The following is a 114,398-nucleotide window of genomic DNA, read 5'->3' as shown; positions in this document are numbered from 1 at the left end:
GGCAGCGGGCCCGGTGCTCGACGCCCACCTGATCGTGCACCGCGGCACGTTCCGGCTCGACCTGCCGCTGACCGTCGACGCCGGTGAGGTCGTCGCGCTTCTCGGCCCCAACGGGGCGGGCAAGACCACCGCGCTGCGTGCCCTCGCCGGCCTGCTGCCGCTCTCCGGGGGACACCTCACCGTGGCCGGCCGGGTTCTCGACCGCCCGGACCGGCGGATCTGGACGCCTACCGAACGGCGTCCGATCGGCGTGGTCTTCCAGGACTACCTCCTCTTCCCGCATCTGACCGCCCTGGACAACATCGCGTTCGGGCCCCGCCGGCACGGCCTGCCCCGGCAGCAGGCGCGGCAGCGCGGCGCCGAATGGCTGGCGCGGATGGGGCTGGCCGAACACGCCCGGAGCAAGCCCCGACAGCTCTCCGGCGGGCAGGCCCAACGGGTCGCCCTGGCCCGCGCCCTCGCCGTCGACCCGGCGCTGCTGCTCCTCGACGAACCCCTCGCCGCGCTCGACGCCCGCACCCGGCTCGACACCCGCGCCCAGCTCCAGCGACACCTCGCCGCGCACACCGGAGCGACCCTGCTGGTCACCCACGACCCGCTCGACGCCCTCGTCCTCGCCGACCGGCTCGTCATCGTCGAACACGGCGAGGTGGTGCAGGAGGGGGACGCCGCCACCATCACCGCCCAGCCCCGCACCGACTACGTCGCCCGGCTCGTCGGGCTCAACCTCTACCGGGGCCACGCCGACGGGCACAGCATCGTCGTCGGTGCCGGGTTCACCCTCACCACCGGCGAACGCGGCGACGGTGACGTCTTCGTCGCCTTCCCACCGTCGGCCGTCGCCCTGCACTCGAACCGCCCGGACGGCAGCCCACGCAACACCTGGCAGGCCACCGTCACCGGCGTCGAACGGCACGGCGACAACCTGCGGGTACAGCTCGGCGGAGCGATCGGGGTGGCCGCCGACATCACCCCGCTGGCCGCCGCCCAACTGCGCCTCGCACCCGGCCAACCGGTCTGGGTCGCCGTCAAGGCCACCGAGACCCGCGTCTACCCCGCCGCGACCAACCGACGCCCCGGAACCGGGCACGCCGACGACGAGCCGTAGCCGCGGACAGTTCTGTACCGAGAAGTACGCTGACTGTATGGGTGAGTTCCGCAGGGCCGCCGTCGGCCGCCCCGGGGGTTCGACATCGACGAGGCGCTGGAGCGCGCCATGCAGGTGTTCTGGGCGCGCGGCTACGAAGGCGCGAGCCTCACCGACCTGACCGGTGCGATGGGAATCACCAAGACGAGCATGTACGCGGCCTTCGGCAACAAGGAACAGCTCTTCCGCAAGGCCCTCCATCGGTACGGCCAGGGACCGGCCTCCTACGCGACGTACGCCCTGACGGAACCGACCGCGCGAGCGGTGGCCGAGGCGCTCCTCCGTGGCGCGGTGCAGACCACGACCCGTCCCGACGCACCCTCCGGATGCCTGACCGTCCAGGGTGCGCTGGCGTCCGGCGACGACGGTCGACCCGCCCGCCAGGTGCTCGTCGAGTGGCGCAACGACGCCGGCGTACGTCTCGAGGAGCGCTTCCGGCGCGCCCTCGACGAGGGTGACCTCCCGCCCGACGCCGATCCGGCGCGACTCGCCCGGTACGTCATGACGGTGGGCTTCGGCATCGCCGTCCAGGCCGCCGGTGGCCTCGGCCCCGACGAACTCCAGGAGATCGCCGACACGGCCATGCTCGGCTGGCCACGGTAGCGGCGCTCGCGGACCCTGTTCCGCACCGGGTTTGATGGAGACATCGAAACCTGGGAGGAACACCAGCGATGCCCGCACCGAAGAAGTACAACGATGAGCTGCGTGAGCGTGCGACCCGGTTGGCGGTCGAGGCCCGCCGGGACCCGGCTTCCGCGACCGGGGCGATCCGTCGGATCGCCGGTCAGCTCGGGGTTCATCCTGAGGCGTTGCGTACGTGGGTGAAGAAGGCCGAGACCGACGCCGGAGACCGGCCGGGCACCACCAGCAGCGATGCCGAACGCCTCGCCGCGTTGGAACGGGAGAATCGTGAGCTGCGGCGGGCGAACCAGATCCTGAAGTCCGCGGCGTCTTTCTTCGCGGCGGAGTTGGACCGTCCGTCGCGATGAAGGTCGAGTTCGTCGACTCCCAGCGGGTCGAACACGGTGTCCAGCCGGTCCTGCGGGCGCTCGAAGACACGCCGGCACAGATCGCACCGTCGACCTACTACGCCGCCAAGACCCGTCCCGCCAGCGCCCGCTGTCGGCGCGATGAGGAACTGACCGCGATGATCGAGCAGATCCACGCCGAGAACTACGGTGTCTACGGGGCCCGCAAGATCTGGCATGAGCTGCACCGCCAAGGGGTGCGGGTGGCCCGGTGCACGGTCGAACGGCTGATGCGCGAGTCCGGGCTACGCGGGCTGCTGCGCGACAGGTCGCCGCGCACGACCCGGCCCGCAGCCGAGACGGGACGCCCCGGTGACCTGATCAAACGTGACTTCACCGCGGAGCATCCGAACCAGCTGTGGGTCGCTGACCTCACCTACGTGCGCACCGCCGTGGGCTGGGTGTACGCCGCGTTCGTCCTCGACGTGCACTCCCGCATGATCGTCGGCTGGCAGGTGTCCACGTCGCTCTACACCGATCTGGCCCTCGACGCGCTGAAGATGGCGATCTGGCGCCGCGAAAATCAAGGCGCTGACCTGGGCGGATTGATCCATCACTCGGACCGGGGAGTCCAATATCGAGCGATCCGCTACAGCCAGCGGCTCGCCGAGGCCGGTGCCGTCGCCTCGGTCGGCTCCAAGGGTGACTCGTACGACAACGCGATGGCCGAGGCGTTCAACTCCCTGTACAAGGCCGAACTCGTCCGCAACAAGGGCCCGTGGCGTGGGCTCGACGACCTGGAGATAGCCACCGTCGAATACATCGACTGGTACAACAACCGGCGCCTGCACGGCGAGCTCGGCCACGTCCCACCCGCCGAACACGAGGCACTACACGTGATGACCCACCCCGTCACCGCACCCCTGAAAACCAGCTAACCAACTCTCCATCAAACCCGGGGCTTGACAGGGCCGAGGCGACCTTAAGCCAGGATTCGGCGGATGGTGCCGAGGCCGACACGGTGGCCGAGCCCGAGCAGTGTTCGCCTTGGATTCTCTTGTGGCCCCAGCGGGGGTTGTCTCGGGCCATCCGGCGGATGAGCTCGCGGATCTCGTCGCTGACGGGTGGTCGGCCGCCACGGTGGGGGTAGGTCCAGTGGCATTGGACCAGCCGGCGGTGCCAGGCCAGCAAGGTCGCCGGGGTCACGATCCGGTGGGCGCGGACCGCGCGGGGCAGCCGCCGGGCCAGCGCGGACAGGAACGCCCGATCCGGCCAGGACAGGCGTGGTCGGCCGTGGACCTGACGGCGCAGCACCGCGACCTCGTGGCGCAGGGCCAGCAGTTCCGCGAGCACCGCGCGGTCGCTGCGAGCGGCGAGGAGCAGAGCGTCGAACACGCGGATCGCGACCAGATAGATCAATCGGAACACCATGACCACGAAGGTGCCCCAACCTCACGAAGTCCCAGCTCACAGCAGGTGCGACAGGTATTGGCACCGTACAGGTTGACGCCCTGCTCGTCGTGGTGCTGGGACCGGGACAGCTACACAAGCGTGTGGCCGAGGACGGTTCCGCTGGCCGCGTTTCGAAAGGTTCAGCGCCACTTCATTCGGGCCTCGAGCCGCGTGTGCTCCCTTTCGAACGTCGTCAGATCGACGCGGGGCAGCGCAGCGAGCGTGGCCCACGCGACCGCGTGCCATGCACCGGGACGCATGGCGACCAGTTGCTCGCGGACCGGATCGTAATATGAGAGTGTCGGCTGGGACTCGAGGCCGAGCACCTCAGGCTGAACATGGGTGACCTCGCGCGATCCCGGCCACCATAGCTTGAACGCGTCGGCCTCGGGGTTATCGCCCTCCATGATCACCAGCACGTCCCCAGGACCGTTCCCAACGGCCATGACGTTGGTGAGCGGCAGCACCGTGGAACGCCGGCCCTCGCGATCGATCCGCAGGAGCTTGCGACCGAACCCTCCGACGATCGAGCCGTCGGGAAGCGTGACCGTCGCGAGAAGGTCGTCGGGGACGCCGAACTCCTCATCGCCGAGCGGCACCAGCGCACGACCGCCGTCCCAGCGGTACGGCCGACAGTCCCAAATCACCAGCAGCGAGCCGTCCCCGAACGGTGCGGCGCCGCACTCGAGGTCACCAGGCTTACAGGTCGGAGCGGGCGCCTCGACGCGTTCCACGAGGCCTCCGACGCGCAGCACGTGGGGCCCTTGCGTCGTGACGTTGCCGTAGCGCTCAGGCAGGAGCAGGACACCTCCCGCCGTGCCGTACGCCTCGCCGATCTCGAACGGCACGTCGAGCTCGAGCGGCGCAGCCAGGCGCCCCGTCACCGCTGCGGCCTGTAATTCCAGCCCCGCCTGTGCGGGGTCGACAGGTAGTTCCGCGTATGAGAATCGGTAGGGGCGTTGATTGGGATCGGTCGCGATCCGGACCAGTAGCGTGTTCCACGGCGTGAACGCCGCGAGCACGACTTGAATGGCATCGTGGGTGGTCACCCTCGGGGGAAACGTCGCGACGTCGACCTCGTGCAGCTTCCAATCATCATGCAGGAGCCAGGTCGTGTGGCGGATCGCGATTGGTCGCACGAGGATGCCCTCGACGGGATTCGGCTCGACGCGCACCCCCTCCGTCGCGTTGCTCGCCAGCCAGTCCTCGTTCGCCTGCGATACTGGGATGTCGGTGCCCTCCCAGTACGCGTGTCCCCGGGCGGCCGCGACGCGCAGCACCTTGAGCAGCGGCAGGTACGGCCCGCGCTCGCCGGGCACCATCGCCTCGATGACGCGCTCGACGTGGGTGAGCAGCGGCGGCACGTTACGCGCGGCCACGAACGGACCGATGCAGTAGTTGCCGTCGAACATCCACGGGACGCGGCCCGCGATCGCGGGGTATTCGCGTACGACATCCGGGATCGCACTCTCGACGCTGTCGAGCAGCCCGGTCGGCAGCGGCGCGCCCGTGACCTCGTCATTCCACAGCGACAGCGCGAAGCCTCGGCTGTACACGTGCGGAGTCTCGGTAGACACGTACATCAGCGCGAGCTCGCCAACCGCACGCGCGCCACGCGTTGCGTCCTCGGCGATCAGGCTTACGGTCTTATCGACCAGCAGAGATGCGTCCAGCCTTGCGCCGAACGCACCATCCACGTGTCCTCCACACAGGAACCAAGCTGAGAACCGCGCTAGCGACGTCTCATCGACGACGTGCAGCGTGCAGTCAAAACCCACGGCGGAAATCTACACGACGGCACACTGGCCGCACCGCGACCGCATCCGCCCCGGGCTGCTACCGAAAGGCCGCGCTGACCTTCACCCTGGCCCACGGACGCACGGTAACCCTGCTCCTGACCGCTGAGCAGTCGGTCGACCTTGAGCGAACGCATCTCCCGGCTCGAGGCGCACGTCTGGTCGGAACAGCGCGACGACGAGGAAGACGCTTCGAATTCGACGACGACGAGGCCCCGGTCGTCGAGGACGAGGTGCCGAACGTCGGCGAGGTCCGTTTCGGGCCGGACACCGGGCACGACGTCGTCACGGTTCTCGACGAACAGTTCGGGGTGATCGAGGACAACCTTCTGTCGCACGTCGACTGGTCCGCGCTCATCGTGGTGGGTGAACCCACGGTGAGTTCACTCATCGAACGGGGTGGCGAGCTGATCGCTGCGGTGGCGCCACGCTGGTGCTCGGTCGTCGCGGACCGGCCTGGCGAGCGATGGGTCGTCCTGCGCCGTACCGGCCTGCGCTACCACGGGCAATGAAGCCGGGCGGCAGGTCTCCCTGCCGCCCGGCTCGTCGGATGATCAGGCTGCTCGCGGCAACGGGGCGGGCCGGTACCGCGCGAAGGCGGGTGCGGTGCTGCCCTGCTCGTTGTGCAGCCAGTCGTAAATGCCGTGGAATTCCGGCCCGATCCGGTTTGCCTCGGCGTTCAGGACCTCCGGCGACGTCGACGACCACCGGCCGGTTTCGACGCGGTCCCGCAGCACGCGCAACGCCGTCAGTTCCTCGGCCGCGGTGTGCTGGCAGTGCCCGCCGCGGTTCACGAAGAGTTGGCGGATCCGGGAGGAGTCGACGCGGTCGCCGTAGACCCGTTCGTGTCCGGGGGCGACGCCGTCACCGATCGGGTGCACCGTGACGACCGGTAGATGGCCGTGTCCAGTCGGTGTGCCGTACCGGGTCAGCTGCCGGGCAGCGGAGTCGTCCGGCGCAATACGGGGCGCGGAACCCAGCTTGGCCAGATCGGCGTTCAGGTTCAGCCGGGGCTTACCCCCGGATCTTGGACACGGGGATCATGCGGCTTCCGCCAGCGTAGTTGATGTTTCTGTGGTGCGCTCGTAGGTGATCGGTGACCTGTTGCCGAGGCGGGAGTGGCGGCGGGTGGTGTTGTAGCGGTGCAGCCATCGGAAGGTGGTCAGCCGGGCGTCGCGTTCGTCGGTGAACGCGCGGCGGCCTTGCAGGGTCTCGCGCTTGAGGGTGGCGTTGAACGACTCGGCCGCGGCGTTGTCGGCCGAACTGCCCACCGCGCTCATCGACTGGCGTACCCCGCCCGCCGCGCAGGCGGCAGCGAAGCTCTTCGACGTGTACTGCCCGCCGTGGTCGGAGTGGAAGACCGCGCCGTCCAGGCTGCCCCTGGTTCGCCGCGCGGCGGTCAGGGCGTCGACGACGAGGTCGGCGCGCATGTGGTCGGCGATGGCGTACCCGACCAGCCGCCTCGAGTGCAGGTCCAGCACGGTCGCGAGGTAGAGGAACCCGCGCTCACCCACGGGCAGGTAGGTGATGTCGCCGACGTAGCGCTGGTTCGGGGCCCCGGCGGTGAAGTCCCGGCCGATGAGGTCCGGGGCCTTGGCCGCGGCCGGGTCCGGGATCGTGGTGCGGTGTCGGCGACGCAGCCGCAGCCCTTGCAGGCCGATACGGCGCATGACCCGGGCGGTGCGCTTGTGGTTGACCGCCTCGCCCTGCTCGCGTAGCTCGGCGGTGATCCGAGGAACGCCATAGGTGCCGTCGTGGGCGGCGTGTACGGCCCGGATCCGGTCGGCCAACTCGGCGTCGGCCCGCTCCCGGACGGCCCGCGCGCCCGCGCTGGCCTTCCAGTAGTAGAAGCTGGACCGGGCCACGCCCACGATCCGGCACAACCGCTTCACGCCGTAGCGCGTCTGGTGGTCATCGACGAACTGGAAGCGGTTCACCAGCGCGTCTCCCCGGCGAAATACCGGGCCGCCTTACGCAGGATGTCACGTTCCTCCTCCAGCTCCCGCACCCGCCGGCGCAACACGGCGTTCTCCGCCTCCACCGACCCGGCGTCAGACGACGCCGCCGCGCCCACACGTACCATCGGACTCGCTCCGCGCTGCTGATCGTCGATACGGATCCAGCTACGCAGCGTCTCCCGGTTGATCCCTAGATCGGCAGCGACCTGCGCGATCGTCGCCTCCGGCCGCGACCGATACAACGCCACCGCGTCGGCCTTGAACTGCTGCGGGTAGTGCTTCATCACCATCAGTACCAGGACTCCTGTCCACCCGGACCATCAAGATCCGAGTCTCAGGTGTCCAAGATCAGGGGGCAAGGCCCCCATACCCGGTCACGACCACTTTGGACACCAAGCCACCAGCACGTTCGCTTCAACGTCGGCGTCCGTGCCGTGCCTGGTGGGCCGCCTCTAGGTCCGGCAGGGTCGCTGGACGTCCGACCTGAAAGCACCTAGTCTTCCCGCCACGATTAGAGATCTCCGTGGCCATCAACCAGCGTCCGTCGGACGACCAGTCGACGGCCACCGGGCCCCAGCCGAAGCGCAGCCGCATGAGCGTCTCGCCGTCCGCCAGTCGGAGCAGGGTCAGCCAATTCGAGTCGCACGCCGCGAGGTAACTGCCGGATCGGTCAACGGCGATGGAGCGAAGCCGCCGATACCCCGCGTACACGGCCTCGGCGATGGTGCAAGTCGAGGGATCCACCGTCAGGACGGTGTCGTCTGTCGCGACGTACACCCGGGATCCATCCAATGTGAACGTCGCCGCGGCGACGCGGTCCACGGCCAACGGCCGTTGCACGCCATCGCCGTCACGTATCGCAAACCGTCCGTCCGCCATGGTGATCAACCGGTACCGGCCGTCGGCCGAACGGGCCAGCCACCTGTCCGCGTCCGCCGCCACCACCGCACGAGCCTCGACGTCGTACGCCCATGACGGGGCACCCGGACCCGACGACTGGAGTACGACAACTGGGCGGTCGGGCAGCCAGTCGACCGACGGCGCCCGGACGCCGGAGTGCTGGCGAAGCCGCTCGACCCATTTCCTCCCTGGAACCTCATACACCACCAGCTCGCCCGCACCACTGGCAACGGCCAGCCACCGGCCGTCGGGCGACATGGCCAAACCACTCGCGGTTCGGGTCTCATCGCTGTCCCCGCCGTCGTAGTCCACCGCGAACACCGTGAACTCGGCGGCCGGTGGGCGCGGGTCCGGCAGGTACGGCGCGTCCACTGCACGCAGTCGATCCGCCTCGGTCGGGTACGCCGTCGTCGTCCATCGCTGGCCGGGACTCAGGTGTGCCAACCAGCGCGGATCGGTGACCCACACATCGTAGTCGGTCGAGACCAGCCGTTCCTCGTCGGTGAACCAGTCTCCGTCCGTGGAGTATATGGTCGGCAGATTGGTCCTGTCCTCCTTGGTGAACGGCACGTTCCTAGACGCCAACGCCTCGTATCGCTCGATGAACAGCCAGGTGTTGCTGTCGACCCAGTCCTCGTCGCAGATCTTGCGGGCACTGACGACTTCGCCGAGCGGCCCACCGCCCCCAAAGCCGGTGTCGGCTTGGTCCCACAGCACACGCAGGAAGAAGCTCGGGTCGTCGCCCTCCAGCAGCGCGTCGTTGTAGTCCTCGTTGTCGTAGTAGGTCACGATGACGCGCAGCCGTACCCGCCGCTGGTCGGGCGCCAACTCGATGACCCGAATCCCGTAAAGGTCCGTCGACACCGTCCGTCCCTCCACACGTGCTCGTAGATCCTCGTATGGGAACGGCACCCTAGCACTCGGGCTTCGCCTACGTTCGTCACGGCTCAGCCCGATCACGTCCGGGCAGTTCCTCCGGTACGTTGGCTGACCTGTTCTTGCTGCCAGCGGCGCAGCAGGGAGGGAATCTCCCTGAGCATGAATTCGTGGAAGTCGCGCATCTGGATGAGTCGCTGGTGGGCGGGGTCGTCCGAGGCGGTGGCCCGTATCCCGGCCTCTGCGGCTCGCAGCATGGTCAGTGTGACGGTGTTCTGGGTCGAGAAGAGTGTGCTCCAGGCGTCGTCCCGCAGCCGGTAGTGTTCGCGGCGGCTGCCGGGAGCGGGTAGGCGTTGGATCAGGCCGACGGACAGCAGCGCCTTCACCGCACCGGAGACGGAGCCGGGACTGACGCCGAGTTGGTCGGCGATATCACCCATCGTGACTGTTTCCTGGTCGGTGAACAGGAACATCGCCAGTGTTCGTGCGGACATGCGTTGCAAGCCGCCGTCGGTGAGCGCCAGGGCTAGCTGTTCGGCAGCCTGCCACTGCTCTCGTCTGTTGTTCACCCGCCACCTCCGCGTGTCACACGATAGCCTACGATGCTAGTCTTCAGAAATTTCCGAACACTCGGTATATTGTTTGGAAGTCGGCCTTCCTTGGTGGGAGGAGCCGTCGGTGTGCCGGGAAGCCTGGTCGGCGAGTGGGATCCACACGTACACGACGAGGAGGGCATATCGATGCCGCATATTCCCGGAGCAGGGCCTTGCCCGGCACCGCATCCACCGGCTGGAAACTCACACCGCGCATCCCTGGCCGGCCGTCTCGCGGATCTTGCGCCGGCTCGGCACAGCCAGCCCACGGACGAGCCCATGGCCCGCCGCCGCCCGTTTGAACGTTGACAGTTGTACCTGGAGAATCATGAAGTTGCTTGTACTCGGCGGTACCCATCATGTTGGCCGTGCCGTCGTGGAGACCGCACTCGCCGCGGGCGACGACGTGACCACCCTCAACCGCGGCCTCAGCCGCCCCCCAGAACCGGGCACTCGAGCGCTGATCGCCGACCGTACCGACACGCGAGCCGTCCGCACCGCGCTGGGAAGTGAGGGGTGGGACGCTGTCATCGACACGTGGGCTTGGGCGCCGCGCGTGGTCAGAGACAGCGCACAACTTCTGGCCGACCGTGTCACCCACTACGGTTACGTCTCCAGCCGCGGTGTGCACCGCTGGCCGTGGCCGCCCAGCGCGGACGAACAAGCCCCGCTCGTCGATGGTGACCCCGCCAGCGACGACAGCCTCGACTACGCCGCCGCGAAGCGGGGCGGGGAACTTGCCGTCATCGACGCATTCGCCGAACGCGCCCTGCTCGCCAGAGCCGGAATGATCCTCGGCCCGTACGAGGACGTCGGCCGCATCCCGTGGTGGCTACGCCGGCTACAGAAAGGCGGAAAGGTACTCGCCCCCGGCCCGACCGACACACCGTTGCAGTACATCGACGCCCGGGACATGGCCGCCTGGATGCTGACCGCGGCCAACCGGCGCATCGGTGGCGCCTTCACCGTGACCGGCCGCCCCGGCGCGGTCACGATCGGGGAGTTGCTGGAGACGATCCTGCGGGTGACCGGGTTCGACGCCGAGCTGGTGTGGGCGCCCCCCGAACTACTGCTGGAAGAGGGTCTGCCGTTGGGTATGGAGTTCGGTATCCGGTTCCCGCACGACCCCAACCCGATCGGCATGAACGACGCTGACGTCACCGCGGCATTCGAGGCCGGACTGACGTGCCGCCCCCTGCGGGACACGATCAGCGACACCTGGGCCTGGCTGCAAGCCGAAGGCGATCCCACTCCGCGGCCCGACGCGCCCTCGCCGGACACCTGGCTTGACCCCGCCGCCGAGCAACGCATCCTCGCCCGGCTCTGACCACCGGCATCCCGCACCGAGACTGAACACAGGAGAACATCATGCGAGCCATCATCGTCGGCGCCGGTATCGCCGGGCAGGCGGCAGCCCTGCGCCTGCGGCAAGCCGGCTGGGAAACCCTCATCGTCGAACGCGCACCCGGACGCCGTGGCGGTGGGTACGGCGTCACGTTCGGCGGGATCGGCTACGACGCCGCCGAACGCATGGGAATCCTGCCCGCCCTGAAGGACAGGGCCTTCATCACCAACGAACTCGTCTACCACAAACCTGACGGCAGACGCCGCTTCTCCCTGACCCGCGAAACCATCGCCGCCACCATCGGCAACCGCTCCATCAGCATCCTCCGCGGCGACATCGAGACCGTCCTGTACGAGGCGATCCACGACACGACCGAAATTCGGTTCGCCACCACCATCAAAGCCGTCGACCAGGACGAACACGCCGTCCACGTCACCCTCAGCGACAACACCACCGAACACGCGGACCTGCTCATCGGCGCCGACGGCCTACACTCGACCACCCGCGCACTCGTCTTCGGCCCCGAAGAAAAGTACCGCCTCGATCTCGATCACATGGTCGCCGTCTACATGCTCGCCAGGAAGCCCTCGGGTATCGCGGAGGGAACCACCGGCACCCTCTCCCAAGGCGGGCGGACCGTCGCAGTCATCAACGTCGGCGACGGCCGCAACGTCGCCTTCTTCGGCTTCCGCAGCAACCACACCGCCGGACATCCGACGGACAACCCGCACACCATACTGCCCCAGGTCTACGGCGACATGAACTGGATAGTCCCCGAAGTCCTTCAAGGACTGGAATCCGCCGGCTCCATCTACTTCGACACCATCAGCCAAATCGTGGCCGACAGGTGGAGCCACGGCCGCGTCGTTCTCCTCGGCGACGCCGCCTGGTGCGTCACCCTGTTCGCCGGCTACGGCTCCGCCCTCGCCATCGGCGGCGCCGGCCTACTCGGCACCGCCCTCGAAACCAACCCCGGCAACATCCACACCGCACTCACAAACTGGGAAACCCAACTACGCCCCGAGGTAGCCAAAAAACAGAAGCTCGCCCGGCGAGTCAAAGGAGTCTACGCACCAGCCAACCCCCTCGCACTCTGGCTGACCCAGCTACCCCTACGCCTCGCATCCCTCAGCCCCGTCCGCAGCTACATGACACGACGCTACATAAAAGGCTAATCGGCGCCGCGTACCGCGCCTATCGCGCAGGTGAACAAGACCTGACGTTGCGTGTCAGCTCGACAGCGGCAGCGATCCACACGTGGAGACGCTCGGCTTCGCTACCATCAGCGACACGACGGCCCAGGGGGCCGAGCACCGCGTCATGGCGACAGTTCGAGGAGGTCAGTATTCGATGCAGGGTCAGGGTACGCCGGCGCAGGGGCAGCTGGTCGTCCACGCCTCGTACAGCGGATTCGCCCGGGTGATGGCTGGTCCGCACGCGGTCGGTCCGATCATCCTCGTGAACGGGCAGCCTACCCGGGGACGGTGGGGAGCCAACGTTTTCATGCTGCCGCCGGGCCACCACCGGATCGGTGCCAAACTGCGCCAGACCGCGATGGGGCGGGCCGAGGTTGTCGTGTCCGTCGCACCCGGCACCTGTACACACCTGTACTACCGCGCGCCGATGACTGCGTTCGGTAATGGCGATCTCGGGTCTGTCGTTAGGTGACTGATCAGGTGCTCGTCGGCGGGTTGGCTTGACCTGGGCTGGTCTGGGTGGATCATGGTCGGGTGTCCGGAACGCCGTCCATCGTGGAGCTGCTTGAGCGGCTTGCCCGGCTGGAGGCCCGGGTTCTTGAGCTTGAGCGGGACAACGCCGGGTTGCGGCGGGAGAACGCGGTGTTGCGGGCCGAGAACGCGGATCTGCGGGCCCGGCTTGGGCAGGACTCGTCGAACTCGTCGCGGCCGCCGTCGTCAGACGGGTTGGCCAAGCCGGCGCCGAAGTCGTTGCGAACCCGGTCGGGTCGGCGTGCCGGCGGTCAGCCGGGCCATCAGGGGCGCACGTTGCGGCAGGTGGATGACCCACACGAGTGGGTGGAGCACGAACCTGCTGGCTGTGGCGAATGTGGTGGGGATCTGACTGGTGCCAGGGTTGCCGGGGTCGTCGCGCGGCAGGTGTTCGACCTGCCGGAGGTTGGTGTGCGGGTGACCGAGCATCGGATCGTGTCCCGCCGGTGCGGGTGCGGGCACGTCACCGCCGGCCGGTCTCCGGACGGGGTGGACGCCCCGGTTCAGTACGGGCCGAGGGCTCAGGCCGCGGCGGTGTATCTGCAGCAGGCGTTGTTCGGGGCGCAGGCACGGACGGCGCAGGCCATGAGTGATTTGTTCGGCGTGCCGATGTCGGCGGGCGCGGTCGCCGCCGCTCACGCCCGCGCCGGGGATGCTCTGACCGATTCGGAGTTCGTGGATCAGGTCCGTGACGCGCTGGCCAGCGCGGGCGTGGTGCACGTCGACGAGTCCGGGCTGCGGGTCGCCGGCAAGCTGCACGGGCTTGTAGAGAGATCTGTGTAACGGATTGAGGGGAATATCCGTTATGGCCGGTAGGAGCCGGTCGGCCTGTACCACAACCCGCCGGAGCGGGCGGTGGTGCTGTGCGTGGACGAGAAGTCCCAGATCCAGGCGTTGGACCGGTCCCAGCCGATACTGCCGATGATGCCGGGCATGCCCGAACGGCGCACGCACGACTACCACCGGCACGGCATCACCAGCCTGTTCGCCGCGTTCAACATCGCCGACGGCACCGTCATCAGTGAACTGCACCGGCAGCACCGTGCCACCGAGTTCCGCACGTTCCTGACCACGATCGACAAGACCGTGCCCGCCGACCTCGACATCCACCTGATCTGCGACAACTACGGCACCCACAAGACCCCGGCCGTCCGGGCCTGGCTGGCCCGCCATCCCCGCTTCCACATGCACTTCACCCCGACCGGCTCGTCCTGGATCAACCAGGTCGAACGCTGGTTCGGCTACCTCACCGAGCAGAAGATCCGCCGCGGCGCCCACAAGAGCGTCCGGTCCCTCGAGGCCGATATCCGGGCGTGGATCGCCGCCTGGAACAGCAACCCACGCCCGTTCATCTGGACCAAGACCGCCGAGGAAATCCTCGAATCACTCGCCCGATTTTGTAGGCGAATTTCCGGCGCAGCACACTAGCCACCCATCCCCCAAGACACCCGGACAGGCTAGACAGCAGGCAGACGATGATCATCAACCGATGGGGTCGTCAGCGCACACGAACAGGGCGGATTCGCATCCTCCGTCCGCGAATCCGCTGCGCATCAACCCCGAGAGCCCAGGCCAACACGACCCCACCAGGTCCGGCATGTGGGTCACAGACGTGACCCACATGCGACCCACACCGACCCGAAGGTCAGCGGCGATCATGAATATTGCCTGGTATAGCTTGCGCGCCCGAAGGGATTCGAACCCCTAACCTTCTGATCCGTAGGAATCGACAAGTTGTACAGCCCAGTCCAACCGCGTCCCACCCAGTCCGACCGGGTCCCCGCAGGTACGGGATTCAAGCGACACTTACCGATGTCATGAATGGCGTCTAAATCCATACCAGTTCCAATGAATCCGTGCCAGTACCCCGACGTCCGAGCACCCACCGAGCACCCACGGGCCCTCACAACCTCCGCCGGACCACATCGCCCGATGGTCTTGCCTCGATGTGGTGGTGTATTGCGGCGAGCCGCGGCAGACGGGAAGGCCATGATCGATCTCCGCCCGAGGTAGCGCTTCGGCGCCGATGGGCACGCTGCGACCGCGAACTCCGAGGAGCGCCGGCAAGATCGAGTGGGAAGTCGATAGCCACACGGGGTGTCTCACGCGATCTTGACCGTGAGGCGAATAGCCTGAGTCATCGATGCCGCACGGAAGGCCGCTGGCGTGACAGAACGGGCGTTGATTACCAAGGCCGCATTGCGCAAGTTACCGGCCAAGGCAGACGACGGAACTCCGTACTGCATGGATTGCCGCAGGTTCGGTGAGCTCCATCGGATGGTCGCCAGCGGCGTCACGAAGCATCTCCAGTGCGAAGCGTGGTCCGTGCCGACATATACGGAGTCGGACCGGCTGACTCACGAAGACATGATGGCCGGCGAACCGTGTCCCGGTTGCGGCGAGGTAACTAATCAGGTCGGTCGGTTCGGGCCGGTTTGATCTTGGCGGGGTTGTTGGGCAGGATGTCCGGGTGCCGGAGATGCCGTCCATCGTGGAGTTGCTGGAGCGGCTCGTCGCGTTGGAGAAGGCCGTCGCGGAGCGGGATGCCCGGATCGCGGTCCTGGAAGCGGAGAATGCCGAGTTGCGGCGTCGTCTGGGTCAGTCTCCGCGGAACTCGAACATGCCGCCCTCGGCGCAGGGGTTGGACAAGCCCGCGCCGAAGTCGTTGCGGGGCCGGTCCGGGCGCCGCTCGGGTGGCCAGGACGGCCATCCGGGTCGTACGTTGCGGCAGGTCGAGAGCCCGGACGAGACCGTTGTTCATGAGCCGGTCGCGTGTGGCGGGTGCGGCGGCGGGCTGGCCGGCGCGCCGCTGGCCGCGGTGACCCGCCGTCAGGTGTTCGAGATTCCCTCGGTCGTAGCCCGGGTCACCGAGCACCGGCTGAACATTCGCCGGTGCGGGTGTGGTGCGGTGACCTGCGCGGACGGCCCGGCCGGGGTGGACGCGCCGGTGCAGTACGGGCCGAGGCTGGCCGCGATCGTGGTGTATCTGCTGGTCGCGCAGTTCGGGGCGCAGAAACGCGTCGCCCAGGCCGTCGGGGATCTGTTCGGGGTGCCGATCTCGCAGGGCAGCGTCGCGGCGTTGACCGCCCGCGCCGCCCGCCGGCTCGAGGGTGACTTTCTGGCCGCGATCCGCACCGCGCTGACGGCGGCACCGCTGGTGCATTTCGACGAGACCGGGTTCCGGGTCGCAGGCAAACTGCACTGGGTTCACTCCGCATCGACAGGTAAGTACAGCCTGCTCTACGTGCACCCGAAACGCGGCCGGGACGCCATCGACGCCGGCGGGGTCCTGCCCGCTTTCACCGGGATCGCCGTGCACGACGCCTGGGCACCTTATGACTGCTACCCACAGGCCACCCACGCCCTGTGCTGCGCCCATCTGCTGCGGGAACTGGTAGCCGCCGCCGAGCTCGACCCGTCGGCAACCTGGGCCGCGCAAGGCATCGACGCCCTGCTGGCCCTCAAGAAGGCCACGGACGATGCTGTGGCAGCCGGCCACGATCGCATCGATCCCGAGATTCTGGCCGCGGGGGTCGCCTCGTTCCGCCACGCCGCTCTGGTCGGGGTCAAGGACCACACCGGCCAAACCACAGCGATCGGCAAGAAACTGGCCGCGCTGGCCCGCCGGATGACCGAACGCATCGACGACTACCTCCGATTCGCGCACCAGCCAGGACACTGCCCGTTCGACAACAACGCCGCCGAACGGGAAGTCCGCATGGTCAAAATCCGGCAGAAAATCTCCGGCGCGATGCGCACCCTGACCGGCGCGGAGCAGTTCTGCCACCTGCGCTCATATCTCGCCACCGCCGCCAAACACGGCATCAATCTCTACGACGCCCTCGTCCAGCTAACATCGGGCCGACCCTGGATCCCCGCAATCAACTGATGACCTGAGTAGTCACGCGGCGAGGAACTCATCTCGCTCGGTGAGTCGCCCTCGTGGACCGGCAAGGGCACGATGTATCTGAGCGTCGAGGAGCAGGCCGCCCGTACGGCTGCGGAGCAGGCTTTCAAGCAGCGGCACCCCTACTGCCACGCCGGGCGATGGAGTATGGCGGGCAGCGCGGTCAACCATTGCGGACGATGCTGTCCACCGCCTCCGATGAGCCCCGACCAGATCCGCCGAATCTCGGAGATCCTTCAGGGCAGTGCGGAGGAACGGGTACGAAAGGCGCGGCGCGAAGGCACAACGTACGAGCACCACGAGTCGGAGCGGCGGCTGCCTGGCCGAGCCCGGCCCGTCGCTGTGGTGCTACGCGAATACAACGAACGCCGCGCCGAGGCCCTGGCAGCCGTGAAGAGAGAAGATCGTACGTTGATTCGGTCGTCGTTTCCGGATGCGGAGCTGATGTTCCGGTGGCGGATGCAGCTCGGCTGCGGCGACATCATCGAGATCCTGACACTCGGCGACGAGCGGCCACCGACGGACATGACATGGTCGTGGGGCGGTAGCCCGCTGCATAAAGGGGCTTACACCTGCACCACTCACCGGACCCCCGAGACGCCCTACCGGGCGGTGAGCCACTATCTGACCCGGTCCACGCTGGATCTCGAAGGCGACAAGGGCCTGCGGCGCGAACCCGAGACGGTCGGCTACTGGACCGTGAAGCTGGAATGCGGACACCTCGACCACCAGATCACGCCGCTGAATTGGAAGCCAGCGGACGGCCATCGGCAGACGGAACCGAACGATCCCGACGCTGTCGCGCAGCGCAAGGCTCGGATGGAGCAGATTAAAGAGCATCTCGGCGTAGCCGACTACGCGCAGGCCATCCGCCGGATCGAGCAGGGTCACCTCGAGCCGGACCCGATGACGACATGCTGGACCTGCCAATACGAGCAACCCATCGTCGCCTTCCAGCGAGTGGGTTGGCTGGTGCCACCGACTCCCGTTAAGGGCAGATCAGGAGCGGACACAGCGGTCGCTCCCCGGCCGACCCGTGTACAGCTGGAGAAGCGCGTAGCCGACCTCGAAGCGGAGATCGCCCGCATGAAGCAGCAGTAGTCCAAGCCCTGCGGCCCTCTGATCCCGCCCGAAATCACCCTCCTGCCGCTGATTATCCGGATTGACCGCGACGACCGGCGCCCTCACAACGTGATCATCGTCGTGTGTGATCCCTGAGCTACGCCCGGAACGTCATCTCGTTCGCGACCATCTGCGGAACCACCTGTTGGTACAGCTGCCGGGTCAACCCCGCGACCCTTTCGGGGGCTTCGATCTTGTTCCGGAACGCCTGCGCCACCTCGGCGATCTCCCGTTGGATGTCCATCGGGGGCAGGGCGATGGGCAGGTTTCTGAGGCTGCCTTGGGTCAGGCTGGGCTGGACTCCCTGTTTGACCTGCTGACCAAGGAATTCCAGGACCGTCGGGTGCATCAGGTAGCAGTGTAGATAGAACGGTAGGAGCACCCCTCTCGCGGGCTTCGTGACCTGGATCCGGATCGTGGATCCGCCCATGAGCATTCCGGCTTCCCGTTCCCCGATGATGACGTGATTGACCCTCCCACTGAGCCGGGCCAGCAGAACGTCGCCGACGGCGAGTTCGGCCTCCGCACCGCCTCCGAGCTGATCCTGGTTCTCGGAGCGTCGGACACCCTGCCGTCGCCGATGTCGACGGTGTTGATGACCGCGATGCCTTCGGCATCGCGGTCGCCGGCATTGAGATCGGAGCCGCTGGGGCCGCCGTGGATGAGGCAGAGGTCGCCGAGGCGACGGTGCGTCCAGCTGTCGGGGGTGGGACTGATCAGGGGTTCCATGGCTGCAACCGATCGAGTAGGTGATCCAGGTGGAGGTCCGCGGCAGTGGGTGCCGACCGCTGGAAGCCATCACGATCTACCGGGGAATCCGGGAGGCGGACCTCGAAGCCGCACCTCGGTCGCGTCCGTAGTCCACTCTGACGGTTTCGTTGCATTACGGGCGCGGGCAGCGCAAAATCGAGTGGGACCATCTGGGGGACTTCTGTCACTATGGCCGCATGCGGGTCATGATGGACACCAATCTTTGGTCTTCGGTCGGAGACGAAGGAGTAGCTAGATCGTTCGATAAGATGGTGACTGCACGGGGCCTCGAGGTTGTTGTTCCTCCAAGTACGCTGCTAGAAGTCATTCGGCTGCCAGTGCCGCATGTTCGGCAGCGAATCATCGAGGCAATGGCAATGGGTCCGCGTCGACGGCTTGCCACGGAGGCGCAGTCCGAATCGGCAGAGGTGATCAATGAAGTTCGTCGGGTCCGACCGGGGTGGATTCGCTCAATGCCGGATACCGGCAGAGTGGCATCCCTGAATACATTTTGGACCAAACAGATCTGGCGGCGGGCACTGCAGGACTCGCAGCCGTTGCACGAGTCCCAGATGCGCCAGCGTCCACGGAGCGAGTACCTTGTGCGGCGCCAGCGGGATCAGCGAGCCGAGATGCTCAAGTCCAAATTCGGAGTTCGGCCGCTTACCGCGATCCTCGCCACGCCCATTCCGGAGGCGCCAGACTGGTATCTTGACGGGTGGTCCGGCGAGCCGGTTGAGATGTGGCGGCTCGAGTGTCGCGACCTGTACTGGCGCGAGCTCGCGACGCTCGGTGGCCGGGCCTTCCTGACGGGGGAGGACGCGACTTTTGCCGACTGGATCGGCGCCTACGTCGACCTGTCGAAGTTGCGTTCCGACCGTGCCGATTTCACCAGATTTTGGGTCAGTGACGTTGTCATAGAAGAAATGAAGCGAAACTGGATCAGGTGGGCGATCCGGCTTGCTCAGGCCGCCCTTAAGATCACCGCCGGCAATCCTGCTGACGAGCAGCACAGCTCATATCTTGTTGAATGTGATCTTTTCCTTTCTGCCGATGCGAGATACGTGTCGACCTTGGAACTACTACGTGCGGACGCGCCGTTCTCGGTTGCTGAGTCCCGGCTGGTCAGCGGCGACCGCAGCATTGCTGTCCTTGACCGGGTCGCCGCCGTGCTGTGAACGCTGTTTCCGGGAAGACTTGTGGTACGAACCTGGGCCGCGTTCGCGCAGGACGGCGTCGACCGGCGGCTGGTCGGCTGGCCGAGGTGTTTCACTTCCATGGATGCGGAACGGGTTGTCCGCGGGCGACGCTGGCCTCGTAAGACTGCCGAAGGTGCGTGGTGAGGTCGCCGGTACGGGTAGCCTGCGGTGGTGAGCACACCGTCCGGCGACTACACGGCGACGCTTCCACGAAAACGCATGGGCGCCGCAGTTCTGTTCACCGACGCTGCCAGGCGGGCTCTGCTGGTCGAGCCCGCCTACAAGGACTACTGGGAAATCGTCGGCGGGTGCGTCGACGCCGACGAGTCACCCCGGCAGGCGGCGGTCCGTGAGGTCAAGGAGGAGTTGGGCAAGTCGATCGTCCCCGGCCGGCTGCTGGTGACCGACTGGGTGCCGCCGCGGCCGGGACGCACCGAGGGTGTCATGTTCGTCTACGACGGTGGCACCCTCGACGAGCTGGGCACGGCTGACATCCAGCTGCCGCCGGACGAGCTGCGCAGCTGGGCCTGGTGCGACCAGGATCAGATCCGGGAACGGATGTCGGAGCTGCTGGCCCGCCGGGTGATCGCCGCGCTGCGCGCCAAGGCCGAGGGCGTGATGTTCGACTTGGAGAACGGCTTTCACACGCACTGACATGCGCCGGCGGCGCGCACCTTCATCAGGAGGGTGCGCGCCGTCTTGCTGTTCAGGCTGCCTTGTCGTAGCGGTCGGTGGCCGCAGTGCCGGGTCGGATCGGTACCACCTCGGTGACCGGTTCGGTCAGGAGGGTGACGCCGCCGGAGCGGTAGAGGCTGTCGTGGATGCCGTCGGCGTACAGCAGCCCGGTCAGGTCGGCGCGGGCCTTGGCGATCGGGTGGGCCCGCTGGAACCCGGCCGCCCCGATCAGCGGTGCCAGGTCGGCGACCGCGCGGACTGCGGTGTCGACGCCGGCGGCCTTGCCAACCCTGGCGGCGAAGTCGGCGTGCGGATGCGAGTCGGCGGCTAGGCGGCTGGTCGTGAGCGCCGCCAGCAGCGCGGCGGTGATCTCGGCGTGGGTGCGGCCGAGGACCACCAGGGCGTTGTCGCGTACCCGGGGCAGCACGCCGACCCGGGTCTTGGCGGCCAGGGCGCCGGTGACCAGGGTGTGTGCCCCGGCAGCGGTGCCCAGCGCCGTCGCGGTCACCAGAGGCCGGAACCGGGCGAAATGGCGCCGGAATACCCCGAGACCGTCCCCGGTCCGGCCGACCAGGTCGGTTGCCGGGTCGACGGGCACCTCGTGCAGGCGCAAGACGCCCCAGGACCAGCCGCCCAGCCCGAACGGCTCGATCACCTCCCGCTCCAGCCGTAGGGAGCCGGCGTCGACGACCGTGGCGCTGATCCGGCCGTCGGGGTCGCGGAAGAACACCACGAACCCGGCCGACTCCATTAGCCGCGACACCCAGCACTTCTCGCCGGTCAGCCGCCAGGTCCCGTCACGGCGCACGGTGGCCCTGGTGGTGATCTCCTGGATGCGGGAGCCGCCGTGCCGTTCGGTCGCGGCGATCCCGACCAGTTCCCCGGCGGCCAGCCGCGCGCCCCAGCACATGGCGGCCTGCGGGGTGCCCTCAGCCAGGATCATCGCGCCGTGTCCATCTCCGGTGGCGTCGCGCAGGTCCAGGTCGTGGAACCCAGCGGTGAACTGCGCGAGGGCCTGCCATACCAGCCCGGCCCGCCCGGCCGGAGCGCGGTGGCCACGACCGGCGAGCTCACGACGCAGATTGAGCAGCCACCGCGACCAGGCGGGTGTGTCCTGCGACGCCGGTCCGCTCGCGCACAGACTGCCGAAGTCGCCGGCAAGACGATGCAGCTCCTGCCAGCCGCTGTCGTCGATCTCGGGCACGCTGGTGCGCAGCGGATCGAGCCAGGTCATCGCGCTCGTCACAGGGTCACCTCCCCGCGCTCGGTGGCGGGCACGCCGTAGACGATCGCGCGGGCCCGCACGTCCTTGGTGACAACCGATCCGGCGCCGACCAGGGCGTGCTCACCGACGTTGACACCGGCGAGGATGACCGCGCCGGAGCCGACCCTGCAGCCGTAGGCAAAACTCGGCGGCAGCAGCGGCGGCTCGTTGTCGGGGTCCCGCCAGATCAGCTCCTTGTCGTTGATGGTCCGCACCCCCGCGCCGATGAAGGCCCGGTCCTTGACGACGGTGTCGGCGGTCAGGTGCGAGCCGGGCGAGCAGCGCACGCCGTCGCCGATGGCACAGCCGCGCTCGACGGTCAGGTTCGCCGCGAGCTGGCTGGCCGAGCCGACCTTGACGTCGGTGCGCAGCAGAGTGTTGTGGCCGATGGTGGTGTCGTCGCCGACGCTAGCTCCGGCGTAGACGGTCGCGCCGGCGCGCAGCACCACCCCGGACCCGATCGTGGTGGGCGCGCCCGCGCCCTGATAGACACGGCGCACGGCGTAGCCGTACTCCGGCTCACCCACCGTCGCCCGGTGCCCGATGCGGGTATCGCGGCCGATGCTGGTGCCGCCGTGCACCACCGTGAACGCGCCGACCGCGACCCGGTCGCCGAGCACGATCGGACGGATCGTACCGAGCATGTCGGCGGGCAGGAACACTGCCGACGGGTGGATCTGGCAGCCGTCGCCGAGCTCCAGCAGCCCGGCCCGGATCAGGTCGGTGACCGTGATCGGCACGTCCGGTGTGCTCAGGTGCATCATCGCGGGTCTCCTTGTCTTGCCCTGGTGGATACATCCAGCACACCCGCCCGCCCGACCGGATCGAAGACGTCGCCGGGCAGGGTGCAACCTGCTTGCACAACCCGCAAACATCGGTCACGCTCAAACTCCCGCCATCGTCGATGGAGGTGCCGGATGAGCACCCGGACCGCGTGGACCACGATGCCGGCCGTCGCGCAGGCGGCCAGCAACGGCGACTACGGCGCCGTGCTGCGCACCGCGCGAGTGGCGGCCGGGCTGAACCTGGAGGAAGCCGCTGCCCTGGCCGGGTTCTCCCCCTCGACGCTGAGCCGGATGGAGACCAAACGCAACCGCCACTGGGACGTGCGCGAGTTGCGCCGCCTGGCCGAGGTGTTCGCCATCCCGGCGCACCTGTTCGGGCTGTCGCGATCGACCTTCGACACCGGCGCCGATAGCCTGAGCACAGGTGTCGATGAGGATGGTGACCCGATGCGCCGACGCGACCTGATCGCGACGACCACCGCCGTAGTGACCGGGGCGCTGGTCCTGCCCCTGGACCAGGCCGCAGCCGCGCCCGGGATGGCCGACACCGTCGAGGACGTGCTGTTCGGCAGGGTCAGCGTCGCGCCGATTCCTGGCAATCAGCTGGCCGCGCAGCTGGCCGCAGCCCGCGCCGACTTTCGGGCCACCCGCTACACGCAGCTCGCCCGCCGCCTGCCCCGGCTACTCGCGCAGGCCATCGCTGGGCGTGAGGCCGCCGCCGTCGATGAGGTGCCGCTGGCCGCCGGCCGTCTGGCCCAGGCGTACAACGTGGCTACGCAACTGCTGATCAAGCTGCACGACAACGGTATGGCGTGGGCCACCGCCGACCGCGCGGCGCAGGCCGCTCGTGGCGGCGACGACCCGATGGTGCTGGCCGAAGCCCGACGTCTGGCCGCGACCGTGATGCGCCGCACCAAGCACCGCGACGGTGCGCAGAAGCTCATGCTCGACGCCGCCCGATCACTGCAAGCCGACACCAGCCTGCCCGACGCCGCCCACAGCGCCCTCTACGGCCAACTGCTGGCGGCGGCCTCCTACACCGCGGCGGTGCGCGACGACCGCGAGACCGCCTGGGCGCTGCTCGGTGAGGCCGAAGACGCCGCCCGTCGCGTCGGCGGCACCAAGGCCGACCGGTTCAACATGCTCGAACTGGCCGTCTACAAGATCAGCGTGTCGCGGGTGCTCGGCGACTACGGCAGCGCCGTCGACTACGCCCGGCTGGTCGACCCCGCCCGCATCGTCTCCCCGGAGCGCCGCGCCCGGTACTGGGAGGACACCGCCCTGGCACTGCACGGCCGGGGTCGCCCGCGGGCGACTTTCCAAGCGCTGCTGGCCGCCGAACGCGACACCCCGCAGGAGGTTCGCTTCCGCCCGTGGGCGCAACAGCTCACCACCGACCTACTGGCCCGCAGCCACAGCCTCCCGGGCGTACGCGAGTTCGCCAGCCGCGTAGGCGTGGCCTGACCCGTCCCGGCGCGTGCCCACCGATCCGCTAATGCGACAGAGCCGCTTGCCTACCCCGTTGCCTCCTCCAGTCCGAATCCCGGGCCAAGACCGAATCCCGGACAACGAACTGAACTGAAGCTCTTACGCGCGCCGGACGGCTCGTAGTCGACGGAAATCGTGAACCAATCCGGAAACCGATTTTTACCCAATCTCCCTGGGTGAGGGTGTGGCCACCACCAACAAAGGGAGAAAACGATGAAAAGCCAGGGTGCGATTGTGAAGCGGTGCGGCTGCCTGGACCCAGCGACCAGGCGGACGCTGGGCAAGAGCTGCCCAAAGCTGCCGGAGCCTGACCACGGAAGCTGGTACTTCCACTGCTCCACGCGGAATCTGCTCGGACAGAACGAACGGGTACGTCGCGGTGGGTACGCGTCGGAGGCGGCCGCGCGGAAGGCCCGCGACGAACTCCTGATCCTGTCTCGTGAGCAGCAGGCCGGCCGGTCGTGGACGGTCACCCGGTGGTTGCGGTACTGGCTGTCGACCAGGACCAGGATTCGGCCGACGACCAAAATGCACTACACGCGCGATGTCGAGGGATTCCTCGTCCCCCACGTCGGACACCTGATCCTCGGCGACCTGACCTCCCGGCAGCTCAACGCGGCGTTCACGCAGATCGCCGCCACCCGCAACCGGTCCGGCCAGCCCCAGACGCCGTGCACGCTGCGGCACCTCCACACCACCCTTCGGGCCGCGCTCAACGCCGCCATCCGCGAGGGCCTGATCGTCGACAACCCCGCCCGGCGGGTAGAACTGCCCGCCCAGGAGCGTCCCCTGGCACGGCTGTGGACCGAGAACAGGGTCGCTGAATGGGAAGCCACCGGCGAGCGGCCGTCCGTCGCGGTCTGGACACCGGTCCAGCTCGCCGCGTTCCTCGACTACGTCCGCGACGACAACCTGTTCGCCCTGTGGTGGCTGATCGCCCTACGCGGCCTGCGCCGGGGCGAAGCCGCCGGCCTGCGCTGGACCGAGATCGACCTCCACGCCCGCCAACTATCGATCGTGCGGCAACGCACCACCGCCGGCTACGACGTCCACGAAGGCCCACCCAAGTCCGCGACCAGCCGCCGCACCATAGCCCTGGACCGGCACACCGTACGGATCCTGGGTCAGCATGCCGAACGGCAACGCCGACACCGCGCCGCACGCACCGGCGCCGGGAAGGTTTGCCACGACAGTGGCTACGTCTTCACCAGCCCCTACGGTTTACCCGTCCATCCCGGCTACCTCACCCAGCGCCTCCGGCTCCTGGTCGACCGGGCCGGGCTACCGCCGATTCGGCTGCACGACCTCCGGCACGGCGCCGCGACCCTCGCCCACACCGCCGGCGCCGATCTCAAAACCATCCAGCATCAGCTCGGCCACGCCACCATCCGCATCACTGCCGACACCTACACCACCAGCCTGCCCGCCACCCAGCACAAGGCCGCCGAAGCCACCGCCCGCCTCGTCCTCAACGCCGGCAAACCCGGCGCCGAAATGCGGCGGCCCGCTGGGCGCGGAGACAGCGCAACACGGCGCCCGACGACCGCCGAGAAGACGAAGCCAGCCAGCGACACCCGCGCAGCGCAGAGGCGGTCCAAGATGAAGGACCAGGTCGCGCCAAAGGGCAGAATTCGGCGGACACGCGAAAGCGGGTGACGATCTCGCCACGGACTGCCCGGGGGGACGAGGAAGATCTCTCGGCCTTTCCGGGCAGCCCTACCGACTTCGGACGCCGCAGCCGCAACTGCCCACCCATCAGGGGTGTGCGGTGACCGTGATCGTCAGGTCATGCCTGGGAGGCACCTTCCAGTGACATTCGGATCTTCACGTGGGACAACAGCAGTTCTGCGCTCGCCCGCACCGCCTCCTTGGCCATCCGCTTGAACACGTAGATGTAGGTCTCCGCAGTGGTGACCGGGCTGGCGTGGCCCATGTCGTGCTGGATCAGCTTCAAGTCCACCCCGGCCGCAGACGCCAGCCCCGCGGCCGCGTGCCGCAAGTCGTGCAACCGCACCGGCGGCAGCCCCAACTGCTTGACGAGCTTCGCGAACCGGCGGGTCAACCAGTCCGGCCGCACCGGACGCCCGTTCGCGTGGACGAAGACCCGCCCCTTCGGATCAACCCCGCCGCGCCGGCGTCGCTGCTCATGCCACAGCTCCCACAACAGCTTCACCGTGGCGTCGTCGAGCGCCAGTGTCCGCACTCCCGCCGCTGACTTGGGCGGCCCGAGGTGCTCCCGCCCACCGATGACGATGACCTGTTCCCTGATCGTCAACTCTCCCACAGCCAGGTCGATGTCCTCCCAGCGCAGGCCCGCCATCTCGCCCCGACGAGGGCCGCGCAGCGCCACCAGCCACCACAGCACGAACAACCGGTCGTCGCGCACCGCCTCAAGGAACCGCGCCAGGTTGTCCAGGTCCCACACCGCGACCCGTGGGCGCACGCCGGTCTCACGCCACACCGCCTCGTGCTCGTCATCCCAGACCACCGCATGCGGACGCGCCCCGTTCGGTAGCCGCAGATTCCGGGCAGGGTTGTGGCCGACGATGCCCTGCCGTCTCGCCTCCGACAACGCGCTGCGCAGCACGGCCCGGATCCGGCTCACGCTGCCCGGCGAGATCAGCCGGCCGCCGCGCACGACCTGGCGGCAAATCGCGTCCATGGCCCGCTGAACAATCTTCGTGCGCAGCTTGCTCAACCGAAAGCGGCCCAGGTGCGGGATCAGGTACTTCTCCACAATGCTGCGGTAGTTGAGCACCGTCGTGGGCCGCAACCGGCCCTCCAGCTCCGACAGCCAGAAATGCAGCCAGCGTCGCACCGTCCAGGTCCGCGCTAACGCCTCCGGCCCCGGCAACTGGGACAGTTCCCAGCAGGCCCGTTCCGCCTCAGCCAGAGTGGCGAACCCGCCCCGACGGACCCGATCACGACCGCCGTCCACGCCGGGTACCTGCAGCGAGAAGTACCAGCGCCCGTGGCTGAGGTCCGCCAGCCGCTCGCAGCGTGCGCCGAACTGCTTGCCCGTCTCCTCGTCACGGCAGCCACACCGCCGATACACCCGGCCCAGCCCATCCGAGGTGCGCATCAGCACCCACCCCGGAAGCCGGATCCAACAGCAAGCAGTGCCCGCAGCACGGCCGGACAGACAAGAGCCGCCGGGACACGAGAACCGGACTTCACTACACCAAACGTCACAGTCTTCCTCAAACAGATTGAGTCCGACCACAGACCAAAGTTAGGAGTCCGAGCCCTTCGAGCACGCCTACCTGACGAACCCGCCGCGCCGCCAGACAGATCAGCAGCTCAGCGATGCCGCGCCAGTCCAAGAACGTGTGCCACAGGCGTGACTCACACGTGACTCACACGACGACAGGGAAGATAGCCGATCGGCTATCTTCCCTGGTCAGATAGGCGCGCCCGAAGGGATTCGAACCCCTAACCTTCTGATCCGTAGTCAGATGCTCTATCCGTTGAGCTACGGGCGCAGGTGCCGGGCCAGTCTACACACCAACCCTCGGCGCGGAGACTCCGGGATTCGAACCCGGGAGGGGCTTTAAGACCCCAACCGCATTAGCAGTGCGGCGCCATAGACCAGACTAGGCGAAGTCTCCCCGTGGTCTCACCCGACCACGTTGGTCGAGGATACAGGGCGGCGACCCAGCGGGGCAAAACGACTTCCCGGGTACACGCTGAGGCCCCGCACCGGCCAGCCGGCGCCCTGGCGCCAGAAGCCCGCCGGTTCCTGTTCGGTGTCGATCCGCCGCCGAGACTAGGCTCACCTGACATGGAGGAGCAGTCGCCCACCGAGCCGACACGCCGCCGCCCGGAGCCGAAGCCGACCCGCCGCTCCGGCCCGATCAACGCAGCCTTCGCCTCTCCTGATGCCGAGGCGGAGACCACCGACCCGCCTCCGGCGCCACCCCGCCCCCGGGCCCGAAAGACTCCACCGACAGTGCTCTTCCAGCCGCCCGCCGAACCCGAATCGCAGCCTCCGGCCCATCCCACGTCCCGGCCCGCGAAGCCGTCCGGGACGGTCGAGCAGCCCGATCCCGTGACGCCGGCACCGGCAACCGGGCGAACCGGCCAGGACATCCCCACGATGGCCAGGCCGCCCCATCAGGAGACGTCCGAGAACCCGCCGGCCGCTCCGGATCCCGCCTCCGGCAGGGTGGACGCGGCGGGTGACGTCGCCCCGCAACCCGAGGATGCCAGCCTCACCGGCGGAGAGGCGGCGGGCCGTAGCGTCGCCGCGTCGGCCAAGGCCCCCGGCAAGAAGGCTGGGCCGGCGAAGAAGGCGACCGCCGGAAAAGCCGGCCCGGCGCAGAAGACCACAGCCAAGAAGACCACAGCCGAGAAGGCCGCGGCCAAGGAGAGCACGCCCAGGAAGACCGCGGCCAAGAAGACCGCTGGGGCAACGGCGACCGGGGCGGCCACGGCCAAGCCCTCCGAGGCGACCGCGCCGGTACCCTCCACCGCCGCCGCACCACAGGTCAGCACACCGTCCGCCGCAGCCGGTACCCGCGGTCCGGGCGAACTCGCTGAGACCAGGGTCACAGCCTCGGAGTACTCCGCCACCTCCGACGCGGAGGCGTCGACGATCCGGCAGCTTTTCGATCATCCGGGGTACGCGCCGGAACTGCTCGCCCTGGCGGCGGTACGGAGTCTGGGGCCGGAGGCTCGATCCTGGGCGGCATGGGTGCGGGCGGCGTACCCGAATGCCACCCACCAGGGCCTCGTGCGGCTGGCCACCCGGCGGTACGTCCGGCTCGCCGCCGCGGGTGGGGCACTGTCGACCACGACCGGGCTGCTCGCCCCGTTCACCGAGTTAGCCACCGTCATCTGGGCTCAGGCTGGCCTGGTGCTGCACCTCGCGGCCGCGCACGCCCTCGATCCGACCCGGCCGGACCGAGCCGCCGACCTGCTGGTACTGCTCCGGGTCCACCCGGATCTGCCCAGCGCCCGGGTCGCGATCGCCGCCGCCGAGGCCGCGATCGCCGTCCACCCTGACGACCAGCCGAACGTGGCGCCGGTGGAGGCGGACGGCGAGACGAGCCCGGCAGGGGGCAGGCTCGCCGAGGCGGGCTGGCGGCTCGGTGCGCCGATGGTCGCCCGGAGCGTGAACTGGCTGATGCTGCGGCTGGCCGTACGACGCCTGCCCGGGGCGATGGCGCTGGCCGCCGCGATGCTGAGTTCGGCCGACACCGAACGGCTCGCCGCCCGGGCCGTCGAGTACTACCGCTCGGCACCGGGACACCGTGTCGGGGGCGACCGGGCGGTGGCGCGTGCGGAGCAGCCCGGCTACAGCCAGTCGAACCAGTCGCGGGGCAGCAGCGCGTAGCCGACGAAGGCGACCACGTCCAGCAGGGTGTGCGCCACCACCAGCGGTAGCACCCGCTTGGTGCGCAGGAAGAACAGCGCGAACACCACGCCCATGACCGCGTTGCCGACGAAGGCACCGAAGCCCTGGTAGAGGTGGTACGAGCCGCGCAGCAGGGCACTGGCGGCGATCACTGCGCCGATCCGCCAACCCAGCTGGCGTAGCCGGGTCAGCAGATAGCCGACCACGACCACCTCTTCGAGGATCGCGTTCTGCGCGGCCGAGAGGACGAGCACCGGGACCGTCCACCAGAGGGCCGGCAGGCTGGCCGGTACCACCGTGGCGTTGACGCCCAGCTGCGCGGCGATCCAGAGAAGGCCGAGTCCGGGCAGTCCGATCGCGGCGGCCAGCGCCGCCCCCCAGGCCAGGTCGCGGCCGGGTCGCCGGACGTCCAGGCCGAGCGCCTCCCGGGCGCCGCCCGGACCCTGGTCGGGCAGCACGTCCCGGCCGCCATCCGGACCCTGGTCGGGCAGCGCGTCCCGGGCGAGCAGTCCGTCGCGGTCCAGCGGCCGGTCCGAGAGCCGGTCCAGGATCCGGTCGCGGTTCAACAGGTGTACGGCGAGCAGCACCGGCACGAGGGCGAAGAAGATCCCGAGGAGCTGGTATGTGAGATCCAGCCAGGGCCGGGGCGACTGGGAGGCGTTCAGCGCGGCGGTCTGCTGGGAGAGCGGCCGGGCGGCGGTGAGCCGGGCGGTGATCGTCACCACGGAGTAGATCGCGGACTGGCCCAGCGACAGGCCCAGGACCAGCAACACCTCGGGGCCCAGCACCCGGCGGGCGAGCGGGCGGGCGAGATCAACCGTCACTCGGACAACTGTGCCCGATTCGGCGACCGCCCGGGAGCGTCCGCTCCGGTCTTCCGCTTCGGTCTTCAGTCCCGGTCTTCAGTCCCGGTCTTCCGCCCTCCGCAACGCTCGACAGGGCATCGCCGACCAACTCTTGACCTTCGATCGCACACGCTGTGCGACCGAAACTGACTCACCGTATTCATTCTTATTCGTGCAGCGACCCCGACCGGGAAGGTGTCATGGACAATCTCGCGCAGCTGTTGAAGGAGAGCTGGACCCTCGTCGAAGATCGACGGGACAGGGTCGCGGGATACTTCTACGCCCGGATGTTCCTGTCCGACCCTGACCTGCGCACCCTGTTCCCCGTGCAGATGACCGGCCAGCGGGACCGGCTGCTGGAGGCGATCGTGACCGCTGTCCAGACCATCGGTGACCCGGAGAGATTCGACGAGTACCTTCGTTCGCTCGGCCGCGACCACCGCAAGTACCACGTCCGGCCGGCGCACTACGAGGTCATGGGCAGCGCACTGCTGGCCGCACTGCGGGAGGTCGCCGGGGAGCGGTGGACGGTCGAGCACGACCAGGCGTGGCGGGACGCGTACCGGGTGATCGCCGAGCGGATGCAGGCCGGCGCGGCCGACGACCCGAACCCGCCGTTCTGGCACGCGGAGGTGGTCGGCCACGAACGCCGGGGCAGCGACATCGCCGTACTGACCTGCCGTCCGCTCCAGCAGCAGCTGCCGTACCGCGCCGGCCAGTACGTCAGTGTCGAGGTGCCGCGCTATCAGCCGCGCCTGTGGCGGACGTACTCGATCGCCAACGCCCCGCGCGCGGACGGCACCATCGAGTTGCACGTCCGGGCGGTCGGCGCCGGCTGGGTCTCCAGCGCCCTGGTCCGCCGCACCAGGGTCGGTGACCTGCTGCGGGTGGCCGCCCCGATGGGCGCGATGACGCTGGACCGGGACTCCTCCCGGGACGTGCTCTGTGTGGCCGGCGGGGTGGGGCTGGCGCCGGTCAAGGCGCTCGCCGAGGAACTGGCCGGATACAACCGCACCCGGTGGATGCACGTCTTCGTCGGCGCGGCCGGCCGGGAGGACCTGTACGGGCTCACCGAACTCTACGATCTCGCCGCCCGGCATCCCTGGCTCTCGGTGACTCCGGCGTGCAGCGCGGATCCGGGCTTCGCCGGTGAACGGGGCGAGATCACCGACATCTTCGCCCGGTACGGCCCGTGGACCGCGCACGACTGTTACGTCTCCGGATCCGCCCGCCTGGTCCGCTCCGCCCTGCGCACCCTCGCCGCCGACGACGTGCCCCCGGAGAACATCCGGTACGACGCCTTCGGCGACATCTAGAGACCCTCCCTCTCCCCCAAAGCCGGGTCCCCGTGTCCTTTCTCCCGTAGGACACGGGGACCCGGTCCCGTCGTAGGCACCGGGCAAGAGGCTGGCAGGGTCAGTAGCGCCAGGGGTTGCCGGTGTCGCGGTACTCCTCGATCGGCACCAGCGGGACCTCCGGGTCCATCCGGTCGACGTAGAGCCGGCCCTCCAGGTGGTCGACCTCGTGCGCCACCAGCCGGGCCATGGCCAGCTCGAACGACGTGATCAGACGGGTGCCGTCCCAGCGGGCGTGCTCGACGTCGAGCCGGAGCGGCCGGGCGACCAGGCCGCGGAGGTCGAACAACGACAGGCAGCCCTCGTACTGCTCGTCGGTCTCCAGCGCGGCATCCACCACCCGGGGATTGAGGAGTACGACCGGCTCGGCGTCGCGGTCCGGTGGGCGTACCACGGCGGCGGCCCAGGGCAGCCCGATCTGCGGTGCCGCCAGCCCGACGCCCTTGCTGAACGGGTGCAGTTCGTCGAGGCGTTCCAGGGCGGCCCGGAGCCGGGCCACCACGTCCCGGGCGTTGGCGTCGTCCCGGGGCAGGTCGAAGTGCCGGGCGGGCTGGCGGAGCAGGTCGGCGCCGAGCTGCACGATGCCGGCGGCCCGCATCCGGTCGCTGGCCCGCCCCTCCGACTCGGTCTGCGCGGCGGCGGGCGGGGCCGGCTGGGCCCGGTAGCGCCACTCCAGGCGGTACCGGGCGTTCAGCGGCGGGTCGTCGGTCGACCACTCGAAGAGGGACCGGCCGCCCTCGTCGTGCCGGACCAGCGGGGTACGCAGCGGGCCCTCCTCGGCCGACAGTGACGTCTCCACCCCCCACACCTGCGGGTCGAGGTCGAGCGGCAGGTCGAGCCGGAGCGCGAGCCGGCGGGTGGGCAGCCGTACGGCGCGCTGGAACCACTGCCCCCACTTGTCCCGGTTGACCCGGTAGGAGTATTCGGTGGTGACCCGCTCGCCGGGATAGAGCGGGAAGCGGCCGTCGGCGTTCTCGAAGAGCAGCCACACCTCCTTGAACGCGTCCCGGTCGTGCTTCTTGCGCCACTCCATCGGTTCGCGGCTGCCCTGGTCGTCGCAGAACGCCTGGAGGTCCAGCTCGGCGAAGGTCAGCGGGTTCTCCCGGTGGTGCCGGTTGGACCGGGCCGGGTCGTTCGGAAACCGGTCCACGGCGATGCGCACCAGATAGCGGGTGACCGGCTCCGTCCCGGCGTTGTAGAGCGCCCGCCGGATCACGCAGCGGTACGCGCCCTCGTGGTAGGCGAGCGTGGCGGTCTCCTGCTCCACGATCAGGCCGGTGCCGGGCGGCATCCACTGCTCGGGTACGGGCGGGTCGCGGTGTGCGACGGCACCGGCGCGGGCCTGCCGCAGCTCGTCGTACTCCTGGAAGCGTTGCCAGATCGCTCCGGCGGCGCCGAGTACGGCCTCCGCCCGGCGGGCGAAGTCCTCGGTGGGCCGGTGCCGGCGGCCCTCGACATGGCTGACGTAGGAGGGGTCGAACCCCATCCGGGCCGCGAGCTGCTTCTTGGTCATGCCCCGCTCGACCCGCCGACGGGATAGCTCGGCCGCGAACGAGTCGGCAGCCCGCTCGATAGGCGTGGTCATCAGGTTCCTCTGGCCGGGAATCTCAGTTTGCTGGCCGAGCCGGTCAGTCTGACAGAACTGGCGCGTTAACGACAGTGGCTTGACATTCCGGTCTCCGTCGATGATCCTCCGCGTCCTCCGCCGCCCGCCCCGGCCGACGTGTCAGCGGAAACATTGCGGGAATATAGCCCCGGAGTACCCAGGTCTGGTTAGGCTTGCCTTAGTGGGCTAGGGTGACAATCAGTCGTCAGACGTGGGGGGTTGATCCAGGTGGCATCGAGGCAGACCAGTCCGGTCGCGGCCGTCGTGCCGGGCACCTGCCCGTCCGCCGCTACGCCACAGAACGGCCACCGAGCGTGACTCTCCTGGTCGGCGACCGCGCCGCCGCACCCCTGGCCCCGGTCACCGCGACCCTGCGGGCCGCCTTCGGCACCGACGTGCTCCCCGGTCTCGCGACCGGTCTGGTGGTCTCCGACGAGACCGGCTGGGCCCCGGCCACCGAACTGGTGGACGGCAGCCGGCTGCCCGAACTGCTGGCCCTCACCCGGCAGCGCTGGGGGGCCAGCTCGCACGCCGCCGCCGCCCTGGCCTGGAAGTCGTACACCTACTGGCTGCTGCTGCCCGTGGTGCTCGGCTGGGCCTCCGCGCGCCGGGTGCCGCTGCTGCACCCGGCCGACGTACTGGTCCGGTTCGAGGAGAACCGGCCGCTGCTCGCGCTCGGCATGCGCCGCTCCACCGAGATCGCGGTGCTCCCCTCCGACCCGCTGGCCCTGTCCTGCCTGAGCGAGGTGCGGGTGGTGCCGGGCGAGGCCGAACTGCTCGCCGTGCTGCGCGCCTCCGTATTCGACGCACACCTGACCCCGATGCTCGACTCGCTGCACCAGCAGGTCCGGCTCGGCGCCCGTACGCTGCTCGGGTCCGTCGCCTCCGGCGTGGCGCACGCGGTGCTGCGGGCCGCCGACGCGCTGCCCGGCGAGTCGGTCGAGACGATCGGGGCACTGCTGGACACTCTCGGCGTGGCGGACCTGGTGGAGCTGGTGCCGGGTCCGACCGGCGAGCTGACCGTGCAGCGCAAGACCTGCTGCCTGGCCTTCACCCTGCCGCAGCCGAAGGTCTGCGCCGGCTGCTGCATCCGTACCCCCTGATCCGCACCGGGAGGCGGAGCCGCCGGCCGATTCGCGGTGTCACCGAGGGGTCGACGGAGCGTCGCGGCACGGGCGGAGATCGACACTGGACCGTTATCGCCACGACACGCCGGCCCAACGTCCACGGACTATGTTCGGGTGGTCTGTAACGAAACACCCCCGAACTGGTCACAACCGATGCCTGAAGTCGTGAGTTCGGCTCGCACGAGTGCCCCGATTTCCCTACGGTCGTCGTAGATGGTTCACTCTGTCGGTCCAGTGCAGGTCGAGTCAGAGCGTGAGGGATCTACGCATGGCAGAAATTACTGGAGATCAACGTATTCAGGAAGAGGTGCTCGAGGGCCTCGCCACCGCCGTCAACCACCGACGCTGGTTCGTCGAGCTGGCCCTGCCCTACCTCGGCAACAACCCGATCGAGATCGGCAGCGGCCTGGGCGACTACGCGATCGAGTGGGCGCCGTACCTGGAGCGCTTCACCGCGACCGAGGCTGACCCGGACCGCCTGGTGGCGCTCAAGGAGCGCCTGGCCAGCGAGCCGACCATCGAGGTGCGGCAGATGCTGCTGCCCAACACCGAGCAGGGCGACCACAGCGCCGCCGTCTCCTACAACGTCCTGGAGCACATCGAGGACCACGTCGGCGCGCTGCGCAGCATGCGCAGCCTGGTCCGGCCCGGCGGGGCGATCGTGCTGATCGTGCCGGCCTTCCAGTTCGCGATGAGCCCGGCCGACATCGCCACCGGACACGTCCGGCGCTACACCAAGAAGACCATGCGGGCCGCGCTGGAGGAGGCGGGTCTGGAGGTCGAGACGCTGCACTACGCCAACGCGCTCGGCCTGATCGGCTACTACATGGCGACGAGCGTCTTCCGGCTGATGCCCAAGGAAGGCCCGATGGTCAAGGTGTACGACAGCCTCGTACTGCCGGTGACCAAGGCCGCCGAGCGGGTGGTCCGGCCGCCGTTCGGCCAGTCGGTCTTCGCGGTCGCCCGGGTGCCCGCCTGAGACCACCGCGGGCCACGGGCCCGGCATCGGCGCCAACTGCGCACCGGATGCCGGCCCGGCGCCAGAATCAGCCCCTGACCTGGTACGTCGGCCGGATGACGGCCCGGGCCAGGGTGTGGAAGGTCAGGTTGAACCCGACGTACGCCGGGCTCGCCTCCGGGGTCAGGTCGAGCTTGTCGACGTCGAGGGCGTGCACGGCGAAGACGTACCGGTGCGGGCGGTCCCCGGCCGGCGGCGCGGAACCGCCGTACGCCTGCTCGCCGTAGTCGTTGCGCACACTGAACGCGCCCGACGCGCCGGCCGACGACGACTGCCCGGCGCCCCGCGGCAGCTCGGTCACGTCGGCGGGGACGTTCACCAGCACCCAGTGCCAGAACCCGCTGCCGGTGGGCGCGTCGGGGTCGTAGCAGGTGAGCGCGAAACTCCTGGTCTCGGCCGGGAAGCCCATCCAGGCGAGCTGCGGCGACAGATTTTCCCCGCCGACGCTCTGGTGGGCGAACTCGACGGCCATCGGCTCGCCGTTCCGCACGTCGTTACTGGTCAGCGTGAATGCCGGAACGGTCGGCAGCATCTCGTACGGGTCGGGTGGCACGGGTCGTTCGAGAGTCATCGCGAAGTCCTTTCCGCACGGCGGGTGGGCTCGGGCCGGAGAACCGGCGCCGTGCCCTTTCTACCCGTTCGACGGGTAACCACCCGCGCGGGCCTCGGCACCCGAGCCGTCCGTCCCGTTCCTCCGGGGCGCCGGCCCCTTCCTCCGCGCCTGCACCACACCCGTCCGCAGCGGCTCGCCGGTCCCGGCTACGGTTCGACGGCCGGCGGCACCGTGGCGACGGCGACCCGCAGGTCGGCGGCGGTGACACCGGGCGGCGATACGGCCGCGCGGCGGTGGATCTCGACCACCAGTGGGCGGCGGGGCGCCTCGACCCTGGCCAGGTAGCCGCGGGCCGCCGCCAGTGCCTCGCAGTGCAGGACCCCGCATCTGCGGCAGATCCCCTCGGCGTCCGGGGCGTGGTCGGCGACGATCCGCCGGGCCACCAGGATCAGTCGATTCCGGACCTGCACCGGGGTGAGCAGTTCCATCGCACCCTCGCTCCACTCCGTACGCCCCGACGGGCGTGACCGTCGCCAGGGCGGCCCCGTACCCGCCCGTCGATCGCATCGATAATCTATACACAGGATCACCATGCGATTACTACGCGTAGAGAGTAGGCGACGCTACCGCATGGCCGTCAACCGAGTGTGGGACATCTCCCAGGCCGTGACCAGGCCCTGGGCTGGTACACCTGCCGAGGGTCGCTCTACCACATCCACAACATGATCAGGCGGTTTTCCACAAGCACCGTCGTTGTCCACAGCGGGCGCCCGCGTCGCGGACGTGCCGGCCGCCGATCGGAAAGACTGCGAGTGTTCTGGACGGACAGAAGGGCGGTGACAGTTGTCTACCGATCGTGAGCACGACGAGTTCGAACGAATCCGTCTCGTCGAGCAGATCCATCGGCACAACGCGCTGATCGCACAGTACGCGGAACACCAGGCGATCTACCGCAGAAGGGTGGAAGACGACCGCTACCAGCTCGGTAGACTCGACGAACGGTTGGGAGGTTGAAGATGGCCGTCGATCCACACATCCAAGCGCTTCGCGACCTGCTGGTAGCCGAGCATGAGGAATACATCGCGAAAGTTCAGGGCTGGGCCGACGAAGCGGGCGCACGCGGGGACGAGTGGTACCAGCGCTGGCATCAGGACCATGCGACGCGCCTCCGAGAGATGGCGTACCCCTGGGAGCAGAAGGAGTCGGCTGCCTGACGCACCAGCTTCCATCAGCTGTGGCGGCGCCGGATCCCTGCGTTCGACAGGTAGGACGAAGCTGCGGAGGGCGTGGGATTCGAACCCACGAGGACGTTGCCGCCCTACCGGTTTTCAAGACCTTACCAATCAAGGCGGTGACCAGCACGAACACGCCTCGACCGGGACCCGACGACACGCATACGACATAAGGCCCCCTCTGGCCACCCTCACCGACGTAGCTCATCGGTCCGGCTGCGAACCCCTCTCTCAAGTCAATCTGAACGCGGTACGCGAGGCGAGCGATAGTCCTGCCCGAGGAATTCCCGCCTGTGATCGTCGATGTCTCCGATCACAGCGTCCATAGTTGCCTGCGCGCGGTCTATTTCCTCCTGCAAGCGTCGAATAACCTGGTGCCGTCCGGCGTTGATGAGGCCGGTTACGTCCCCGGCATCTGAGACTTCGCTAGGTGGCACGTAAAAGCAGTCTTCGTCCGCATAGCGCATAAGTACATCCCGCGCCGTAAACATCACTTGATTCATGGCTCGCTGTACGCGTTCACGTGTCTCGGCGTCCCAAGATGGATCGGCTTCGCTCATCACAGCCCCTTCTCGGCCCGGCGTCGCTCGGCAAGCGGCCACCGCTTAAGTTCTATCGTGTAGGACAGTTGGGTACGGTCGCCCGCTAGAACGGAATCCGAGACCTCTACGACTCGACCATCAGTGTCGATCGAGGTTTTACGCAGCACAAGTACCGCAACCCCGACATCGATGCCTAGCTCCTCGGCCTCATCCGCCGATGGTGGCCTTGCTGTTACCTCTTCTACTATCCGATCAAGCTCGATGCCGATCGTAAATAGCTGATGTTGAGTGCCCCCGGGCCACGGTTCCTTAGTCACGTCGATCAAGTCCGGGTTCACGGCAACCATGTCGTACAGCAAGTAAGAATGACCGAGACCGAACGGGGCAGGCTCGGATCGGGGCCGAGTCCGATAGGTTCGCTCCAATAGCCTCGTGCCAGTCGGCACACCGAATGCCTTCGCTAGATCCTGGTCAGCGATGATCTCATTATATTCTGCATGAAATTCGAGATCTGGCATTTCAAGGCCGGTATCCCGCTCCGTTGACCCGGTGCCATAGCGCCGATCAAGGGGGAGGAGTGCCCTATCCTTTTCCCACTGATGGCGTTCGGATGTGCGCTTTACATGCTGCCTAGGTATGCGCACGAAGGTTCCGTGTCCGTGCCGCTTCTCAATCAATCCCTCAGCGGCGAGTAGATCCAACGCTCTCCGCATCGTCACGAGGCTAACTCGGTAGGTCTCTTTCAGCGCCGTTTCGGCTGGCATTTGCTCTCCGGGCGCAAGGTCCCCGTCACGGATCTTTGCCCTCAAATCTGCCGCAATCCGGTCATACTTCGTCGCCATCTGGCTGCCTGCTCCTTCGGTCGTGGGGTCACTCCAAGTTTAAGTCCTCTATAGCTCTTGACATCGGCCGACCGGCCTCTACGATGGTGTCTATCGGTCCTCTAGAGGACCAGAGGACAGGAAGTCCGCCGGTCGGATGTCGGCGTCGGCGTTGCGGCTTTGGCTGCGGCGTTCGCGTACGGACCGCCGCGCACCTGGTTTTTCTCAACTCCACAGCGACAGGAAAAGGCGCTTGCGAGGCCGCGAGCGGCATCCCTGCGACGACGCCGGTAGGTCCCGGTCGAGCGTGGCGAGCGGACGGATAGCGAGCGCTGAAACCCCTGATCGATGGCCCCGGGCCGTGCCGTGTGCCGCCCCGGTGCTCCCGACCTGTTGAGGAGTGATCGTCATGAGTCTCGCTGGCTGTATCCGGGTGTCCGCCCGGAAGTCGAACCCGCTTCAGCAGTGCCGGTGCGGCGTGGTGTCCACGCGTACCGACCACTGCCCGCCGCCGAAGCGCCGTCGCCGCCGCTGAACTGCCGAGAGGAACCGAGATCCCGATGAGTATCGACCTGCACCCGGCCGAGCCGACCGCCGCCGACCTGGCCGCGATCGACCACGAGTGGCCGCTGATCGCCGCCGAGCTGGACGTGTTGGACGCTGAGATCAGCATGATCTACGCCGAGGATCACGGCGGCCCGACCGCGCTGGACTGGCGCCGGCTGCGCCGGGCCGAGGCCCGGGTTACCCGTGCCGCCGCCGACCTGGCGGCTACCCGTTCCGACCCGTACCGCGCGGCCTGATGTCCCGGGTCCGCGCGGCCTTTCACGATCCGGACGGCGCGCGGTACGGCATCCCTACCTTCTGGTGGCGGGGTGCCCCGCCGGGCTACGCCACCCGCCGACAGTTGACCGCCGCCGGTCTACGGCCCGCCGGTCAGCCGGTCGCCGCGCAGATCATGTGGCGCGGTGTCGGCGGCACCCGCGTCGCCTACTTGTACCGGGTCGACCTGGCCCGCCCGAAGCGCACCGCCACCCCCGCCCAACGCGCCGCGATCGGCAAGGCGTTGACGGCCCGCCGGACCTGCCCGACATGCCGGGTGGTCCGGCCCTACTGCATCCCGCGCTCGCTTGGTGAGTGCGTCGACTGTGCCTATCCGCAGGAGGTAGCAGCATGACCGCCCCGACCATCAACGGCACCCGGTACCCGCAGCCAATCGAGGATCTGTTGCCGGCCGCCCGCCGGCTGGAACTGCCCGACGGGCAGGAATTCCCGTCCCGAAACCGGCTGATGCGAGAGTTCCGAATCGGCTCGCCCAAGGCAGGCGAACTCCTCGCCCGACTCAAGGCCGACACCACCCCACCCCCCGCCGACACCACCCCGCCCGCCGAGCCGGACCCGGTACCGGTCCCGGACGGACCCGAGTCCGCCCCGCCGGCCGACCCGGACCCGGCACCCGCCCCGCCGGTCCCGGCCGCCGACCCGACGCCGCTGGCCACGTCGCCCGGTCGCCCGGGTACGCCCACCCCGCCCACCCCCGCCGCCCCGGTGGCGCCGGTACCGGCTACTCCGGTGGCGCCGGGCCGTCCGGCGGCGGTGTGGCCGGTGGTGCTGCTGGCGCTGCCCGCGTTCGTGGCCATCTGGTCCGGGTGGGTCGGACTCGGCGGACTCACCGGGTTCGGCGTGGTCCACCCGCTACCCGGCATCGCCGACGGGTTCAGCCTCAATACCGCAATCACGCTGCCGATCGGCGTCGAGACGTACGGCGCCTATGCGCTGTACGTGTGGCTGTCCGGGCGGGTGCCGGACCGGGCACGCCGGTTCGCAAAGTGGTCCGCCATCGCGTCACTGCTGGTCGGTGCACTCGGCCAGGTCGCCTATCACCTGCTCGTCGCCGCCGGTGTCGAGTCGGCCCCGTGGTGGATCACCACCGCCGTCGCCTGCCTGCCCGTCGCGGTACTCGGCATGGGCGCCGCCCTGGCCCACCTGGTCCGCTCGCACGACTGACCCCGCCCGGCGGCACAGCCCATGGCCTGGAAAACCGTGCTGTGCCGCCGGCCCTACCTCCGCTGTCCGAAGACCTCGGAAAGGGAACCTTCATGCTCTCATCCGATCCGGTGGCCGTGTTCGCCGCCGTGTTCGCCACCCTCTACGCCGCACATCAGTTCGCCGATCACTGGGTGCAGACCCAATGCCAGTCCGATCACAAGGGTTCGCCGGGGTGGCGTGGCCGAGCCGCGTGCGCCGCGCACGTCGGCACCTACACCCTGACCGCCGCCGCCGCGCTGGCCTGTCTGCCGCTGTTCCTCGACCTGGCGTTGCCGGTCGGGCCGACCGTCGCCGGTCTGGCGGTGTCCGGGCTGTCGCACTACTGGATCGACCGGCGCCGGCCGCTGCGCCGGTTGGCGGACCGGTTGGGTAAGGACCCGGGCTGGTTGGAGCGGGGTGGCGGGTTGTACGCCCTCGACCAGTCCGCTCACGTCGCGTGCCTGTTCGTCGCCGCCCTGGTGGTGGCCGCATGAATCTTCACGCTCACCCGCTGGTCCGGATGCTGCGCGCGTTGGAGCTGCCCACCGATGACTACGTGGTGTTCGGGTCCGGGCCGCTGCTGGCCCACGGTCTGCGCACGACCATCGGTGACCTTGACGTGGTGGCCCGTGGCCGGGCGTGGCAGGCGTTGACCGCCGCCGCCCGACCGGTGTCCACCCCGTCCGGGCACGGGCGGATGGTCCGACTCCAGATCGAAGCCGTCACCGACTGGCTTCCCGGGTTCGACACCGACCGGCTGATCACGTCCGCCGAGCTGCACGCCGGTATCCCGTTCGCCCCCCTCGCGGAGGTCCGCCGGTCGAAGCTGACCACCCGCCGGCCGAAGGACTGGCCCGACCTGGCCCTCATTGACTCCGCACTCACCACCGTCTGACCAGGAGGAATCCGCACCATGACGACCAATCCTGACGACCGTTTCGACTGGCAGGCTGCCGAGGCCGAGATGAACGACACCGGGTCGGACGCTGAGGTGGTTGACCTGGACGCCGAGCGGGTCCGCCGGACCGGCACCGGCCCGGACACCGACCCGGCCGGCAACGATGGTAACGACCTGGACGACGCCGAGCCGGGCGGGCCGGTGCTGGTCGACAGCGTGGAAGCGCAGCGGCGACCGCGGTTCAGCCTGGCGAGTTTCCGCGACGCGCGGCGGGTGCCGATCCTGCCGGGCTGGCTACGGTCCGGGCGCGAGTTCACCGGCAATCTGGCGTGGGCGGCCGGGTTCGGGTTGCACGCGACCGGCTACCACCTGCTCCGCAGCCCGAAGTACGTCGGCAAGCTGGTCTTCCGTGCGCCGGTCGGCGCCTACCGGGTGACCCGTACGACGGTGCGGTGGTTGTTCGACCTGGAAGGCGAGCAGGTCCGGCAGGCGACCGTCCGGCGGGAGAACGCCGAGGAGTATCTGAAGCTGTCCCGGCAGCGTGACCGGCGGGTGCGGTGGCGCGGCATCGTCGCCACCTTCGGCACGGCCGTGACGCTGGCCGGTGGGGTGACGCTGGTGTTCGCCCCATCGTGGTCGCGGTGGGCGGTGCTCGGCATGCTGGTGACGCTGTTCGGGCTGCTCGGTGGCCGCAACGACAAGCCGCTGTTGGACACCGCCGTTGTCCGTACGCAGACCGCGCCGCTGACCTCGGCCGAGGTGGTACAAGCGCTGGCCGCCCTGAACATCAAGGGAATCAACGACGCCATCCGGCGGGGCGACACGGGCAAGCGGTGGTTCCCGGCCCCGATCGCCCGGGAGAACGGCACCGGCTGGCGGGCCGACGTCGAACTACCACGCGGCGTCACGGCGTCGACGGTGGTCGACAAGCGGGAAGAGCTCGCCGCCGCGCTGACCCGCCCGTTGGGGTGCGTGTGGCCGGAGGCCAACGCCGAGGTACACCCCGGCCGGCTGATCCTGTTCGTCGCCGACCGAGACATGTCCCGGTCCAAGCAGGCCGCATGGCCACTGCTCAAGTCCGGCACGGTCAACCTGTTCAAGCCCTTCGCGTTCGGCACCGACCCGCGCGGCCGGCTCGTCACCCTGACCCTGATGTTCGCGTCGATGATCGTCGGGTCGATCCCGCGCATGGGCAAGACGTTCTCCCTACGCCTGGCCCTGCTCGGCGCATGTCTCGACCCGCGTGCGCAGCTCCACGCGTTCGACCTGAAGGGCACCGGGGACCTGTCGGCGTTGGAGCCGGTGGCGCACCGGTACCGGGCCGGTGACGATGACGAAGACATCGCCTACGGCCTGGCCGCGATGCGGGAACTCCGCACCGAGCTGCGACGGCGGACGAAGGTGATCCGGAACCTGCCGCGTGACCTGTGTCCGGAGAACAAGGTCACCGACGACCTTGCCAGTCAGCGCAAGCTGGGCCTGTTCCCGATCGTGGCCGGCGTCGACGAGTGTCAGGTGTGGTTCGAGCACCCGAAGTACGGGGCCGAGTTCGAAGAGATCTGCACCGACCTGATCAAGCGCGGACCGGCCGCCGGTATCACCCTGATCCTGGCCACCCAACGCCCGGACGCCAAGTCGCTGCCGACCGGGATCTCCGCGAACGCGGTGCTGCGGTTCTGCCTCAAGGTCATGGGCCACACCGAGAACGACATGGTGTTGGGCACGTCGATGCACAAGAACGGGATCAAGGCCACCATGTTCTCCCGCCGGGACCGGGGCATCGGCTACCTGGCCGGTGAAGGCGACGACCCAGTGATCACCCGCACGTTCTTCATCGACGGACCGACCGCCGAGCAGGTGGTACGGCGCGCCCGGACGCTGCGGGAGAAGGCAGGGACCATCACCGGCCACGCCACCGGGGCCACCGTCGACACCGCCGCCGTCCGCCGAGACACGCTGCTGGACGACCTGGCCGCCGTCATGTCGGACAAGAAGCCGAAGGTCTGGGCGAGCGTGCTGGTCAAGCAACTCGCCGACCTGCGGCCCGAGGTGTACGCGGGGCTGACCACCGACCAGCTACGCGCCGCGCTCAAGCCGCACGGCGTCACCCCGGGCCAGGTGTGGGGCAGCGACCCGGACACCGGAGAGCCCGGCAACCGGCAGGGCTTCAACCGCGACCACATCCTCACCGCGCTGACCGAGCGTGATGGGAAGAAGGGGCGCGGCGCGGCCGGATAACCCGCCGACCGGTCCTAGGTCTAGGAGCGGTGGCCCCTAGACCTAGGACCCGCCCTAGGAATCCGAACAACACCTGATCAGGCCCCTAGTTCCTAGGGGCCGCACCGTCTTGCACCCTGAAACCGGCTGTTGGAGGCATCCCGTGACCCTCGCCGCCGTCCTAGCAACCCTCACCACCGTCGGTTACGCAGCGTGGTACGCCGTGCTGTGCGTCGCCGACCCGTTCGGCCGCTGCCGACACTGCACCGGCCGCCGCAACCGCCTCGACCGGCGCCACCGTGACTGCCACTGGTGCGACGGCACCGGCCGCCGCGTCCGTGTCGGCCGCCGCCTCTACGACTACTTCCGCACCGAGTACGAACGAGGCCAGCCGTGACGCGCCCGGCGGACCGGCACACCGACTGGTGCGGCCGGGACCACCGCTGCAACCTCGCCGAACACCGATCGGAAGAGATCATCGTGGACCTTCCCGGGCACGGCCGGGCCGTGCTCACCCGCGTCGCCAACGACGCCGGTACCGGCCACGCCGAAATCCGTATCCGCGTCGCGCTGGTCGACGCCGAACCGGCCGCCCGCAGGCAGCTCCACGCCATGCTGACCGACCTTCGCGCGCTGGTCACCCGGGCCGCGCTCGCCGGACACCCAGCACCCGACCGCCGGAGGTGACCCGGTGGCCCGGGAGACCGCCGACCGGTGCCGGCACTGGATCGGCACCGACCGGCGGCACTGCCACTCCACAGACCGGGTGCGGATGTTCCTGCCCGGTCCCCGCTGCCCGCAGCACACCCCGGCCGCACTCGCCGGACGCACCACCCCTGACGAAGGGAGCACCATGTCTGACCTGCTTACCACCGCCCGCGCGCACGCCGTACGGGGCTGGCACGTCTTTCCGCTACGTCCCGACGACAAGCGCCCGGCCGTGCGCGACTGGGAAGGCCGGGCCACTACCGACCCGGCCCGCATCGAACGCTGCTGGTCGTCCGGCCCGTACGGGATCGGCATCGCTTGCGGCCCGTCCGGGCTGGTCGTGGTCGATCTCGACGTGGCCAAGGACGACGACCCGACCGGCCGGACGGGGCTGGACACCTTCGGATTCCTGGCCGACGACCACCACGCCGGTATCGACGCGACCTACACCGTTCGCACCGGGCGCGGTGGTGTCCACCTGTACTACCGCCACCCGGAGGGCCCGGAGCTGCGGAACACCGCCGGGACGCTCGGCCGGCTGGTCGACACCCGCGCGCACGGCGGGTACGTGGTCGCCGCCGGGTCGACGGTGGCCGGACGGCCCTACACCGTCGCGCTCGACACCGACCCGGCACCACTGCCCGACTGGCTCGCCGACCTGCTCCAACCCGCCCCGCTGCCACCGCAACGCCCGGTGGTCGTCGCGCTGCCCGGTGGGCGGGAAGGCGCCTACGTCCGCGCCGCGATCGAGCGGGAAACCACCCGGGTCACCACCGCACCCGAGGGACAGCGAAACAGGTCGCTGTACGTCGCTGCTGTCGCGCTCGGCCAGTTGGTAGCCGGTGCGGCGCTCGCCGAGGACCAGGCGACGAACGTGCTGGAACAGGCGGGATTGTCCGCCGGACTCGGGCAGGTGGAGACCGCGCGCACGGTCCGATCCGGGCTGGCCGCCGGACAGCGCCGTCCCCGGCAGGTAGCGGCGTGAGTGGCCAGGAGCGGCACCGACATGTCGTGATGTTCTCCGGCGGCATCACCAGTTGGGCCGTGGCCAGGAAGGTCGCCGACGAACACGGCACCGACGGCCTAACGCTGCTGTTCGCCGACACCCGCGTGGAAGACGAAGACCTCTACCGGTTCGCCGAGCAGGCAGCGGCCGATATCGGCGTGCCGTTGACCACCGTCGCCGACGGGCGCACGCCGTGGGAGGTCTTCCACGATCAGCGCATCATCGGCAATTCCCGCATCGCGCCCTGCTCAAAGCTGCTCAAGCAGGTTCCCTGCCGACGCTGGCTAGAGGAACACGCCGAACCCGAGACCACCACGGTTTACGTGGGCATCGACTGGACCGAAACCCACCGCCTACCGGCGATTGAGGCCGGTTATCTGCCCTGGCACGTCAAAGCGCCGCTGTGCGATCCCCCGTACGCCGACAAGGCGGATCTGCTCGACGCCGCACGGAAGGCCGGCATCACCCCGCCCCGCCTGTATGACCTCGGATTCGCGCACAACAACTGCGGTGGCGCGTGCGTGCGGGGTGGCCAGGCGCAATGGGCACACCTGCTGAACATCTTCCCCGACCGGTACGCCGCTAACGAGGCCGCTGAACAGCGGATGCGCCGTGACCTCGGCAAGAACGTGGCCATCCTCCGGGACCGCCGGGGCGGCACCGTCCGACCCCTACCACTGACCGAGCTACGCCATCGAATCACCAGCCGGACCAGCACCGCAGAAGCGCCGTACGACGCCGATGACTGGGGCGGATGCGGCTGCTTCACCAGCACCGAGGAGGGCACCATGCCGTCTGCCTCAGCGCCCCGCCTTCACCTCGTGACCGACACCAGCGAGGCCACCGACCGGCCCGACCCGGGCGGCCCGCTGTGGGATGTTCCAGTGCCCTTGACCGGGCCGACCACGGCGCCGCCGCCGTTCCCGGTCGACGTGTTCCCCCGATGGCTCGCCGAGCAGGTGACCGGCGTCGCCCGGTTCACCCAAACCGACCCGGCGATGGCCGGCACCCTCGCCGTGGCCGTGCTGTCCGCGTGTGCGGGTGGCCGGCTGGAAGTGGAGCCGGTAGCGGGATGGCGGGAGCCGGTGAACGTGTTCGCCGCCGTCATCGCCGGCCCCGGTGAGCGGAAGTCCCCGGTTCATCGGGCGATGACGGCGCCGTTGTTCTCGGCACAGTCGACGCTCGCCGACGCGATGCGGCCCCGTATCGCCGAGGCTGCCGCGTTGCGGGACATCGCCGACCGGCAAGCCGAGCAGGCCAAAGCCCAAGCGGCCAAGGCCACCGACCCCGACAAGCGGGACCAGGCGTCAGCCGAGGCGGTGGCCGCTGCCATCGCGGCCGAGGCGATCACCGTTCCTGGCCTGCCCCGGCTGATCGTGGACGACGCCACCCCGGAAGCGTTGATCGGGTTGATGGCCGCCAACGGCGGCCGGATGGCGATCATCAGCGACGAGGGCGGCATCTTCGACACCCTGGCCGGTCGGTACTCCGGTACGCCGAACCTTGACCCGTACTTGAAGGGTCACGCTGGTCAGCCGATGAGCAACGAGCGGCAGACCCGGGAAGGCGCGTCGGTCGACAAGCCGGCCCTGACGGTGTGCGTGATGGCGCAGCCGAGCGTGTTGCGGAAGTTCGGCGGGAACGCCGACCTTGCCGGCCGAGGGTTGCCGGCCCGGTTCCTGTTCGCGCTGCCCCGGTCGCTGGCCGGGTGGCGGTCCGTCGACACGGAACCGGTGCCGGAGCAGGTGACCGCCGGCTACCGCCACCGTGTGCACGACCTGGCCGCGATGCTGGCCGAGTGGGAAGACCCGGCGGTGGTCACGCTCACCCCGGAGGCGGGACGGGTACGGCGGGCCGCCGCCGAGCAGGTGGAGGCCGAGCTACGGCCCGGCGGGAGCCTGTACGACATGCGGGAATGGGGCAACAAGCTGGCCGGCGCAACGCTGCGGCTGGCCGGGCTGCTCCACGTCGCCCACCACCCGCAGGATGCGTGGCGACGGCCGGTCGACGCCGACCGGATGGCCGACGCCGTACGGCTGGCCGAGTTCTTCGCCGCGCACTACCGGGCCGCCCTCACCACGATCGGCAGCGACGCCGCGATGGAGAACGTCCGCTACGTCCTCGGAGTGCTGACCAGCAAGGGCATGACCAGCTTCACCCGACGGGAACTCCACCGCCGCGTGTCCCGCCGACTCCCGAAGTCCGACGAGGTGTCGGCAGTGCTGGCCGAACTCGCCGCCCTCGGATGGGTTCGCCACAACGCGGACGGCCGGTACGAGCTGCACCCCCGCGCTACCGGAGAGGACCCGGGAAGCGTTGACACGCTGACACCCGCCCCGGATGGGGACGTTTTCGCAGCTCACGACACCCGCGAGACTGTCAACGGGCCGCGTTGACACCCGTTGACAGGCGTTGACACCCCGACCGCCGGCCCGCCCGGTGTCAACGGGTGTCAACGCCTGTCAACGCCCACCGTTGACACCCCGACACCGGCCACCACCAGCGGAAACACGCACCCGACCGCCGATTGTCAACGTGTCAACGCCTCCCGGCCCCGCCGCCCCGGTCCGGGACAACACCTGGCCGACCAGACCGACACCGGAAACGGCCCGCTGAGAGCTACGGAGACGGATCGGCCCTACGCCGTACACCGGGACACGACAGATCTTGGCCCTCCGTGGCTCTCAGCGGCCCGCTATACGCCGTTCTGCGGCGACGCCTCCCTGATCCTCCACAAGTGACCAGCATCGACCGGAAGGCACCCACGATGCGAATCAGGCTGCACGGCACACCCGCTGAAACACACGCAGCACTGACCGCCCTGGCCAAGGTGCTGCACATCCGCTCCGTCTCCCGGCCCTACCCCGACCGCCGATCCCCCATGTTCCAGCGCATCTACCTCGACGCCACCCCGAGGGAGGACGCCCGATGACCGCCCGACCGCAGCGCACCACACCCACCGGTCAGTTACTCACCCTCGCCGAAGTCCTTGACGAACTCCGCGTACCCCGATCCACCTTCTTCCGCTGGAAGGCCACCGGCCGCGCACCCCGAACCATCAAGTACCCCAACGGCAGCCTCTACGTCCGCCGCCGAGACCTCGACACCTGGCTCAACGATCACGAGGAGGCCGCTTGAGTACCTACGACGTACGAATCCACGCGATTCTGACCAATGGCTTGTCCGACAAAAAGAAGTCGTACACAGTGCGGTGGAAGGCTGCCAACAGGCCATTTCGGAAGACGTTTGCCACCCGAGCATTGGCCGAGAGCTTCCGATCGAAGCTGGTCGTGGCCCAGCGCGAAGGAACGGCCTTCGATGAAAAGAACGGGCTACCCGAGCCCATGGCACGCGAACTGAACAGCCGGAATTGGTACGATCTTGCCGTCGCTTTTGTCGACATGAAGTGGTCGCGCGCCGCTGCTACTCAGCGCAAGAGCATAGCCGATGCTCTGACCACTGTCACACTCGCATTGCTCACCACTTCCAGAGGAGCGCCAACCGAAGCAGAGATGCGCCATGCCCTCTATACGTGGATCTTCAACAAGGCGCAACGAGACCGAGACAACGGCGAACCGCCTAGCGAACTCGCTTCAACGGTGCGATGGCTCAAAGCGAACACCCTGCCTCTACCGGAAGTAGCCGATCCGGCAACCGTTCGAAAGACGCTCGATCTACTGACCTGCCGGATCGACGGCAGCCCCGCCGCCGCAAACACAGTGGCAAGAAAGCGTGCAGTCTTTTACGGGGCTCTGAAGTATGCCGTAGAGCTGCGGTATCTCGAATCTCATCCGATGGACTTCGTACAATGGCGAGCACCGAAGAATACCGATCAGGTTGATCGGAAGGTGGTGGTAAACCCCGACCAGGCACGCGCGCTACTCCGGGCGGTACGCAACCGCGACCCGCACTTGGAAGGCTTCTTTGCGTGCATGTACTTCGCTGCTCTACGCCCGTCCGAGGTAATCCACCTACGGGCCGACGAATGCGAGCTACCCGAAGAGGGTTGGGGCTGGCTCCGCCTCAGCGGATCTACTCAGCAGGTAGGCGAGGATTGGAGCGACAGCGGCAAGTCGCTTGAGGATCGTGAATTGAAGCACCGGGCAAAGAAGGCGACGAGGGACGTACCGATCTGCCCGGAACTGGTGAGCATCCTACGTCGCCACCTACGGCAGCATTGTCGAGACGCCACCGGACGGATGTTCAACGCTGCCGGCGCTCGACTGGCCCCGATATCGAAAAGCACGTACCTACGCGCGTGGCGCCAGGCACGAGCGGCGGCCCTGACGCCGGTTCAGCAACGGTCGCCGTTGGCCCACCGGCCGTACGACCTACGCCACGCCGCCGTGTCGCTCTGGCTCAACGCCGGGGTGCCTGCCACACAGGTAGCGCAGTGGGCAGGGCACAGCGTGCACGTACTACTGAAGGTCTACGCGTCGTGCATCGACGGCCAGGATGAGGCCGCACGGAAGCGGATCGAGGGAGCGTTGGGTACGGAGGAGCCGACCGGGGAGACGTCAGGAGGCGCCGACACGTAAACGACACGACCAGTGAGACGCGCCGGTCCCTGGTGAGACAGAGTGAGACGGACTCGCCACCTACAGACACGCCCCCTGACCGGCGTTCGCGCTGGTCAGGGGGCGTTTTTGCTGTCCAGAGAGCGGAGGGCGTGGGATTCGAACCCACGAGGACGTTGCCGCCCTACCGGTTTTCAAGACCAGCGCCATCGGCCACTAGGCGAGCCCTCCCGGGGCCGTGGTCGTCGATGGGACAGCGGTCCACAGCCGTGCCTAGTGTGCCATGACCGCCGGCCGGCCCGGCACGCCCGGCACAGACCGGCAGACCCGGGCGAGAAGACGCAGCACCGGGCCAGCGGAACGCGGGCACCACCTGAACCCCTCCGGACCGTTGCCGAGCCGGAACCCCACGGACGTGTCAGGTGACGGCACCGGGTCGAGGCTTGGGCTGGGGACGAGATCGGGTAAGACTGGACCGGTGAAGGCGATCACGATTCCCGAGCCGGGCGGCCCCGAAGCGATGGTCTGGGCCGACGTGCCCGACCCCACCCCCGGGCCGGACGAGGTGACGCTCGACCTACGCGCCGGTGCGGTCAACCGGGCCGACCTGCTGCAACGCCAGGGCCACTATCCACCGCCGCCAGGCGCGTCGCCGTACCCGGGTCTGGAGTGTGCCGGCGTGGTCAGCGCGGTCGGCGCCGAGGTGACCGGCTGGAGTGTCGGCGATCCGGCCTGTGCGCTGCTCAGCGGCGGCGGCTACGCCGAACGGGTGGCGGTGCCGGCCGGGCAGCTCCTGCCGGTGCCGGACGGCGTCGACCTGGTCGACGCGGCGGCGCTGCCCGAGGTCGCCTGCACGGTCTGGTCCAACGTGGTGCAGCTGGCCCGGCTCGGCATGGGCGAGACGCTGCTGGTGCACGGCGGCGGCAGCGGCATCGGCACCTTCGCGATCCAGCTCGGCACGGCCCTCGGCGCCACGGTGCTGGCCACCGCACGGGCAGCCAAACACGAGCGGCTGCGCGAGCTGGGCGCCAGCGGCGTTGTCGACTACGCCGAGGAGGACTTCGTCGAGGCGACGAAACGGCTCACCGACGGCCGGGGCGCCGACGTGATCCTGGACATCATGGGCGCCTCCTACCTGGGGCGCAACGTCAAGGCGCTGGCCACCGGCGGCCGGATAGTGGTGATCGGGCTCCAGGGCGGACGCAAGGGGGAACTCGACCTGGCCGCGCTGCTGGCCAAGCGGGGCTCGGTGGCCGCGACCGCACTGCGTTCCCGGCCCGCCGCCGAGAAGGCCGCGATCGTCCGGGGCGTACGCGAGGAGGTCTGGCCGCTTGTCGAGTCGGGCGCGATCCGCCCCGTGATCCACTCCCGGATGCCGATGTCCGAGGCGGCCGACGCGCACCGGCTGGTCGAGTCCAGCGACCACGTCGGCAAGGTGCTACTCACGGTCGGCTAGCCACCCGTCAGCCGCTGCACGTCACCGGTCGGCGGGCCGGGCAGCATCCGGCGCGGGCCGGGGCCCTCGGCAGACAGCTCGTCGTCCGGGTTGTAGAGGTTGCAGCTGCGCAGCGACAGGCAGCCGCAGCCGATGCAGTTGGTCAACCTGTCGCGCAGCCGGGTCATCAGCTCGATTCTCTCGTCCAGCCGGCGCCGCCACTTCGCGGAGAGCCGCGCCCAGTCCGCCTTCGTCGGGGTACGCCCCTCCGGCAGCTCGGCCAGCGCCCCTCGGATGTCCTCCAGCGACACCCCGAGCTGCTGCGAGATCCGGATGAACGACACCCGGCGCAACTCGGTCCGGTCGAAGCGCCGTTGGTTGCCGCCGGTACGCCCGGCCCGGATCAGTCCCAGCCGCTCGTAGTAGCGCAGCGCCGACGTCGCCACGCCGGAGCGGGCGGCCAGTTCCCCGATGGTAAGCGTCTCCTGCCGCACCCGATCCCCCTGGTCGGAAAGGTCTTGAGTTGAAGCGCACTTCAACTTGCAGGGTAGAGGCATGACGACCACAGCCACCGCGTCGGGGCGTACCGCGCAGAGCGCGCCGGAGCCGGCCGGACCGTCCGCGTCGCGGCTCCGGCGCTCCGCACCTCCTCCGGGCCGACGGCCGGCAGCAGCGAACAGGCTGCCGGCCGAACTCGGGCCGCTGCTGCGCCGGCTCACCGGCGACGAGAAACACGCGCCAAGCGCGCACTCGACCCTGGACGTGCTCTGGGTGCTCTACGACCGGGTCCTCCGGGTCTCCCCGGCGAGCGTCGACGACCCCGACCGGGACCGGTTCCTGCTCTCCAAGGGGCACGGGCCGGCCGCCTACTACGCGGTCCTCGCCGCCAAGGGCTTCGTCCCGGAGTACTGGCTCGACGACCTGGCCGGCCCGGAGAGCCGGCTCGGGCACCATCCGGACCGGATGCTGGTCCCGGGGGTCGAGATCGGCACCGGTTCGCTCGGCCACGGCCTCGGGCTGGGCGTCGGCACCGCCCTCGGGCTCCGCGCGCAGGGCCTGGCCGAACCCCGGGTGTACGTCCTGCTCGGCGACGCCGAACTCGACGAGGGCTCGAACCACGAGGCGATGGCGTACGCCGGGGCGACCGGGCTGGACCGGCTGACCGCGATCGTCGTCGACAACCGCTCCGCGAGTCACGGCTGGCCGGGCGGGATCGCCAGCCGGTTCACCGTGCACGGCTGGACCGCCGCGACCGTCGACGGCCGGGACCACGACGCGATCGAAGCCGCCCTCGCCGCCGCCCGGCCCCGGCAGCCGCACGTCGTCGTCGCGGTCGTCGACCCGAAGCAGTGACGGTACGACCCGACCACACCGAGGAGTGACCGACCATGCGTGACACCTTCGTCGACACCGCCGTCGCACTGCTGGACGACGATCCGCGTACGGCGGTCGTCCTTGCCGACATCTCCGCGTCGAGCTTCACCGCCGCCACCCGGGCACACCCGGACCGGGTGCTGAACGTCGGCATCCGGGAGCAGTTGATGGTCGGGGTGGCCGGCGGGCTGGCCCTGACCGGACTGCGCCCGATCGTGCACTCGTACGCGACGTTCACCGTCGACCGGGTCTACGAGCAGCTCAAACTCGATCTCGACCATCAGGGGGTCGGTGCCGTGGTGGTGAGCGTCGGGGCGTCGTACGACGGGGCGAGCATGGGCCGGACGCACATGTCCCCGGGTGACGTGGCCCTGCTGGACACCCTCACCGACTGGACGGTGCACGTCCCCGGGCACCCGGCCGAGGTGCCGGGCCTGCTCCGGGCTGCCGCCCAGCACGACGAGCGGGTCTACCTGCGGCTCTCCACCCAGGTCAACGAGGCTCCGCTGCCCCGGGCGGGACGGCTGGCGGTGGTACGCCGTGCAACGCCGGGTGCCGCCCTGGTGCTGGCGGTCGGCCCGATGCTCCGCCCGGTGCTGGACGCGGTCGCCGGGCTGGACGTGACGGTCGCGTACACCCACACGCCGCGCCCGTTCGACGTCGCCGGAGTACGGGAGCTGGTCGCTACGGCCACCGCGACCGGCACCGCCCCGGCGGTGGTACTCGTCGAGCCGTACCTGGCCGGCACATCCGCCGCGCTGCTCTCCGCCGCGCTGGGCGGGGTACCGCACCGGTCGCTCTCGCTCGGCGTGGGCCGCACCGACCTGCGACGCTACGGCGCGCCGGCCGACCACGCCCGGTGGCACGGTCTGGACCCGGCGGGACTACGCCGGTCGATCACCGACTTCCTGGCCTGACTCCCGCCAACGTCCTGGCCTGACCCTCGCGACTTCCCGGGCTGACCCTCGCGAACCTCCCGGGCTGACCCTCGCCACCTTCCCGGGCCGACTCGACTCCCGCCGCCCGAGCGGTTGGCGCCGGTCAGCGCCGGCCGGGGGTGTCCCGGCGGCGGGTGCGCTCCCGGCCCAGGATCCAGAACGCCTCCACTCCGTCCTTCCAGGTGATCTTCTTGCCCTCTTCCCGGTTGCGGGCCCGGTAGCTGATCGGCACCTCGTACGGGCGGATGCGGCGGCGCAGCAGCTTGCCGGTGACCTCCGCCTCCATCCCGAAGCCCCGGGAGCGGACGTCGAGCGAGCGGAAGAGCGCGACCGGCATCAGCTTGAAGCAGGTCTCCAGGTCGCCGATGTAGGAGTTGAACAGCACGTTGGCGGCGGTGGTGACCGCCTTGTTGCCCATCACGTACCAGAAGCTGTAGGCGCTGTGGCTGCCGAATGTCCGATTTCCGTAGACGACGGTGGCCCGGCCGTCCAGCACCGGCGCCAGCAGCTTCGGGATGTCCTGCGGGTCGTACTCCAGGTCGGCGTCGAGGATCACCATGTATTCGCCCTCGGCGTTCTCCACCGCCGTGCGGATCGCCGCGCCCTTGCCGGCGTTGCGGGGATGGGTGATCACCCGAACCCGGGTGTCGTCGACCCGGCCGAGAATCTCTCCGGTACCATCACGGCTACCGTCATCGACCACAACGAGTTCGATCTCGCACGGGTAGTCGACCGCCAGGGCCTGCTTGAGGGCGTCCGCAAGGCGTTCTTCCTCGTTGTAGACCGGCATGAGGATCGAGAGCTTCACGGGGATCTCCACGGTGCCGACGACGGATCGGCCCTAGCCTAGCCTGATAACCGACCCGGGCCGTGCCTGGCATCCGGCCGCCGACCCTTCTTCACGCCGGCCGGTGACCGATTCTCACCGTCATGCCGGTGACCGGACGCCGAGTTTTCCACCGCCACGCCGGCAACCGGACGCTCATTTCCGCTGGCGCCGCGCCGGTAACCGGACGCTTGTTCTCTGCCCGCCGCGCCGGTAGCCGGACGGTGATCTCCTACCGCTGCGCCGGCAACCGGACGGTGAAGGCCGCGCCACCCTCCGGGGCGTGGCCGGCCGTGATCAAGCCGCCCAGCCGGCGCACCAGACCGGCGGCGATCGCCAGCCCCAGCCCGCTGCCGACCTTGCGGACGCCCTGGTAGCGCTGGCGCAGCGCGCCGCGTTCGAAGGCCACCGCGAGGTCGTCGTCGGTGAGTCCCGGCCCGGCGTCGCGGACCTGCAACACCCCGCCGGGCGGCTCACCCGGCCCCGCCGGCCGGACCGCGAGCACGATCACCCCGCCCGGCGGTACGACCCGGAGCGCATTCTCCAGCAGCCCGTCCACGACCTGCCGGATCCGGCCCGGATCGGTGTGCACGGGGGTCGGCCCGGCCGGCGCCTCGACCCGGAGTACGACGCCGAGGGCGGCACACCTGGCACTCCACACCTGCGCGGCGTCGGCGGTCAACTGGTTCAGGTCCACCGGTGCCGGCTCGAGGGCGAAGTCGGCCGCCTCCAGCCGGGCCAGCGACAGCAGGTCGCCGATCAGCCGGTCCAGGTGTTCCGCCTCGGTCTGCATGGTCTGCCCGGCCCGCTGCGCCCCCTCCGGGCCGACCACCCCGTCGGCCAGCGCCTCCGCATAGCCCCGGATCGCGGTCAGCGGGGTACGCAGTTCGTGCGAGACGGAGAGCAGGAACTCCCGCTGCCGCCCTTCGCTCAGGGCCAGCGCGGCGGCCAGCTCGTTGAGCGCGTACGCCAGGTCGGCGGCCTCCTCCGGCGGTTCCACCGGAAGCCGTACCGCCCGGTCGCCGGAGCGTAGCCGGGCCGCCGCCGTCGCCGCGTGCCGGATCGGCCGGGCTAGTCGACGGGCCAGCAGGGCACCGGCCACCACCCCGGCGGCCAGCCCGGCGAGCAGCGGCAGCCAGAGCAGCCCGGCGACGTCTCCCCAGAGTCCGGTGGTGGGCGGCCGGGCCAGCACGATCCCGTTGCCGCCGGGCAGCCAGCGCCCCTCGACCATCGCCGGGTGGCCGTCGACGGGTCGGCGTCCGGAGAAGTTCCGGCCGGCGGCGATCCGGTCGACCAGGTCGGCGGGCAGGCCGGGCCGGTCGGGCCTGCCGGCCCTGATCAGGTACGCGTCGATGCCCTGGTTGCGCAACTGCCGGACGATCCGCTCCTCGTCGGCGGCCCGTCCCCGGTCCAGCCGGTTGCGCAGCGCCTCGGCGGCGAGCCGGGCCTGCGCGGCCAGCGCCTCCTGGGCCTGCCGTTCGGCCGACCGGGCGGCCAGCGGCACGGCGACGACGGCGGTGACGAGGACCGAGACCAGGGCCACCGCACAACTGACCGCCACCGCGCGGGCCGTCAGGGTACGACCGAACCGGCGCGGCCGCTCCTGTCCGTCCTGTGCCGCGTCAGCCGGCACAGGCGTACCCGACGCCGCGATGGGTCCGGATCACGTCGGCGGCCGGGCCGAGTTTGCCGCGTACCTGGGCGACGTGCACGTCGACGGTGCGGGTGCCGGTGTGCGCGGCGTATCCCCAGACGCCGGCCAGCAGTTCCTCCCGGGTGAAGACCCGACCCGGCCGGCCCATCAGGTGCGCCAGCAGGTCGAATTCGGTGGAGGTGAGCTGCACGGGGTCGCCGGCGACGGTGACCTGCCGGCGTACCGGATCGAGGGTGACCGGACCGACTATCCGGGGTTGCTCGGCCGCGTCCGGTGCGCCGCCGGTGCGCCGCAGCACCGCCCGGATCCGGGCCACCAGTTCGCGCGGGCTGAACGGCTTGGTCAGGTAGTCGTCCGCGCCGAGTTCCAGCCCGACGACCCGGTCCACCTCGTCGTCCCGGGCGGTCAGGAAGATCACCGGCGTCCAGTCGCCGGCCGCGCGCAGCCGGCGGCAGACCTCGGTGCCGGAGAGGCCGGGCAGGGCGATGTCGAGTACGCAGGCGACCGGGCGCAGCCGCCGGGCCGCGGCCAGCCCGGCGTCGCCGTCGTGTTCCACGTGCACGCCGTAGCCGTCCCGGCTCAGGTAGAGCCGGACCAGGTCGGCGATGGACCGCTCGTCCTCGACCACCAGGACGAGTCCTCGGCTCGGGGCGCTGCCCGGTTGCGCGCTGTCGACGGCCACCGGTAAATGATCCCCGATCGCCGGCCGGATGCCCCGGCCGGCAACGTTCGGATCCGGTACGGGATCCGGAGCCACCTGCCGGCGGGCGCCACCGCCGGCCTGACCGACGGGTCAGGAGATGTCGGTGAGTTCCAGGCCGCGGGTCGGAGGGCTGCGGCGGGGGTGGGTCAGAGTGCTACGGCGGGACTGAGTCGCGGTGCGCGGGTCGGCGCGGCCAGTCGGGCCGGCGGGGCTGGCGCGACCGTCGGGACTGGGCGGTGCCGGCTGTCCAGCAGGGCCGGGCGGCCGACCGGTGCGGCACACTCCGCCACCCGGGACCGGACCGCCAGCTTCGGCCGGAAGACCTGGCTGAACAGGGCGTCGAGCTGCCAGAGCTGGCTGGGCCGATCGGCCCGGATCAGGAACCGCTCGCGTACGCCGTCGACGGCGGTCGCGGCCAGCTCGACCATCGAGGCCCGGGGGTCGGGATTCCAACTGACGTTGTTGAGGTGCCGCAGCTCGGTGTTGAGGTGCAGCCGCAGCCGGTGCAGCAGCCGGGTCTGCTCGGTCACCACCAGCCGCCGGGTGGTGAGCAGCAGCAGGCAGCCGTTGCTGGGCTGGTCCGGGCGGGTGCATCTGGTCACCAGGACGGTGACGTCCCCGGCCTGCACGCAGTTGCGCAGGAACGGCAGGTGCCGGCTGACCGTCGGGCTGGCCACCCCGGCTTCGGCGGCGGCCGGTAGGAACGTTCGGCTGAACACATCCACGCATCTTCCAACGACATCCCGCCGTGGATGATGCGGCCGAGGAATGGACGAGAATGAGTTTATAGAAGTTCCACGATGGTCGCGTTGGCCATCCCGCCGCCCTCGCACATCGTCTCGAGGCCGTACCGGACGCCGGTGTCGCGCATGTGGTGCAGCATGGTGGTCATGATCCGGGCGCCGGAACCGCCGAGCGGGTGCCCGAGGGCGATCGCACCGCCCCGGGGGTTGAGCCGGGCCGGGTCGGCCTCGGTCTCGGCCAGCCAGGCGAGCGGCACCGGGGCGAACGCCTCGTTGACCTCGTACACCCCGATCTCCTCGATGCCGAGCCCGGCTCGGCGCAGCGCCTTCGCGGTGGCCGGGATGGGTGCGGTGAGCATCATCACCGGATCGTCGGCGGTGACCACGGCGGTGTGGATCCGGGCCAACGGTCGCAGGCCCCGCTTCCGGGCCCACTCGGCGCTGGTGACCGCGAGCGCGGCGGCGCCGTCGGAGATCTGCGAGGCGGAACCGGCGGTGACCACCCCGTCGGCCCGGAACGGCGTCTTCAGCCCGGCCAGCCGTTCCAGGCTGGTGTCCCGGCGGACCCCCTCGTCGGCGACGACCTTGGTGCCGTCCGGCAGCACCACCGGGACGATCTCCGGGTCGAAGGCCCCGGCGTCCTGGGCCGCCGCCGCCTTCTCGTGGCTGGCCAGCGCGTACTCGTCGAGCTGCCGCCGGGTCAGCCCCCACCGCTGCGCGATCAGCTCCGCGCCGACGCCCTGGTTGAACGGCACCGGGTCGTCGGCGGCGAAGCCCGGGGTGCCCCGGTAGCGGTCCCGGACCAGGTCGCCGTAGGGCAGGCCGGTGCCGGGCGTACCGCCGGCCGGGCCGGGCGCGATGCTGCTGCCCATCGGCACCCGGGTCATCGACTCGACGCCGCCGGCCACCACCAGGTCGGCCTGGCCGGAGACGACCGCCGCCGCCGCGAAGTGCAGCGCCTGCTGGCTCGACCCGCACTGCCGGTCGAGCGTGGTGCCGGGCACCGACTCCGGCCAGCCGGCCGCGAGTACGGCGTTGCGGCCGACGTTCCAGGCCTGCTCGCCGACCTGGGAGACGCAGCCCCAGACGACGTCGTCCACCTCGGCCGGATCCAGCCCGGTGCGCTCGGCGAGCGCGGTCAGCACCCGCGCCGAGAGGTCGACCGGGTGTACGCCGGCGAGTACTCCGCCGCGCCGCCCGACCGGGGTACGCACCGCACCGACGATCACCGCGTCCGCCATGTCTACTCCCCAGTAACTTGGCTGACCTCGATAGTACGCGGTCCCGGCTCGACACCACCCTCGGCAGCGCCAGCGGTGCCCGGCGCGAGGTGTAAGGAAGGGCCCCCGCATATCGTTTTCTGTTGTAGCGGGGGCCCTTCCTTACAGCTCGGCGCGGCTGGAGTTGCCCGGGCAGGGCCCGCCCGTGCTCGGTGGGCGACGCTCCGTGTGGCGATGGCATCCTGGGAGTCGTGGACTCCGAACCGGACACCTCCGCCCGGCAGTGGCGGGTCGACCGCGCGCTGCCGGTCTGCAAGCTCGGCGCCGCTGCCCTCTTCGTCGCACTCGGCGTCGCCTTCGCCGACGGCAGTCCGGTACGCCTCGGCGCCGGACTGCTGGTCGCGGCCGTCCTGCTCGGCTGGGGCGTACGGGACCTGGTGGCGCCGGTCCGGCTCGTCGTGGACCCCGGCGGGGTCACCGTGATCCAGGGCTTCGCCGGACGGCGACACATCCCGTGGGCGGAGGTCGAGCGGATCACGGTCGACACCCGTGCCCGGCTCGGACTGTCGACCGAGACGCTGGAGATCGACCGGGGCGCCTCGCTGCACCTGTTCAGCCGGTACGACCTGGGGGTCGCGCCGCACGAGGTCGCCGAGGTGCTGCACGCCGTACGCGCGACCGGCCCGGCCGGCGGCGCCCCGATCCGCTGACCCCGCCCCGAACGGGTCCGGCCGGGAACGCGAGCCCAGTCGGGCAGGAACGGGCGGGTCGGGGAACGGCAACTCAGCCCAGCAGGGCGGCGGGACGTCAGGCGAGCAGGGCGGCGGACTGCATCACGGTCAGGCCGATCAGCACCAGGCCGATGACCGCGCCGCCGCCGAGCTGGAACAGCGTCCGGTGGGCCCGAGGGGCGTAGGCGAGCACCAGGGCCATCGCGGCACCGGCGGTCAGCCCGCCCAGGTGGCCGGCGATGGAGATCCCCGGCACGGCGAAGGTGAAGACCAGGTTGACCACCAGGATCGGGATCACCGACGAGGTGTCCCGACCCAGCCGACGCATGATCACGAAGAGCGCGGCGAAGAGCCCGAAGATCGCCGTGGACGCGCCGACCGTGGTCTTGTACGGCGCGGTGAACAGGTACGCCGCGACGTTGCCGCCGACGCCCGCGACCAGATAGAGCGCCAGGAACCGCAGCGGGCCGAGGGTCGCCTCCAGAGAGCGGCCGAGCACCCAGAGCGCCCACATGTTCATCAGCAGGTGCAGCAGCCCGTAGTGCAGGAACATCGCGGTGAAGAGCCGGTAGTACTCGCCGGCCGCGATGCCCTCCTCGGTGCCGAACGGGCCGAACCAGTCCAGGCCGAGCACCCCGCCCCAGCTGGTCAGCGGGGTCTCCCCGCCGAGCAGGCCGCCGAAGCCCGCTCCGGCCACCGCGTCGCCGCTCCGGGCGGTGTAGATGGAGATCAGGATCAACGCCACGTTTATCGCGATCAGCGTCTTGGTGACGTATCCCCGGCGGCCGGCGGTACCGCCACCGAAGGCGGTACGCGCCGGCCGTTGCCCGCGGCGGCCCTCCGCCACGCACTCCGGGCACTGGTGCCCGACCGAGGCCTCCCGCATGCAGTCCGGGCAGATCGGCCGGTCGCACCGGGTGCACCGGACGTAGGTCTCCCGGGACGGGTGGCGGTAGCAGACCGGTGTGGTCGGCGGAGACTCGCTCATGCCGCTCCTCCGCCACGCCCGACCATCTGCGACCTCCGCCCGCTACGAGTCATGCACGCAAAGGTACCCCGGGATAGACGTCAGCCGTCCTTACGCTCGATCTCGACGCGCTCGATGACCACGTCCTGGACCGGCCGGTCCTGGGCACCGGTCGGGGTGTTGGCGATCGCGTCGACGACCTTCGCCGACTCCTCGTCGGCAACCTGACCGAAGATGGTGTGCCGGTTGTTCAGGTGCGGGGTCGGGGCCACCGTGATGAAGAACTGCGACCCGTTGGTGCCCGGCCCGGCGTTCGCCATCGCGAGCAGGTACGGCCGGTCGAACCGCAGGTCCGGGTGGAACTCGTCGGCGAAGTTGTAACCCGGGCCACCCCGGCCGGTGCCGGTCGGGTCACCCATCTGGACCATGAATCCGCTGATCACGCGGTGCGAGATGGTGCCGTCGTAGTACGGCCCGCTGCCCTGCTGGCCGGTGCGCGGGTCGGTGTACTGCCGGGTCCCCTCGGCGAGTTCCACGAAGTTGCGCACGGTCTTGGGGGCGTGGTTCGGAAACAACTCCAGCCGGATCGGACCGGCGTTGGTGTGCAGGATTGCGTAGGCGGCCTCGGCCACGAGTACTCCTCGATCGACATGCCGCCGGCCGCGAGTTGCCGGCCGGCGGGGCGGTCCGCCGGCCAGGAGGCGCAGGCCGGCGCTGGTAGGTGGTTCTAAGCGGATCCTCCCATGTGCCCGTTCTGGCAGTGCGGGCGCATCCGAGGGTGCAGGATGACGGGGGAACAACACCCAAGGAGGTGGGGACCGGTGTTTGGATTCGGGGGGCGCAGATCCCGCAGGAAGCTCGTCAAGGCCGAACTGGGCGAAAGCCTCGATCACCTGATGCGGGCGGCCACCCACGCGGCGTCCGGGGTCGGGGCCACGGTGGGGCCGCGGGCGTACGCCGCCCGGGCCGTTCTCGGGCCGACCGCGACCAGGGTGCGGACGACGGCGTCGGACGGCTGGGAGTCGGCGGTGACCAGGTTCGCGCCGCTGGCCACGGCCGCCACGGACGGCGCCCGCCAGGCAGGCTCGGTCGCCCGCAGGACGAGGTCGAAGAAGATGAGGGCGATGCGGAAGAAGAACTCGACGATGCGTCGACGCTGGCCGGTCCTGACCGGGCTGCTGGTCGCGGGGGCGGTGGCCGGTGTGCTGGGCACGGCCGCGATGCGGCGGCGCGGGCAGCGCCCGTGGGACGAGTACGACCCGGCGGCGACCCTGGACGCCGTACGGGACGACGCCGCCACGATCATGGGCAGCTCGGCGGGCGGCCCGACCCGGGGCGGCGACGCCGGGCCGAAGTCGGTGCCGACGGAGAAGCCGGACCGTACGGCGACGGCCGGCGAGAAGACCTCGACGGCCGGCGAGAAGATCTCGACCGGTCCGATCACCGACGGGGCCAGGAAGGCGGGCGGGAAGGGCGGCGACAAGTCCGACGGGCTGCTCGGCACCGCCGCCTCGCGCAACAGCGGCAACTAGAGCGGCGGTCGGTTCGCTCGGGCGGCGTGGGGCTTCCGGTCCCACGCCGCCGCCGTACCGGGCCCTGCGGATCAGAGCCAGCGGTTGCGGCGGAACCAGCGGTACAGGCCGAGCGAGATCACCAGCATCAGCGCGAGTACCACCGGATAGCCGTACTTCCAGCTGGTCTCCGGCATGAAGTCGAAGTTCATCCCGTAGATGCCGGCGATCGCCGTCCAGACGGCCGCGATGGCGGCCCACGCGGCGATCTTGCGCATGTCGTTGTTCTGGTCGACCGTCACCTGGGCCAGCCGGGCCTGGAGGATCGAGTTGAGCAGGTCGTCGTAGGAGTTGACCTGCTCGACCGTCCGGGTCAGGTGGTCCTGCACGTCCCGGAAGTACCGCCGGATCTCCTTCGGGATCTCCCGGTTCACCTGGGCGGTCAGCGTCATCATCGGCCGTTGCAGCGGGACGACCGCCCGCTTGAACTCCACCAGTTCCCGCTTCATCTGGTAGATCCGCTGGATCCGGCCGTGCGCCTGCCGGGCGAAGACCTCGCCCTCCAGCAGGTCGAGATCGTCGCCGACCTGGTCGGTGACCTCCAGGTAGATGTCCACCACCCGGTCCATCACCGCGTACGCCACCGCCCACGGCCCCTGCCGGAGGATCTCCTGCCGGGCCTCCAGTTCGGTGCGGACCGGCGCGAGCCGGCAGGCGTCGCCGTGCCGGACGGTGAGCACGAAGTTCGGCCCGATGAAGAGCATCATCTGGCCGGTCTCGATCACGTCGGAGTTCTCGGTCAGCTCGCCGTGCCGGACATACCGGACGGTACGCAGCACCAGGAAGCTGACCTCGCCGAAACGTTCCAGCTTGGGGCGCTGCTCCGCCTTGACGGCGTCCTCGACTGCCAGTTCGTGCAGCCCGTACGCGTCGGCGATGCCGGCCATCTCCGCCTGGCTCGGCTCGTGCAGGCCGAGCCACACGAACGCACCGGCCTGCTGACGGGCGGCGTCCAGTGCCTCGGCATAGCCCAGCTGCCCCGGCTGCCGTACGCCGTCGACGTAGAGCCCGCAGTCGACCACGCCCTGCCCGTCCGGGCGGGAGTTCTCCGGGTTCCGCTGCTGCCCCACCTCGGTGCTGAGCATCCGGGTCACCGCCGCGCGGACCGGGGCGGCCCAGGCCCGGGGTCTCGGCCGGCTGTTCCCACTGACCGCCACTCGCTCGGAATCGGTCTGGTCCGGCATCGCCACCGCCCCCTTTCGGCCCGTTCGGGTGCGCGTTGCAGCGTACGCCGCCGATGCCGGGGGCCGGACATGTCGCGGATCACCCCTGGTCGCACGGCAGGTGCGAAGGTCCGTCTCGGAAGGCGGGGCGGAAAAGTGGTGCCGGGTGGACCGTCCACGTCGGGGGGTAAGGTGCGGACGGCCCACCCGGCACCGTTGGGGGCGGGGGTTCTGCTCTGGCGCACCAACCACGGCGGAAGCCCGCCGTCCCGGGGCCGGGGCGGGGGTCTCGACGCGAGTGGCGCTCGCAGCATTGTGGGCCGGCTACCGGCGCGTAGGAAGCCCTGAATTCGCCGACGACCACTATTGTCAAATATCTGACAATAGTCTTCCGACCTACAACAGACCTGCAATGGAGGCTGCGGCTACTGGCGTACCGCCCGGACCGCGTCGGCGAGTCGGCGGACCCCCTCGTCGATCTGGTCGACCGTCACCCCGGAGTAGGCCAGCCGCAGCGCGTGCCGACCCCCCTCCACCAGGAAGTCGCTCCCCTTCACCACCGTGACACCCCGCTCGGCCGCCGCCGGCGCCAGCGCGTCCACGTGCACGCTCTGCGGCAGCTCGATCCAGAGGAAGTAGCCGCCGTTCGGCTCGGTGAACCGGGCGTCCGGGATGTGCTCGCGCAACGCCGCCGCCAGCCTGGCCGCCCGCTCCCCCAGGGCGGTGCTGACGGTCCGGATCGAGCGCTCCAGGTCGCCGTTGACACAGAACTGGTAGACGATCGCCTGGGCCACCAGGCCGGGCGAGATGTAGAGGTTCGTCGCCTCCCTGGCGACGTGCGCGATCAGCGGGGCGGGGCCGACCAGGTAGCCGACCCGGACCCCGGGGCAGACCGTCTTGGTGAAGCTGGAGGCGTGCACCACGGTGCCCTGCCGGTCCAGCGAGAGCATCGAGGGCAGCGGCTCACCCCGGAACCGGACGTCCGCGTACGGGTCGTCCTCGAAGATCGTGAAGTCGTACTCGGCCGCGAGGTCGAGCAGCGCCTGCCGCTTCTCCAGCGACAGGGTCACCCCGGCCGGGTTCTGGAAGTTGGGGATGATGTGCGCCAGCTTGGGGCGTACCCCGGACTCCAGGAGCTTGCCCAGCTCTTCGGTGTCCACCCCGTCCGGCGCGATGGTGACCGGATGCAGCTCGCCGCCGAGGTTCTGCAGGTTCAGCAGGGTCCGGTCGTAGGTCGGGCGCTCCACCACGACCGCGTCACCGGGGCGCACCAGGTGCTGGAACAGGAACGCGTCGGCCTGCAGCGATCCGTTGGTGACCAGAACCTGGTCGACGTCGACGCCGTGCTTGTCGGCGATCCACTTCCGCAAGGGTGGGTATCCGACGGATGTCCCGTACCCGGTGATGCCGGCCGGGTCGGCGTCGAAGGCGCGGACGGCCGCGGCCTTCAGCCCCTCGACGTCGACGATGTCCAGCGACGGCGCCCCACGGGCGAAGGAGATCAGTTGCTCGACAGTCATGACTACCCAGCGTACGGGCGCCGAAAGCGTCCCGGGCGCAGGCACGACAATGTCCGTATCTTGGGCGGACCCCGCCCGGCCGGCGTCAGATCGAGGCGACCGCCGGAGCGCCCACCCAGACCCGGACGATGTCCCGAACCGAGATCATCCCGACCACCTCGCCGTCGTCCAGCACCACCAGATGCCGGAAGCCGCCCCGGGACATCGCCTCGGCCGCCTCGTGCACGGTCCAGTCCGGCCCGGCGTAGACGGCGTCCCAGGTCAGGTGGGCAGCGGTGCGCTCCACGTCGACGTCGAGACCCGCGCCGACGGCCTTGAGCACGTCGCGTTCGGTGATGATGCCGACGCCCTCCGAGTCGGGGTCGACGACCACCGCGGAGCCGACGCCCCGCCCGGCCATCATCTCGGCGGTCTGCCGGAGAGTGTGCTCGGGACCGACCACCAGGACGTCCCCGGACATCGCTTCACGTACCCGCATCATTCATCACGTCCTCATCGACGGAGATACCGGTAGGGACAGACTGGACGCCGTACCGCGGAAGTACAAGCCGGCCGTACGGGTGGCGGGACCGGGGTGGCTAGTCTCGACGCGTGTCCACAGAGCCCCTACGCTGCGCCGGAGCCCTGATCGTCGACGACGAGGGCCGGATATTCATCCAGCGGCGGTCCCCGCACCGGAAGCTCTTTCCCAACACCTGGGACATCGTCGGCGGTCACCTCGAACCGGGCGAGACGGTCGAGGAGGCGCTGTTCCGCGAGGTCACCGAGGAGACCGGCTGGACCGTCTCGCTGGTGCTCGGCACCGTCGGGGAGTACCGCTACACCCCCGACGACGGCGTCGAACGGATCGAGACCGACTTCCTCGTCCGGGTCGACGGCGACCTCGACCGCCCCCGGCTGGAGGCGGGCAAGCACACCGAGTTCCGGTGGCTCGCCGAGGACGAGGTCGCCCTCCTCGACGAGCACCGGGACGTCAACGACGGGCTGATCCGGCTCATCGCGGAGGACGGCTTCCGCGCCCTGCGCCTGATCGGCCTGTGATCGACCCGGTCCCGCTCGCCCCGCACCAGGCCGCCGCGCTGGCCTGGCCAGCCGTCGACCGGGTCTTCCGGGCCGTCCTGGCCACCGCCCGGATCCGGGGCGGCGCCGAACTGGTGCAGAGCTACGGCGGGCCGGCCGCCACCGGCTTCCTGGTCGACTTCCGGACCAGGCTGGCGGCCCCCGGCGGCACCGTCGACCGCACCGGGCTGGCCGCCCTGTTCCGCTACGGCGACCCGGCCGAGTGCCAGCGGGCGCTGGACAAGCAGGTCGCACACGGCATGCTGCACCGGCTGCCGGACGGCGGCATCCTGGCCACCGAGCGCGGCCGGGCCTTCCTGACCGACCTGTTCGCGCTGCACGCCGAGCTGACCGACGAGATCTGGGCGGCACACCCCGAGCGGGTACGCCGGCTCGCCGGCACCCTCGGCCGGCTGCTCTCGGCCGCACTCGCCGACCCGGGCACCGCCGCCGCCCCGGCCGCCGGTGCCGGTGCCGAACTCGGTCCCGGTGCCGGTCCCGACCATGGCTACGGCCGCCTGCCGCCCTCGACCGGTGGGACCGAGCCGGCCGACACCGCCGGTGTCCAGGGGCCGACCGACGGCCGGGCGTTCGAGGCGATGGCGCCGCCCTACGAGCCGGACGGCACCCCGCCGGGCGTACTGCTGCTCAACCGGCTCGGCGTGCTGCGCTACCACCGCGCCGACGCGCACGCCGCCGCGTGGCAGGCCGCCGGGCACACCGCCCGGAGCATCGTCGAGTTGGCGGCGGGACCGGAACGGCTCGCCATCGAGCTGGAGACGGACCGCCGGGCGGCCGGGCCGTACGCCGTACTGACGCCGCCGGAGCGGCTCCGCCTGCTCGCCGACCTGGCCGCCCTGCCCGGGTGACCCACCCCGGTCCGGTACCGCCCCCGGTGGGTCGTCGCGTCCCCTTCACCCAGGGTCACATCGACCCGGGTTGGCCCGCCGTTCGCCGGGAATTCGTACTCCGGACACGCGGCGCTATCCTCCGTGCGTCGGACGTGTCGCGAGGAAGGACCCGGAATGATCGGTGTGGTACTGGCCGCAGGGGCGGGTCGCCGGCTGCGGCCGTACACGGACACCCTGCCCAAGGCGCTCATTCCGGTCGACGGCGAGACCACGATCCTCGACATCGCGCTGCGCAACCTGGCCCGGGTCGGGCTGACCGACGTGACCGTGGTCGTCGGGTACGCCGCCGAGGCGGTCCGGGCCCGGCAGTCCGCCCTGGAGGACCGGTACGGCGTCACGCTCACCCTGGTGCAGAACGACCGGGCCGAGGAGTGGAACAACGCGTACTCGCTCTGGCTGGCCCGGGAGCACCTCGCCCAGGACGCGCTGCTGGTCAACGGCGACACCGTGCACCCGGTCGACGTGGAGCAGACCCTGCTCGCCGCCCGTGGCCCCGGCATCCTGCTCGCGGTCGACACCGTGAAGAAGCTCGCCGAGGAGGAGATGAAGACCGTCTTCGACGACTCCGGCCAGCTCACCCGGATCAGCAAGCTGCTCGACCCGGCGCAGGCGTACGGCGAGTACATCGGGGCGACCCTGATCGAGGGCCGGATCGCCGGTGAGCTGGCCGACGCGCTGGAGGCGACCTGGCGGCGCGACCCGAACCTCTACTACGAGGACGGCTACCAGGAGTTCGCCCGGCGCGGCGGCGAGGTCCGGGCGGCACCGATCGGCGACCTGCCCTGGGTCGAGGTGGACAACCACGAGGACCTGGCCCGAGCCCGGGAGATCGCATGCCACTACTAGCCCGTACCGTCAACACCCCGCTGGTGATCGACGTGCGCCGCGGCGCGGTCGCGGACCTCGGCGGGCTGCTGGCCGACCGGCGGATCTCGGCCGGCGGCGAGGTAGCCGTGGTGGTCGGCCCCGGGCAGGGTGAGCGGATCGCCGAGCTGTGCCGGCCCGGCCTGGGCAACGCCGACGTCTTCACGGTGACCGGCGGCACCCTGGACGCCGCCCAGGAACTCGGCGACCAGCTGCGCCGCCGCTCCTACGACGCGGTGGTCGGGATCGGCGGCGGCAGGACCATCGACACCGCCAAGTGGGCCGCGTCGCGCTACGGCATCCCGATGGTGTCCGTGGCGACCAGCCTGGCGCACGACGGGATCGCCTCGCCGACCGCGTCGCTCGACCACGACGGCGGCAAGGGCTCCTACGGGGTGCACATCCCGATCGCCATCGTGGTCGACCTCGACTTCGTGGAGAACGGCCCGGACCGGCAGACCCAGGCCGGCATCGGGGACGCGCTGAGCAATCTCAGCGCGGTCGCGGACTGGGAACTGGCGCACCGGGTACGCGCGGAGCCGATCGACGGACTCGCCGTGACGCTGGCCCGCTCCGGGGCCGAGGCGCTGGTCAACCACCCGGGGAAGATCACCGACGACGCCTTCCTGACCACCCTCGCCGAGGCGCTGATCCTGGGCGGGATCGCCTCCTCGATCTGCGGCTCGACCCGGCCGGTCAGCGGCGGCTGCCACGAGATCTCGCACGCGCTGGACCGGCTCAACCCCGGCACCGCCTCGCACGGCGAGCAGGTCGGGCTCGGTGCGCTCTTCTGCACCTACCTGCGCGGCGACCTGGAGCGGTTCGGCCAGCTCGCCTCCTGCCTGCACCGGCACGGCCTGCCGACCACCCCCGCCGAGCTGGGGCTCGGCGACGACGAGTTCGTGGCGGCCGTCGGGCACGCCCCGAGCACCCGGCCGGACCGGTACACCATCCTCGAACACCTCGACCTGCCTGCTGCGGCGATCGCTGAACGGCTGGCAAACTACGTCGATGCAATCCGTGAACATCTCGGCTGACCTGGTGCCCCCGCCGACCGCCGCCGACTTCTACCGGGTCAACCGGGGCGGTGGCCTGTTCAGCGAGGCGATCAGCCAGCGGATCGGCGCCGCCCTGGCCCTGGCGGCGCACCGGACGGGACTGCCGCCCACCGCGCTGACCATGGCCAACCTGGTGCTCGGGCTGGCCGTCTCGGTGACCGTGGTCACCCTGGCCGGGCCGGTCGCCGCCGGGGAGGTGCCAGCCTGGCTGGTCGGGCTGGCCGCGCTGCTCGGCTGGCAGTTGGCGTACGCCCTGGACTGCGCGGACGGCCAGCTCGCCCGGGTCACCGGTCAGGGCAGCCCGGCCGGCGCCCGGGTGGACGTGCTCTGTGACGTGGCCGCCCAGATCGCCCTGGTCACCGCGCTGTCGGCGACGGCGGTGGCGCAGCGGCCGTCGGCTCCGATCTGGCTGGTCGCGGCGTTCGCCGGCACCTGGATGGTCAACCTGGTGACCTCGGTGATGGCGGCCGGCCCGAACGCGGCCAGCATGGTCACCTCGACCTCGCTGCCGGTACGCCTGGTGAAACTGATCCGCGACTACGGCGCGGTGATCTTCCTGGCCGGGCTGGTGCTGATGGTGGTGCCGGAGTGGACCACCTGGCTGATCGCCGCCTTCACCCTCGTCAACGGCGGCTTCCTGCTGGCCAGCATCGCCTTCTCCGCCCGCGCCTCACTGCGCTGAGGGTGTAAGGAAGGGCCCCCTCTTATCGTTTTCTGTTGTATAGGGGGCCCTTCCTTACACCTCACAGCTGGGCGTAGACGTCCAGGAGTCGCTTGGTGACCACGTCGGGGTGGAAGGTGCGCTCGTAGCGGGCCCGGGCCAGCGGGGCGCTGCCGGTCGCGCCGTCCCGGGCGGCCGGCAGCGCGGCGGCCAGCGCCGCCGGGTCGGCCGGCACCAGCCAGCCGGCGGGCCCGCCCGGGTCGTCCGCGCCGACCAGGTACGGGATGCCGCCGAGCGCGGTACCCAGCACCGGGCGGCCGGCGGCCAGCGCCTCGATCACCACCGTGGGCAGCACGTCGTGCCAGGTCGGCACGGCCAGCACCACGGCGGTGGCCCGGAGCGCGGCGGCCACCCCGGCCCGGTCCAGCGGGCCGAGGAACTCGACGTCGGCCCGTTCGGCGGCCGCCGCCTCGGCGAGTGGCCGCAGCTCGCCGTCCCCGGCGATGCGCAGCGGCCCGAGCGCACCGACCGGGTGCCGGCGCCAGGCGTCGAGCAGCAGCCCGACGCCCTTCTCCGGGGAGAGCCGGCCGAAGAAGAGGAAGCCGTCGCCGAGCGGCGGCGGCGGGCCGGGGTCCGGGATGGCGTTCGGCTTGACCACGATCCGGTCGTCCGGGATGCCGTAGTCGCGCAGGTGCGCGGCGATCCCGGAGGTGAGCGCGATGTAGCGGTCCACCGAGCGCCAGGTCGGCCGGTGTACGGCCAGGGTGGTCGCCATCAGCGCGCTCTGCGCCCGGGAACCCCGGTAGCAGCGGTGCACGATCGCTGGCACCCCGAGCGCCCGGCCCCGGCAGTCCTGGCAGATCCGGCCGTCCCGGAAGTAGAGCCCGGAGGAGCAGACCTGGCGGTAGTTGTGCACCGTCTGCACCACCGGCACCCCGTGCTTGTGCGCGGTCCGGACCACCCAGGGGGAGAGCAGCGGGTACGGGTTGTGCAGGTGCAACACGTCCGGCCGGTGCTCGGTGATCAGCCGGCTCAGCTCCTGCTGCGCCTTCGGCGCGTAGATCGGGGAGATCGGCAACAGCGCCTTGGCGGTCGGGGAGAACTCCGCGATCTCGTCGGAACTCCGCAGGAAGGGACGGACGGTCACCCCGGCGGCCCGGAGCTGGACGATCTCCTGGTCGACGATGGTGTTCTCGCCGGACGGCTGCGCCTCGCGGTACCGGTTGTGCGCGACGATCACCTGCACGCCGGTCGCCCCTCCTCCATGATCGGGTCCTTCCCGTCCCGCGCGTCGGGCGCGTGGCCGGGATTGAACGCTACCGTTTATCCCGTGCCCGAGTTACCTGAGGTGGAGGCGCTCGCCGGCTACCTGCGCGAGCGGGCGGTCGGCCGGCGGGTCGACCGGATCGAGGTGGCGGCGATAAGCGCCCTGAAGACGTACGATCCGGCGCCGTCGGCGGCTGCCGGACGGCAGGTCACGACGGCGGGCCGGCACGGCAAGTTCCTCGACGTGACGCTGGCCGGCGACGGTGTGCCGGACGTGCACCTGGTGGTGCACCTGGCCCGGGCCGGCTGGCTGCACTACCGGGAGTCGTTCAACTCGGGCCTGCCGCTCAAGCCGGGCAAGGGCCCGATCGCGCTGCGGGTACGACTCGACGACGGGTCCGGTTTCGACCTGACCGAGGCCGGTACCCAGAAGAAGCTCGCCGTGTACCTGGTGACCGATCCGGCGCAGGTGCCCGGGGTGGCCCGGCTCGGGCCGGACGCGCTCGCCGCCGAGCTGTCCACCTTCGCCGAACGGCTGCGCGGTCGACGGGGCCAGGTCAAGGGCGTGCTGACCGACCAGGAGGTGCTGGCCGGGATCGGCAACGCGTACTCGGACGAGATCCTGCACACCGCGAAGCTGTCGCCGTTCGCGCTCACCAACCGGCTCACCGACGAGCAGTTGGCGACGCTGCACGCGGCGACCCGGCAGGTGCTCGGGGACGCCGTGGAGCGCTCGCTCGGCCAGCGGGCGGCGGAGTTGAAGGGGGAGAAGCGGGCCGGGCTGCGGGTGCACGCCCGGACGGGGCTGCCCTGTCCGGTCTGTGCCGACACGATTCGTGAGGTGTCGTTCGCCGACTCGAGCTTGCAATACTGTCCGAAGTGTCAGACCGGCGGCAAGCCGCTCGCCGACCGCCGGCTCTCCCGGCTGGTCCGTTGACCGGTCGGCGGCCCCGCTTGATCGATCGGGTTCGCTGGTTGCGTGCTTGTGTTTGTATGTTGAGCGAAACTGCTTGTACGTTGAGTGATCCCGGCCCCTACTCCGGGTCGAAACCGCCCACTGGGCAAGAAACCGGCAACCGCCGGGCTCTACCGCCACCGTGCTCCGTCGGTATAGTGACCCCGGTCTGCGACTCCGCTGCGGGCGGTCCGGCTCTCGTTGCTGGCGAGGCGGGCGGCGTGCTGTCCCTCGGGTCGGCGTCACCGACGATCACGATTCGTCCGGCCGCGCCACGAGACGGCGCTGGCGGACGAACCGGGATCGGGGCCGGCAGGGGAGAGACTGAGACGGTGGGCGACCCGAGCCCCTTACGGCAGAGGGGCGGCACGTGTCACGCGGGAGGACGTGGGTGAGGTGACGACAAGCCTCCAACGCCCGGTAGGCAACGGCCAACCGAGTACTCTGCGTCACGTCGACAGCTTCGAGATCCAGCCACCGACCGCTCCGCAGCCGAACGGGGTCCCCCGCTCGGCGTGGGCGCGGGCGCGTCGGCGGGTCTCCCGCTGGCACCGGCCGTACATCGCGATCCTGCTGCTGCTCGACTTCGGCGCGGCGGTCCTGGCGAGCTGGCTCGCGATCCAGTCGTTCGACCAGGCGGCGGCCGGTTTCACCGACGCGGACAAGGACCCCACCTGGTTCCATACCGTCTCCTACCTGCTGTTGCCGCTCGGCTGGCTGATCGTGCTCTGGGCCAACGGCGCGTACGACCGCCGCTACCTCGGGCTCGGCACCGACGAGTTCAAGCGGGTCACCCGGGCCGGCGTGGCGGTCGCGGCCAGCGTCTCGTTCCTCGCCTTCGCCACCAAGACCGACCTGTCCCGGTGGACCGTCGGCACCGCGCTGCTCGGCACCCTGCTGCTGGTCCTGGTCGCCCGTTCCACCGCCCGGCTGCTGCTGCACACCGTGCGTCGCCGGGCCGGGCAGGCCGCCCAGCGGATCGTGCTGGTCGGCACCCTGCCGGAGGCGCTGGAGGTCTACAAGGCGATCAAGCGGGTGCCCGCCGCCGGGCTGGTGCCGGTGGCGATCCACCTCACCGACGGTTACGCCGCTGCCCGGGGCATCGAGACGCCGATCCCGGTCTACGCCGGCCGCGACATCCTCTCGCTGGTCCGGGAGGTCGGCGGCGACACCATCGCGGTCTGCGGGTCGGCCAGCACCGAGCCGGGCGAGCTGCGCCGGCTGGCCTGGCAACTCGAAGGCTCCGGCGTCGACCTGATCGTGGCGCCGCAGCTCACCGACATCGCCGGCCCCCGGGTGCACATCCGGCCGATCGAGGGCCTGCCGCTGCTGCACGTCGAGGAGCCGACCCTCTCCGGCCCGGCGCTGCTGGCCAAGAACCTGCTGGACCGGTTCGCCGCCGGGCTGGGGCTGCTGCTGCTGGTCCCGCTCTTCGTCGCGGTCGCGGTGGCGATCCGGATCTCCGACCCCGGGCCGGTCTTCTTCCGGCAACCCCGGGTGGGGCACGAGGGCCGGACGTTCCGGGTCTGGAAGTTCCGGACCATGTACGTCGACGCCGAGCAGCGGCTGGCCAGCCTGGTCGACCAGAACGAGACCGACGGCATGCTCTTCAAGATCAAGGAGGATCCCCGGGTCTTCCCGGCCGGGCGGTTCCTCCGGGCCAGCTCACTCGACGAGCTGCCCCAGCTGATCAACGTGCTCCGGGGCGAGATGTCCCTGGTCGGCCCCCGCCCGCTCCCGGCCGACGACGGCGACTTCCTCGGCGACGTCCGGCGCCGGCTGCTGGTCCGGCCCGGCATCACCGGGCTGTGGCAGGTCTCCGGCCGCTCCGACCTCTCCTGGGACGAGGCGGTCCGGCTCGACCTCTACTACGTCGACAACTGGTCGCTGGCGTACGACCTGAGCATCCTGTGGCGGACCGTCGGGGTGGTACTGGCCCGCAAGGGCGCCTACTAGCCGTACGTCCGGGCCGTAGCCGGACCCACGGGTCGGGCGGCGGGGGATTCCGGCCGGATCGTGGCTTGGCGAACCGGCCGACCAACCGTCAGGATCTCTGGGTGGGGATGCCCGACCTGTCCACGGCGGTCGCCGTGGTGGCGATGATCAGTGCGCTGGCGGCTGCGCTGTTCGCCGTCGTGCGGCTGCGCGCCCGGCGGGGCATCGCCACCGCCACCCAGCGGGCCACCTACGACGTGCTGCACACCGCCGGGCTGGCCGCCGAGCCACTGCGGGCCGGGCTCACCCCGGCCGGTGCGGCCAAGGCGGTACGCCATCTGCGTACCCTGGTCGGCTCCGCCGGGCTCGCGCTGGCCGAGCCGGACCGGCTGCTCGCCATCGACGGGCGCGGCGGCCACCACGGCGAGCAGTTGCTGGCCGCCGCCGCCGGCACCATCCGGACCCGCCGGTCGACGGTGCTCGGCGAGTCCGACCTGCGCTGCGACCGGGTCGACTGCCCGGTCCGGGGCGCCGTGATCGCCCCGCTGACCGGCCCGGACGGGCGGGCCGGGGCGGCGCTGGTGGCGATCGCCGACGACCAGCCGGCCCCCGGGCTGGTGCAGGCCGCCCTGGAAACCGCACACTGGGCCGGCGCCCAGCTCGCCCTCGCCGAACTCGACTCGTCCCGGGAGCGGCTGGCCCGGGCCGAGGTGCGCGCCCTGCGCGCCCAGATCAGCCCACACTTCATCTACAACGCGCTGACCGCGATCGGCTCGTTCGTCCGGACCGACCCGGAGCGGGCCCGGGAACTGATCCTGGAGTTCGCCGAGTTCACCCGCTACTCCTTCCGGGCGCACGGCGAGTTCACCACGCTCGCCGAGGAACTGCGCTCGATCGACAGGTACCTGACGATCGAGCGGGCCCGGTTCGGCGACCGGCTCCAGGTGAAACTCCAGATCGCCCCGGAGGTGCTGCCGGTCAGCCTGCCGTTCCTCTGCCTGCAACCGCTCGTCGAGAACGCGGTCCGGCACGGGCTGTCCCGCAAGCCGGGGATGGGGATGCTCAGCATCGAGGCCCGGGACGCCGGGGCAGAGTGCCACATAACGGTCGAGGACGACGGGGTGGGGATGGACCCGGCGGTGCTGGTCGCCGGGATCGCCGACGCCGCCGCCGACCCGGCCGACGACTCCGGCCAGCACGTCGGACTCTCCAACGTGGACGAACGACTCCGGTCGGTCTTCGGGGACCAGTTCGGCCTGGTCGTCGAGACCGACCTCGGATCGGGTACGAAGGTGAGCATGCGGATACCGAAGTTCCACCGTCATGTCCGGGCGAGCGCGTGAGGGCTGAACCGTGACCGGTTTCCTGCGCGTGCTGGCCGTCGACGACGAGCCACCGGCGCTCGACGAGCTGGCGTACCACCTGCGGGCCGATCCACGGGTCTCCCGGCTGCACACCGCCGGAGACGCCACCGAGGCGCTGCGGGTGCTCCGGGACGCCGACGTCGACGTGGTCTTCCTGGACATCCGGATGCCGGGGCTGGACGGCATGGAGCTGGCCCGGGTACTCCGCCGGTTCGCCCGGCCACCCGCGATCGTCTTCGTCACCGCGTACGACGACGGCGCCGTCGACGCCTTCGACCTCGGCGCCACCGACTACGTCCGCAAACCGGTCCGGGCCGAACGACTCGCCGAGTCGCTGCGCCGGGTCGTCGGCTCCCGGGTGGTACCCGCCCATCCGGCGGCCCTGGCCCGGGCCGAACCCGACCCGACGATCCCGGTCGAGCTGGCCGGCACCACCCGGATGCTGCCCCGCTCGGCCGTACGCTGGGTCGAGGCGCAGGGCGACTACGCCCGGCTGCACACCTCGGACGGGTCACACCTGGTCCGGGTGCCGCTGGCCACCCTCGCCGAACGCTGGGCCGACGCGGGATTCGTCCGGATCCACCGGTCGTACCTGGTGCAGCTCCGACTGATCGCCGAACTCCGGCTCGCCAACTCCGGGTACGTGGTGGTGATCGACGACTCCGAACTGCCGGTCAGTCGCCGGCACACCCGGGAACTGAAGGACAAGCTGGTCCGCGCCGCCAAGCAGGACTGGAACCGCTGACGAGGTCGGCGGCGTCGGGCGTACCGCCGGTCAGAGGTGCTGCCGGTCAGGGGTGCTGCCGGGGGTCGAGTTCGGCGGCTCGTGCGGTGAGGTGGCGCCGCTCGGGCAGGCTGGCGGTGCGCCGGGCCGCCGCCCGGTAGCCGGCCGCCGCCCCGGCCCGGTCCCCGGAGAGTTCGGTCAGGTGGGCGCGGGTGGCGAGCAGCCGGTGGTGGGTCGCCATCCGCTTGTCCGCGGCGACGGTCTCCAACAGCTCCAGCCCGGCCGCCGGCCCGCGCACCATGGCGACCGCGACCGCCCGGTTCAGCGTCACCATCGGGTTCGCCGCGGTGAGCTGTTCGAGCAGCTCGTAGAGGGCGAGGATCTGCGGCCAGTCGGTCCTGTCGACGTGCTCGGCCTCGTCGTGCACCGCCGCGATCGCCGCCTGCACCTGGTAGGGCCCGACCGGCCCCCGGGGCAGCGTCTCGGTGATCAGCGCGACGCCCTCGGCGATCCGCTCCCGGTCCCAACTTCCCCGGTCCTGCTCGGCCAGCGGCACCAGGCTGCCGTCCGGCCGGGTCCTGGCCGGCCGCCGGGCGTCGGTGAGCAGCATCAGCGCGAGCAGCCCGGCCACCTCGGGATCCTCCGGCAGCAGCCGGTGCAGCCAGCGGGTGAGCCGGATCGCCTCGTCGGAGAGCCGCGGCGCGGTCAGCTCCGGCCCGGTCGTCGCGGTGTAGCCCTCGTTGAAGACCAGGTAGAGCACGTGCAGCACCGCGCCCAGCCGCTCGGCCCGGTCCGGCCCGTCCGGCGGCTCGAACGGCAGGCCGCTGCTCCGGATCATCTGCTTGGCCCGGCTGATCCGCTGCGCCATCGTCGCCTCCGGCACCAGGAAGGCGGCGGCGATCTGCCCGGTGGTCAGGCCGCCGACCGCGCGCAGCGTCAACGCGATCCGGCTGGCCTGCGACAGCGCCGGATGACAGCAGAGGAAGAGCAGGGTCAGCGAGTCGTCCCGCTCGGTGCCCGGGTCGGCGTCCGCCGGCCGGCCCAGCAACTCGGCCTGCGGGGTCGCCGCGAACACCGCGTCCTCCCGCCGCCGCCGGGACGCCTCGCTGCGGAACTCGTCCAGCAACCGGTGCACGGCGACCGTCACCAGCCAGCCCCGGGGATTGTCCGGAATCCCCTCGGCCGGCCAGCGCAGGGCGGCCCGGAGCAGCGCCTCCTGGGTGGCGTCCTCGGCCGCGTCGAACCGGCCGTACCGGCGGACGAGCGCGCCGAGGACCTGCGGCGCCAACTCGCGCAGCAGCTCCTCCACGGCCCGGTCGACGCTCACCCGTGATCGACGTTCCCGTGCACGGTCAGGCCAGGTCTGCGGCGGACTCGTGCAGGATCGGCCAGACCTCGACCGGTTCCTGGTCCGCCCAGGGCATGTCGGCGGCGATCTCGTACGCCCGCGCCTCGCTGTCGCAGTCGAGCAGGTAGAAGCTGGCGATGTACTCCTTGGTCTCCAGGTACGGCCCGTCGGTGACGGCCGGGGCGCCACCCTCGCGCCGGACCAGCCGGGCCGCGGCGGCGTCGGCCAGCCCGTACCCGCCGAGCAGTTCACCGGTCTCGTGGTAGCGCCTGTTGAACGCGTCCTGCTTGGCGATCTCCTCCGGCCACGACTCCGCCGGGATCGAGTCCCACTTCTCCTGGTTGCCGTAGATCAGCAGCAGGTACTTCATCTCGGATCCTCCGCCTCGCTCGTCCTGCCGTACCCGGTCGGCACGCCGTCACCCTACGGACGGAGCCGGCGCCGCGTCCTCGACATCGCCGGCCAGCCACGATCGGCGGTGCGGTTGCCGGACGGTGCGACAATGCACTACTTCGCAGGGTGCGTGCCGCCGGACCTGCCGGCAGCCCGGCCGGGCGATATCGACATCAGCGCTCCGGCCGCGCCACGTGGCGCGGCCGGCGTACCACACGGGGGATCTGACCGATGCTCGACGCCGAGACGACCCAGGTACTCGAACCTGTGCCGCCACCGTCACCGCCACCAGCGCCGAAGCGGAGTCGCGCCCGCGGCTACTGGCTGCTGGCCATCGGGATGCTGATCGTGCTGCTGGCCGGTGCCACGCTCTACGCGATCGCGCCGCTGCGCACCCCGCTGCCCACGGCGGCCGTCACGCGTACCCTGCCGGAGGCGACGAGGATTCCCGGCAAGGCGCCGGTGGTGCCGTGGCCAAGGACCGGGCAGGCCGCGCTCTCGGTCGAGGGGGTCGGCTCGTTCGGCACCTCCGGCGGGAACGAGCCGGTGCCGATCGCCAGCGTGACCAAGGTGATGACCGCGTACGTCATCCTCACCGAGCACCCGCTCGACCGGGGCGAGCACGGGCCGAAGCTGACGGTCAGCGCGGCACAGGCCGCCGCGTACCCGGCGGAGCTGGCCCGGGGCGAGTCCCTGGTGCCGGTCGTCGCGGGCGCGGTCTTCACCGAACGCCAGGCGCTCCAGGCGGTGCTGCTGCCGTCGGCGAACAACATGGCCCGGATCCTCGCCGCCTGGGACGCCGGCAGCGTCGAGGCGTTCGTCGAGAAGATGAACGACACCGCCGACGCGCTCGGGATGAAGGACACCCGCTACACCGACCCGTCCGGGCTCGACCCGGGCACCGTGAGCACCGCCGTCGACCAGGTGATCCTGGCCCGCAAGGCGATGGAACTGCCGGCGTTCGCGGAGATCGTCGCGCAGAAGAAGGCCACCCTGCCGGTCGCCGGCGAGGTGAAGAACTACAACTCGCTGGTCGGCCGGGACGGCGTGGTGGGGATCAAGACCGGCTCCACCGACGAGGCCGGCGGCTGTCTCGTCTTCGCCGCCGTCACCAGGGTCGGCGGTCGGAAGATCACCATCGTCGGTGCCGTGCTCGGCCAGCCCGGCGCGAACACCCCGGTGCAGCTCGACCGGGTCTTCAAGGCGACCCGCCCGCTGGTCCGGACCGCCGCCGCCGCGCTCACCGTGCATCCGGTCGTCAAGGTCGGCGACCAGGTCGCCACCGTGCAGGGCCCGCTCGGCACCGGCACCACGATCCACGCCGGGAAGGAGCTGTCCGTGGTCGGCTGGCCCGGCATGCGGGTACGGCTGGACGTCGACATCCCGGCCGTACCGGACCGGCTTGCGGCGGAGACCGAACACGGCTCGATCACCGCGGTCGCCGGCCACGGTGCGCCGGTCACCGGCACACTCCGCTCCGGGGTACGCCTCGAACCGCCGAGCGACTGGGACCGGATCCGGCAGCACCGCTGAGCGGGGCTCGGGGCCCGGTCGGACGTTCGTGCCGTCCCGACCGGGCCCCGCAGCGGTAGCGGGTTCAGGACGTCGGCTGGGTAAACCGGATGCTGTTGCCGAACGGGTCGCGCAGGCCGCAGTCGATACCGTACGGCCGCTCGGTCGGCTCCTCGGTGAACTCGACACCCTTGCCGAGCAGCGTCTCGTACGTCTTCCGGCAGTCGTCCGTACTGAAGATCAACCAGCCACCGGTCGCGCCCTTCGTCAGCAGCTCGCGTACCTGCTGCGCCGTCTCCTCGGACAGGGCCGGCGGCCCCGGCGTCGTCAGCAGGATCTGCCGCTCCGGGTCGCCGGGGACGTTGACGGTCAACCAGCGCATGAAACCGAGATCGGTGTCGGTATTGACCTCCAGGCCGAGCTTGCCGACGTAGAAGTCAAGGGCCTCGTCCTGGTCGAGGACGAAAATCTGCGAGTGCGTGATGGCGTTGAACATGCCCATCACGCTACGGATCGGCCGGGCCGAGAACTTATCCGAAACTGCTCAGTCTGCTGTGCCGTATCCGCAGCTCAGCGCAGATCGACGGTGGGTCTCGTCCAGGCCATCGTGAAACAGTTCGGCACGTTCGGGGGCGCTGCCGGGCGCTCCTTCCGGTACTCCCTCGGGGAGCTGCCGACGATCTCCCGGAAGGTACGGCTGAAGGTGCCGAGGCTGCCGAAACCGACACCGAAGCAGATGTCGGTGACACTGCGGTCGGTCTCCCGGAGCAGGAACATCGCCCGCTCGACCCGACGCCGCTGGAGGTAGCGGTGCGGCGTCTCGCCGAACGTCGCCCGGAAGGTACGCGTGAAGTGCGCCTCCGAGACGTGCGCGATCCGGGCCAGCGCCGGTACGTCCAGCGGCTGCGCGTACGCCCGGTCCATCGCGTCCCGGGCCCGAAGCATCCGGCGGTTGTTCTCCTCAGCGGCCCGACTCACACTTCCATCACACCACGGCGTCCCGCCGCGTCAGACGCCCCAGATCAGCCCGGTGCCGAGCACCGCCACCACCGGGCGCCGGCTGAGCCGCTGCTGTAGGTAGAGCTGCGCCAGCCGAACATCAGTTCAGGGTCCGCTGGGTCACTACCGCCAGCGGGCCGAGTACGGGTAGGGCTGTCCCTACAGCGGTGCTCCAGCGTTCCTGATGCTGCCGGTCAGCGGGAAGGTGACCCCGGTGAGCTGCTCGGAGGCCGTCCACAGGCGCCGTGCGAGGGCGTCGTCGCGGGCAGCTGCGGAGCGGCCAACCAGCCTGGCCCCACCGCGCGTCTGCAGGAAGCCGGTCGGGCCGGCGTAGCTGTTGCCCGGGATGTCCGCCACCGCCGCGTAGAGGGTGGGCAGCGCCCCGTCCTCCTCGCTCTGCGAAAGCAGGTTGACGACTCTCCGCTGGAGCGCCTCGATCCAGGGGCGTTCGCCGGCCGGGCGCAGCAGGTTCGTGGCCGCCATTCCGGGATGCGCGCGGATCACACCGGTCCAAAGCACCGGTCCAAACATCAGTTCACACCAGGCAGAAGGCGAAGGACGTGTCTCGACGTCTCGCTTACAAGCTCCGCGCATCGCGTCCGCACACGCCGGGAACGGCTGCACGCTCCGAACTTCGTCCATGCCAGCGCTCGTCAACACGCCACCGTCCGACCCGACTGCTGTCAGTCGGGCCTTCCGGGCTGCGGTATCGTCTGGCGCCGGCTATTCGAGTAATCCTGGCGCCAACGTCTGTTTGTGGTTCCCGAGGTAGCGGTAATCGGACGTACTGGAGGTTGATCGCGTGGCTTCGAAGGTCGACGATCGGATTCAGAAAGCACTGCGTCGCGGTGCCTCTTCGTTGAATCTTGCTGAGCTTGAATTGGCGTTCCTGCCCGAGACGCTGGGCAACCTCACCAACCTCACCGAGCTCCACCTGTACGACAACGAGCTCACCGCGCTGCCCGACACACTGGGCAACCTCACCAACCTCACCAACCTCTACCTGGCCCACAACCAGCTCACCGCGCTGCCCGACACACTGGGCAACCTCACCAACCTCACCAAGCTCCACCTGACCAGCAACCAGCTCACCGCGCTGCCCGACACACTGGGCAACCTCACCAACCTCACCAAGCTCCACCTGACCAGCAACCAGCTCACCGCGCTGCCCGACACACTGGGCAACCTCACCAACCTCACCGGGCTCTACCTGCACGGCAACCAGCTCACCGCGCTGCCCGGCGCCCTAGGCAACCTCACCGACCTCAGCGATCAGCTCCCCTGGTTCTGAACCGCCGCAAAGCGAGACCACCCTTTGGCCATCCCGTCTGCCATCGACCCGCCCAAACGTGGAAGCGGGCCGCCGCCCGGCTTGCCACGTCAAGCGGACCTTGACTTCCTGGTGAACGGCGACGAGTCGGGGACGGGGGTGACGGCGCGCTCCATGTAAGGGCAGGCCATCGGCCTGCCCACGACTCCTGCCCAAGGGTCGCAGAGGCTCTGAGGTCAAGTGCGGCCCGCAGGGCCGTCGCTTGCGATACGTAGCGCCCTTGAGCTTGGAGGAGCAGCCCGGCACAATCGCGCCGGCCACCCCGGCCCCGACGGCCGAAACCCGCTGCGCGGACCCGGCGTGCCCTTTTCTGCGCCGCGTCGCTCGGGCACGGCGTGGCCGGCCGCCAGCGACGAACCTCCACCACTCTCAGACCGATCCAGGGCTTTCGCAAGGTCGAGATATGCCCGTTTTAGACAAGTCCAAGGAGTCGTAGGGATCGGTACGGGTCTCGGCCGTTTCGGCGGAGGGCTGGCGCGATCGAGGTGACGCCGTCCAGGCGGAGAAGGCTGATTGCGGTGTTGCGGAGGGTGGCTAGGGCGCGGGATGCGTTGCCCGTCCGCAGCCGGCTGGCGTCCTCGCGGTAGGTGGTGTCGCGAACATGGTGAAGTACCTCGATGGCCCAGTGTCCGCGTAGCCAGTCGGCCACGTCGGCAGGGCTGGCCTGAGCTGCGGTAAGGCTGGTGATTGCGTACACGGTGACGGTGGACCAGTGGCCGGTGGCCGCGTTGTACCGGCGGCGTCGGATCCGCAGCGCCTGAACCGCGTACGGCAAGTCCAGCGTGAGCGGTCCGAGGCAAGGGCGGCAAGCCGAAGAAGAGCGACACCTCGAAAAAGGGCGACGGGCCGAAGAAGGCGGGCAGGGGCAAGCGGCGCGGCGACGACCCGGACGACGGGATGGCCGGCGCGGTGGCCCGGCGGCGCTAATGGCCCGTGGATGGCCCAAAGCATGATCGCGGCTCGGAGCATATCAGAGGCCCTGGCTGGGACTGATGTCCTGACCAGGGCCTTTCGGTTGGAGCGGGTGACGGGAATCGAACCCGCACTGTCAGCTTGGGAAGTGTCGAAGGTAGGCCGCCTGACCAACTGGCGCCCTGGTCACGGCGATCATCTAGCGGCCCCGGACGGCCTCCGCTGTCCTGGCCCAATGGCACGTTAATGGCACGCCGTCGACATGAGCGCTTGGTCGACCTCACGCGCGAGGCGTGGAAGTCGATAGCCATCGGTGCTGGCGTCGCTTTGCGGATACCAGTTGATCTTATCCATGGGGTTTCCTCGGCTGCCGTTACAGCGCAGCCTCCTCAGCTCGGTTCACCTGTATCAATAGTCATGCGGGCCATCAAAGGCGAGTATCGGCCCGACCTATCCACCCAACAGCCAGTAGCGGCCAGAACACTGAGATATCTACCCTAAGCCTCTCGCGAGATTCACGGTGGTGACGATGGCTCGGCGTGCCGTCTGGGTGGCAGTGCTCAACATCAGCTGGCGAACCGCGGAGAAGATTGCGGCCAAACATCAACTGACCTGCGACGAGGTACGGGACGCCGTGGTCTGCGTTGCCGGGTTGACGTACAGCTGGGACATCGATGAACATCGTGGGGAGCGAGCGATCATCCAGGTCGAGCTTCGAGGAAGACGCGCCCTGGTTGTCCTATATCCATCCGATGACCCGATTGGGGACGTTTGGAACCTAGGCAGCGCTTACTTTGTTGATAGCTAGCCAGCCACACCAGGAGAAGGGATGATGACCCCATGGCCAGCAACGACGAGTTCTATGAGGCTGACGAGCCGGTAGACAAGATCATAGAGGCGTTCAACCGGGGCGAGAAGGGCGTCACAGGGCGGCCGACCTGGTCAAACACCTCGTACCTGAAGCTACCGGGACGGGTGGAGCAGATCATCAGCAACCTGACCAACAAGTCGACGCGAGAGTTACCCGCCCACTGATGGCTTCACCCGTCGAAGCGCAGCTCATCCTCTGCGACGCTGCGCAGGCTGAGTCTGGCAAAGTCCACATGCTGGGGGCAGGTTGGTCCGTTACGTCCTCCCCCACCGCGCCCCATGCCGTTGCAGTCCTGATCAAGATCCCATGGGATCGGGCAAACCAGCGCCTCCCCCTCAAGCTACAGCTACTGGACTCGGATGGGCGGCCAGTCAAGGTCCCTACAGCAGACGGTGAAGCCTCCATTGCAACCGAGGCCGGCGTCGAGGTCGGGCGACCACCCGGGTTGGCCCCTGGCACAATGCTTGATGCTTCTTTCGCTTTCAACGTCCCATCCCTTCCCCTCGCGCCGGGTCGCTACGAGTGGCGCATGACGTTTGCAGAACAAGAGTATGTAGCAGCATTCACGGTCGGTCGTCGCTAGCACGGACGACGACAGGGCCGACGCCCAGGTGTACCGGTGCTCATGGCGCACGACGTGAGTATGGATCCTGAATATCGAAGGCCCTGGCTGGGACTGATGTCCTGACCAGGGCCTTCGTTGTTGGAGCGGGTGACGGGAATCGAACCCGCACTGTCAGCTTGGGAACTCGCTGAGGCGCCGATCCGAGCCAAGGTCAACGGGCCGCACTCCTGGTCACGGTGCCCGCAGGTGACCGTCGTTCCCCGTGGCTTCCCGGCGCTACGGGCACGTAGGGGGCACGGGCGACGGCCCGGTACGCCTGGACGCCCACGACGGGCAGTGACCCGGGGCGCTCGGTGGCAAGCCAGTCCGGGGTGTGGACTGGCGCGGCAGCCGGAAGCCCCAACCTCGACGGCGGCCAGCCCTGCCGGCTTCCGTACCGCCGCGAGGCTGTGGGATTGTCGAGGTATGCAGATCATCCAGAAGGGTCATGCCGCGTAGGCGCCCGAGGCAGGTGCGAGCTTCCAAGCTTCGTGCCCGACAGCTGGACGGCCTTACGTTTCGCGTAGCCGGCCTCTCATACCGAGGGCTCCAAGCCATCGCATACCTGGAACGCTCCCGTTTCACGGAAGGTGCCGTCGCGCGGGCGCTTCGGGCGTGGGCGGACTTCGTCCAGGACCCGTGGCACCGGCTGTGGGACCCCCAGTACGGCTGTGGCATCTTGGAGTGTTGCCCGGACCTGCGAGAGGTTCGTCAGATCCTTGAAGCTGCGGCTTCCGTACTGCCATCACGGGACGCCCGTCGATTCAGGGCAGACGTCGCCAAGATTGACGAGTTGTGGTGACCGTCTGGCAGCCAGTCGGGGGCGCGGGGGCGGTTCCCGCCAGGGTTCGGGGGCTTCCCGCCCCGGCCGCGAAGCGGTCCGGGGCGGTGCTCCGCCGGGCGGCCTGCCGCCCCGGCGCGGCGCCGCGCAGCGGCGCTCTTGATCAGGTACAGCCGGATTCGGCAGCACACGAGTTGCAGTGGTCCAAGCCCAGGGGGCAGGCGGACTGGGCGATGGCACGGTGCCCTTCGAAGCACCCTCGATCTGGTGGCGCCTCCCTGGCTTCTGGCCTGGTCAACCGGTTGAACCCGCCACACCCCCCTAGACAACCGGCTGCCGCAAATGAAGGAACCGAGAGGCGCGAGACAACGATCATGGGCGGCAGCTAACGTATGAGCTTGACCAGCGGTACCCAAACGAAGCGAGGAACCAGGTGTCAGCGCAGACGAAGGGCGAGACGGCGAACCAAGCACCGCTCTTCCAGGTTGATGCCGCTTCCTCCGTTCCCGGCAAGACATCACTGTCTCCAAAGCGGCCACGGGTCGAGAAGTCCGGACTTGCAGATATCTTCCCCTACTATGCTGGCTTTTCCTTTGAGTGGGCCTGCCGGGAACTAAGAAGACACCCGATTCGAGTCGAAGAGCCAATCCTAGACCCATGGAACGGAAGCGGGACGACTACGCTAGCAGCACGTCTTATAGGGCTGGCGTCGGTAGGGGTTGATCGAAATCCGGTAGCGAATGTTGTCGCGCAGCTTCGGCTAAGATCGGGAGCCGTTAGTATCTCTGAGGGTGATTCGCCTCCCGGCAGCAGAGACTTAGATCCCTCCGACCCTTTGCTCTCATGGTTCGAGTCGGAGACTGCCTCAAGGCTTCGGGATTGGACGCGGTATTCAGAATCACTGCCACAATCTCAGTCCGCTTTAACCTACGTGTCACTCTTCAACGTAGTACGCGCCCTCACTGGCAGTTTCCAGGGGTCAAACCCGACTTGGATTCGCAGAACGGGGCCAAACCGGCCAAGAGTAGCTGTACCACTGGACGTGCTAGATGGGCTCGTCCGTAACGAGCGATCGCGAATCGCGGATCGGTTACCACAACGAGTAGATGCATCGGGGCCCGTAGTGCTCGCCACAGGCTCGTCTCGCAGCCTCCCGCTGTCCGATAGCTGTGTGGGGAGAGTATTGACTTCGCCACCGTATCTAACCCGGATTGACTACGCGATCGCCTACGCAAGGGAATTTGCACTGGTAGGAGTAAACGTTTTTGAGGATAGGGAGATTCGGTCCGAACTCATGGGCACTACCCTCATACGAACTAATACGCCCGACAGCCTACCGCTCGGTACAGTCGCATCCAGCCTGCTCGAGCAGATTAGCGCACACGCTAGCCGAGCATCGAACGGCTACTACCTCAAGCAAGCCCGCCAGTACTTCGACGACCTCACGTGCAGCCTCGATGAGATATCGCGGGTTTGTGTTGCCGGTGCAATAATGACGCTCGTAGTGCAAGATTCCTACTATAAAGAGTTACCCATCCACTTGGGGGCAATCTGCAAAGAGGAGGCGGAGCGTCGTGGTTGGGATCTAGTTGAGGAAGTACCATTTGAGGTCAACAGATCGCTCGTTTCTTTAAACAAATCCGCGCGCCAATATCAGAAAGGGCCGGTGTCAGAAACAGTGGTAACGCTGCGGAAGCAGTAATAGACCTAACCAGCCGCTGACGACACACCGTACCTGATGGTGCTTTGGCAGTCGACGTCCTACTCCGCCTTCTAACCTCACGGGCTATACCGCGCAACAGCCACGTCTGGTAGAACATGAACTATGGCGATCGACCACTCGGTCCTACAAGCGGAGCTTGCAGAGCACCGGCAAGCAGTTGACGTGGACTTCTTCGACCTATCCTTACGGGAGCTGGCCAGGATGGTTGAGGAGAGGGAGGTCCGGATTGCGCCAGAGTTCCAGCGGCAATTCCGCTGGAATGATCAATTGCAGTCTGCGCTGGTTGAGTCCTTTTTGCTTGGGTTGCCCGTCCCAGCAATCTTCGTAGCCACGAATGGTGATGGGACTTGGGAGGTTGTCGATGGCTTACAAAGGATTTGCACTCTCCTGAGATTCATGGCCATTGACGCGCCCGAGTCCGACCTTCTGCACTTCTCGCAACGGCCGCTTCGATTGACCGGACTTAAGACTCTCGAGGGTTTTCAAGGCGTATCGTACGAAGATCTTCCCCGCCCCATAAAGCTCATGTTTGAGCGCCGCTATCTTCGTATCCAAGTGCTGAGTGACAAATCAGACTTGGACGTGCGATTTGAGCTGTTCCGTCGTCTAAACCAAGGAGCAGTGGAGCTATCCGGGCAGGAAGTCAGGGCGTGCGTATATCGAGGTACACTGAATACTTTAGTCGAAAATTTGGCCGAATACGAGCCGTACACGAGACTGCTCAAGCTCAAAGAAGTCGACAAGAGGAATGGAACTGCAGCAGAGATGGTTCTCAAATTCTTCGCGTATCTCGATGACGTGGAAAGCTTCCAAGGAAGTGTCACGGGCTTTCTAAACGAATACATGAAGAAGCATACTAATATCACCGACACCGAGGCACGGCGACAGGAGTTCCACAAGTGCGTTGATTTCTTGGGAGCCATCGTCAACGGGCCGTTCCTCCGATCAGGAACCAAGGTAACACCGCTTAACCACCTTGAAGCAGTACTCGTGGGGATCGCTCGCGTATTCAGGGCGGGAAAGGTGCCGATACGGCCGGAGGGCGACTGGCTCAACGACCCAGAGATGTTGGAGTTCGTCAGAACGGGCACCAATGCAAGAAGAAGCGTGATCGGCCGCGTGAATCGCGCAGAAGAACTCTTTAGCCCAAGATGACCTACGCGATAGAGACTATCTTCGAAGAGGCGTCACGGCTGATCGCTCGCGAAGATCGGCGACTACAGGCTCTAGACCAAGCCCGAGTGAATCTCATCCAGGACCAATTTGATGCCGACGGTGTTGCGGCGATGAATCGTGCACTCACGTTTGTCGTCTGCGCAGGGATTCTAGAGCAGTTGATGAGGGACCTCCCCGCAGCGCTTTCGTCCGATCTCTGCGCCCTGCGAGTCCCGCGTAAGCGACTTCCGATGGGTTTGCTCGCAATTCTTGAAGCCGTCGAGTTTAGGCGTTGTGCGGAACAAAACGTAGCATCATTCTCGTCTCGAGCAAAGTTGCTCCGAAGCATCTCGCTTCACTCGGGCGACGAGAGGTTGATCAGCGACTTCTCTGACGATCTCAAACTCGCCGACGGAAAGACAGTCAACGAGAGGCAGTTCTCTGCGCTATGGGAATTACTTGATCTTCCGGGGGAATGGCGCAACGACCCGAAGGATCTACTTCTCCTCAAGGAGATACAGGCAAAGCGGAACTCCATTGCACACTGGGAGCAAGATCCCGTTGCAGTTGGTCGCATGAAGACCTATGTCCAGTTACGCGAGACAACACGGTCGCTGGGCCTACTTCTTGACCATGTCCAGCTACATCTCTGCGACTGGCTTGATAAGATGGCTCGTCTGCAATTATTGTCAACCCCCTGACGCCAAGTGCAGAGCTACTATAGATTAGGCGTAGATCTCGTATTCCAGCTCGGTTCTATCGGCAGAAAACGCCATTTCACAAGCAACTTCAACAACTCTTACATCCGCCATCGTTCGGCGGGTTACGGCGATGATCGGTGCCCCCGGCGGTAATCGGAGTGCGTCAGCCTCCTCACCCGTAGGCATACGTGTCCGCACAAGCTCTTGAATCTTGGTCACGATAACGCCAAGGAGCCGTAGCTGCGCAACGTGTCCGCCAGGCCAAGGTTCGCGGCTAGGGTCAAATACCGTAGTGCCGGCGACCATATCGAGCAAATAGTAAGATGTGGTCAGCTGTTGGGGTACAGCGTGAGCGCTGGTGAGTAGACGGCGCTCCAGCAGCATCCTTCCGGGTTCGACGCCGAACAGTTGAGCAAGTTTAGGAGTGGCGGGTATCTCCTGGTGCTGCGCGTCGACCTGGTCGTCTTTGTCGACTCCGCTCGTGGTGGCCAACTGACCGGGCAGAGCTACGTCATGGGTCTTTATCTGGTAACGGTCGTACGCAAGTCGCCGTACAGGGAGGTCGGGGCGGGCGTAGGTGCCTCGGCCGTGTTCGGTCACGACCAGGCCCTCACTGCGGATCACGTTGATGGCTTCGCGGATAGTCCCGCGAGCGACGTGGAACTCGGCCGTTAGCGCGCTCTCGGAGGGGATGAGGGCACCAGCTGGTATGGCGCCTGCGGCGATGCGGCGTCGGAGTTCGTCGGCGATGGCGCGGTACCGGGGTTGTCTGTGCGGGGTTGGCACGGGCATCACCGTACCTGTCTGCCGTGTTCTCGGCAGCCATCCATAGCCTTCATGGATGTATAGACAAGCTGCCTGGTTGTAGGTACCTTTCTGATGTGCGGTCGGGGTAGCTGGTCTGGCAAGGGGTTGGCATGCCGTCACCTCGGCCGCGCATCCAAAGTGCATTGCCGCGCCGAGCAGTGGTTCGACGCGATCCCGCGTGTGCCTGAGCTGGGCACGGCGATACCCGACGCCGCTCTCCGGGCGGTGCGCCGTGCCGTCATCGGGCCGGTGGCCGGTCCAGCCTCCGCCAGGAAGCCGGCCACCGGCTCTCTCAATCACCCTGCAAGGAGGTCGTGATGCGCCGTGTTCGCTTACCTGTCTGGCTCGCGTTCTGGCGGTCGCCTGGGCGCCACAGTCGACGGCCAAGGTCGGCGCCGTCCACACGCCGAGTCGTGGCCTACGCGACTCCTCGGCCCGCTGTGCCGTCCTGGGCTACGGCTCGAACGCGTGAGTACGTCTGTTGGCGGGATGTGCCGCTGTTGACGCTCGGGCAGGAGTTCCGGGGACGTGGCGGGAGGTGGTCCCGGTGAGCAGGGCGCCTCGGCAGCGGCCCGAGGTAGCACATCCGCCGTGGTGTGTGCCTCAGCGGTGTGAGTTCGTGGTGCCGCCGCAGACGCAGCACCCGCTTCGCCATCACAAGGGTCCGGTACGGAGTTTCGGCGACCGGCGCGGCGGTGGCAGCGTCGTCGTGTACCTGTTCGCCGGGCAGGCAGGTCAGCCAATGATCGGGCTTCATGCTGTCGGCCGGTGGCGGGGATCCGGCGGGGCAGTGCTTCGGCTGGCCGAGGTATGGCGCCTCGCTCGGCACCTGGACGAGCTGCTGCACCAGGCCGGATTCACTCCACCACGGGCAGACGACGATGGCCGGGAGTGACCACAACGCCGCAGGGTTGCCGTGGACGAGGGACCTGCGGCGTGACGCGTGCCCCGTCTGGTGTCAGGGCTGCCTGGCCGCGGACACGAGGCACCGTAGCCGGATGGCGACCGTCGGCCGGGAGGGCAGCGGCTGGCTCAGCGTCCAACTCGTCGCCGATCGCGGCGCCGCGCACGCTCCGCTGTTGAAGGTCGACGTCACGCGCTACGGGTCTACCGAAACCGTGCTGCTCACGTTCGCGCAGACCGGCCGCATCCTCGCCGAGATCATCCACTTGCCGCATCCGGTCGGGGCCTGGCAGCTCCGAGAAGATCCGCTGCTTGGGGACGAGGGCGGTGACTGACCGGCGCGACAGGTCGACGGCCCGGCAGACGTATCAACGTCTAGGCGGTAGCGTAAGCGCCGTGAACTCTCGTGACTGGCGTCCGCGCTACCTCCAGCTTGCGGAGGATCTGCGCGCCCGGATCGAGAGCGGCGAACTTCCCCGGGGTACGGCCATGCCGAGCGAGACGGAGTTGGCCGACTCCTCCGGCCTGTCCCGGACCAGCGTGCGTAACGCCATCCGGCAGCTTCGGGAATGGGGCCTGGTCCGGGCCGAGCAGGGCCGGGGCACCTACGTGCGGGCGCCCCGGCAGCGGGTCCGGCGACGCAACACCGAGCGGTACCAGTGGGAAAAGGATCGGGTTCTCCTCGACGAGGCCGAGCGGCGGCGAACCGGCGGGACAGAGCATGACACCGGGCTGACGGTGGATGATCTCAAGTTCCACGCCGAATACTCCGAGGTGAAGGCGGACGAGGAGATGGCGGCGGCGTTCGGGCTGCCGGTCGGTGCGCCCCTGCTGCGGCGGGTCTACTGGACCAGTTCCCGGCACGAAACCGCCCCGCTGTCGGCGTCGTACTCCTACCTGCCGTATGACCTGGTGAAGGGCAACAAGCAACTACTCTCCGCCGACTACGAACCGTGGCCGGGCGGCACGCAACATCAGCTCTCCACCGTCGGCATCGAGCTGGACCGGATCGAAGAGGTCGTACAGGCCCGGCCACCGCTGCCGGACGAGGCGGAACTACTCGACATCGAAGCCGGGGTTGCCGTCCTGGACGTGCGCAAGACTTCGTACGACATCCGGGATCGCGTGGTAGAGATCGCGGACATCGTTTTCCCTGGTGACCGGACGGAACTCTGCTTCACGACGAAGCTGAAGCGGTGGAACGCTTGAGCCGACTCGTCTCGGTCGTCACGCCGGTTCACTGGCCCAGCGTCGGCTACCTCGCCGACGCCTACGGGTCGTTGACTGGGCAGAAGATGCCGGACGGGTGGGACTGGCAGTGGCTCGTCCAGGAGGACGGGCAGGACGGGCTACTACTCGACCAACTCCCCGACGATCCCCGAATCCTCGCCGGCAGCGGCCGGCCCGGCGGCCCAGGCGTCGCCCGAACCCTCGCCCTGGCACGGGCGGAAGGCGAATTCGTCAAGGTCCTCGACGCCGACGACCAACTCACCCCGGGCGCGCTTGCCCGAGACATCGCCACGCTCACCGACAATCCGCACCTCGGCTGGGTCACGTCGCAGGTCCTGGACCTGCACCCCGACGGGTCAACGCACGGATGGGACAAGGACCCACCCGACGGAGCGATCAGCCGCAGTGCGGTCCTCGCCTTCTGGAAGGCCAACGACTACCGGGCGCCCGTACACCCGGCGACCCTGTGCATGCGCCGGGATCTCCTCCTGGCCCTCGGCGGCTGGATGGCTCTACCCGCCTCCGAGGACACCGGCCTGCTCATCGCGGCCAACGTCGTCAGTGACGGCTACTTCATCGCCGAACCCGGGCTGCTCTACCGCAAGTGGCCCGGACAGATGACCGGCCAGGCTGCGCACCGCGACCCGGCCGAGCACACCGCGCGAATGCGGATCATCGAAGCACGGGCCGAAGCCCTTCGGTCGCTCCTGTCGACCTCGCCGTCGTCATCCGCCTCGGGCCTGCCGACTCCCTGACGTTCCCGCTCCCGCCGGGCTCGGCCTCCCTCGACGCGCGCCCGTAGGGACTTTTCTGTCCAAAGCAGACGACTTCCCCTCCACTTGTTGACTTGTCTGCCAAGTCGCCATACCTTCGAAGCTCATACATGGCAGCCAAGTTAGCTACTTGGCAGACAGGCTTCGGAGGTCTGGGCAATGGCTCTGCGTGGTGGGACCCGGTTCGCGGTCCGGTGTGAGGACGTGTTCCCGGCGGGGTGCGCGTTGGTGCCCGAGTCGCTGGGTGAGGTGGAGGACTACGACGAGAAGACGGGGCGGCGGACCCCGGCCAAGGACAAAGTGACGGGTCAGCGGGTGTGGCAGGTCCGGGTGATGGACCTCGACCCGGAACTCGGGAAGCGGTCGCGGGAGACGACGGTCAAGATCTCGGCCGACGTCCAGCCGGTGCCGCCGACGGGCGTGCCGTTCGAGGCGGTGGAGTTCGACGGCATGACCGTCACGCCGTACGTGACGAACAACAACCGGATGGCGTACTCGCTGCGGGCAACCGGGATGCGTGCCCCGGCCGGCGTCACCCGTGACTCGTCGTTGGCGGCGGCCTGACCGCTGCTGGGTGGGCGGGGCTGTCTGGTCTTGGCGGACGGCAGCCCCGCCCCTCTTTGCCAAATCCCCCTGCTCATGGCGAGAGAGGTCTTTGACGTGTCCAAGCGTAGGCGCCGTACGGCCCAGGTGCGGTCGCGGTGTGGTGTGTGTCAGTCCCGGTTCGACCCGACCGACAGCGCGGACGGCCGTTGCCCGTTGTGCGCGGATCAGCTCGTTCTGCCGTTGCCGGCGGTCCGGGACGCGTCGGGGCGGTTCGTGTCCCTGCGGGGTGTCCGATGATCGGGCGGCCTCGGGGTGAAGTGGTGATGACCTCGGCCGGGGACCTGATGGTGATCCGGCCCAAGCGGCTCGAACTGCCGTTGTGGTTGGTGATTCCCGGCCTGCTGCTCCGCTGGGGCTGGCGGGCGCTGTGGTGGTGCCTACGCCACCCGGTCGCCACCGCGTCGACGGCGTTCCTCCTTACCGTCTACCTCGACCACGGCTGGCAAGGTCTCGTCACCCTGCTGGTCCTGGTCGGCGGGGTGTCGGCGGTGTGGCGGTGGCGGCACGAAGCATCGTGGTGGACCTGGTTCGCCGGTCCGCTGCTCGGCTGGTTCCGCCGGGTGACCGTCTACCGCCGGGTGTGGCGTGAAGCTGTGACCCTGTGCGGGCTGGCCGAACGGTTCGATCATCAGACGGTCCTGCCCCGGCTGCTGTCGGTGCGCTCTGATCCGGCGTTGGACGTGTTGGCGGTCCGGATGGTGCGTGGTCAGACGCCGGAGGACTTCCAGCGGGTCACGTCGAACCTGGCGTACGCGTTCGGGCGCCGGCATGCCCGGGTCTACTCCGAGCATCCCGACGACCGGCCAACCCGGTCGGGGCGGTGGGCGTGGCTGCTCCGCGCGGTCGATGCCGTTCGGTTCCGCGACCGGCCCAGCGTCGTCTACCTGGTCCTGGTCCGCACTGACGCGCTGCGCGCTGTCGTTCCGCCGTTCGACGTCCCGGCGGTGCCGGACTTCACCGCGCTGCCGCTGGCCAGGCGGGATGACCTGAGTACCTGGTGCCTGCACCTGCTGGCAACTCACGTCCTGGTCGGCGGCGCCACCCGGCGCGGCAAGGGCTCGGTGCTGTGGTCCCTCGTCCGCGCACTCGGCGGCGGGGTCGCCTCCGGTCTGGTCCGGCTCTGGGTCATCGACCCAAAGGGCGGGATGGAGTTCGCCATGGGGCGACCGATGTTCGCCCGGTTCGCCTGCAAGTCGTTCGAGGCCATGGCCGACCTCCTGGACGAGGCGGTCACCGTCATGCGGGAACGGCAGGCCAGGCTTGCCGGCGCCGTCCGGGTGCACACGCCGACCGTCGCCGATCCCCTGGTCGTGGTCGTCATCGACGAAATGGCCGCGCTCACCGCCTATCTCCAGGACGTCGAGCTGCGCAAGCGGATCGCCGCGTCGCTGGGACTGTTGCTGTCCCAGGGAGCCGGGGTCGGCGTCTTGGTCGTGGCCGCGTTGCAGGACCCACGCAAGGAAGTCCTGCCGTTCCGGGACCTGTTCCCCACCCGCATCGCACTCGGCCTCACCGAAGCGTCGCAGGTCGACATGGTGCTCGGTGACGGTGCCCGCGACCGGGGCGCGCTGGCCGACCAGATGCCGCGCTGGGCCAAGGGCGTCGGGTACGTCATCCTCGACGGCACCCCGGAACCCGCCCGAGTCCGGTTCTCGTACATCTCCGACGACGAGATCCGGGCCATGGCTACGCGGTTCCCGGCTCCGGTCGATGCGGCGGACATCCTGGCCCAGGTCGGCCGGGAAACCGCCCCCGAACCCACCCGGCCATCCCTGCCCCGTCAGCGCTCCTCCGGGCCGCTGCTGCCTGACGCGCTGCTCAACCTCCTCCGGCAGGACCCGGACAAGGACGGGGGTGAGCAGGCATGACCGAGCCGACCGGACGACGGTTCTACCGCCTCCGCACCCCGAACGACACCGGGCAGAGCACGGCCGTATCGGTCCGCGTCGACCAGGACCGACCGGACCCGTACCCCGTCTACCTCGCCGTAGGTGCCGGCCGCCGCCGCATGTACCTCACGCCCGATGAGGCGTGGGCGCTGTGGCGCTGCCTGTCGGAAGCCGTGGCCACCCTCGGCGACCCGCCCGACAACATCCGCACCACCATCCGACCGGCCCGGAGGTGACCAGCCATGACACCCCTCAACCGCATCGCGGCTGCGTTCCGCCGGCCGCTACGCATCCGGCTCGTCGCTTCCCCCGACAAGGCGGCGGCTGCCCTACGCGGCCTGGCTGCCTTCCTCCACCACCGCACCGAGCTGCGATACCGGCGCATCCGCATCGACCATTCGGCCCGACGAGGAGGGCAACCGATGAACCCGTGCACCCTCCACCCCGGCGAGCCGACCTGCGACCGGTTCGGCCTGATCGAGATCGAGCACGGGACCAGTGGCCGTGCCTGGACCTGCGTCGACCACGCCATCCGCGCCGTCTGGACCATCGACGGTGCCCACGTCGTCCGCGACCTACGCACCGAGCAGACGGGGGCGGGCCAATGATGCGGGTACGCCTCGAAGCCGCTGCCCGACTACTGATCCTGCTCGCCATCGGCGGGATGGCCGGCGCCGCTGCCTTCACCCACGTTCATGATCTGACCGTCGCGCACGGTCAACCCGACTGGATCGGCTGGGCCAACGCCGTCGCCGTCGAGCTGATGGCCATCTACCTCGGCCTGGAGATCCGCGCTCGGCGTCGGGCCGGTCGTCCGGTCGGGTTCGTCGCCGTGCTCCTGGTCGGCTTCGCCATCCTGTCCCTCGCCGCCCAGGTCGCCGAAGCCGAACCGTCGGTCTGGGGCTGGATAGTGGCCGCGGTTCCCTCCCTCGCCTTCCTCGCCCTGGTCAAAGTCGTCCTGTCCAGCGCGCCGGCCACGATCGCGGCCACCGACGACGAGGCGCCGGCCGTCGTCGACGACCCCGACCCGGAACCCGTCACCCTCGACCCCGAACCGGTCCAAAACCGTGCGCCGGTCGTCTACGCCCCGGTACCGGCATCGCGGCCGGGCTCGTCGGCGGTGCTGCCTCCGCTCGGCGTCGTCCACCCTGCCCGTTCCGCTGGGGTCGCCCGATGACGGCACCGACCCTTCCCGGCCTCGACCCGTCCACCCCGACTCCGGAGCAACCCCGGCCGGGGTCGCGGGCGGCACGGATGGGCCTACCCCGCGCCGTCGACGTTCTCAAAGACGTCGCCACCGAATACGGCGTGTGCATCCGCCCCCTCGCCATGCGCCGCACCGACCTGAACACCGGGCAGACCGAGGTCATCGACCTGCCCTGCGGCGCGACCCGGGAGGACAAGTGCCCGGCCTGCGCGAAGAAGAACCGCCGGCTACGGCAGGCACAGATCCGGGAGGGCTGGCACCGCTCGGACGAACCCCTGCCCGGCCCCGAACCCGCGACCGGGGAGCAGAAGGCGCTGATCGTGCTGCGGGCACACCTGGAATACGGCCGCGACGAAGCGGCCCGCGCCTCCGAGTGGGAGCAGGTCGAAGACCTCGACGAGGCCATCCGCGAGGTGGAAGAGGCGATCACGGCCGAAGGGCTGCGCGGTCGGGTCGGTCCGCCTCACCAGTCCGGCGACGACGGCCAGGGCGACGAGGACACCGGGCGGCGGCGGAAGCGCTCGACCAGGCGGCGGCAGGACGCACCCGACCTACCCCGCCGCAAGGTCGAGCGCCGCACGGTCGGCAAGGTCTACACCGCCCCGGACGGCTCGACCTACCAGCCGTCGATGTGGCTCACGCTCACTCTCGACTCGTACGGGCCGGTGCTGTCCGACGGCACTCCGGTCAACCCCGACCGGTACGACTACCGCCGGGCAGCCTGGGACGCCGTCCACTTCCCCCGACTCCTCGACCGGTTCTGGCAGAACCTCCGGCGCTGCGAGGGCTGGAACGTCCAGTACGCGGGCTGTGTCGAGCCGCAACGACGACTCGCCCCACACGCGCACTTCGCAATCCGGGGCACCATCCCGCGTGGCGTGCTGCGCACCGTGGCAGCAGCCACCTACCACCAGGTGTGGTGGCCGTCCGTCGACGTCCAGCTCTACACCCGCGACCGGCCCCCGGCCTGGGACGAGCAGGGGGCGGCCTGGGTCGACCCGGCCACCGGGCAACCGCTGACCACCTGGACCGAAGCGCTCGACACCATCGACCAGGACCCGGAAGCCGACCCCGTGCACGTCGTCCGCTTCGGCAAGCAGGTCGACGCGCGCGGCGTCATGCCCGGCACCGACGACGCTGCCCGGACGATCCGCTACATCACGAAGTACATCACCAAGGCCACCGGCGACTGCCTGTTCTCTCCGGGCCTTTCGGGCCCCACCTCTCCAGCAAGTTCTGGACCCTCCAGCCACGGAATGTGTCCATGTCTCGATGGAAACTCCAGTTCCAGTTGGCTCCACCAGTCCCAGAAGCCGGAACGGTCGTACTTCGGCCGGAGGAGCCCCACCAACCCGCCACCAACCCGCCAACGCCGTGGAGCTGCGCTCCGACCAGCGACGCCTTGGGGCGGCGATTCGGTGGCAAGCCGGTCGAAGACCGGCGCGGCAGCAACTCGGCGCTGAGCGACGCGAACCGGTGGGGCCGCGATAACGCCGCCAGCCATCGACGCCCATGTGGGGCCGCAGGTTTCTGGAATCGACGTGGCGGGTCCAGGAATCGATGGAGCAGTGGGGCCCGAACAAGTCGGCGAGAACAACTGCCACACCATCGCCACCGACCGGCAGCAACGCCACCTCGACCGGCTCTGGCAACAACTCCAGATCACCCCGTGCACCGACCGTTGCCCCAACTGGCTGCTGTACGGCGTCCAGCCGAAGAAGGCGCACGCCAAGCTCAAACCCGGCCGGTGCAAGGGCAAGGTGCACCAGCGGGAAACCCTCGGCATCGGCGGCCGACGCATCCTCATCTCCCGCGACTGGTCCGGCAAGACCCTCGCCGACCACAAGCACGACGCCCGTGCCTGGGTACGGGCACTCCTCGGCGTCACCACCGACCTTGCCGGCGTCGACCACGTCCAGGGCGCCACCACCGAACCCGTACGCCACGCGTGGGAACTGGCCCGACCCGACGACCCAGACGTCGGCCCCATGTCACATCGGCTCATGCGCGCCATCTCCGAGCGCGCCCGATGGCGTACCGAACTCCTCGCCGCAAAGGACCGGGCGGCCCAGGGAGCGACGCCCGACCATTCGGCAACCGCAGACAGCACAACGGAGAACGGGGAGGCGTGAACACTGTGGACAAGCTGATGACGGTCGACGAGGCGGCGGAGCGGCTGCGCACCTCGACGCGGTTCGTCCGGCGGCTGATCGAGGAACGGCGGATCGCGTACGTCAAGCTCGGCGCTCACGTCCGGATCGAACCTGACGCCCTGGACGCGTTCGTCGCCGCCGGCCGGGTCACCCCGGCTGCCTCGGCGGTCAGCATGCGGAGGGCCGCGTAATGCCGAAGCGGCGGCACTTCGGTCGAGTTCGGAAGCTCCCATCCGGGCGCTATCAGGTGCGGTACCCCGGGCCGGACGGCGTACTGCGGCCGGCGCCGGACACCTTCGACCGGAAGCGGGACGCGGATCTCTGGCTTTCGGCAAAGGAAGCGGAGATCGCCCGGGGCGACTGGTTGGACCCGGAAGCGGGCAAGGTCGCCCTGCTTCCGTACGGCGAGGCGTGGATTCGGGAACGGCCGAAGCTGCGGCCCAAGACGGTCGTGCTCTACGAGGGGCTGCTACGCCTGCACATCGCTCCGGCTCTCGGCAATCTCACGCTGACTGAGATCACCACGCCTCGGCTTCGCAAGTGGCGGCGGGAACTGCTGGATTCTGGAGTCGGCCCGGTCACGGTGGCGAAGGCGTACCGGCTGCTGCGGTCGATCCTGAACACGGCGGTATCCGACCGGCTGATCACAAAGAATCCGTGTCAGATCCCGGGCGCCGGCCAGGAAAAGAGTCCGGAGCGGCCCACGGCGACCATCGAGCAGGTGTTCACCATCGCGGGCGCGGTGCCGGACCGGTACCGGCTCCTCGTCCTGCTGGCCTGCTTCAACTCGCTGCGCTGGGGCGAGCTGGCGGCGCTCGCCCGAAAGCACGTCGACGCGGACAGCGGCACTGTGCTGGTAGAGCGGTCGGTCGTCGAGCTGCCCACGGCGGAACTCGTCTTCGGCCCGCCGAAGTCCGACGCGAGCGTCCGGGTCGTCACCATCCCGAGCATCTGCCTGCCCGACGTCATCCGGCACCTCAAGGACTTCACCGGAGAGGGTCCGGAAGCGCTGCTGTTCGTCGGCCCGAAGAACGGGCCGCTACGCCGGTCGAACTTCCAAGGCCACTGGCGGAAGGCAACGGCAGAAGCGGGCATCCCGGATCTGCACTTCCACGATCTCCGACACACCGGGAACACCTGGGCAGCGGAGACCGGCGCGACGCTGCGGGACCTGATGGACCGGATGGGCCACTCCACCACCCGAGCGGCGCTCATCTACCTGCACAAGACCGCCGGGCGTGACCGGAAGATCGCCGACGCGCTGAGCAAGCTTGTCGAGGACGCACGCAGGGGACCTACCGGAGAACAGGGTGACGAGCGGCGGCCACAGCCGCGATGACATGTACGGCCAGATGTTGAGTGCGAGGTGGCTCGGTTGGTCCTCAAGACCAGCGAGCCACCTCGTTCACCCGGTCACCCTTCGAACGCCTGCAACAGGGTTGCGATGGATCCGAGAAGCGTCGCTGCGGTCCCCGCAGCTAGACAGATCTCCTGGATCCCGAGCCGTCGTCGCTGCCGTCTCCGCCCGCTGGCTTTCCTACTGCCGGCCCTCCGGTGCATCATGGGGGTGGACTCTCCTCTCTTCAGTTGGCGTGGGAGTTCGTGGAGCGGCACCTTTGGTTTGGATGCCCGGGGTGCCGCTCACTCACTCCCCGATTGATTCCTGCCTCAACTACTTGCGAGATGCCGAACTTGCCCTGATTTTGCTGGCCAGAAGCTTGATCGACTTGACAATGTAGTAGAATGGGTCTACAATCGGTGTTGTCTGCCGAGCAGCCTATACCAGGCCGCCGGTTTCTTCAACATGGGCTCCTTCGGCGGCGCCTTGAGCAAGACGCGCCTGTTGGCCCGTTGCCCGGCGCGAGCACAGCGGGAATGGCTTCTACTACTCGGAGCAAGCTCAGACGGAGCAAGGTCAAGCCGGAAGGCGACTGAATCCGGAGGGGCACGCAGGGGGCACGTCACCCGGATAGAGATCAGAAACGGCGAAGGCCCAGCGTCAGGAATGTCCTCTGACCTGGGCCTTCGTTGTTGGAGCGGGTGACGGGAATCGAACCCGCACTGTCAGCTTGGGAAGCTGATGTTCTGCCATTGAACTACACCCGCGAGCGGACCCCACTGTACCCGGTCGGATCCGATCATGCACTCACCTACCCCCGAGCCCCACCCCGACCCCACCGCCACCTGCTCGAACAGGTCACGAACCACGCCGTGCCGCCTCGTTTGCAACAGAGACCGAGCCAGGTAACGTCCGCCCCACCTGCAACTATGGCTCTGTGTCATCACAGAACCACTATCCGAAAGTAAAGGGTGTGGCGATGGTGTTCCGTGGACTGCGCTGGTCGTCGCGTTCGACCGGCATGACGAGTGTGTTTCTCGTCCTGCTGCTCGGACCCGGTCCGGTGGTGGCGGCACCTCCGGATCCGGCCAGGGAATCCGGCGCACCCGCCTGCACCGAGACCGCCACAGGGCACCCGCACACCGCGAGCCCGCACGGCAGCAACCCGAGTGCCAAGGCCAAACCTGGTGCGCCGTACGCGGTCGAGCCGAACGAGCTGACGTCGGCCGAGGCGGCCGAGCGGGACCGGGCGGTCGACGCGGCGTACGCGCAACGGGTCGGGGTGGCGCCGTTCGGCGTACCGGGGAAGCTGACGATCACGATCGACGTGGTGTTCCACGTGATAAGCGAACGGCGGACCCGGGCCGCCGGGGACGTCCCGCTTTCCCTGATCCAGGCTCAGATCAGGGTGCTGAACGAGTCGTTCGGCGGGCGTACCGGCGGGGCCTGGACACCCTTCCGCTTCCGGTTGAAGAAGGTGAACCGGGTGACCAGACCCGCCTGGTATCCGATCGCGCCGGAGAGCCCGACGGAGACCCAGATGAAGCGGGCGCTGCGGGTCGGTGGCAAGGACACACTGAACATCTACACCGGGCTGCTGGAGGAGAAGCTGCTCGGCTGGGCCACCTTCCCGGAGCGCAAGCTCGACCCGTACGACGGGGTGGTGGTGCTGGCCGAGTCACTGCCGGGTGGGACGGCCGCGCCGTACAACGCCGGTGACACGGCCACGCACGAGGTCGGGCACTGGCTGAATCTCTACCACACCTTCCAGGAGGGCTGCGACGGCCAGGGCGATCAGGTCCTCGACACGCCTGCCGAGGCGGAGCCGGCCTTCGGCTGCCCGGAGCGGCGGGACACCTGCACGGCGAAGCCGGGCACCGACCCGATCCACAACTTCATGGACTACTCGGTCGACGCCTGCATGTACGAGTTCACGTACGGTCAGGCGTTCCGGATGCTCAAGGCGTGGAAGGCGTTCCGCGAGCCGTAGGCGTGCGTGCGTGCCGGCAGCTCAGGGCGTCGGGACGGGCTCCTCTTCCACCGCCCGGCGCCGGCCGCGCCGCCTCGACCCGGTGGTGGCACCGACCGGTGTGCCCGGTGCGCCCGGTGCGGCGCCGGCCGGGTCGAGCCAGACCTGCACGGCCGGTCGTTCGGACCGGTCTCCGGCCGCGAGCGGGGTGGCGCCGTTGCTGCCGTGCCGGGCCACCATCGCGACGTCGACGGTGAACTCGAAGAGCCGCCAGTCGACCTGCGGGGCGGCCCGCAGGTTGCCGGCGAGCTGGTCCACCCGGGCCTGGTCGGTCACCGGCCGGGCCCGACCCGCGACGTACGCCTCGTCGTCGCTGTCCTCGGGCGGGAACGAGTGCAGCGCGTATCGGCCGTCGCGTTCGAGGTCACGCCGCTTCGGAGAGTCGACGACGAAACAGAAGAGTCCCTCGTCGGTGATGACCGGGGACACCGGGTGCACCCGCGGCCCACCGTCGGCGCGCACGGTCGCCAGGTAGCCGAGACCCGGACCGTACTGCTGGATGAGGACGCGGATCGCGTCGGCGAGTCGTGGCTCGTCAGAGGCGAATTCGGACCAGGATGCCATGCCCACATTCTATCGAACACCTGTTCGATCACCTACCCCGATCCCACCCATCGGCGAGGTCGCGGCCGGTCACCGTCACGCCACTCGCTAAGGTGATCCGGTGCTGCTCTCCGACCACGACCTAGTGATCGAGATCAAGGCGGGCACCCTCGCGCTGGAGCCGTTCGAGCCCGCGCTGGTGCAGCCGTCGAGCATCGACGTACGCCTGGACCGGCTCTTCCGGGTCTTCAACAACCACCTCTACACGCACATCGACCCGGCGATCCAGCAGGACGAGCTGACCTCGCTGGTCGACGTGCCGGACGGCGAGCCGTTCGTGCTGCACCCGGGTGAGTTCGTGCTCGCCTCCACGCTGGAGGTGATCTCCCTCGGCGACCAGCTCGCCGGCCGGCTGGAGGGCAAGTCGAGCCTGGGCCGGCTCGGCCTGCTCACCCACTCCACCGCCGGCTTCATCGACCCCGGCTTCTCCGGCCACGTGACGCTGGAACTGTCGAACGTGGCCAACCTGCCGATCCGGCTCTGGCCCGGGATGAAGATCGGGCAGCTCTGCATCTTCCGGCTCTCGTCGCCGTCGGCCCACCCGTACGGATCGGCCGTCTACGGCTCGCGCTACCAGGGACAGCGCGGGCCGACTCCGAGCCGTTCCTGGCAGAACTGGCGCACCTGGCCCACCCGCTGAGGCACGGCGCCACCCCGTCGGCCGAACGGCAGAACCCCCGCCGCACCTGCGCGACGGGGGTTCTGCGTTGACTCGGTCGACTCGGAGACCGTCGACCCGGGGACCTCAACCCGGAGATTTCAGCCCGGTCTGCCGAAGCTGTGGATCTCGCCGTCGTCCATCCGCTTCATCTTGACCGGTTCGCCGGCCCGGGAGGCGTGCACGATCCAACCGTTGCCGACGAACATGCCGACGTGGCTGAGGTCGGCATAGTAGAAGACCAGGTCACCAGGGCGCAGCTCGGAGCGGCTGATCTGCTTCGTCTGTCCGCGCTGGGCGCGGGCGTTGTGCGGCAGCGAGACGCCACCCTTGGCCCAGGCGGCCAGGGTCAGGCCGGAGCAGTCGTACGAGCCGGGGCCTTCGGCACCCCACTTGTACGGCTTGCCGATCTGCGCGCACGCGAACTTGACCGCCTGGCCGGACGGGCCGCCGGGGTAGGTCGCCGGGCAGGGCGCGGGCCGCAGCGGGCCGGCGGAGCCGTTCCCGTACGCCTGGATCCGCAGCTTCTGTAGCCGCTCGACCTCGGCGTCGATCTCCTTCTTCTTCGCCGCCAGTTCCGCCTCGGTCTTGGTCAGCTGGGTGACCAGCCGGTCCAGCGGAGCCTTCTGGGCGGCGTACTTCTCCTTGAGGTCGACGACCTCCTGCACCTCGCGCTGCTGCTGGCGCGCGAACTGGTCGAGCACCGAGAGCTGGCCGACCAGCGCGGTCGGCGACTTCGAGGTGAGCAGGGCGTTGACCGCCGAGGCCTTGTCACCCTTGTACGCCTGCACGGCGAAGTCGCTCACCCGGTTCATCGCGGCGTCGATCTGCGACTGCAGCGGGGCGATCTTCTTCTGCAGGGTGGCGGCCTGCTTCTTCTTCGCCGCCAGGTCCTGCCGGGTGGCGTTGTGCTTCTCGACGACCGGCTCCAGCTTGCGCCAGGCGGTGTCGATCTGCTGCTCGATCTCGGCCACCGACGGCTCGGCCAGTGCCGGCGTCGTGCCGGTGAACAGCACGACGGCGCTGGCGAGGGCGGTGAGGGCGATGACGAGGATGGACCTTCGAGGGCGCGGTTTCGCGTTCCCGGCGTCGGCGGCTGCCGACGGGAGGGAGGGCGACCGCGGCGGGGCAGGGGAAGCCACCGGGGTCCGTACTCCTTCTTCCGTAGCCCGCCTACCGGGTTAGCTGACGGGTTCGGGCGGAAAGAGTGTCGCCCTACCGCAGAAGGCGCGGATTCACCCCAGGATGCTCGGGTCCCCGGTTCGCTCTGTGTGACGATTCGGCGGTGTCGAGACGTCGCCGCCCGGCTAGGCGGCCTGCCGTCGGCTCGACGGTCCCCAACCTTAGAGAAGGGTGTTATCCAAACGCAACCCCGTGATCTGAGTCGATTCGTTGTGTATCGGGGCGGTCACGGACGGCGCGAACCGACGCTCGGCGGAGTCGACCCACGAGGACCGGCTCGGACACGCTCGGTATAGGTGAAAGTTTTCTACATGGCGACGAGCTTGTTTGGCAGGTATTGACCGCAGCGGTGTCCCGGGTGGAGGGTGATCGGCAGGCCCACCCCGGCCCCTGGAGGTTCGATGCTTCCCACGACAACGCCGCTGAGCAGGAAAATCGCGATCGGCACCGCCCTGCTCGGCGCTGCGGCACTGCTGCCGGCCAGCCCCGCGCTCGCCGCGCCGCCGTCGACCGACACCCGGCAATCCGAGTACGCCGACACCCGGCAGTCCGAGTACGCCGCCGCGGCGACCCGGCGGCCTGGTACGGCGCGGTGGCCCGGTACGCCGGCAGCGACCGCGCGGACGCCGCCGCCGCCTTCGCTGACGAGGTGTACCGGACCCTCGCCGAGGGTGCCAGCCGGACCACCGACGACGGGCACCGGATCACCCTCCCCGGCCACCCCGGGATCGTCCCGCAGCGGCACTGGCTGGACCGGCTCGGCCTGCCCGGCCGACCCCGCCCGGACGGGCTGGAGTGCCCGCGCGACATCTCCTGCGAGTGGATCCCCGCCCCCTACCAGGCGTTCGGCGAGGGCGACTACGGCAACCACGACCTCTCCGACCGGCCCGCCCGGCAGAAGGTCGAGTACATCGTCATCCACGACACCGAGGGCAGCTACGACACCACGCTGCGGCTGGTCCAGGACCCGACCTACGTGAGCTGGCACTACACGCTCCGCTCCGCCGACGGGCACATCGCGCAGCACGTGAAGGGCAGGGACGTGGCCTGGCACGCCGGCAACTGGTACGTCAACGCCAAGGCGATCGGCCTGGAACACGAGGGCTTCGCCGCACAGGGCACCTGGTACACCGAGGCGATGTACCGGACCTCGGCCAAACTGGTCCGCTACCTCGCCGACCGGTACGACATCCCGCTCGACCGCGACCACGTCATCGGGCACGACAACGTCCCCGGGATCCTGCCGGCGAACGTGCGCGGCATGCACTGGGAACCCGGGCCGTACTGGGACTGGTCGCACTACTTCGACCTGCTCAGGGCGCCGTTCCGGGGCGTCGGCGCACCGGCCGCCGGACTGGTCACCATCGACCCGGACTTCGCCACCAACCGGCCGGCGTTCACCGGCTGCACGGCGGCCGGGGTGCCGTGCCCGGCGCGCGGGTCGTCGTCGGTGGTGCTGCGCACCGCACCGACCGCCGACGCGCCGCTGGTGAACGACCTCGGGCTGCGCCCGGACGGCACCCCGAACACGATGCACATCTCCGACCACGGGGCGCGGGCGTCGGCCGGACAGACGTACGCGCTCGCCGGCCGGCAGGGCGACTGGACCGCGATCTGGTATCTCGGGCAGAAGGCGTGGTTCCACAACCCGAGGTCGAAGCCGACCGCGAAGTGGACGGTGGGCCTGGTCGCGACGCCGAAGCCGGGCCGGGCGACGATTCCGGTGTACGGCCGGGCGTACCCGGAGGCGGACGCCTATCCGGCCGGCGTACCGGTGCAGCCGGTCACCCCGTTGCAGTACACCCTCGCCGCCGGGCAGCGGTACGCCGTCGGGAACGTGCTGCCCGGCGAGTACTACCGGGCCACCACCTTCGACGGCTCGTCACCCGGGGACTGGACGGTGGTCCGGGGCGACAGGCGGTACGTCCAGATCCAGTTCGGCCACCGGATCATGTTCGTGCACGCCGACGACGTACGGCTGCTGCCGTCACCGGTCGGCGCACCGCACTGAGCCGAGGCCGGACCCGGTCGGGTCAGACCGGTGCGGATTGGGTGCCGGTGCCGGTGCCGGTGGGGTCGGTGGTCGTCCCGACGACGGCGGTGAGCACGTCGTCCAGGGTGACCACCCCCATCGGCACCCGCCCGTCGCTGACCAGCACCATGTGCCGGCGCTCCCGGCGCATCGACAGCAGCAGGTCGGCGAGGCTGCGCTCCGGCGGCACCACGGCCAGCGGCCGGAGCAGCTCGGCCGGCACCGGCGCCCGGCGGGCCGCACCGGAATACCCGAGGACGTCCTTGACGTGCACGAAGCCCAGCACCCGACGGCCGGCCCGCTGCACCACCGGGAACCGGGACCGGCCGGTCCGGGTCGCCAGCACCTCCAGGGACGCCGGAGAGACGTCCTCGGCCACCGTGGTGACGCTGGCCCACGGGCGCAGTGCGTCGGCGGCGGTACGCCGGTTCAGCGCCAGCGCGGCGGTGATCCGGGCATGCTCCTCGGAGCCGAGCAGTCCCTCGGTACGCGCCTGCGAGACCAGCCCGGCCAGCTCCTCGGCGGTGAAGACCGTCTTCACCGCGTCGGTCGCCTCGATCCGCCACAGCCGCAGGATCCGCGCCGACGTCCACTTCATCGCCAGCAGCAGCGGCTTGGTCGCCACGCAGAAGGCCAGCATCGCCGGCCCGAGCCAGAGCGCCGACGGCTCCGGCCCGGCCAGCGTGATGTTCTTCGGCACCATCTCGCCGATCACGGTGTGCAGGAAGACCACCACGCCGAGCGCGATCACGAAGGCGACCGGGTGCACCGCCCGGTCCGGCAGCCCGGCCGCGTGGAACGGCTCCTCCAGCAGGTGCGCCAGGGCCGGCTCGGCGATGGCACCGAGGCCGAGCGAGCAGATGGTGATGCCGAGCTGGGCACCGGCGATCATCAGCGGGATCTGGTTCATCGCCGAGAGCGCCCAGCGGGCCCGCTGCGACCCGGCCGCCAGCGGTTCGAGCACGGTACGCCGCGACGCGATGAGCGCGAACTCGCTGCCGACGAAGAAGGCGTTGCCGAGCAGCAGCCCGAGGGTGACCAGCAGGTTCATCCGGCCGTCTCCTCGGGCCGGACCACCCGGACCTGCTCGATCCGGTGCCGGACCACCTCGACCACGGTGAACTCGAAGCCCTGCTCCTCGACGGTCTCGCCGGCCTCCGGGATGTGGCCGAGCCGGGCCAGCAGAAAACCACCCAACGTCTCGTACGGCCCCTCGGGCAGCCGGAAGCCGACCTGTTCGGCCAGCTCGTCGGCGCGGAGTACCCCGTCGACGAGTGCGGTGCGTTCCCCGCCAGGGGCGGTCAGCTCGACCGGCCTCTCCTCGACCGCGCCCCGCCCCGAACCGGCGGCACCCTCGGCGATACCGGCACCACCCCGCGCGGAACCGCCGGAGCCACCCGGCGCGGAACCGCCGGCACCCGGTGTGGATCGGCCGGCGACCGGTACGGGCTCCTCGGCGACCGGGTCGAACTCGTCGGCGATCTCCCCGACCAGCTCCTCCACCAGGTCCTCCACGGTGACCACCCCGTCGGTGCCGCCGTACTCGTCGACCACTATCGCCAGGTCCGCACCGGCCGCGCGCAGCGCCGCGAGTACGCCGTCCAGGTCCAGGCTCTCCGGCACGTACACCGGCTCACGGGCCACCGCCGCCACCGTGGTGGAGTCCCGCCGGTGCGGTGGTACGCCGAGCGCCTCGACCACTCCGGCCACGCCGGTGACCAGGTCGACGGTCTCCTCGTAGACCGGGAACCGGGTCCGGCCGGTCTGCTGGGCCAGGGCCAGCAGCTGGGCGACCGGAGCGGTGGCCCGCAGGGCGACCACGTCGACCCGGGGCGTCATCGCCTCGGCGGCCCGCTTGTCACCGAACCGGATCGTCCGTTGCAGCAGCATCGCGGTCTCCCGGGGCAGCGCTCCGGCCTGCGCGGAGATCGCCGCCAGCAGGCCGAGTTCCTCGGGGGACCGGGCGCTGGCCAACTCCTCCTGCGGCTCCACGCCGAGCCGGCGGACCAGCCAGTTCGCCGAGTTGTTCAGCGCCTGGATCAGCCAGCCGAAGATCCGGGAGAACGCCCGCATCGGCCCGGCGGTGGCCAGCGCGACCGGCATCGGGCGGGCCAGCGCGGCGTTCTTCGGCACCAGCTCGCCGAAGAGCATCGACAGCAGGGTGGCCAGGGCCAGCGCGAGTAGCGGGGTGACCCGCCCGGTGGCGTCCCCGGCGACCGGCCGGAGCAGCGGGGCGAAGAGCTTCGCCAGGGCCGGCTCGGCGAGATAGCCGGTGAGCAGGGCGGTGATGGTGATCCCCAGCTGCGCGCCGGAGAGCTGGAAGGAGAGTTCCCGCAGCGCCTTGCGGACCGTGCCGGCCCGCCGGTCGCCGCCGGACACCCGCCGGTCGAGTTCGGACCGGTCCACTGTGACCAGTGCGAACTCGGCGGCGACGAAGAATGCGTTGCCGGCGGTCAGCAGGGCGAAGCCGGCCAGCGGCAGCAGGGTGCTGAGGAGTAGGGCGTCGATGACTGGTTCACCTCGACCGTGGTTGCGTCCCGCCCGTGGCTATCGAGCACAGTACCGGCCCGACCAGGCGTCGGCTGCCCGGTGTGCACGTGCGGGCCAGCACCCGCGCCCCGGCGACGGTGAGTCTGCTGTCCCGGGGCCGGGTCAGCGCCGGAAGCAGCGCCAGCCGAACGGGTCGCGGGCGTCCGGGTTCTGCGCGAACGCGTCGTCGCCGTAGGTGTCCCGGCAGGCCCGGTCGATGTCGACGGTCCGGGACGGCAGCAGCAGGCGCTCGCACTCCCAGCCGCCGTCGCCACGGGTGTCCGCCCAGCTCGCCCCGACGTGGTCGTCGCAGTAGCGGTCCATCATCCGGGTCAGCCCGTCCCGGCCGTCCGGGCCGAGCAGCACGGGCTGCGGCGGCGGGGGCGGCGGGGCGGCCGGTGCGGGCGGGCCGGTGGTAGCGGGGGGTGTGGGTGCCGCCGCGCCCTGTAGCGGTGGCCGCGACGGCGTCGGCGGTGCGGGCGGGGTCGACACACCCGCACCGCCGGCCCGGGAGGTCGGGCTCGGGGCCGCCGTCGGGGTGGGTCCGGGCGTACCGGTCGGCCCGGCGGGGTCCGGGGTCGGCCCGGCCGGCGGCGGCTCGGCGCCCGACCCCGGCGGGCTGGTCGCCGCCGCCGGCACCCCGACACCCGGTTCGGTGCCGCCACCCCAGACCATCGTGCGCAGGCTGTCCGCCCCGAGCGGGATGGCGAGGAGCAGCAGCCCGGCTCCGAGGCCCACCGTGGAGACCAGCCGGAGCCGACGGTTGGAGCGGGCCCGCCGGTTGTCCGCCCCGGCCTTCCGGTGCCGTCCGCTCGACTCCGCCACCGTCCACTGTGCTGAGCTTTCCGCCACTCGGCGTCCGCCTCCTCGCGGTCCCAGGGCCGTCACCGGCCCGTCATCGCCTGGTCGCCGGACCGCCGACGGCGGTGGCGATATCGACTGGTACGAACGGACGCCGCATGTGGTTCACCGCAGTCCGTGACTGTGGTGCGCGGCAGGCGATCGGGCGCCGCTCCACAGGGTTTGGACAGGTAGCACCGGCTAGCGTCGGATTCATGATCGATGATACGACTCCGCTGGCCGCCGAACCGACCCTGTCCGGGATCGCCGAGTGGGCGACCGACCTGATGGACCGGCTCGGTGCCCCCGGAGCCGGCCTGGCGGTGGCTCTGGAGAACCTCTTCCCGCCGCTGCCCAGCGAGATCATCCTGCCGTTGGCCGGCTTCGCCGCCAGCCGGGGAGAGATGAGTCTCTGGTCGGCGATCTTCTGGACCACCGTCGGTTCCGTGGTCGGCGCGCTGGCGCTCTACTACGTCGGCGCGCTGCTCGGTCGGGAGCGGACCCGGGCGATCGCCGCCCGGCTCCCGCTGGTCAAGCTCGCCGACGTGGACCGCACCGAGGCGTGGTTCCTCCGGCACGGGGTCAAGACGGTCCTCCTCGGCCGGATGATCCCGATCTTCCGGAGCCTGATCTCCATCCCGGCCGGCATCGAGCGGATGCGGCTGGGCACCTTCCTGCTCTGCACCGCCGTCGGCAGCCTGATCTGGAACACCGTCTTCGTGCTCGCCGGCTATCTGCTCGGCGAGAACTGGCACCTGGTCGAGGAGTACGCCAGCGTCTTCCAGAAGATCGTGATCGTGGTCGTGGCGGTCGCGGTCGGCTGGTTCGTCGTCGCCCGGCTGTCCCGGCGCGAGCGCCCGCGGAGCCGCCACCGCATGTGACGCGGGGCACCGCAGGACCCCTTCCCCGCCCCCGGGGGAGGGGTCCTGTGCTCCGCGAGCCTGTGCTCCGCAGCGGTCAGCGGTGTCGAGGAGGACCCTGCCGTGCGGCGGCTCAGCCGGGCGGCTCGGCCGGGCGGCTCGGCCGGGCGGCTCGGCCGGGCGGCTCGGCCGGGCGGCTCGGCCGGGCGGCTCGGCCGGGCGGCTCAGCCGCCGAGATAGCGGAGGACGGCGAGTACCCGCCGGCTGTAGCCGGTGACGTGGGCCAGGTTGAGCTTGTCGAAGACGGCGTTCACGTGCTTCTCGACGGCGCTCTGCGAGACGTGCAACTGCCCGGCGATGGCGGCGTTCGTGTGCCCCTGCGCCATCAGGTCCAGCACCGCCCGCTCGCGTGCGGTCAGCCGGGCGAGCGGGTCGGTGTGGCTGGTCCGGGCCAGCAGTTGGCGTACCACCTCCGGGTCGAAGGCGGCGCCGCCCTCGCCGACCCGGGCCAGCGCGTCGAGGAACTCGCCGACCTGGGCCACCCGGTCCTTCAGCAGGTAGCCGACCCCGCCGCTGGAGCTGGTCAGCAACTCGACGGCGTAACGCTTCTCGACGTACTGGGAGAGGACCAGGACCCCGACGGCGGGCCAGCGGCGACGGATCTCCAGTGCGGCGCGCAGCCCCTCGTCGGTGTGCGTCGGCGGCATCCGTACGTCCACCACCACCGCCTCCGGCGGGTCCGCCGCGACGGCCGCGACCAGGGCGCCCGCGTTCCCGACGGCGGCGGTGACCTGGTGCCCCTCCTCGGCCAGCAGCCGGACCAGCCCCTCCCGCAGCAGGGTCGAGTCCTCGGCCAGCATCACCCGCACGGCAGCTCCGCCTCGATCGTCGTGGGGCCGCCGGCCGGGCTGGTCACCCGGAGGCGGCCGTCCAGCGCGGCGACCCGGCGGGCCAGCCCGGACAGGCCGGCGCCGGCCGGGTCCGCCCCGCCGACCCCGTCGTCGACCACCGTCACCACCAGCCGCCCGTCCCGGACCACGACCCCGACGTCGACCTGGCCGGCCCGGGCGTGCTTGGCGGCATTCGTCACCGCCTCCGAGACCACGAAGTACGCGGCCGTCTCGACCGCCCGCGCCGGCCGGCCGACCAGCCGGCAGTCGACCCGGACCGGCAGCCCGGCGTGCTCGGCGACCCGGGCCAGCGCGTCGGCCAGCCCCAGATTGTCCAGCGCGGTCGGATAGACCCGCCAGGCGACCTCGCGAAGGTCGTCGAGGACCCGGGCGGACTCCTCGTGCGCCTGGCGCAACAGTTCGGTCGCCTTCGCCGGGTCGCTGGTCCGGCGGGCCCGACCGACCAGCATGCCGAGCGCGACCAGCCGCTGCTGTACGCCGTCGTGCAGGTCCCGCTCGATCCGGCGCCGCTCCGCGTCGACCGCCGCCAGCACCCCGGCCCGGCTGGCGGAAAGCTCGGTGATCCGGCGCTCCAGCAGCTCCCGGCCGCTCGGCCCGAGGAACCGCCGGGCCAGCCGCCGGTCCAGCGCCGCGACGCCGACGACGCCCTGCACGGCCAGGAAGAGCAGCACCACGGCCAACACCCCGAAGTACACCACGATCACCGGCGTGGCCTCGATGTCGTCGACCGGACGGCCGACCAGCCAGCCGACGATCACGGCACCGACCACCACCGCGCCGTACAGCATCATCAGCAACACGATCCCGCCGAGTACGCCCACCGGCGCACGGGCGGCGAGATAGCCCACCGCACGGGCGTCGCTGACCGTGCCGGCCGGACTGTCCCCGAAATACCGCTCGACCCGCCGTCGGTCGTACTCGGCGAGCCGGCGGGCGAGCTCGGCCAGCCGGCGGCGGGACCGGGGGGATCCGGCGAGGGCGGCGTAGCCGGGTACCGCGCCGGCGAGGTAGCCGAGGTCGACAAGCGCGGTGGCGGCGCCGAGCAGTACCCCGGTGCCGAGTCGCAGGCCGGACCGGAACGAGCGCCGGGGTGCGCGGCCGGCCGACGGGCCCCACCACGCGGCGCGGCCCGGGGAGCCGGCCGACCCGTCCGGCACCGCGTCCGTCGCCCCGATCCCGATTCCGTGCTGCGGCACATCCCGAAGGCTACCGTTGCGGTTTTCCACAGCTCGGGGGCGACGGATTGCCACAGCCCCGGCCGGAGTCGGGTCAGATACCTGCCCTCGGTTGCCCGCCCGCAGGAACCCCGTTGTCAGGCGTCCGTCGTCAGGCGTCCGGCTTGACCGAGCGAAGCAGTACGGTGGCGACGTCGACGACCTCGACCTGGTCGCCGGCCTCCTTGCCGTTGACCCCGTCGCTGAGCATCGTCGAGCAGAACGGGCAGCCGACCGCGATCGTCTTCGCCCCGGTCGACATCGCCTCCTCGACCCGGTCGACGTTGATCCGCTTGCCGATCCGCTCCTCCATCCACATCCGGGCACCGCCGGCACCGCAGCAGAAGGAGCGTTCCTGGTTACGCGGCATCTCGGTGATCCCGTCGGCCGCCGCCGCGCCGAGCACCTCGCGGGGCGGGGTGAAGACCCGGTTGTGCCGGCCCAGGTAGCACGGGTCGTGGTAGGTGAGCCCGCCGTCGACCGGCTGCACCGGGGTGAGCCGGCCCTCGGCGACCAGGTGGGCCAGCAACTGGGTGTGGTGCACGACCTCGAACTGCCCACCGAGTTCGCCGTACTCGTTGCCGAGGGTGTTGAAGCAGTGCGGGCAGGTGGCCACGATCTTGCGCTTCGCCGGCTCGCGGTCGCCGAACGCCTCGTTCAGGGTCTCGACGTTCTGCTGGGCGAGCATCTGGAAGACGAACTCGTTGCCGATCCGCCGGGCGGGGTCGCCGGAGCAGGTCTCGCCCTCGCCGAGGATGGCGAAGTTCACTCCGGCGGAGTGCAGCAGGGTGGCCACCGCCCGGGTGGTCTTCTTCGCCCGGTCCTCGAACGCCCCGGCGCAACCGACCCAGAAGAGGTACTCGAAGTCGTCGACCTCGCCGACCCGGGGCACCTCGAAGTCGAGCCCCTTGGTCCAGTCCTCCCGGGTGTTCGGCGGGGCACCCCACGGGTTGCCCTTGCTCTCCAGGTTGCGCAGCATCACGCCGGCCTCGGACGGGAAGCTGGACTCGATGAGCACCTGGTAGCGGCGCATGTCGACGATGTGGTCGACGTGCTCGATGTCGACCGGGCACTGCTCGACGCAGGCGCCGCAGGTGGTGCAGGACCAGAGCACGTCCGGGTCGATCACCCCGAGTTCCTCGGCGCCCCCGATCAGCGGCCGGTTCGCCTCGGCCAGCGCCAGTACGTCGACTCCCGCGAGCTGCGCCTCGGTCGCCTTCTCCTCGCCGGCCAGGTCCTTGCCACCCCCGGCCAGCAGGTACGGCGCCTTCGCGTACGCGTGGTCGCGCAGCGACAGCACCAGCAGCTTCGGCGAGAGCGGCTTGCCGGTGTTCCAGGCCGGGCACTGCGACTGGCAGCGCCCGCACTCGGTGCAGGTGGTGAAGTCGAGCAGTCCCTTCCAGCTGAACTGCTCGACCTGGGCGACCCCGAACTGGTCGGACTCCGGATCCGCCTCCTCGAAGTCCAGCGGCTTGCCGTTGCTGGTCATCGGGCGCAGCGCGCCGAGTCCGGAGGCGGGCCGGCCGGGGTCGCGCTTGAAGAAGATGTTGGGGAAGGCGGCGAACCGGTGCCAGGCGACGCCCATCGTGACGTTCAGCGAGATGACGATGACCCAGGTCATCGAGATCGCGATCTTCACCAGGGCGGTGACGCTGGTCCCCGACTCCCAGGCCGGCAGCACCGCGCCGACGGCGTGGCTGACCGGGGTGGCCCAGGCCGGGAACTCGAAGTGGTCGGTGGCGACCTTGAAGCCGCGGATCAGGAACCCGCAGACCAGTACCGCCAGTACCACCGCCTCGACGAAGTAGCCCTGCCACATGGTCGAGCCGGTGAACCGGGACCGGCGTTCCGGGTTGCCCGGCCGGTTGCGCAGCCGGATGCCGATCAGCACTCCGATGCCGAGTACCCCGAGGACGCCGATCAGCTCGGTGACCAGGCCGTAGCCGACCCAGTGTCCGACCAGCGGCAGCCCGCCGGTCGGGGTGACCACCTCGAAGTACGCCTCCAGGACCAGCAGCGACAGGACCACGAAGGCGACCATCACGAACCAGTGCGCGGCGCCCACCACGCTCCAGCGCAGCATCCGGGTGTGGCCGAGCGTCTCGACCAGCATGTTCCGGGCCCGTACGCCCCGGTCGCCGAACCGGGTGGGGTCGGGCTGGCCGAGCCGGACCACCGCGGTCATCCGCAGCACCGCGCGCACCGCCAGCCACACCGCGACCGCGGTGATGCCGGCGGCGAGGACCGTGGTGACGATCTGGACGCTGCCCATGCCTGTTGGCCTCCCCGTCCCTGCTGCCTGACCTCGTCTGCCGCCGGGCCGGCGGTCGGTCGACCGGCGGCGGCGATGTATGCAGCCTACGCGGCGAGGTTACTCGTTGGTAACGTGACTATCCTCGCAACCGGCACGAGAGCATCCGGAGACGGGGCAGGTGCCCGAGACGGGGCAGGTGCCCGAGACGGGGCAGGTGCCCGAGACGGGGCAGGTGCCCGAGACGGGGCAGGTGCCCGAGACGGGGCAGGTGCCCGAGACGGGGCGACGGCGAGAACCGACGGGCGGCCCAGGTCAGCGAGTGGTCCGGGCGCCGACGCGATCGTGCGTCCCCGGCTCGGTCAACGCCAGCGGGAGAGCAGGCCCAGCGAACCGACCATCGCGCCGAAGCCGATGGCGAGGTTCCAGTACCGCCAGGTGGCGACCGGGTACTCCATGTCGGACAGGTAGAAGACCACCAGCCAGCCGATGCCGAAGACGATCAGAGCGACAGCCGTGGCCGGCAACCAGACCGGGCTAGGCTTGCGGGTCGCCGCGGTGGACGTGGGACGGACGTCCGTCGGCGGGGTGTACACCTTCTTCTTACGTACCTGAGACTTGGGCACGGCG

At 69.7% G+C, this 114,398-nt stretch carries 112 protein-coding genes, 4 tRNA genes, 4 pseudogenes and 1 riboswitch; of the genes and pseudogenes, 69 read left to right on the top strand and 51 right to left on the bottom strand.

Features of this window, described 5'->3' with window-relative positions; translation table 11 throughout:
- Positions 1 to 13 precede the first annotated feature (13 nt).
- The 3 genes and pseudogenes from O7626_RS35410 (at position 14) to O7626_RS35400 (ending at position 3,053) form a co-directional block, all read left to right on the top strand.
- The gene (locus O7626_RS35410; protein WP_278066460.1) at positions 14 to 1,108 is read left to right on the top strand and encodes an ABC transporter ATP-binding protein; all 1,095 of its coding nucleotides are present in this window, start codon (positions 14 to 16) and stop codon (positions 1,106 to 1,108) included.
- A gap of 108 nt (positions 1,109 to 1,216) precedes the next feature.
- A complete protein-coding gene (locus O7626_RS35405) occupies positions 1,217 to 1,750 on the top strand; it encodes a TetR/AcrR family transcriptional regulator (protein WP_278065324.1) in 534 nt (177 codons plus the stop codon).
- A gap of 68 nt (positions 1,751 to 1,818) precedes the next feature.
- Positions 1,819 to 3,053: pseudogene (locus tag O7626_RS35400) on the top strand (IS3 family transposase).
- On the opposite strand, the gene O7626_RS35395 reads toward O7626_RS35400, so the two are convergent.
- Entirely contained in the window at positions 3,028 to 3,552 is a 525-nt protein-coding gene (locus tag O7626_RS35395) for a hypothetical protein (protein WP_278065323.1), read from the bottom strand. The pseudogene O7626_RS35400 and the gene O7626_RS35395 overlap by 26 nt on opposite strands.
- Positions 3,553 to 3,707: 155 nt before the next feature.
- Entirely contained in the window at positions 3,708 to 5,264 is a 1,557-nt protein-coding gene (locus tag O7626_RS35390; RefSeq protein WP_278065322.1) for a hypothetical protein, read from the bottom strand.
- A gap of 332 nt (positions 5,265 to 5,596) precedes the next feature.
- On the opposite strand from O7626_RS35390, the gene O7626_RS35385 reads away from it, so the two are divergent.
- Positions 5,597 to 5,875: a hypothetical protein gene (locus O7626_RS35385; RefSeq protein ID WP_278065321.1), complete on the top strand. Its 279-nt coding sequence runs from the start codon at positions 5,597 to 5,599 to the stop codon at positions 5,873 to 5,875.
- A gap of 42 nt (positions 5,876 to 5,917) precedes the next feature.
- Here the strand turns inward: O7626_RS35385 and O7626_RS35380 are convergent, their stop codons facing one another.
- From O7626_RS35380 to O7626_RS35365, 4 genes are all read right to left on the bottom strand, one after another.
- Positions 5,918 to 6,244, bottom strand: coding sequence for a hypothetical protein (locus O7626_RS35380; protein ID WP_278065320.1), 327 nt, complete (start codon positions 6,242 to 6,244; stop codon positions 5,918 to 5,920).
- Positions 6,245 to 6,403: 159 nt separating this feature from the next.
- A protein-coding gene (locus O7626_RS35375; RefSeq protein ID WP_278065319.1) for an IS3 family transposase occupies positions 6,404 to 7,611 on the bottom strand; the annotation gives its coding sequence in 2 pieces (ribosomal slippage) (positions 6,404 to 7,311 and positions 7,311 to 7,611; 1,209 coding nt in all).
- Positions 7,612 to 7,735: 124 nt separating this feature from the next.
- A complete protein-coding gene (locus O7626_RS35370) occupies positions 7,736 to 9,049 on the bottom strand; it encodes a WD40 repeat domain-containing protein (protein ID WP_278065318.1) in 1,314 nt (437 codons plus the stop codon).
- A gap of 128 nt (positions 9,050 to 9,177) precedes the next feature.
- Positions 9,178 to 9,666: a MarR family transcriptional regulator gene (locus tag O7626_RS35365; RefSeq protein WP_278065317.1), complete on the bottom strand. Its 489-nt coding sequence runs from the start codon at positions 9,664 to 9,666 to the stop codon at positions 9,178 to 9,180.
- Positions 9,667 to 10,018: 352 nt separating this feature from the next.
- On the opposite strand from O7626_RS35365, the gene O7626_RS35360 reads away from it, so the two are divergent.
- The 5 genes and pseudogenes from O7626_RS35360 to O7626_RS35340 all read left to right on the top strand — a co-directional run.
- Positions 10,019 to 11,017: an NAD-dependent epimerase/dehydratase family protein gene (locus tag O7626_RS35360; RefSeq protein WP_347404879.1), complete on the top strand. Its 999-nt coding sequence runs from the start codon at positions 10,019 to 10,021 to the stop codon at positions 11,015 to 11,017.
- Between the two features lie 41 nt (positions 11,018 to 11,058).
- Positions 11,059 to 12,210: an FAD-dependent monooxygenase gene (locus O7626_RS35355; protein ID WP_278065315.1), complete on the top strand. Its 1,152-nt coding sequence runs from the start codon at positions 11,059 to 11,061 to the stop codon at positions 12,208 to 12,210.
- 82 nt (positions 12,211 to 12,292) lie between these two features.
- On the top strand, positions 12,293 to 12,703 hold the full coding sequence (locus O7626_RS35350; RefSeq protein ID WP_278065314.1) for a hypothetical protein: 411 nt from the start codon (positions 12,293 to 12,295) through the stop codon (positions 12,701 to 12,703).
- Positions 12,704 to 12,765: 62 nt separating this feature from the next.
- On the top strand, positions 12,766 to 13,545 hold the full coding sequence (locus O7626_RS35345; RefSeq protein WP_278065313.1) for a DUF6444 domain-containing protein: 780 nt from the start codon (positions 12,766 to 12,768) through the stop codon (positions 13,543 to 13,545).
- 33 nt (positions 13,546 to 13,578) lie between these two features.
- Positions 13,579 to 14,190 (top strand): annotated as a pseudogene (locus tag O7626_RS35340) (IS630 family transposase); the annotation flags it as partial.
- A gap of 674 nt (positions 14,191 to 14,864) precedes the next feature.
- Here the strand turns inward: O7626_RS35340 and O7626_RS35335 are convergent.
- On the bottom strand, positions 14,865 to 15,059 hold the full coding sequence (locus O7626_RS35335; RefSeq protein WP_278065312.1) for a hypothetical protein: 195 nt from the start codon (positions 15,057 to 15,059) through the stop codon (positions 14,865 to 14,867).
- A gap of 182 nt (positions 15,060 to 15,241) precedes the next feature.
- On the opposite strand from O7626_RS35335, the gene O7626_RS35330 reads away from it, so the two are divergent.
- Both O7626_RS35330 and O7626_RS35325 read left to right on the top strand, forming a co-directional pair.
- Positions 15,242 to 16,651 (top strand): IS66 family transposase, encoded by a 1,410-nt coding sequence (locus O7626_RS35330; RefSeq protein WP_278061713.1) that lies wholly within the window; start codon positions 15,242 to 15,244, stop codon positions 16,649 to 16,651.
- A gap of 216 nt (positions 16,652 to 16,867) precedes the next feature.
- On the top strand, positions 16,868 to 17,770 hold the full coding sequence (locus O7626_RS35325; protein ID WP_278065311.1) for a hypothetical protein: 903 nt from the start codon (positions 16,868 to 16,870) through the stop codon (positions 17,768 to 17,770).
- A 118-nt stretch (positions 17,771 to 17,888) separates the two neighbouring features.
- Here O7626_RS35325 and O7626_RS35320 read toward each other — a convergent pair whose 3' ends face one another.
- The gene (locus O7626_RS35320; protein WP_278065310.1) at positions 17,889 to 18,221 is read right to left on the bottom strand and encodes a restriction endonuclease subunit S; all 333 of its coding nucleotides are present in this window, start codon (positions 18,219 to 18,221) and stop codon (positions 17,889 to 17,891) included.
- A 517-nt stretch (positions 18,222 to 18,738) separates the two neighbouring features.
- On the opposite strand from O7626_RS35320, the gene O7626_RS35315 reads away from it, so the two are divergent.
- A complete protein-coding gene (locus O7626_RS35315; protein WP_278065309.1) occupies positions 18,739 to 19,719 on the top strand; it encodes a hypothetical protein in 981 nt (326 codons plus the stop codon).
- A gap of 192 nt (positions 19,720 to 19,911) precedes the next feature.
- Positions 19,912 to 20,394: an NUDIX hydrolase gene (locus O7626_RS35310; protein WP_347404831.1), complete on the top strand. Its 483-nt coding sequence runs from the start codon at positions 19,912 to 19,914 to the stop codon at positions 20,392 to 20,394.
- 52 nt (positions 20,395 to 20,446) lie between these two features.
- Here the strand turns inward: O7626_RS35310 and O7626_RS35305 are convergent, their stop codons facing one another.
- Together O7626_RS35305 and O7626_RS35300 are read right to left on the bottom strand one after the other, a co-directional pair.
- Positions 20,447 to 21,661 carry an acyl-CoA dehydrogenase family protein gene (locus O7626_RS35305; RefSeq protein WP_278065308.1) on the bottom strand — a complete coding sequence of 405 codons (1,215 nt, stop codon included), beginning with the start codon at positions 21,659 to 21,661 and terminating at the stop codon, positions 20,447 to 20,449.
- Complete coding sequence (locus tag O7626_RS35300; protein WP_278065307.1) at positions 21,658 to 22,443, bottom strand: DapH/DapD/GlmU-related protein; 786 nt, start codon at positions 22,441 to 22,443, stop codon at positions 21,658 to 21,660. Before O7626_RS35300 ends, O7626_RS35305 begins: the two co-directional genes overlap by 4 nt.
- 180 nt (positions 22,444 to 22,623) lie before the next feature.
- Here O7626_RS35300 and O7626_RS35295 point away from each other — a divergent pair, with 180 nt between their 5' ends.
- Together O7626_RS35295 and O7626_RS35290 are read left to right on the top strand one after the other, a co-directional pair.
- Positions 22,624 to 23,928 carry a helix-turn-helix transcriptional regulator gene (locus O7626_RS35295; protein ID WP_278065306.1) on the top strand — a complete coding sequence of 435 codons (1,305 nt, stop codon included), beginning with the start codon at positions 22,624 to 22,626 and terminating at the stop codon, positions 23,926 to 23,928.
- A gap of 237 nt (positions 23,929 to 24,165) precedes the next feature.
- Positions 24,166 to 25,608, top strand: a complete 1,443-nt coding sequence (locus O7626_RS35290) for a site-specific integrase (protein ID WP_278065305.1) — start codon at positions 24,166 to 24,168, stop codon at positions 25,606 to 25,608.
- A gap of 130 nt (positions 25,609 to 25,738) precedes the next feature.
- Here O7626_RS35290 and O7626_RS35285 read toward each other — a convergent pair whose 3' ends face one another.
- The 3 genes from O7626_RS35285 to O7626_RS35275 all read right to left on the bottom strand — a co-directional run bounded on the left by O7626_RS35285 (position 25,739) and on the right by O7626_RS35275 (position 27,560).
- Entirely contained in the window at positions 25,739 to 27,034 is a 1,296-nt protein-coding gene (locus tag O7626_RS35285; RefSeq protein WP_278065304.1) for a site-specific integrase, read from the bottom strand.
- Between the two features lie 327 nt (positions 27,035 to 27,361).
- Positions 27,362 to 27,434, bottom strand: a tRNA-Arg gene (locus O7626_RS35280).
- Positions 27,435 to 27,469: 35 nt separating this feature from the next.
- Positions 27,470 to 27,560 (bottom strand) — tRNA-Ser (locus O7626_RS35275).
- 173 nt (positions 27,561 to 27,733) lie between these two features.
- Here O7626_RS35275 and O7626_RS35270 point away from each other — a divergent pair.
- Complete coding sequence (locus O7626_RS35270) at positions 27,734 to 29,287, top strand: hypothetical protein (protein ID WP_278065303.1); 1,554 nt, start codon at positions 27,734 to 27,736, stop codon at positions 29,285 to 29,287.
- Here the strand turns inward: O7626_RS35270 and O7626_RS35265 are convergent.
- Positions 29,248 to 30,132 (bottom strand): CPBP family intramembrane glutamic endopeptidase, encoded by an 885-nt coding sequence (locus O7626_RS35265; protein ID WP_278065302.1) that lies wholly within the window; start codon positions 30,130 to 30,132, stop codon positions 29,248 to 29,250. The two genes, O7626_RS35270 and O7626_RS35265, sit on opposite strands and share 40 nt — an antisense overlap.
- A 221-nt stretch (positions 30,133 to 30,353) precedes the next feature.
- Between O7626_RS35265 and O7626_RS35260 the strand changes: the two genes are divergently transcribed.
- Positions 30,354 to 31,469, top strand: coding sequence for a globin domain-containing protein (locus tag O7626_RS35260; protein WP_278065301.1), 1,116 nt, complete (start codon positions 30,354 to 30,356; stop codon positions 31,467 to 31,469).
- Positions 31,470 to 31,569: 100 nt separating this feature from the next.
- Here O7626_RS35260 and O7626_RS35255 read toward each other — a convergent pair whose 3' ends face one another.
- Positions 31,570 to 33,096, bottom strand: a complete 1,527-nt coding sequence (locus tag O7626_RS35255; protein WP_278066458.1) for a peptide deformylase — start codon at positions 33,094 to 33,096, stop codon at positions 31,570 to 31,572.
- 341 nt (positions 33,097 to 33,437) lie between these two features.
- Here O7626_RS35255 and O7626_RS35250 point away from each other — a divergent pair, with 341 nt between their 5' ends.
- Both O7626_RS35250 and O7626_RS35245 read left to right on the top strand, forming a co-directional pair.
- Entirely contained in the window at positions 33,438 to 34,217 is a 780-nt protein-coding gene (locus O7626_RS35250) for a ferric iron reductase (RefSeq protein WP_278066457.1), read from the top strand.
- 292 nt (positions 34,218 to 34,509) lie between these two features.
- Positions 34,510 to 35,220: a class I SAM-dependent methyltransferase gene (locus O7626_RS35245; protein WP_278065300.1), complete on the top strand. Its 711-nt coding sequence runs from the start codon at positions 34,510 to 34,512 to the stop codon at positions 35,218 to 35,220.
- Positions 35,221 to 35,287: 67 nt separating this feature from the next.
- Here the strand turns inward: O7626_RS35245 and O7626_RS35240 are convergent, their stop codons facing one another.
- Positions 35,288 to 35,830, bottom strand: a complete 543-nt coding sequence (locus O7626_RS35240; protein ID WP_278065299.1) for a YbhB/YbcL family Raf kinase inhibitor-like protein — start codon at positions 35,828 to 35,830, stop codon at positions 35,288 to 35,290.
- Positions 35,831 to 36,018: 188 nt separating this feature from the next.
- Positions 36,019 to 36,300, bottom strand: coding sequence for a hypothetical protein (locus O7626_RS35235; RefSeq protein ID WP_278065298.1), 282 nt, complete (start codon positions 36,298 to 36,300; stop codon positions 36,019 to 36,021).
- A gap of 355 nt (positions 36,301 to 36,655) precedes the next feature.
- On the opposite strand from O7626_RS35235, the gene O7626_RS35230 reads away from it, so the two are divergent.
- Positions 36,656 to 36,826 carry a hypothetical protein gene (locus O7626_RS35230; RefSeq protein WP_278065297.1) on the top strand — a complete coding sequence of 57 codons (171 nt, stop codon included), beginning with the start codon at positions 36,656 to 36,658 and terminating at the stop codon, positions 36,824 to 36,826.
- Positions 36,827 to 36,828: 2 nt separating this feature from the next.
- Entirely contained in the window at positions 36,829 to 37,026 is a 198-nt protein-coding gene (locus O7626_RS35225; protein WP_278065296.1) for a hypothetical protein, read from the top strand.
- 254 nt (positions 37,027 to 37,280) lie between these two features.
- Here O7626_RS35225 and O7626_RS35220 read toward each other — a convergent pair whose 3' ends face one another.
- Both O7626_RS35220 and O7626_RS35215 read right to left on the bottom strand, forming a co-directional pair.
- On the bottom strand, positions 37,281 to 37,604 hold the full coding sequence (locus O7626_RS35220) for a hypothetical protein (protein WP_278065295.1): 324 nt from the start codon (positions 37,602 to 37,604) through the stop codon (positions 37,281 to 37,283).
- Positions 37,604 to 38,428, bottom strand: a complete 825-nt coding sequence (locus tag O7626_RS35215; protein WP_278065294.1) for a GntR family transcriptional regulator — start codon at positions 38,426 to 38,428, stop codon at positions 37,604 to 37,606. The genes O7626_RS35220 and O7626_RS35215 overlap by 1 nt, the downstream gene beginning before the upstream one ends.
- 539 nt (positions 38,429 to 38,967) lie before the next feature.
- On the opposite strand from O7626_RS35215, the gene O7626_RS35210 reads away from it, so the two are divergent.
- The 13 genes from O7626_RS35210 (at position 38,968) to O7626_RS35150 (ending at position 49,802) form a co-directional block, all read left to right on the top strand.
- Positions 38,968 to 39,210: a DUF6284 family protein gene (locus O7626_RS35210; protein ID WP_278065293.1), complete on the top strand. Its 243-nt coding sequence runs from the start codon at positions 38,968 to 38,970 to the stop codon at positions 39,208 to 39,210.
- Complete coding sequence (locus O7626_RS35205; protein WP_278065292.1) at positions 39,210 to 39,584, top strand: RRQRL motif-containing zinc-binding protein; 375 nt, start codon at positions 39,210 to 39,212, stop codon at positions 39,582 to 39,584. The genes O7626_RS35210 and O7626_RS35205 overlap by 1 nt, the downstream gene beginning before the upstream one ends.
- A complete protein-coding gene (locus O7626_RS35200; protein WP_278065291.1) occupies positions 39,581 to 40,414 on the top strand; it encodes an ABC transporter permease in 834 nt (277 codons plus the stop codon). Before O7626_RS35205 ends, O7626_RS35200 begins: the two co-directional genes overlap by 4 nt.
- Before the next feature lie 92 nt (positions 40,415 to 40,506).
- Positions 40,507 to 40,929, top strand: a complete 423-nt coding sequence (locus tag O7626_RS35195) for a DUF3307 domain-containing protein (protein WP_278065290.1) — start codon at positions 40,507 to 40,509, stop codon at positions 40,927 to 40,929.
- Positions 40,926 to 41,330 (top strand): hypothetical protein, encoded by a 405-nt coding sequence (locus O7626_RS35190; protein WP_278065289.1) that lies wholly within the window; start codon positions 40,926 to 40,928, stop codon positions 41,328 to 41,330. The genes O7626_RS35195 and O7626_RS35190 overlap by 4 nt, the downstream gene beginning before the upstream one ends.
- A gap of 18 nt (positions 41,331 to 41,348) precedes the next feature.
- Complete coding sequence (locus O7626_RS35185; protein ID WP_278065288.1) at positions 41,349 to 43,571, top strand: cell division protein FtsK; 2,223 nt, start codon at positions 41,349 to 41,351, stop codon at positions 43,569 to 43,571.
- 142 nt (positions 43,572 to 43,713) lie between these two features.
- On the top strand, positions 43,714 to 43,947 hold the full coding sequence (locus O7626_RS35180; protein ID WP_278065287.1) for a hypothetical protein: 234 nt from the start codon (positions 43,714 to 43,716) through the stop codon (positions 43,945 to 43,947).
- Positions 43,944 to 44,237 (top strand): hypothetical protein, encoded by a 294-nt coding sequence (locus O7626_RS35175; RefSeq protein ID WP_278065286.1) that lies wholly within the window; start codon positions 43,944 to 43,946, stop codon positions 44,235 to 44,237. The genes O7626_RS35180 and O7626_RS35175 overlap by 4 nt, the downstream gene beginning before the upstream one ends.
- Before the next feature lie 4 nt (positions 44,238 to 44,241).
- Positions 44,242 to 45,243, top strand: coding sequence for a bifunctional DNA primase/polymerase (locus O7626_RS35170; protein WP_278065285.1), 1,002 nt, complete (start codon positions 44,242 to 44,244; stop codon positions 45,241 to 45,243).
- A gap of 809 nt (positions 45,244 to 46,052) precedes the next feature.
- Positions 46,053 to 47,660: a YfjI family protein gene (locus O7626_RS35165; RefSeq protein WP_278066456.1), complete on the top strand. Its 1,608-nt coding sequence runs from the start codon at positions 46,053 to 46,055 to the stop codon at positions 47,658 to 47,660.
- A 341-nt stretch (positions 47,661 to 48,001) separates the two neighbouring features.
- Complete coding sequence (locus tag O7626_RS35160; RefSeq protein ID WP_278066538.1) at positions 48,002 to 48,196, top strand: hypothetical protein; 195 nt, start codon at positions 48,002 to 48,004, stop codon at positions 48,194 to 48,196.
- Positions 48,193 to 48,402 carry a helix-turn-helix domain-containing protein gene (locus tag O7626_RS35155; protein ID WP_278065284.1) on the top strand — a complete coding sequence of 70 codons (210 nt, stop codon included), beginning with the start codon at positions 48,193 to 48,195 and terminating at the stop codon, positions 48,400 to 48,402. The genes O7626_RS35160 and O7626_RS35155 overlap by 4 nt, the downstream gene beginning before the upstream one ends.
- The gene (locus O7626_RS35150; RefSeq protein ID WP_278065283.1) at positions 48,399 to 49,802 is read left to right on the top strand and encodes a tyrosine-type recombinase/integrase; all 1,404 of its coding nucleotides are present in this window, start codon (positions 48,399 to 48,401) and stop codon (positions 49,800 to 49,802) included. Before O7626_RS35155 ends, O7626_RS35150 begins: the two co-directional genes overlap by 4 nt.
- A gap of 123 nt (positions 49,803 to 49,925) precedes the next feature.
- Here O7626_RS35150 and O7626_RS35145 read toward each other — a convergent pair.
- Positions 49,926 to 50,012, bottom strand: a tRNA-Ser gene (locus O7626_RS35145).
- Positions 50,013 to 50,259: 247 nt separating this feature from the next.
- Here O7626_RS35145 and O7626_RS35140 point away from each other — a divergent pair.
- On the top strand, positions 50,260 to 51,237 hold the full coding sequence (locus O7626_RS35140) for an NAD(P)H-quinone oxidoreductase (protein ID WP_278065282.1): 978 nt from the start codon (positions 50,260 to 50,262) through the stop codon (positions 51,235 to 51,237).
- On the opposite strand, the gene soxR is transcribed toward O7626_RS35140, so the two are convergent.
- Positions 51,234 to 51,710, bottom strand: a complete 477-nt coding sequence (gene soxR, locus O7626_RS35135; protein WP_278065281.1) for a redox-sensitive transcriptional activator SoxR — start codon at positions 51,708 to 51,710, stop codon at positions 51,234 to 51,236. The genes O7626_RS35140 and soxR overlap by 4 nt on opposite strands.
- A gap of 61 nt (positions 51,711 to 51,771) precedes the next feature.
- Here soxR and O7626_RS35130 point away from each other — a divergent pair, with 61 nt between their 5' ends.
- Positions 51,772 to 52,569, top strand: coding sequence for a transketolase (locus tag O7626_RS35130; RefSeq protein WP_278065280.1), 798 nt, complete (start codon positions 51,772 to 51,774; stop codon positions 52,567 to 52,569).
- Between the two features lie 35 nt (positions 52,570 to 52,604).
- On the top strand, positions 52,605 to 53,507 hold the full coding sequence (locus O7626_RS35125; RefSeq protein ID WP_278065279.1) for a transketolase: 903 nt from the start codon (positions 52,605 to 52,607) through the stop codon (positions 53,505 to 53,507).
- A gap of 124 nt (positions 53,508 to 53,631) precedes the next feature.
- Here O7626_RS35125 and O7626_RS35120 read toward each other — a convergent pair whose 3' ends face one another.
- From O7626_RS35120 to O7626_RS35100, 5 genes and pseudogenes are all read right to left on the bottom strand, one after another.
- Positions 53,632 to 54,336, bottom strand: a complete 705-nt coding sequence (locus O7626_RS35120) for a glycosyltransferase family 2 protein (protein WP_278065278.1) — start codon at positions 54,334 to 54,336, stop codon at positions 53,632 to 53,634.
- 250 nt (positions 54,337 to 54,586) lie between these two features.
- The gene (locus O7626_RS35115) at positions 54,587 to 55,987 is read right to left on the bottom strand and encodes a HAMP domain-containing sensor histidine kinase (protein WP_278065277.1); all 1,401 of its coding nucleotides are present in this window, start codon (positions 55,985 to 55,987) and stop codon (positions 54,587 to 54,589) included.
- The gene (locus O7626_RS35110) at positions 55,977 to 56,690 is read right to left on the bottom strand and encodes a response regulator transcription factor (protein WP_278065276.1); all 714 of its coding nucleotides are present in this window, start codon (positions 56,688 to 56,690) and stop codon (positions 55,977 to 55,979) included. Before O7626_RS35110 ends, O7626_RS35115 begins: the two co-directional genes overlap by 11 nt.
- 326 nt (positions 56,691 to 57,016) lie before the next feature.
- Positions 57,017 to 57,436: pseudogene (locus O7626_RS35105) on the bottom strand (hypothetical protein); the annotation flags it as partial.
- Positions 57,437 to 57,495: 59 nt separating this feature from the next.
- Positions 57,496 to 58,695: an acetyl-CoA C-acyltransferase gene (locus tag O7626_RS35100; protein WP_278065274.1), complete on the bottom strand. Its 1,200-nt coding sequence runs from the start codon at positions 58,693 to 58,695 to the stop codon at positions 57,496 to 57,498.
- A 218-nt stretch (positions 58,696 to 58,913) separates the two neighbouring features.
- Here O7626_RS35100 and O7626_RS35095 point away from each other — a divergent pair, with 218 nt between their 5' ends.
- Positions 58,914 to 59,384: a PH domain-containing protein gene (locus O7626_RS35095; protein ID WP_278066455.1), complete on the top strand. Its 471-nt coding sequence runs from the start codon at positions 58,914 to 58,916 to the stop codon at positions 59,382 to 59,384.
- A gap of 97 nt (positions 59,385 to 59,481) precedes the next feature.
- Here the strand turns inward: O7626_RS35095 and O7626_RS35090 are convergent, their stop codons facing one another.
- The 3 genes from O7626_RS35090 to O7626_RS35080 form a co-directional block, all read right to left on the bottom strand.
- Entirely contained in the window at positions 59,482 to 60,393 is a 912-nt protein-coding gene (locus O7626_RS35090; protein ID WP_278065273.1) for a rhomboid family intramembrane serine protease, read from the bottom strand.
- A gap of 80 nt (positions 60,394 to 60,473) precedes the next feature.
- Complete coding sequence (locus tag O7626_RS35085; RefSeq protein ID WP_278065272.1) at positions 60,474 to 61,004, bottom strand: peptidylprolyl isomerase; 531 nt, start codon at positions 61,002 to 61,004, stop codon at positions 60,474 to 60,476.
- Between the two features lie 257 nt (positions 61,005 to 61,261).
- Positions 61,262 to 61,585: a hypothetical protein gene (locus tag O7626_RS35080; RefSeq protein ID WP_278065271.1), complete on the bottom strand. Its 324-nt coding sequence runs from the start codon at positions 61,583 to 61,585 to the stop codon at positions 61,262 to 61,264.
- On the opposite strand from O7626_RS35080, the gene O7626_RS35075 reads away from it, so the two are divergent.
- Positions 61,575 to 61,904 (top strand): hypothetical protein, encoded by a 330-nt coding sequence (locus tag O7626_RS35075; RefSeq protein ID WP_278065270.1) that lies wholly within the window; start codon positions 61,575 to 61,577, stop codon positions 61,902 to 61,904. The two genes, O7626_RS35080 and O7626_RS35075, sit on opposite strands and share 11 nt — an antisense overlap.
- Before the next feature lie 71 nt (positions 61,905 to 61,975).
- On the opposite strand, the gene corA is transcribed toward O7626_RS35075, so the two are convergent.
- The 3 genes from corA to O7626_RS35060 form a co-directional block, all read right to left on the bottom strand.
- The gene (gene corA / locus O7626_RS35070; RefSeq protein ID WP_278065269.1) at positions 61,976 to 63,127 is read right to left on the bottom strand and encodes a magnesium/cobalt transporter CorA; all 1,152 of its coding nucleotides are present in this window, start codon (positions 63,125 to 63,127) and stop codon (positions 61,976 to 61,978) included.
- Between the two features lie 404 nt (positions 63,128 to 63,531).
- Positions 63,532 to 64,626 (bottom strand): PLP-dependent aminotransferase family protein, encoded by a 1,095-nt coding sequence (locus O7626_RS35065; protein WP_278065268.1) that lies wholly within the window; start codon positions 64,624 to 64,626, stop codon positions 63,532 to 63,534.
- 85 nt (positions 64,627 to 64,711) lie between these two features.
- Positions 64,712 to 65,104, bottom strand: a complete 393-nt coding sequence (locus tag O7626_RS35060; protein WP_278066454.1) for a CBS domain-containing protein — start codon at positions 65,102 to 65,104, stop codon at positions 64,712 to 64,714.
- A gap of 113 nt (positions 65,105 to 65,217) precedes the next feature.
- On the opposite strand from O7626_RS35060, the gene O7626_RS35055 reads away from it, so the two are divergent.
- The 5 genes from O7626_RS35055 (at position 65,218) to O7626_RS35035 (ending at position 69,200) form a co-directional block, all read left to right on the top strand.
- On the top strand, positions 65,218 to 65,667 hold the full coding sequence (locus O7626_RS35055; RefSeq protein ID WP_278065267.1) for an NUDIX domain-containing protein: 450 nt from the start codon (positions 65,218 to 65,220) through the stop codon (positions 65,665 to 65,667).
- The gene (locus O7626_RS35050) at positions 65,664 to 66,554 is read left to right on the top strand and encodes a hypothetical protein (protein WP_278065266.1); all 891 of its coding nucleotides are present in this window, start codon (positions 65,664 to 65,666) and stop codon (positions 66,552 to 66,554) included. Before O7626_RS35055 ends, O7626_RS35050 begins: the two co-directional genes overlap by 4 nt.
- Positions 66,555 to 66,710: 156 nt before the next feature.
- Complete coding sequence (locus O7626_RS35045; protein ID WP_278065265.1) at positions 66,711 to 67,442, top strand: phosphocholine cytidylyltransferase family protein; 732 nt, start codon at positions 66,711 to 66,713, stop codon at positions 67,440 to 67,442.
- Entirely contained in the window at positions 67,430 to 68,497 is a 1,068-nt protein-coding gene (locus tag O7626_RS35040; RefSeq protein WP_278065264.1) for an iron-containing alcohol dehydrogenase family protein, read from the top strand. Before O7626_RS35045 ends, O7626_RS35040 begins: the two co-directional genes overlap by 13 nt.
- The gene (locus O7626_RS35035) at positions 68,472 to 69,200 is read left to right on the top strand and encodes a CDP-alcohol phosphatidyltransferase family protein (RefSeq protein WP_278065263.1); all 729 of its coding nucleotides are present in this window, start codon (positions 68,472 to 68,474) and stop codon (positions 69,198 to 69,200) included. Before O7626_RS35040 ends, O7626_RS35035 begins: the two co-directional genes overlap by 26 nt.
- Positions 69,201 to 69,261: 61 nt before the next feature.
- On the opposite strand, the gene O7626_RS35030 is transcribed toward O7626_RS35035, so the two are convergent.
- Positions 69,262 to 70,425, bottom strand: coding sequence for a glycosyltransferase family 4 protein (locus O7626_RS35030; protein WP_278065262.1), 1,164 nt, complete (start codon positions 70,423 to 70,425; stop codon positions 69,262 to 69,264).
- A gap of 84 nt (positions 70,426 to 70,509) precedes the next feature.
- Between O7626_RS35030 and O7626_RS35025 the strand changes: the two genes are divergently transcribed.
- The 4 genes from O7626_RS35025 (at position 70,510) to O7626_RS35010 (ending at position 75,444) form a co-directional block, all read left to right on the top strand.
- Positions 70,510 to 71,382 (top strand): DNA-formamidopyrimidine glycosylase family protein, encoded by an 873-nt coding sequence (locus tag O7626_RS35025; RefSeq protein ID WP_278065261.1) that lies wholly within the window; start codon positions 70,510 to 70,512, stop codon positions 71,380 to 71,382.
- A 405-nt stretch (positions 71,383 to 71,787) separates the two neighbouring features.
- Positions 71,788 to 73,356: a sugar transferase gene (locus O7626_RS35020; protein ID WP_278065260.1), complete on the top strand. Its 1,569-nt coding sequence runs from the start codon at positions 71,788 to 71,790 to the stop codon at positions 73,354 to 73,356.
- A 101-nt stretch (positions 73,357 to 73,457) separates the two neighbouring features.
- Complete coding sequence (locus O7626_RS35015; RefSeq protein ID WP_278065259.1) at positions 73,458 to 74,678, top strand: histidine kinase; 1,221 nt, start codon at positions 73,458 to 73,460, stop codon at positions 74,676 to 74,678.
- A 10-nt stretch (positions 74,679 to 74,688) separates the two neighbouring features.
- Positions 74,689 to 75,444, top strand: a complete 756-nt coding sequence (locus O7626_RS35010) for a LytTR family DNA-binding domain-containing protein (protein WP_278065258.1) — start codon at positions 74,689 to 74,691, stop codon at positions 75,442 to 75,444.
- A 46-nt stretch (positions 75,445 to 75,490) separates the two neighbouring features.
- On the opposite strand, the gene O7626_RS35005 is transcribed toward O7626_RS35010, so the two are convergent.
- Positions 75,491 to 76,750: a sigma-70 family RNA polymerase sigma factor gene (locus tag O7626_RS35005; protein ID WP_278065257.1), complete on the bottom strand. Its 1,260-nt coding sequence runs from the start codon at positions 76,748 to 76,750 to the stop codon at positions 75,491 to 75,493.
- Between the two features lie 25 nt (positions 76,751 to 76,775).
- Entirely contained in the window at positions 76,776 to 77,141 is a 366-nt protein-coding gene (locus O7626_RS35000) for a YciI family protein (RefSeq protein WP_278065256.1), read from the bottom strand.
- 254 nt (positions 77,142 to 77,395) lie between these two features.
- Between O7626_RS35000 and O7626_RS34995 the strand changes: the two genes are divergently transcribed.
- Positions 77,396 to 78,697, top strand: coding sequence for a D-alanyl-D-alanine carboxypeptidase (locus tag O7626_RS34995; RefSeq protein WP_278065255.1), 1,302 nt, complete (start codon positions 77,396 to 77,398; stop codon positions 78,695 to 78,697).
- Between the two features lie 64 nt (positions 78,698 to 78,761).
- Here the strand turns inward: O7626_RS34995 and O7626_RS34990 are convergent, their stop codons facing one another.
- From O7626_RS34990 to O7626_RS34980, 3 genes are all read right to left on the bottom strand, one after another.
- Positions 78,762 to 79,172 carry a VOC family protein gene (locus O7626_RS34990; RefSeq protein WP_278065254.1) on the bottom strand — a complete coding sequence of 137 codons (411 nt, stop codon included), beginning with the start codon at positions 79,170 to 79,172 and terminating at the stop codon, positions 78,762 to 78,764.
- Between the two features lie 74 nt (positions 79,173 to 79,246).
- Positions 79,247 to 79,654 carry an AraC family transcriptional regulator gene (locus tag O7626_RS34985; RefSeq protein WP_278065253.1) on the bottom strand — a complete coding sequence of 136 codons (408 nt, stop codon included), beginning with the start codon at positions 79,652 to 79,654 and terminating at the stop codon, positions 79,247 to 79,249.
- A gap of 180 nt (positions 79,655 to 79,834) precedes the next feature.
- Positions 79,835 to 80,194 carry a hypothetical protein gene (locus O7626_RS34980; protein ID WP_278065252.1) on the bottom strand — a complete coding sequence of 120 codons (360 nt, stop codon included), beginning with the start codon at positions 80,192 to 80,194 and terminating at the stop codon, positions 79,835 to 79,837.
- A gap of 340 nt (positions 80,195 to 80,534) precedes the next feature.
- Here O7626_RS34980 and O7626_RS34975 point away from each other — a divergent pair, with 340 nt between their 5' ends.
- Positions 80,535 to 80,966, top strand: a complete 432-nt coding sequence (locus tag O7626_RS34975; RefSeq protein WP_278065251.1) for a leucine-rich repeat domain-containing protein — start codon at positions 80,535 to 80,537, stop codon at positions 80,964 to 80,966.
- A 451-nt stretch (positions 80,967 to 81,417) separates the two neighbouring features.
- Here the strand turns inward: O7626_RS34975 and O7626_RS34970 are convergent, their stop codons facing one another.
- Positions 81,418 to 81,780, bottom strand: coding sequence for a transposase (locus O7626_RS34970; protein ID WP_278065250.1), 363 nt, complete (start codon positions 81,778 to 81,780; stop codon positions 81,418 to 81,420).
- Positions 81,781 to 82,757: 977 nt separating this feature from the next.
- Between O7626_RS34970 and O7626_RS34965 the strand changes: the two genes are divergently transcribed.
- The 3 genes from O7626_RS34965 to O7626_RS34955 all read left to right on the top strand — a co-directional run bounded on the left by O7626_RS34965 (position 82,758) and on the right by O7626_RS34955 (position 87,752).
- Positions 82,758 to 82,952, top strand: coding sequence for a hypothetical protein (locus tag O7626_RS34965; RefSeq protein ID WP_278065249.1), 195 nt, complete (start codon positions 82,758 to 82,760; stop codon positions 82,950 to 82,952).
- 3,046 nt (positions 82,953 to 85,998) lie between these two features.
- Complete coding sequence (locus tag O7626_RS34960) at positions 85,999 to 87,051, top strand: DUF262 domain-containing protein (RefSeq protein WP_278065248.1); 1,053 nt, start codon at positions 85,999 to 86,001, stop codon at positions 87,049 to 87,051.
- An 86-nt stretch (positions 87,052 to 87,137) separates the two neighbouring features.
- Positions 87,138 to 87,752 (top strand): hypothetical protein, encoded by a 615-nt coding sequence (locus O7626_RS34955; protein ID WP_278065247.1) that lies wholly within the window; start codon positions 87,138 to 87,140, stop codon positions 87,750 to 87,752.
- 24 nt (positions 87,753 to 87,776) lie between these two features.
- Here O7626_RS34955 and O7626_RS34950 read toward each other — a convergent pair whose 3' ends face one another.
- The gene (locus O7626_RS34950; protein WP_278065246.1) at positions 87,777 to 88,538 is read right to left on the bottom strand and encodes a GntR family transcriptional regulator; all 762 of its coding nucleotides are present in this window, start codon (positions 88,536 to 88,538) and stop codon (positions 87,777 to 87,779) included.
- 1,019 nt (positions 88,539 to 89,557) lie between these two features.
- Between O7626_RS34950 and O7626_RS34945 the strand changes: the two genes are divergently transcribed.
- The 12 genes and pseudogenes from O7626_RS34945 (at position 89,558) to O7626_RS34890 (ending at position 98,659) form a co-directional block, all read left to right on the top strand.
- Complete coding sequence (locus tag O7626_RS34945; protein ID WP_278065245.1) at positions 89,558 to 89,797, top strand: hypothetical protein; 240 nt, start codon at positions 89,558 to 89,560, stop codon at positions 89,795 to 89,797.
- A gap of 61 nt (positions 89,798 to 89,858) precedes the next feature.
- Positions 89,859 to 90,671, top strand: a complete 813-nt coding sequence (locus O7626_RS34940; RefSeq protein ID WP_278065244.1) for a GntR family transcriptional regulator — start codon at positions 89,859 to 89,861, stop codon at positions 90,669 to 90,671.
- Positions 90,659 to 91,447: a glycosyltransferase gene (locus O7626_RS34935; RefSeq protein WP_278065243.1), complete on the top strand. Its 789-nt coding sequence runs from the start codon at positions 90,659 to 90,661 to the stop codon at positions 91,445 to 91,447. The genes O7626_RS34940 and O7626_RS34935 overlap by 13 nt, the downstream gene beginning before the upstream one ends.
- 177 nt (positions 91,448 to 91,624) lie before the next feature.
- Complete coding sequence (locus O7626_RS34930) at positions 91,625 to 92,029, top strand: transcriptional regulator (protein WP_278065242.1); 405 nt, start codon at positions 91,625 to 91,627, stop codon at positions 92,027 to 92,029.
- 275 nt (positions 92,030 to 92,304) lie between these two features.
- Entirely contained in the window at positions 92,305 to 93,939 is a 1,635-nt protein-coding gene (locus O7626_RS34925; RefSeq protein WP_278065241.1) for an FtsK/SpoIIIE domain-containing protein, read from the top strand.
- A complete protein-coding gene (locus O7626_RS34920) occupies positions 93,936 to 94,196 on the top strand; it encodes a hypothetical protein (RefSeq protein WP_278065240.1) in 261 nt (86 codons plus the stop codon). The genes O7626_RS34925 and O7626_RS34920 overlap by 4 nt, the downstream gene beginning before the upstream one ends.
- Positions 94,197 to 94,202: 6 nt before the next feature.
- Complete coding sequence (locus tag O7626_RS34915) at positions 94,203 to 94,568, top strand: hypothetical protein (RefSeq protein ID WP_278065239.1); 366 nt, start codon at positions 94,203 to 94,205, stop codon at positions 94,566 to 94,568.
- Positions 94,565 to 95,137, top strand: a complete 573-nt coding sequence (locus tag O7626_RS34910) for a DUF2637 domain-containing protein (RefSeq protein ID WP_278065238.1) — start codon at positions 94,565 to 94,567, stop codon at positions 95,135 to 95,137. Before O7626_RS34915 ends, O7626_RS34910 begins: the two co-directional genes overlap by 4 nt.
- A complete protein-coding gene (locus O7626_RS34905; protein WP_278065237.1) occupies positions 95,134 to 96,630 on the top strand; it encodes a replication initiator in 1,497 nt (498 codons plus the stop codon). Before O7626_RS34910 ends, O7626_RS34905 begins: the two co-directional genes overlap by 4 nt.
- A gap of 150 nt (positions 96,631 to 96,780) precedes the next feature.
- Positions 96,781 to 97,299 (top strand): annotated as a pseudogene (locus O7626_RS34900) (replication initiator); the annotation flags it as partial.
- Positions 97,296 to 97,511 carry a helix-turn-helix domain-containing protein gene (locus O7626_RS34895; RefSeq protein ID WP_278065236.1) on the top strand — a complete coding sequence of 72 codons (216 nt, stop codon included), beginning with the start codon at positions 97,296 to 97,298 and terminating at the stop codon, positions 97,509 to 97,511. The pseudogene O7626_RS34900 and the gene O7626_RS34895, both read left to right, overlap by 4 nt.
- Before the next feature lie 56 nt (positions 97,512 to 97,567).
- On the top strand, positions 97,568 to 98,659 hold the full coding sequence (locus O7626_RS34890; protein WP_347404830.1) for a site-specific integrase: 1,092 nt from the start codon (positions 97,568 to 97,570) through the stop codon (positions 98,657 to 98,659).
- Positions 98,660 to 99,352: 693 nt separating this feature from the next.
- On the opposite strand, the gene O7626_RS34885 is transcribed toward O7626_RS34890, so the two are convergent.
- Positions 99,353 to 99,426: transfer RNA gene (locus tag O7626_RS34885), tRNA-Gly, on the bottom strand.
- 212 nt (positions 99,427 to 99,638) lie between these two features.
- On the opposite strand from O7626_RS34885, the gene O7626_RS34880 reads away from it, so the two are divergent.
- Positions 99,639 to 100,649: a zinc metalloprotease gene (locus O7626_RS34880; RefSeq protein WP_278065234.1), complete on the top strand. Its 1,011-nt coding sequence runs from the start codon at positions 99,639 to 99,641 to the stop codon at positions 100,647 to 100,649.
- Positions 100,650 to 100,670: 21 nt separating this feature from the next.
- Here the strand turns inward: O7626_RS34880 and O7626_RS34875 are convergent, their stop codons facing one another.
- Positions 100,671 to 101,252: a pyridoxamine 5'-phosphate oxidase family protein gene (locus O7626_RS34875; protein WP_278065233.1), complete on the bottom strand. Its 582-nt coding sequence runs from the start codon at positions 101,250 to 101,252 to the stop codon at positions 100,671 to 100,673.
- A gap of 100 nt (positions 101,253 to 101,352) precedes the next feature.
- Between O7626_RS34875 and dcd the strand changes: the two genes are divergently transcribed.
- On the top strand, positions 101,353 to 101,931 hold the full coding sequence (gene dcd / locus O7626_RS34870; protein WP_278065232.1) for a dCTP deaminase: 579 nt from the start codon (positions 101,353 to 101,355) through the stop codon (positions 101,929 to 101,931).
- Positions 101,932 to 102,050: 119 nt separating this feature from the next.
- On the opposite strand, the gene O7626_RS34865 is transcribed toward dcd, so the two are convergent.
- Both O7626_RS34865 and O7626_RS34860 read right to left on the bottom strand, forming a co-directional pair.
- A complete protein-coding gene (locus O7626_RS34865; RefSeq protein WP_278065231.1) occupies positions 102,051 to 103,091 on the bottom strand; it encodes a C40 family peptidase in 1,041 nt (346 codons plus the stop codon).
- A 12-nt stretch (positions 103,092 to 103,103) separates the two neighbouring features.
- Positions 103,104 to 103,244, bottom strand: a riboswitch (cyclic di-AMP (ydaO/yuaA leader).
- Between the two features lie 194 nt (positions 103,245 to 103,438).
- Entirely contained in the window at positions 103,439 to 103,648 is a 210-nt protein-coding gene (locus tag O7626_RS34860; protein ID WP_278065230.1) for a hypothetical protein, read from the bottom strand.
- Between the two features lie 75 nt (positions 103,649 to 103,723).
- Here O7626_RS34860 and O7626_RS34855 point away from each other — a divergent pair, with 75 nt between their 5' ends.
- Positions 103,724 to 105,142, top strand: coding sequence for a peptidoglycan recognition family protein (locus tag O7626_RS34855; RefSeq protein WP_278065229.1), 1,419 nt, complete (start codon positions 103,724 to 103,726; stop codon positions 105,140 to 105,142).
- 22 nt (positions 105,143 to 105,164) lie between these two features.
- Here the strand turns inward: O7626_RS34855 and O7626_RS34850 are convergent, their stop codons facing one another.
- The 3 genes from O7626_RS34850 to O7626_RS34840 form a co-directional block, all read right to left on the bottom strand.
- A complete protein-coding gene (locus tag O7626_RS34850; protein WP_278065228.1) occupies positions 105,165 to 106,214 on the bottom strand; it encodes a hemolysin family protein in 1,050 nt (349 codons plus the stop codon).
- The gene (locus O7626_RS34845; protein ID WP_278066453.1) at positions 106,211 to 107,644 is read right to left on the bottom strand and encodes a hemolysin family protein; all 1,434 of its coding nucleotides are present in this window, start codon (positions 107,642 to 107,644) and stop codon (positions 106,211 to 106,213) included. The genes O7626_RS34850 and O7626_RS34845 overlap by 4 nt, the downstream gene beginning before the upstream one ends.
- Before the next feature lie 171 nt (positions 107,645 to 107,815).
- Entirely contained in the window at positions 107,816 to 108,544 is a 729-nt protein-coding gene (locus tag O7626_RS34840; protein WP_278065227.1) for a hypothetical protein, read from the bottom strand.
- Positions 108,545 to 108,747: 203 nt separating this feature from the next.
- Between O7626_RS34840 and O7626_RS34835 the strand changes: the two genes are divergently transcribed.
- Complete coding sequence (locus O7626_RS34835) at positions 108,748 to 109,413, top strand: DedA family protein (protein WP_278065226.1); 666 nt, start codon at positions 108,748 to 108,750, stop codon at positions 109,411 to 109,413.
- 203 nt (positions 109,414 to 109,616) lie between these two features.
- On the opposite strand, the gene O7626_RS34830 is transcribed toward O7626_RS34835, so the two are convergent.
- The 4 genes from O7626_RS34830 to O7626_RS34815 form a co-directional block, all read right to left on the bottom strand.
- On the bottom strand, positions 109,617 to 110,261 hold the full coding sequence (locus O7626_RS34830) for a response regulator transcription factor (RefSeq protein WP_278065225.1): 645 nt from the start codon (positions 110,259 to 110,261) through the stop codon (positions 109,617 to 109,619).
- Complete coding sequence (locus O7626_RS34825; RefSeq protein WP_278065224.1) at positions 110,252 to 111,499, bottom strand: histidine kinase; 1,248 nt, start codon at positions 111,497 to 111,499, stop codon at positions 110,252 to 110,254. Before O7626_RS34825 ends, O7626_RS34830 begins: the two co-directional genes overlap by 10 nt.
- Positions 111,500 to 111,629: 130 nt before the next feature.
- Positions 111,630 to 113,789 (bottom strand): (Fe-S)-binding protein, encoded by a 2,160-nt coding sequence (locus O7626_RS34820; protein ID WP_278065223.1) that lies wholly within the window; start codon positions 113,787 to 113,789, stop codon positions 111,630 to 111,632.
- A gap of 341 nt (positions 113,790 to 114,130) precedes the next feature.
- Complete coding sequence (locus tag O7626_RS34815; RefSeq protein WP_278065222.1) at positions 114,131 to 114,394, bottom strand: cell division protein CrgA; 264 nt, start codon at positions 114,392 to 114,394, stop codon at positions 114,131 to 114,133.
- Positions 114,395 to 114,398 lie beyond the last annotated feature (4 nt).

Origin of the sequence: Micromonospora sp. WMMD1102, assembly GCF_029626265.1 — a bacterium.
GTDB lineage: Bacteria > Actinomycetota > Actinomycetes > Mycobacteriales > Micromonosporaceae > Plantactinospora.
Note: the sequence above shows the minus strand (reverse complement) of the source record. Positions and strands in the feature narration are given on the sequence as shown.

Coding starts and splice junctions, on each gene's coding strand:
- O7626_RS35405 (WP_278065324.1), top strand. CDS start 1,217: ATGCAGGTGTTCTGGGCGCGCGGCTACGAAGGCGCGAGCCTCACCGAC.
- O7626_RS35360 (WP_347404879.1), top strand. CDS start 10,019: ATGAAGTTGCTTGTACTCGGCGGTACCCATCATGTTGGCCGTGCCGTC.
- O7626_RS35355 (WP_278065315.1), top strand. CDS start 11,059: ATGCGAGCCATCATCGTCGGCGCCGGTATCGCCGGGCAGGCGGCAGCC.
- O7626_RS35330 (WP_278061713.1), top strand. CDS start 15,242: ATGCCGTCCATCGTGGAGTTGCTGGAGCGGCTCGTCGCGTTGGAGAAG.
- O7626_RS35325 (WP_278065311.1), top strand. CDS start 16,868: ATGAGCCCCGACCAGATCCGCCGAATCTCGGAGATCCTTCAGGGCAGT.
- O7626_RS35320 (WP_278065310.1), bottom strand. CDS start 18,221: ATGGGCGGATCCACGATCCGGATCCAGGTCACGAAGCCCGCGAGAGGG.
- O7626_RS35315 (WP_278065309.1), top strand. CDS start 18,739: ATGCGGGTCATGATGGACACCAATCTTTGGTCTTCGGTCGGAGACGAA.
- O7626_RS35300 (WP_278065307.1), bottom strand. CDS start 22,443: ATGATGCACCTGAGCACACCGGACGTGCCGATCACGGTCACCGACCTG.
- O7626_RS35295 (WP_278065306.1), top strand. CDS start 22,624: ATGCCGGCCGTCGCGCAGGCGGCCAGCAACGGCGACTACGGCGCCGTG.
- O7626_RS35290 (WP_278065305.1), top strand. CDS start 24,166: ATGAAAAGCCAGGGTGCGATTGTGAAGCGGTGCGGCTGCCTGGACCCA.
- O7626_RS35285 (WP_278065304.1), bottom strand. CDS start 27,034: ATGCGCACCTCGGATGGGCTGGGCCGGGTGTATCGGCGGTGTGGCTGC.
- O7626_RS35270 (WP_278065303.1), top strand. CDS start 27,734: ATGGAGGAGCAGTCGCCCACCGAGCCGACACGCCGCCGCCCGGAGCCG.
- O7626_RS35260 (WP_278065301.1), top strand. CDS start 30,354: ATGGACAATCTCGCGCAGCTGTTGAAGGAGAGCTGGACCCTCGTCGAA.
- O7626_RS35245 (WP_278065300.1), top strand. CDS start 34,510: ATGGCAGAAATTACTGGAGATCAACGTATTCAGGAAGAGGTGCTCGAG.
- O7626_RS35240 (WP_278065299.1), bottom strand. CDS start 35,830: ATGACTCTCGAACGACCCGTGCCACCCGACCCGTACGAGATGCTGCCG.
- O7626_RS35235 (WP_278065298.1), bottom strand. CDS start 36,300: ATGGAACTGCTCACCCCGGTGCAGGTCCGGAATCGACTGATCCTGGTG.
- O7626_RS35225 (WP_278065296.1), top strand. CDS start 36,829: ATGGCCGTCGATCCACACATCCAAGCGCTTCGCGACCTGCTGGTAGCC.
- O7626_RS35220 (WP_278065295.1), bottom strand. CDS start 37,604: ATGAGCGAAGCCGATCCATCTTGGGACGCCGAGACACGTGAACGCGTA.
- O7626_RS35215 (WP_278065294.1), bottom strand. CDS start 38,428: ATGGCGACGAAGTATGACCGGATTGCGGCAGATTTGAGGGCAAAGATC.
- O7626_RS35210 (WP_278065293.1), top strand. CDS start 38,968: ATGAGTATCGACCTGCACCCGGCCGAGCCGACCGCCGCCGACCTGGCC.
- O7626_RS35205 (WP_278065292.1), top strand. CDS start 39,210: ATGTCCCGGGTCCGCGCGGCCTTTCACGATCCGGACGGCGCGCGGTAC.
- O7626_RS35200 (WP_278065291.1), top strand. CDS start 39,581: ATGACCGCCCCGACCATCAACGGCACCCGGTACCCGCAGCCAATCGAG.
- O7626_RS35195 (WP_278065290.1), top strand. CDS start 40,507: ATGCTCTCATCCGATCCGGTGGCCGTGTTCGCCGCCGTGTTCGCCACC.
- O7626_RS35190 (WP_278065289.1), top strand. CDS start 40,926: ATGAATCTTCACGCTCACCCGCTGGTCCGGATGCTGCGCGCGTTGGAG.
- O7626_RS35185 (WP_278065288.1), top strand. CDS start 41,349: ATGACGACCAATCCTGACGACCGTTTCGACTGGCAGGCTGCCGAGGCC.
- O7626_RS35165 (WP_278066456.1), top strand. CDS start 46,053: ATGCCGTCTGCCTCAGCGCCCCGCCTTCACCTCGTGACCGACACCAGC.
- O7626_RS35155 (WP_278065284.1), top strand. CDS start 48,193: ATGACCGCCCGACCGCAGCGCACCACACCCACCGGTCAGTTACTCACC.
- O7626_RS35130 (WP_278065280.1), top strand. CDS start 51,772: ATGACGACCACAGCCACCGCGTCGGGGCGTACCGCGCAGAGCGCGCCG.
- O7626_RS35125 (WP_278065279.1), top strand. CDS start 52,605: ATGCGTGACACCTTCGTCGACACCGCCGTCGCACTGCTGGACGACGAT.
- O7626_RS35100 (WP_278065274.1), bottom strand. CDS start 58,695: ATGGCGGACGCGGTGATCGTCGGTGCGGTGCGTACCCCGGTCGGGCGG.
- O7626_RS35090 (WP_278065273.1), bottom strand. CDS start 60,393: ATGAGCGAGTCTCCGCCGACCACACCGGTCTGCTACCGCCACCCGTCC.
- corA (WP_278065269.1), bottom strand. CDS start 63,127: ATGCCGGACCAGACCGATTCCGAGCGAGTGGCGGTCAGTGGGAACAGC.
- O7626_RS35065 (WP_278065268.1), bottom strand. CDS start 64,626: ATGACTGTCGAGCAACTGATCTCCTTCGCCCGTGGGGCGCCGTCGCTG.
- O7626_RS35060 (WP_278066454.1), bottom strand. CDS start 65,104: ATGCGGGTACGTGAAGCGATGTCCGGGGACGTCCTGGTGGTCGGTCCC.
- O7626_RS35045 (WP_278065265.1), top strand. CDS start 66,711: ATGATCGGTGTGGTACTGGCCGCAGGGGCGGGTCGCCGGCTGCGGCCG.
- O7626_RS35040 (WP_278065264.1), top strand. CDS start 67,430: ATGCCACTACTAGCCCGTACCGTCAACACCCCGCTGGTGATCGACGTG.
- O7626_RS35035 (WP_278065263.1), top strand. CDS start 68,472: ATGCAATCCGTGAACATCTCGGCTGACCTGGTGCCCCCGCCGACCGCC.
- O7626_RS35000 (WP_278065256.1), bottom strand. CDS start 77,141: ATGAAGTACCTGCTGCTGATCTACGGCAACCAGGAGAAGTGGGACTCG.
- O7626_RS34995 (WP_278065255.1), top strand. CDS start 77,396: ATGCTCGACGCCGAGACGACCCAGGTACTCGAACCTGTGCCGCCACCG.
- O7626_RS34990 (WP_278065254.1), bottom strand. CDS start 79,172: ATGTTCAACGCCATCACGCACTCGCAGATTTTCGTCCTCGACCAGGAC.
- O7626_RS34965 (WP_278065249.1), top strand. CDS start 82,758: ATGGCCAGCAACGACGAGTTCTATGAGGCTGACGAGCCGGTAGACAAG.
- O7626_RS34960 (WP_278065248.1), top strand. CDS start 85,999: ATGGCGATCGACCACTCGGTCCTACAAGCGGAGCTTGCAGAGCACCGG.
- O7626_RS34945 (WP_278065245.1), top strand. CDS start 89,558: ATGGCGACCGTCGGCCGGGAGGGCAGCGGCTGGCTCAGCGTCCAACTC.
- O7626_RS34930 (WP_278065242.1), top strand. CDS start 91,625: ATGGCTCTGCGTGGTGGGACCCGGTTCGCGGTCCGGTGTGAGGACGTG.
- O7626_RS34925 (WP_278065241.1), top strand. CDS start 92,305: ATGATCGGGCGGCCTCGGGGTGAAGTGGTGATGACCTCGGCCGGGGAC.
- O7626_RS34920 (WP_278065240.1), top strand. CDS start 93,936: ATGACCGAGCCGACCGGACGACGGTTCTACCGCCTCCGCACCCCGAAC.
- O7626_RS34915 (WP_278065239.1), top strand. CDS start 94,203: ATGACACCCCTCAACCGCATCGCGGCTGCGTTCCGCCGGCCGCTACGC.
- O7626_RS34910 (WP_278065238.1), top strand. CDS start 94,565: ATGATGCGGGTACGCCTCGAAGCCGCTGCCCGACTACTGATCCTGCTC.
- O7626_RS34905 (WP_278065237.1), top strand. CDS start 95,134: ATGACGGCACCGACCCTTCCCGGCCTCGACCCGTCCACCCCGACTCCG.
- O7626_RS34880 (WP_278065234.1), top strand. CDS start 99,639: ATGGTGTTCCGTGGACTGCGCTGGTCGTCGCGTTCGACCGGCATGACG.
- O7626_RS34875 (WP_278065233.1), bottom strand. CDS start 101,252: ATGGCATCCTGGTCCGAATTCGCCTCTGACGAGCCACGACTCGCCGAC.
- O7626_RS34850 (WP_278065228.1), bottom strand. CDS start 106,214: ATGAACCTGCTGGTCACCCTCGGGCTGCTGCTCGGCAACGCCTTCTTC.
- O7626_RS34835 (WP_278065226.1), top strand. CDS start 108,748: ATGATCGATGATACGACTCCGCTGGCCGCCGAACCGACCCTGTCCGGG.
- O7626_RS34820 (WP_278065223.1), bottom strand. CDS start 113,789: ATGGGCAGCGTCCAGATCGTCACCACGGTCCTCGCCGCCGGCATCACC.